The sequence below is a fragment of the Streptomyces sp. Ag109_O5-1 genome (assembly GCF_003814875.1).
In the GTDB taxonomy this organism is placed as follows: Bacteria; Actinomycetota; Actinomycetes; order Streptomycetales; family Streptomycetaceae; genus Streptomyces; species Streptomyces sasae.
On record NZ_RKQF01000001.1, the window covers coordinates 9,638,177 to 9,752,602 of the forward strand.

Below are 114,426 nucleotides of genomic sequence, written 5' to 3' on the forward strand. Positions count from 1 at the left end.
CCCGGCAGGGCGGGGTCAACCTGCGGCTCGTCGACGCCGACCACGTCTCCATGGCCTGTGACGAGACCACCACCCGCGCCCAGCTCGGCGCCGTGTGGACGGCGTTCGGAGTCGAGGGCGACGTCGAGGCGCTGGACGAGGCCGCCGAGGACACCCTGCCCCAGGCGCTGCTGCGCGGCGACGGCTACCTGACCCACCCCGTCTTCCACGACCACCGTTCCGAGACCGCGATGCTGCGCTACCTTCGCAGGCTCGCCGACCGGGACTACGCGCTGGACCGGGGCATGATCCCGCTGGGCTCCTGCACCATGAAGCTCAACGCGACCACCGAGATGGAGCCGGTCACCTGGCCCGAGTTCGGCCAGCTGCACCCCTTCGCGCCCGCCGAGCAGGCACAGGGCTACCTGACCCTCATCCACGAGCTGGAGGAACGGCTCGCCGAGGTCACCGGGTACGACAAGGTGTCTCTCCAGCCCAACGCCGGATCGCAGGGCGAGCTGGCCGGACTGCTCGCCGTACGCGCCTACCACCGGGCCAACGGCGACGCGCAGCGGACCGTGTGCCTGATCCCGTCCTCCGCGCACGGCACCAACGCCGCCAGCGCCGTCATGGCCGGGATGAAGGTCGTCGTGGTGAAGACCGCCGGGGACGGCGAGGTCGACGTCGAGGACCTCCGGGCGAAGATCGCGCAGCACCGGGACGAACTGGCCGTGCTGATGATCACCTATCCGTCGACGCACGGTGTGTTCGAGGAGCATGTCGCGGACATCTGCGCTCAGGTACATGAGGCCGGCGGTCAGGTGTACGTCGACGGCGCGAACCTGAACGCCCTGGTCGGGGTCGCCAAGCCGGGCCACTTCGGCGGTGACGTCTCGCACCTCAACCTGCACAAGACCTTCTGCATCCCGCACGGCGGCGGCGGCCCGGGCGTCGGCCCGGTGGCCGTACGGGCCCACCTGGCGCCGTACCTGCCCAACCACCCGCTGCAGCCCGCCGCCGGGCCGGAGACGGGCGTCGGGCCCATCTCGGCCGCGCCGTGGGGCTCCGCGGGGATCCTGCCGATCTCGTGGGCCTACGTCCGGCTCATGGGCGGCGAGGGCCTGAAGCGCGCCACCCAGGTGGCCGTGCTCAGCGCCAACTACGTCGCCAAGCGGCTGGAGCCGCACTTCCCCGTGCTCTACACCGGGCCCGGCGGGCTGGTCGCGCACGAGTGCATCATCGATCTGCGGCCGCTGACCAAGGCGACCGGTGTGAGCGTCGACGACGTCGCCAAGCGGCTGATCGACTACGGCTTCCACGCGCCCACCATGTCGTTCCCGGTGGCCGGCACGCTGATGATCGAGCCGACCGAGTCCGAGGACCTCGGCGAGCTGGACCGGTTCTGCGAGGCGATGATCGCCATCCGCGCGGAGATCGACAAGGTCGGCGCCGGGGAGTGGACCGCCGACGACAACCCGCTGCGGGGTGCTCCGCACACCGCCGGCGCGCTCGGTGGGGAGTGGAAGCACGGCTACACCCGGGAAGAGGCCGTCTTCCCGGCCGGGGTGTCCGCCGCCGACAAGTACTGGCCGCCGGTGCGCCGGATCGACCAGGCCTACGGTGACCGGAACCTGGTGTGCTCGTGCCCGCCGCTGGACGCGTACGAGGACTGATCCGCGGTACGGACATGGCAGAGGCCCCGCTTCGGCGGGGCCTCTCGTGCGTCTACGCCGGGTACGCGTGCGTCTGGGTGGCCTTCACCGTCGCCCAGACCGCGACGCCGGGGTGCAGGTCCAGTTCGGCCGCGGCGACCGTGGTGAGGTCGGCGGCGAGGGGGAGTTCGCCGGTCAGGTCGGCGCGGATCTGGTCGCCGTGGGTTTCGAGGCCGGCGACCTCGCAGCGCCAGAGGTTGCGGGCGCTGGCGCCGGTGGGGCGGTCCCGGAAGAGGGTGACGGCGCTCGGCGGGAACGCGACGAAGGCGTCACCGGTGAGGTCCTCCGTGGTGCTGATCGAGGGGCCCGCCTCCAGTTTGACCGTGTGGCCCTCGGCCCGGCCCCGGTAGAGGTTGAGGCCGACCAGATGGGCGATGTAGTCGGTGCGCGGGTGGCGGGCGATGTCGGCGGGAGTGCCCTCCTGGACGACCCGGCCCTGTTCGATGACGACCAGGCGGTCGGCCAGCACCATGGCGTCCAGCGGATCGTGGGTGACCAGGATGGCCACGGCCTCGAACTCAGCCAGATGGCGGCGGAGCTGGGACCGTACGTCCAGGCGGGTGCGGGCGTCCAGCGCCGCGAGGGGTTCGTCCAGGAGCAGCAGGCGGGGGCGGGTGGCCAGGGCACGGGCCAGCGCGACGCGCTGCGCCTGGCCGCCGGAGAGACGGCGGGGCTTGGCGCCGGCGTGCTCGGCGAGGCCCATACGGTCCAGCCACTTGGCGGCCTGGGCGCGGGACTCGGCCTTGGTCGCGCCGTGGCAGCGGGGGCCGAAGGCGACGTTGTCGAGGGCCGTGAGGTGGGGGAAGAGGAGGTAGTCCTGGAAGACGACGCCCACCGGGCGGGATTCGGGGGGTGTCCCGTCCAACTCCTCGCCGTCGAGCCGTAGACGGCCGGAGGTGAGGGGGGTCAGGCCGGCGAGGGCGCGGAGGGCGGTGGTCTTGCCCGCGCCGTTGGGGCCCAGCAGGGCGACGACCTCGCCGGGGGCGGCGGTGAGGGTGAGATCGAGGTGGAAGGCGGGGCGGGCCACGACGAGATGCGCGTCGAGCCCGTCGGGGATCGGGTCCGTCATTTTTCCTTACGCCCCCGCCATCCACCGGTCCCGCAACCCCGCGAGCACCGCGATCGACACCGTCAGCAGCACCAGGCTGAGCGCGATCGCCGCCTCGGGGTCGTTCTGGAGGGCGAGGTACACCGCGAGGGGCATGGTCTGGGTGCGGCCGGGGAAGTTGCCGGCGAAGGTGATCGTCGCACCGAACTCGCCCAGTGCGCGGGCCCAGGCCAGGACCGCACCGGCCGCGATGCCGGGGGCGATGAGGGGGAGCGTGACCCGGCGGAACGCGGTGAAACGGGACGCGCCCAGGGTCGTGGCCGCCTCCTCGTAGCGCGGGTCGGCGGCGCGCAGCGTGCCCTCGACGCTGATCACCAGGAACGGCATCGCCACGAAGGACTCGGCGACGACGACCCCGGCCGTGGTGAACGGGAGGGTGATGCCGAACCAGGAGTCCAGCCACTGGCCGACCACCCCGTTGCGGCCGAGGGCGAGCAGCAGGGCCACACCGCCCACCACCGGCGGCAGGACGAGGGGGAGGGTGACCAGCGCCCGTACGAGACCCCGGCCGGGGAACTCCGTGCGGGCCAGCAGCCAGGCCAGCGGAACGCCCAGCACCAGGCTCACGGCCGTCGCCGCCGTCGCGCTGAGCAGGGACAGCTGGAGGGCCTGCCACACCTCCGTGCTGGTCAGGAGCGACGGGAGGCTGCTCCAGGGGGCACGCAGGAGGAGGGCCAGCAGGGGCAGCAGGAGGAACGCCAGAGCTACCGCTCCGGGGAGGAGGAGCGGTAGCGGTACGGCTGTCCGGACGCGCCGGCGCCGCGGGCCGCCCCGGAGGGTGCCGGCCACGGCGCCGGACTCGTCGGCCTTCGTCACGGCTTGAGGAACCCGGCCTCGTTCAGGACCTGCTGGCCCTCGGCGGACTGCACCAGCGCGATGAACGCCTTGGCCACCGTCGGGTTCGGGGCGTTCTTCAGCAGGGCGATCGGGTAGTCGTTGATGGCGTTGGCGGACTCGGGGAACTCCACGCCCTCCACCTTGCTGCCCGCGGCCTTCACATCCGTCTTGTAGACGACGGCCGCGTCGGCCTCCTTCAGCACCACCTTGTTGAGGGCGGACTTCACGTCCTCCTCGTAGGAGGCCGGGGTCAGCTTCAGCTTGCTGGCGTCCAGGGCCTTCTGCGCGGCGGCGCCGCACGGCACCGTCTTGTCGCACAGCACGACCTTCAGCGAGGGCTTGGTGAGGTCCTTCAGGGAGGAGATCTTGTCGGGGTTGCCCGGCAGGGTGGCGATCTCCAGCTGGTTGCGGACGAAGGTGGCAGGCGTGGTGTCGGTGTCGTTCTTGGCCGTCACGAGCGCCATGGTCTTGGCGCTCGCGGCCGCGAAGACGTCGGCCGGCGCACCGCTGGTGATCTGCGCGGCGAGGGTGTCGCTGCCGCCGAAGCTGAAGGTGACGGTGGTGCCCGGGTGCGCCTTCTCGAAGTCGGCCTTGAGCGTGGTGAAGCTCTCCTTGAGGGAGGCCGCGGCGAAGACGGTGATCGAGCCGGACAGCTTGGGCGAAGCCGACGACGAGGTGTCCGACTTCGTCTTCGCGGACGAGTTGTCGTCCGAGGACGAGGACGAGCAGGCGCTCAGGGCGAGCAGGGCCGCGACCGAGGCACCGGCCATCTGGAGCGTCCGACGGGTCCGGCGCACGGAACGGGTCATCACGAGAGAACTCCTCTGAAATCGACTGAACAAGCTGTCGCGCCCTGCTGCGACCTGTGTATCAGCCGCCTGGCGATGATACTGCCGCATTTGCCAGGCGTAAGTCTTCTGTCACATCGCATGAGCTGCATACTTGTGACTTGGGCCTGGCATGTGCGTTTGTACGGTGAGCTGCCGCGGGTACCGTCATCCGGGAGGTGGCCGCACATGACGCTCGCCGAACTCGTCCTCACCGGAGATCTGGCACGGCCGGCCCGGCTCACCGTGCCCGACCTGCTGCGCTGGCCCCAGCACCGGGCGCGGGTCAGCTTCGAGTGCGCCACCAGCGGCGTCCAGCACCACGGCTTCACCGGCCCGCGGCTGTACGACGTCCTCGCCGACGCGGGCCCGGGCTTCGACCCCGCGCGGCGCAAGGACCGGCTGCGCTTCCTGATCGCGGTCACCGGCGCCGACGGTCACCACGCGCTGCTCTCCTGGGCCGAGATCGACCCCGATTTCGCGCACGCTCCGGTTCTGCTCGGCGTGAGCATCGACGACACCCCGCTGGACCGGGCGGGTCCGCAACTGGTCCTGCCCCAGGACCGCTGCGGCGCCCGGCACATCAGCGGGATCAGGGCGATACGGGTGGACGGTGGGTACGACGGCTGGCATCCGGTGCCCGCCGCACCAGGTCATGCGTCAGCGGCGGCTCCGTGAAGCACGCCGGCCACCGACCTGCCCGGCGCCCGGCCCGCTCACCTCGTCACACGCGGTCGATGTGCACATTCGTCGACTTCACCCGGGCGGTGGCCTCCATGCCGACCTCCAGGCCGAGTTCCTCGACGGCCTCGCGGGTCAGGAGGGAGACCAGGCGGTGCGGGCCGGCCTGGATCTCGACCTGGGCGGCCACGTCACCCAGCTTGATCGCGGTGACGATGCCGGGGAAGGCGTTGCGGACCGAGGTGTAGGAGGCATCCTCGTCGCCCGCGCCGGACTTGGCCACTTCGACGGAGAACGCGGCGAGGTCCTTGCCGTCGATGAGCCGTCGGCCGCCCTCGTCGCGATGGGTGGCCATCCGGCCCGCGTCGGCCCAGCGGCGGGCGGTGTCCGGGCTGACGCCGAGCAGACGTGCCGCCTGGCCGATCGTGTAGGAAGGCATGGGCTCACGATAGGGGCAGGTGGCGGGGCACGCGGACATCGGGCCGGTGGTCAGCTGAGGCCGGACGCCTTCAGGACCGCGCGGGCGTTCATGTCGTCGATCTCGTGCCCGAGCCGTGCGAGCACCTCGGCGCCCCGGCGCAGGGTGCCGCGTTCCAGGGAGCGCCGCACGCCGGTGTCCAGTTCGTGCCAGAGCAGGGGGTTGGCGTGCAGGACGTACGGGTCCAGCTCCAGCCGGTTGCCGGCGAGGTCGCGCAGGACCAGATGGGTGGAGACGTCGCCGTACTGGCCGACATAGACGAGGCGGTCGGTACGGACGGTACGGCGGCGGAGCGGGCCGTGCACGGTCAGCCAGCCGGGGCCCGCGGTGACCCGGGCCGGCAGCAGCATGCTGAGGATCGCGGCCGACAGGGCGACCCAGAGCAGGGCGCGGGCCGGGGTGAGAGTACCGGCGTCCCAGTCCACCAGGAGCGTGAGGCCGCCGAAGCCCAGAGCGCAGCCGACGGCCAAGCGCGCGCTGCCACGCCAGGTGCGGTCACCCGCCGCCCGGCCGCCGCCTCTTCTGTCCACCATGAGGCCGACGGTAGGGGGCCGGTGGGCGCACGGGACCGGCCCCTGACGGGCTTCTTATGCGGACCGAGCGGTTATTGACGGGATTCTTACGGCACGAGCGCACCCCTGGGATACGGGCTCAGCCTGTGTGGACGCGCGGCCGCCGGGAGCGGTCCGGCTCCGCCTCGCGCAGTACTTCGCGGGTGACCGGGGCGACCTCGCCCTGGCCGAAGAGGAAGAAGCGCAGGAAGTTGGCGAACGGGCCGCCCTCGGTCCATTCGAAGTAGATGTGCGGGATGGCGCCGGTCTCGTCGCGGACGTGGAGCAGGAGCGCGGCCAGGGCGTTGGGGATGGAGGCCGATTCCAGGGTCAGGACGCGATAGCGGTTGTGCAGGACCTCGCCGCGGACGGTCAGGCCGGCCTCGAACTCGGAGGGGTCGGTGACCGTGACCTCGACGAAGACGAAGTCCTCCTGCTCGGGCATGTCGTTGTCGGCCCGGATCTGCTCGACCTTGTCGCGGTACTCGGCCTTGTCACGGCGGTCCGGCTCGTTGGCGATGAACCGTATCTTCCGGCTGGCCATGTCCCTGACGAACCGTTCCGCCATGTCGTCGAGGGTCACGCTCGTCACGCGCAGCTCGAAGGCGCGGGCGAGCCGGGACAGCAGCGAGACCAGGATGATGCCGACGATGAAGCAGGCACCGATCTTCACGCCGTCCGGGCGCTCGATGACGTTGACGACCGTCGTGTAGAGGAAGACCGCCGAGATGACCGCGAAGCCTACGGTCCACTTGCGCTGGCCGGCCTTGCGAGCGGCGATGGTCACGGCGATCGCGGCGGAGCTGATCAGCACCAGCACGCCGGTGGCGTAGGCGCCGCCCTGCGCGTCCACGTTGGCATCGAAGATCCAGGTGACGAGGAAGGCGATCAGGGTGAAGACGATGACCATGGGGCGCACGGCGCGGGCCCAGTGCGGGGCCATGCCGTAGCGGGGCAGGTAGCGGGGCATCAGGTTGAGCAGGCCGGCCATGGCGGAGGCGCCGGCGAACCACAGGATGGCGATGGTCGAGACGTCGTAGACCGTGCCGAAGGCGCCGCCCAGGTACTGGTGGGCGAGGTAGGCGAGGGCACGGCCGTTGGCGGCGCCGCCGGCCTTGAACTCCTTCTCCGGGATCAGCAACGTGGTGATGAAGCTGGTCGCGATCAGGAAGCAGCTCATGATCACGGCGGCCGTGGTGAGCAGCTTCTTCGTGTCCCGGATCCGGCCGGTGGGCTGCTGCTCGGTGTCTTCCGGGTCGCCCTTGACGTGCGGCATGACGGCGACGCCGGTCTCGAAGCCGGACAGGCCCAGGGCGAGTTTGGGGAAGACGATCAGGGCGACGCCGATCATGACGAAGACGTTGCCGTGTTCGGCGGTCAGGGCACTGGTCCAGTCGGTGACCACGTGTTCGGCCGTGAGGAGGTGGTAGAAGCCGACGATCACGACGACCACGTTCAGCGCGAGGTAGACGCCGACCAGGGCCGTGGCTACGCCGATCGCCTCCAGGAAGCCTTTGAGGAAGACCGCGCCGAGCAGGGCCACCAGGAACAGCGTGATGACCATCTGCTTGCCCTGCAGGAAGTCGGTCAGATGCGGGTTCTCCACCAGGTGGGTGGAGGCGTCGGCGGCCGACAGGGTGATGGTGATCAGGAAGTCGGTGGCGGCGAAGCCGAGCAGGGTCAGCACGAACAGCTTGCCCTGCCAGAAGGAGAGCAGCCGCTCCAGCATGGCGATGGAACCCTCGCCGTGCGGGCTCTCCTCGGCGACCCGGCGGTAGACCGGCAGGGCGCCGGCCAGGGTGACTATCACGAGCACGATGGTCGCGATCGGCGACAGCAGGCCGGCCGCGAGCGCGGCGATGCCGGGCTGGTAGCCGAGGGTCGAGAAGTAGTCGACACCGGTCAGGCACATCACCCGCCACCAGCGCTGGCCCTGGTGCGCGGGTTCCGGCTGCGCATGGGGGCCGGTGTGCCCGCCGCCCTTGCCCATGTCGGACAGCCCCTCCAGCATCCAGGCGCGCAGGCGACTGGGAGGGGGATGTTCGGTCGTGGCCATGGGGCTGGCTCCTGGTGTCCGGCGCGGTGTGGTGCGGGTCAGTTCGATTTCCGGCCATCACGCGGACGGCGGCACCAGCGTAAGCAGAGAGTGACGCGTGGGCCCACGGATAGGCGTGGGCTGGGCGTCAAGCTTGCGTTAAGAATGGCCTGGCAGGGGGTGGTCGAGCATCAAGAAGGGGTGCCCCGGAGGCTGCGACGAGGCGTTCGGCTGTACGAGGGACGACAAGCGGGAGCACGGCACCGGACACCGAGCGTTATCCCCTACGCCGCACGCCGCACGCCGCACGCCGCACGCCGCACGCCGCTACCGGGATTCATTCGCAGTGCTCCGGCGTTCGCGCCGGGGGTGAAGCGAATCAGGTGGGTGCGACGGGGAGCGTCGCGGTGTCGTTCCGGCGGAGCCGGACCCTGCTCGGTGACGGTGACGCTTCGCTCATATGTTCTCGGTGACGGCGCTTGTTCGTTATGCCTACTGTGATCGTCATTCAGCTCCGGTACGCCTTCAGGTTGTACCCGGACGCCGGTCAGCGGATCGCGCTGGCGAAGGCGTTCGGGTGCGCGCGCGTCGTGTTCAGCGACTGTGTGCGCGCCCGCGAGGACGCCCGGAAGGCGGGCGATGTCTTCCCGAAGGCCGGCGAGCTGTCGAAGAAGCTGATCACGCAGGCGAGACAGACCGTGGAGCGGTCCTGGCTGGGTGAGGTCTCCTCGGTCGTCCTCCAGCAGTTCCTGCGCGACGCCGAGACCGCCTGCAAGAACTTCTTCGCCTCCCTCAAGGGCACCCGCAAGGGCCCGGGACTGGGCCCGCCCCGCTTCAAGTCCCGCAAGGACAACCGCCAGGCGATCCGGTTCACCGCGAACGCACGCTGGAAGATCACCGACAGCGGACGGCTGGACCTGCCGAAGATCGGCGCGGTGAAGGTGAAATGGTCCCGCACCCTGCCTGCCGCTCCCACCTCCGTCACCGTGATCAAGGACGCCGCGGGCAGATTCTTCGCCTCGTTCGTCATCGATACCGGCCCCGCCGCCGACGCGGCAGCGATGCCCGACACCGGCCAGGTTATCGGCGTCGACCTCGGACTCGCCCACTTCGCCGTGCTGTCCACCGGCGAGAAGATCGGCTCCCCCCGGTTCCTGCGCCGGGCGGAGAAGAAGCTGAAGAAGGCCCAGCGCGGGCTGTCCCGCAGACAGAAGGGATCCAGGAACCGCGAGAAGGCCCGCCTGAAGGTCGCCCGCGCCCGCGCCAGGGTCACCGACGCCCGTCATGAGTTCCACCACCAGCTCTCCACCCGGCTGATCTCCGAGAACCAGGGGATCGCCGTGGAGGACCTGTCGGTGACGGGGCTGGCACGCACTCGGCCGGCGAAGTCCGTGCACGATGCCGGCTGGTCGCAGTTCGTGGTCATGCTGGAGTACAAGGCGGCACGGTATGGACGCACTCTGGTGAAGATCGGCCGTTTCGAGCCGACCTCCCAGAGCTGCTCGACCTGTGGCGTGGTGGACGGGCCCAAAGCACTGTCCGTCCGGGAGTGGACCTGTGCCGCCTGCGGGTGTGTCCTGAACGCGAAAGGGAGTTGATGGTAGCGAACTTCAAATAGCGGTGCTGTGCGGGAGATGAAGGTTTGGCCCTTCGAAGCCGCCCTGCGGGGGGAGGCTTCAAACCGCCTCATGCTGCGTTGGCTGAAGACCGTCGTGGTGAGCGATGAGGAAAAGGCGCCGTTGAAGGCGTCAGGTGGGGACCGGGAAGACGAACGCAAGTGAATCGCTGTTGACGTGTCGAAATGGCAACAGACGACATCGAAACCGGGGAGTACGCAAATCCCCGGGATGAGTCTGGCGGGTGCCCGTTTATTGGCCAGGCGGTGTCCGGCATGGAGGCGACGTGAGCCTGGTCTGCCGCTCTCGCATGGAACAGGAGAAGGCAGTGCCCGATACTCTCCGCCGGAACGGGTGGGGGAGAGGGAGTGCTCCGAGCAGACGCAACTGTGAGGGGTCGAGTACCGATGCGGGTCCTGCTGGCGGACCGGTCCGTAGTAGTGCTGAGGCCCCTGTAACGGGGGCGGAGCGAAGGGACCGGGCCGCTCGTGACTGTGTTGATCGCATCAACCGGAAGTCCTCCGGGAGGAGTGGGATGAGCCAGTTGAAGTCTCGGATCAAGCCGTTCGATATCTCGAAGCGGGAGGTTATAAAGGCATGGGAGGAAGTCAGGGCTAACAAGGGTGCGCCGGGTGTGGACGGGCAGAGTATCGAGGACTTCGAGAAGGACCTGAAGAACAACCTCTACAAGGTCTGGAATCGAATGTCGTCGGGCTCTTACTTCCCGCCTCCGGTGCGCGCGGTGGAGATCCCGAAGCCACACGGCGGAGGCACGAGAATGCTCGGCATTCCCGCTGTCTCGGATCGGGTGGCGCAGACCGTGGTGGCCCGGCATCTCATGCTGAGGGTGGAACCGGTTTTCCATCCGGACAGCTACGGATACCGGCCCGGACGATCTGCCCTGGACGCGGTGGGGAAATGCCGGGAACGCTGCTGGAAACGGAACTGGGTGGTCGAGCTCGACATCCGGAAGTTCTTCGACAGCGTGCCCTGGGACCTGCTTGTCAAGGCGGTGGAGATCCATACGGATGCCGTCTGGGTGAAGTTGTACGTGCGTAGGTGGCTCGCCGCCCCGCTCGCCATGCCCGACGGCACCCTGCACCAGCGGGAGCGTGGGACGCCACAGGGCGCCCCGGTGTCTCCCGTCCTGGCAAACCTGTTCCTGCACTACGCGTTCGACACCTGGATGGCCCGGGAGTACCCGACCGTGCAGTTCGAACGCTACGCGGACGACGCCGTGCTGCACTGCGTCTCCGAGGGCCAGGCCCGCAAGGTCCTGGCGGCGCTGGAGGACAGGATGGCCGAGGTCGGGCTGCAACTGCACCCGGACAAGACCCGGATTGTCTACTGCAGGGACGGCTCACGCCACGGCTCGTACGAGCATGAGGCGTTCAGCTTCCTCGGGTACACGTTCCGCGCCAGGAGAAGCCGGAGTCGGCACGGGAACCAGTTCCTTTCGTTCGAGCCGGCGATCAGCAGGGAGGCTCTGACCAGGATCGGGCGGGAGGTGCGGTCATGGCGCCTGCACCGCCGGTCCGACCTGACCTTCGGCGAGCTCGCCCGACGGATCAATCCGATGGTGGCGGGCTGGCTCAACTACTACGGCCGGTTCCGGCCGTGGGAGCTGCACTCCTTCGTCATGCGCATCAACGCCTACCTGGTGCGCTGGATCCGCAAGAAGTACCGACGGCTCGCGGGCAAACGGAAGGCGCTGGCGAAGCTTCGGGAAATCGCGCAGCGGTACCCCCGCATGCTCGCCCACTGGCGCTTTTCGCCCACGCAGGGAGCCCTGTTGATCTGAGATCAGAGCGGCAAGAGCCGTGTAACGGGAGACTGTTACGCACGGTTCTGTGAGGGCCGGGAGGTGAGATCCCTCCCGGCTACTCGACCACGACCCACGACCGGGACCACAACGCCTCACTCAACATCAAGACGGCCGCCGGACTGGCGGCATCGGCCTGCGGAGCGCCGGTAAGACCAGAACCCGTTCTGGCACAGCGCGAAGAAACAGGAAGCCACGGATTCCCGACGACCGGAAACCGTGCCGCGTAGCGGCACAGCAACCAGTCGGGAAGGCCAGAATCCTCGCCCTTCAGGGCGAGGAGCATGTCAAGCGTTCGCCGGTCTCGCCTCCTCCACCGTGATCAGGTCGCGGCGCAGCTGTCGGTGGACCAGGTCGGCCGACGCGGCCGTACCGTCGGCGGTCAGACGGTCGCGGGTGGCGTCGAGGCGGCCGTGGTGGACCATGTGTGCGGCGCAACCCTGTTGGGCCGGCCGCCCCGGCTCGGCACAGACGCCGGGCCTGGGGCCTGGACCGGATCGCCCGGCCGGAGGGCGAGACCGAGCTGTGTGCGCACGGCAACGGGCACTGCCTCGGCCGGTTCATGCTTACGCCGGGACCCGGGCCGGCGACCGCGGGACAGGGGGCGACCCGCGTTCTTGGCATGTTCTTGACGGATATTTGAACGGGGGTCAGGTGCCCGGCCGGAACCGGCGTCACGGCCGGTGCCGTTCAGGCTGATGTGACGTCAACCCTCCCCGTACCAGCGGCATCTGGAGAGAGAACCGGGCACATGGTGATCTGCGGCGACGACGGGCTCGCGCACCGGCTCGCCGTCGAACTGGACGCCGTCTGCGGGGAGGTCGTCACCGTCGTCATGCCGTCCGCCGCCGATGTCCACGGCGGCCAGGTCGCCGCCCTGCACCGCGACCCGGGCTCCGCGGTCCACCTGCACGTCTCCACCCGCCCCGACGAGGCCACCCTGCGCGCGGCCGGCGTCGAACGCGCCGCGGCGCTCGCTCTCACCTACCGCGACGACCAGGTCAACGTCACCGCCGCCCTGCTGGCCCGTACCGTCAACCCCTCCGTACGACTGGTCGTGCGCATGTTCAACCGGGAGCGCGGCAGCCATCTGGAACGGCTCCTGGACCGGGCGGCGGGCCTGGGCGACGGCCCCGCCGCGGACACCTCCACCACCGTGCTCTCCGACGCCGACACCGCCGTACCGGAGCTCGTCGCGGCCGCCGCCGTCGGTCACGGCCACACCCTCCAGGTCGAGGGCAAGGTCTTCCGCGGGGTCGTACGGCCGGCGGGCACCCCGCAGCACGCCACCGACCTCGCCACCCTCGCCGTGCTCTCCGGCGCCCACGAGGACGATCCGGCCAGCCAGGACAGCGCCGAGACGGCCGGTGAGGACGGCACCCAGCTGCTGCCGGACGACCAGACGGCGTACCACCGGCAGTTCACCCATGGCCGGCTCATGCTGGAGGAGGTCATCCATCGCCACACGGCCGAACCGGCCCGCCGCACCTGGCACTTCAGGCCGCTGCGCTGGCTACGGGCGCGGCTCGCCCACCTGCCGTGGCGGGTCTTCCTCTCCCGCCAACTGGGCGCCGTCTACGGTTCCTTGGCGGCCGTGGTCATCGCGCTGGCCACCGCCACCGCGCTCTTCGCCGACGAACACCCCTGGTGGAAGAACTTCTACCTGCCCCTCCTGGACATCTTCACCATGGGCGATCCGGCCACCGAGGAATCGCCCGCCCGCCGCATACTCCAGCTCGTCGCCGGCTTCGTCGGACTCGCCGTGCTGCCACTCGTCGTCGCCGCGACCATGAACGCCACCGAGGCGTTCCGCACCGCCTCCGCGAACCACCCGCCCGGGGAGGACGTCAGCGGCCATATCGTCCTGGTCGGCCTCGGCATGGTCGGCACGCGCGTACTCGACCGGCTGCGCACCACCGGTCACCGTGTCGTGGCCATCGAGCGTGACCCGCGCGCCCGGGGTGTCGCGCTCGCCCGGGATCTCGGCGTCCCGCTGATCCTGGAGGACGCGACCGCCCCCGGAGTGCTCGAACTCGCCCGGGTCCGGCAGTGCAGGTCCCTGCTCGTCCTCACCCGTGACGACGGCCAGAACCTCGACATCCTCATGGCCGTCCGGGAGTACAACCCGGAGGCGCGGGTGGTGGCCCGGCTCTACGACGACGACTTCGCCGCGACCGTCCAGCGCACCCTGCGGGCGTCGTACCCGGACGCGCTGACCCGTAGCAGGAGCGTTTCCGCCCTGGCCGCACCCTCCTTCGCCGCCGCCATGATGGGGCGTCATGTGCTGGGTGTGATGCCGGTGGAACGGGGGTCGCTGCTGTTCACGTGCGTGGACGTGGCGGGGCATCCGGAGCTGGAGGGACGGACCGTGCACCAGGCGTTCCGGCGCAGGGAGTGGCGGGTGCTGGCGGTGGGGCCGGCCGGTGGCGGGACGGGGGTCCCGGGGGCGGACGCCTTCGACTGGCGGCCGGCGCAGGGGCGGGTGCTGGTGGCGGGGGACCGGGTGGTGATGGCCACCACGCGGCGCGGCCTCGATGTGCTGATGACGGGTGTGGTGCGGACGGGCTGAGACGGGTCTACTCCAGGCCCGACGCCTTGAACACGCCCAAGGCGTTCTCGTGGTCGACCTGTTCGCCGAGGCGGCTGAGCGCCAGCGAGCCGCAGAGCAGGGTGCCGGCCGCGGCGGCCCTGCGGGCCCCCTCGTCGACGCGCAGCCAGAGGTCGGGATTGTCGACGAGCACCCGGGGGTCGAGTTCGAGGCGGCCGCCGAAGGTGTCCCGGAGCAGTAGCCGAGGGGAGATGCCGTCCAGAAAGCGGACGGAGACCAGGAGGTCGGTGCGGACCCTGCGGGTGCGCAGCAGCCGGCGTGAGGTGAGCCAGCCGTCGCCGGCGCGGACCCTTGCGGGGCAGAGGACCGTGAAGAGCAGCAGGGCGAGCGCGGTCCAGAGGGCGCCGCGCCACCAGGTGAGTGTCGAGGCTCCCCAGTCGATCAGGAGCAGGAGGGCCAGCAGGACGCCTGCGCAACGAGCCGATGCGTAGACGTCTTTGGACCAGCGGCGGTCCTCGGAGTGCTGCATGGGGTGAAGGTAGGGAGTGGGGGACGACGGCGTCAGCAGGTGCGGCATGTCTTTGACGGGACTCTGACGGGTTGCGGGTCACTGCGGGGCGGTGGGGGGCCGGTCGGGCGTCTGTCCCGTTCTCAAGGAGCCCCTTCCCGGGCCGTACCGGACGCGATGGCGTCGGTGGCGTACGGAGCGGAGGCCATCGTGCTGGTGCCGGCCGCCGGCGGTGCGCACGGCCTCGGGTACACGCTGCCCGTCACCGCACCGGAGGCGGGTCTGGCCAACGACATGCTGCTGTTCCTCGCCGGACCTCTCGACGGCGGTGACCCCCTGTCCGCTCAGCAGGGCAACCGGCGTACGTCCAGCGGCAGATGCCAGATGTTCCGGCGGTGCGCCGACGTCAGCGCCTCCTCCAGCGGGGACGGCGGCACCGCGAGGACCGGGCAGTGCGCGTGGGCCAGGCAGTAGCGGGCGACCCGGCCCGAGAGGACCCGGTGCCAGCCGCGCCGGCCCGCGCCGACGACCAGGATGTCCTCCTCCCGGTCGGCCGTCTCCACCAGGGCCAGGCCGGGGGTGGCGCGTACGACGCGGCCGTGCAGCGGGACGCCGGGCGGGCCCGCCTCGCCGAAGACCTCGTCGAGCACGCCGAGCAGCCGCTCCCGGGCCAGCCCCTGCCACTCCTCGACCAGTTGCGGCGGGGCGGGGGAGCGGCGCGCCGCCAGTTCGCCGCCCGGCGGCTCCCAGGCCAGCACCGGCCACAGCTCGGTCTCCCGCCGCCGGGCCTCCGTCGCCGCACGGCGCAGCGCCGTGACGCTGCCGAGCGAACCGCTCACGCCGACGACGACCCGACCGGATGTGCAGGTGTCGTAACCGGACATGTATCCACCGTACTTCCGCAGTGGCCCCCGGGCGTGCCCCGGGAGCGGACCGCCTCCATGACACTGCCCGGCTCCGGGCACGGGCCAGCCCCGCAGCCACTTCTTGGCACCCCTCTGACGCCCGCGACCAGCGTCGACGGCCTCTCCGTCAGCGTCGCGTCAACGTCGTCGCGATCACCGTCAGCGTCCCGTCATGAGGCGTCGGCGGACCGCCGGGACCGGGCATGGCGTCTTGGGCGAGCCCCGGTCGGCCACCCCGCTCCCCGGGGCGCTCCAGCTCCTTCCTGTGCCAGGAGGCATCCCATGCCACAACTCCTCCGCGGTGCCGATCCGGAGCCTTCCGATCGCATCGCTCCCCCTCTCCATGGCCTCCGGTTCAACATGGTGGGGCGGCCGCCGGTCGTGGCGGTCCGGGACGGGGGCGCCCGGCTGCTGGTGCGTAGGGAGTCACCGGAAGACATGCGGAGGCGGGACGTGGGGCTGCAGGCCGGTGAGGGTGACACCGGTGGCGACCTGACCCACCCGGCCGTGATGAGGTCCCGATGGCGTATGGCCTGGCACGTCGTGAACTGAGACCGCGTGTTCCGCTGCGTCCCGGCGAAGGCGAGAAACACCATCTGACCAGCCTGGAGGGGCTCGCCGCGCTGTCGTTGGACGCGCTGAGCTCCGTGGCGTACGGCCCCGAAGCGATCGTGCTGGCGCTGGTGGTCGCCGGGACCGGGGCGCTCACCGCGACCCTGTCCATCACTCTTGCGATCACGTTCCTGCTCGCGGCACTCGTCGTGTCGTACGGCCAGGTCATCGCCGTTCACCCGGACGGCGGTGGCGCCTACGCCGTCGCCAAGGCGGACCTCGGTGCCACCGCGAGCCTGCTGGCCGCCGCCAGCCTGGTCGTCGACTACGTCCTCACCGTCGCCGTCAGCCTCGCCGCCGGTGCCGACGCGCTCGCCTCCGCCTTCCCGGCCTTCGCCCACGACAAGCTCGTCGTCTGTCTGATCGGCCTGGCCCTGCTGGCGGCCGTGAATCTGCGGGGCGTCTCCGACAGCGCCCGGGTGCTGATGCTGCCGACCGTCCTGTTCATCGTGGCGATCCTCGGCGTCATCGTGCTCGGCCTGCTGCGCTCCCGGCCGCCGTCATCGGCACCGCCCAGCCCGGGCACGCGACCGAGGCGCTGTCCGCGCTGGTGATCCTCAAGGCGTTCTCGTCCGGCTGCTCGGCCCTGACCGGCGTGGAGGCCATCGCCAACGCCGTCCCCACCTTCCGCACCCCCAGGGTCAGACGCGCCCAGCGCACCGAGCTGATGCTGGGCGGACTCCTCGGGACCATGCTGATCGGCCTGGCGGTCCTGATCCACCGCGACCATGTCGCCCCGCGTGGCGGGGTGACCGTCCTCGCCCAGCTCACCGCGGGCGCCTACGGCACCGGCTGGCCCTACTACGCCACCAACCTCCTGGTCACCCTGGTCCTGGGCCTCCCCGCCAACACCAGCTTCGGCGGACTGCCGGTGCTGATGAGCCTGCTCGCCCGCGACAACCGGCTGCCCCACATCTTCGGCCTGCGCGCCGAACGCCCCGTGTACCGCTACGGCGTGGCCGCCGTCGCCCTGCTCGCCGCCCTGCTCCTGCTCGCCACCGATGCCGACACCCACCGCCTGCTCCCGCTCTTCGCCGTCGGCGTCTTCATCGGCTTCACCCTCAGCCAGGCCGGCCTGGTCCGGCACTGGGCGACCCGGCGCCCGGCCGGCTGGAAGCGCCGGGCGGTCATCAACGGCACCGGCGCCCTGCTCACCGCCCTCGCCGGGGTCGTCCTGCTGTTCACCAAGTTCCTCGCCGGCCCCTGGGTGGTGGTGATCGCGGTACCGCTGATGATGCTGCTGTTCGTCCGCATCCAGCGCTACTACACGGAAGTGGGGGAGGAGTTGGGCCTGGGGCGGGTGCCGGCGCCGCCGCCCCGGCGCACCGGGAGCCTGGTGATCGTGCCGATCGGCGAGGTCAGCAAGCTCGCCCGGCATGCCCTCGGTGCGGCCCTCGCCCTCGGCGACGAGGTGGTCGCGGTCGCGGTGCACGGCGATCCCGGCCGGTCGCGTGCGCTGGAGGAGGCCTGGGCGCGCTGGAACCCGGGCGTGCGCCTCGACGTCATCGACGGCCCGCACCGCTCCCTGGTCCAGCCGATCGTCGGCTACGTCCAGCGCGCCCCCGAGGACGGCCGTCAGTTCGCCGTCCTCATCCCCGAGGTCGAACCCCGCCACCGCCGCTACGAGATCCTCCAGAACCAGCGCGGCCTCCTCCTCGCGACCGTGCTGCGCGCCCGCACCGACGTCGTGGTGTGTCTGCTGCCGGACCGCCTGAAGCTGTAGGAGCCCTTCTTGTCGGGCCCCGACCGCCCTTCTACAGTTGCGCCTCGTAATGTTCGTCGATCTTGCCGAAACTTTCGGTGACGCGGCGGCCGGACACGGGAGGGACGCAGGCGCATACGGACGTACGGCAACCCGGTCATCCCCGGATTCCACCCCGACCCGAGCGTGTGCCGGGTGGGGGAGGACCACTACCTGGTGTGCTCCAGTTTCGAGTACTTCCCCGGAGTCCCGCTCTTCCGCAGCCGGGACCTGGTGCACTGGCGGCAGATCGGCAACGTGCTGGATCGGCCACCGCCCGAGGACACGCCGGCCTCGTGCAGGCGGCCGACGGCAGCTGGTGGGCGGTGCTGCTCGGCACCCGGCCGCGCGGCTGGTTCCCGGAGTTCCACGTCCTCGGCCGCGAGACCTTCCTGGCCCCGGTGGAATGGGTGGACGGCTGGCCGCGGATGGGGCCGGTACGGGAGCGACACGAGGCCCCGGACGTCTGGCACCCGGTCGAACAGCCGCCGGTGCGGGACGACTTCACGGCTCCCGCCCTCGCGCCGCACTGGCTCTCCCCGCGCAGCCGGCCGGCCGGGTCCTGGTCGCTGACCGAACGCCCCGGGTGGCTGACGCTCACGGCCACCGGAGACAGCCTCGACCGGCCCGGCACACCTTCGTCGGCCGCCGCCAGCAGCACCCCGACTGCCGTGCCGCCGCGCTGCTCGACCCGGGCTCGGGACGTGCGGGTCTCTCGGTCCGTATCGACGAGGCGCACCACTACGACCTGGAGGTGGGCGGGGAAGTGGTGAGCGCGGTCGTCCGGACCGGGCCGGTGCGGCAGCTGATCGCCGAACGCGCGGTGCCGCCGGGGCCGTTGACCCTGGTGATCGAGATCCGTACGGCCTCGGTTCCGCCGCCCACCGTCACCGCGCCCGGGGAGGAAGGGGGCGCGACCGGTGTCCGCCCCGCAGGGTCCGACGCCGTGACCCTTTCGATCGAAACCTCCGACGGTGTCGTTCGGCTGGCCGAACTCGACGGCCGCTATCTCTCCACCGAGGTGGCGGGCGGGTTCACCGGCCGGGTCATCGGCATGTACGTCACGGAGGGGCGGGCCGCCTTCGACTGGTTCGAATACATGGCGATGAGCTGATGCGCGACACCTTGACGCTCCTGAGCCGCCTTTCTAGAGTCGCCGTTCGGAACGTTCGGTGAACATACCGAATGTTTCGAAGGGCGGGCCCCAGAGCACCACCGAACCAGGACGGCGTCGGTCGTCCCGTACCCCAAGGAGCGCATCATGGGCGACCCGGCATTGTCCCGGCGCGGATTCCTGGCGGCCACCGCGGCCGCCGGTCTGGGCATGACCGCCCTCAGCGGCTGCGGCGGCGGCTCGGACGGAGGGTCCTCGTCGTCGGGGAAGGTCACCGTCGAGTGGTGGAACATCTCCACCACCCAGCCGACCAAGAACGTCTGGGCGGCCCTCGCCAAGAAGTTCGAGGCCCAGAACCCGCATGTCAAGCTGAAGATTGTGCAGTTGGAGAACGACGCCTACAAATCCAAGATGACGGCGCTCATAGCCTCCGGGAAGCTCCCGGACATCTTCCACACCTGGGGTGGCGGCGTCCTCAAGCAGCAGGTCGACGCCGGCCTCGTCGAGGACCTCACCGACAGCACCAAGCCCTGGGCGGACGGGATGCTGTCGGTCGCCAAGCAGCCTTACCTCATCGACCAGAAGCTGTACGGCATCCCGTTCGACATCGGCATGATCGGCTTCTGGTACAACAAGGCACTCTTCAACAAGGCGGGAATCAGCGAGCCTCCCACCACATGGAGCGGGTTCCTCGACGCGGTGAAGAAGCTCCAGGCCGCGGGTATCACCCCGCTCGCCCTCGCGGGCAAGGAGAGCTGGACGGGTATGTACTACTGGGCGTACCTGGCGATGCGCACCGCCGGGCTCGACGCCCTCCAGAAGGCCGACGAGGACAAGGACTTCACCGGCACCGGGTTCGTCCAGGCCGGACAGCACCTCAAGGACCTCGTCGCTCTCCAGCCGTTCCAGAAGGGCTTCCTCGGCGCCGCCTATTCCTCGCCCACCGGCCAGGCGGCCGCCGTCGGCAACGGCAAGGCAGCCATGGAGCTGATGGGCCAGTGGGCCCCGGTGGTGGAGGCGGACGCGGGCAAGGGCCTCGGCTCCGACCTGGGTTTCTTCCCGTTCCCCGCGGTCGACGGCGGCAAGGGTGCCATCACCGAGGTCTTCGGCGGCGGCGGCGGGCACGCCCTGCGCAAAGGCGCTCCGAAGGAAGCCGTCGACTTCCTGAAGTTCTTCGCCTCCGAGACCACCGACCTGGTGCTCGTCGAGAAGACCAAGACGCTCCCGGTGGTCCCCGGTGCGGAGAAGGCGCTGAGCGACGCCAACACCAAGGCCGTACAGGCGCAGTTGAAGGGCGCCACCGGCTTCCAGCTCTACCTCGACCAGGCGTACGCGCCGGCCGTCGGCCAGCAGATCAACGACAGCGTGGCCGGGTTGATCGCCGGGTCCAAGTCTCCCGAGGACGTCACTCAGGCGATCACCAAGACCGCGAAGGAAGAGCAGTAAGGCCCATGACCTCCACCTTCCTGCCTGATCAGCGCAGCGGTGGTGGCGAGGCCGTCCTGCCGCCACCGGTGGCCGGTGCCGGTGGCGGCAGGGCCCGGCGCCGGCTGCTGCACTGGCTCACCGCGATGGGCTTCCAGCTGCCCGCCCTGGTGTTGTTCGGCGTCCTCGTGCTGCTGCCGATCCTGTTCGCGCTGTACGCCTCGTTCTTCCGCTGGGGCGGCTTCGGCATGCCCTCCGACTACACCGGCACCGACAACTTCACCCGGCTCTTCCAGGACGACGTCTTCCTCGGCGACCTGTGGCGCTGCCTGGTCCTGGTCGTGCTGTCGCTGGCGCTGCAACTGCCGTTCGCCCTCGCCATGGCGGTCCTCCTCAACCAGAGGATCCGCGGCCGGGCCGTCTACCGGATGCTGTTCTTCGCCCCGTACGTGCTCTCCGAGGCGATCACCGGCGTGTTGTTCGGCATGATCTTCGCGCCCGACGACGGACTCGCCGACCACCTCCTCAGCGACATCGGCCTCGGCGCCCTGGGCGGGAAGTGGTTCTCCGACCCCTCCACCGTGATGGCCACCCTTTTCCTGGTCATGACCTGGAAGTACTTCGGCTTCCACATGATGCTGTACCTGGCCGGACTCCAGTCGATCCCGGCCGAGTTGACGGAGGCGGCGACCGTCGACGGCGCGGGCCCCTGGCAGCGCTTCCGCCATGTCACCCTGCCGCTGCTCGCTCCTACCCTGCGCATCAGCGTCTTCCTGTCGGTCATCGGCTCCATCCAGCTCTTCGACCTGGTGTGGGTGGTCACCGCGGGCGGCCCGGACCACCACTCGGAGACCATGGCCGTGACCATGTTCCAGTACGGCTTCAAGCGCTACCAGGTCGGCTACGCCAGTGCGATCAGTGTGGCCATGTTCGCCATCAGCCTCGTCTTCGCCCTCGCCTACCAGCGGTTCGTGCTCCGCCGCGACCTGGCGGGCGCCACCACGAACATGAGGGGAGACGGCGCATGAGCAGCAGCCGTAGGACGGCCGTACGGAACCTGCCCCTGCACGTGATCCTCGTCGTGGTCGGCGCGGTGATGGTCGTACCCCTGCTGTACGCCCTGCTGTCCGGGTTCAAGACCACCGACGAGCTGTCCCGCAACCCGGTCGGGCTGCCCGAGTCCTGGGTCACCTCCAACTACACCGGCATCCTCGGCTCGGGCGCGTTCTGGCGGCTGGTCGGCAACAGCACGCTGATCGCGATCGCGACCACCGTGCTCGTGGTCGCGGTGTCGGCGCTGGCCGCCTTCTCCTTCGCGCGGTTCGCGTTCCGCGGGCGGGAGGTCCTGTTCACCGTGTTCACGATGGGCCTGATGTTCCCCTTCGCGGTGGCCGCCCTGCCCCTCTTCCTGCTGCTTCGGTCGATGCACCTGCTGGACAACCCGCTGGGCGTGATCCTGCCGCAGGCCGCGTTCGGGCTGCCGATGACCATCATCATCCTGCGCGGGTTCTTCCGGGAGATCCCCGGGGAGCTGGAGGAGGCGGCCACCCTCGACGGCTGCGGGCCGTTCGCCTTCTTCTGGCGGATCCTGCTGCCCATGGCCCGGCCCGCGCTCGGCACGGTCTCCGTGCTCGCGGTCGTCACCAGCTGGAACAACTTCTTCCTGCCGCTGCTGGTCTTCACCGACTCCACCTGGTGGACCATCCCGATCGGCGTGCAGCAGTTCCAGGGCCAGTACTCCACCGACACCGCCCGTGTCTTCGCCTATTTGGTCCTCGCCATGGTCCCCGCCCTGGCCTTCTACTCGGTCGCCGAACGCCAACTGGTCGGCGGCCTCACCACAGGCGCCACCAAGGGCTGAATCGCCTTCCACTGACAGGAGTCGCACGATGTCCCGCACACGTCTCAGACTCGCAGGTGCCCTCGCGGCCGTCCTGGTGGCCGTCGGAGTCGCCACCGGCCCCGCAGCCCAGGCCCACGACCGGCAGCCCACCCTCGCCGAACTGGCCCAGCGCCACGGCCGGTACTTCGGCAGTGCCACCGACAACCCCGAACTCACCGACACCGCCTACACCGGGCTGCTCGGCAGCGAGTTCGACATGATCACGCCCGGCAACGGCATGAAGTGGTACGCCACCGAACCCGAACAGGGCGTCTTCGACTGGACCAACGGCGACCAGATCGTGAACCTCGCCCGCGCGAACCACCAGAAGGTCCGCGCCCACACCCTGGTCTGGCACAGTCAGCTGCCGGGCTGGCTCACCTCGCGCACCTGGACGGCAGACGACCTCAGGGCCGTGCTGAAGAAGCACATCCAGACCGAGGTACGGCACTACCGGGGCAAGGTCTACTCCTGGGACGTCGTCAACGAGGCGTTCAACGAGGACGGCACCTACCGCGAGACCCTCTGGTACAAGACGCTCGGCCCCGGTTACATCGCGGACGCGCTGCGCTGGGCCCATCAGGCCGACCCGCACGCCAGGCTCTACCTCAACGACTACAACATCGAGGCCACCGGCCCCAAGAGCGACGCCTACTACGCGCTCGCGCAGGAGCTGAAGGCCCGGCACGTGCCGCTGGACGGCATCGGCTTCCAGGCCCACCTCGCGCTCCAGTACGGCTATCCGTCCACCCTGGAGGAGAACCTCCGCCGCTTCTCCCGTCTCGGCCTGGACACCGCGCTCACCGAGGTCGACGTGCGGATGCAACTGCCCGCCACGGCCGAGAAACTGGCCGAACAGGCGACCTGGTACGCCGATCTGACCAAGGCATGCCTCGCGGTGCGCCGGTGCGTGGGCATCACCGTCTGGGATTACACCGACAAGTACTCCTGGATCCCGGCGGTCTTCCCCGGGGAAGGCGCGGCCCTGCCCTGGGACGAGCAACTCGCTCCCAAGCCGGCCTACTTCGCACTGCGCGCAGCGCTCGGCTACACGGGGTAGTCACCCCCGGACATGCGTCGGGGCCGGTGCGCACCGTGTGTGTGCGTCCGGCCCCTTCAGGTCACCGGGCGGAGCGGCGGGGCCGCCCGGGTGGTGCGATGTTCGGGTGGTGCGATGGTCCTTCTTCAGGCGGCGGTCACCACGCGGCCGGCACCGAGCGGGCGGTGCGGCGCGATGATCTGGCCGTCGGGCAGGAGCTCACCGGTGTCCTCGAAGAGCAGAACGCCGTTGCACAGCAGGCTCCAACCCTGCTCCGGGTGGTGCGCCGTGAGGCGGGCGGACTCCCGGTCGGCGGATTCGGCTGTCGGACACGGCGGCTGGTGCTGGCACATGGGTGGGGTCTCTCGCTCTGTCGTGGTCATGTCGGTCCCCCGTGGTGATGAGTCGGTCGGAAACCAGTGTTGCCCTCCGGGCGTTCTTCCGCAGGGATTTAGCTGCACCGCTTCTCACAGGTTGGAGACGCGTCACCCGCGCGGACGGTTCATCCCAACTGGGCTGCCAATTCGGATGGTTCCGCATGGCCGGATGGGGCTAGTCCGGACGGTGGGAGAACCCGGGGAAGGGCTATTACGGCTCTTAGGAGCGGTTATTTGCTCGTACGAGCGACGAGGGGTTTTCGGTGTCCCGGCCGAGGACATAGGGGAATACGCGCGTACCCCGCCTCCCGTTCAGGGACGGCGGGGTGTGGCGGGGTGCGGCGGGTGCAGTCGGGTACGGCCGGGGCGGTCTCAGGCCGGCGTGATGAGCAGGGGTGCCGGGGTGACCCGGTGGGTCAGTACGGGGAGCAGTTCGTCGACCAGGTGGGGACGGTGGGCCGCGATACCGGGCGGCGCCGGTGCCAGCGGGACGAGCAGATCGGTGGCGGCCGGATGGCCCTCGGCGCCGTCCGCCGCGCAGTCGCCGTGCAGCCACAGGGTGAGCATGTAGAGGCCGGGGACGGACAACAGACGCGGCTGGTACGTCTGTTGCAGGGCCTCGGCCTGGTGCAGGGCCCGCTCGGTGGAGGTGATGTAGGGCCCCTCGAAGAAGTGCGAGAAGGCCCAGCCGTCCGGGGTGAGCATCGTGTCGGCCGCGGCCACCGCCCGGTCGCCGCAGCGGATCAGGAAGCGCCAGCCGGCCAGCCGGGTGGCGGACACGCCCTCCGGGGTGATCCGGTCCAGTACGTACACGGGCAGCGGGAGTTCGGGGATCGCGGGTCCCTGCGCGGTACGCAGGGAGGGGGTACGGGCCTCGCGGACCGCGGTGGGGGAACCGAGGGCGGTGAGGACGGAACGCAGTGCGGGTGCGGGGGCAGGAGGGACTTGCAGCGGCATGGTGGGTCGCCTCTCATTCGACAGGCGCGGTGGCGCGGGGGCAGGGGCGGACGGCGCTGTCAGCTCAGGAGGGGTCAGAGAGGCGGGGGCCCGGTTCGGTGAAGAGAGGTGCGGGCGTTGCCTGCCGCACGTCACTCAGACGGCAGGAACCAGGACCGTGGGCGCCAGCCTTCTGCCTTGTTCGCGGAGTTTATACGACGCCTGTTCAGGTGGTGTTTCACCGGGCCGTTTCACAGAACGGAACAAGGCGTAATTCAGCCGTCGATTCGCGGGGAATCCTCCCGATTTCCTGCCTGCCGGAGCCCTGCTGACCTCGGAATACGGGGTTGTCGCGGTCGGCCGAATGTCGTCGGCGTTTTTCACGAGAGGAACGGGGCACCCGAAGTTGCACGATGCTCCATGCCCCGTGAATGTGCCGCGGGACACATTCCAACAGAGTAGCGGGTGCCGGTGCCGCGCGCGACGTTATCGATCGCCTCCGCTGGGCATCATCCCACCTGGACTCGGGACACCGGCGGCCGGCACCCCGGCCCGCCCATTCGAGGAGGGACGCTTCGATGGGGGAGAAGGTCGTGGCGGGCCGGTTCGACCTGTCCGATCGCCAGCGGTACCGTGAAAAGCTGCGCAGCTGCCTGGCGGGGCTGGAGCGGCTGCTGGTGGAGAAGCGGTTCGATCGCCCCAAGAACCTGATGGGTGTCGAGATCGAATTGAATCTCGCCGGTACGGACGGTATGCCGAGAATGCTGAACGGTCAGGTTCTCGAACGTATCGCAAGCCGAGATTTCCAAACAGAACTCGCCATGTTCAACCTGGAAGTCAACATAGCCCCACACCGGCTCGGCGGCCGGGTATTCGACCGGCTCGCGGAAGAACTCCGGACCTCGCTGGCGTACGCCGACCGCAAGGCGGGCGAGGTGGACGCCGGGATTGTGATGACCGGCATTCTGGCGACGCTGGAGCGGGACGACCTGGTCTCCGCGAACCTCTCCGAGGTCGACCGGTACACCCTGCTCAACGATCAGATCGTGGCCGCCCGGGGCGAGGACTTCCTGATCGACATCGAGGGCGTCGAGCACCTCGTGTGCACGTCGAAGTCGATCGTCCCGGAGGCCGCCTGCACCTCCGTGCAGCTGCATCTCCAGGTCACCCCGGCCCGCTTTGCGGACGTGTGGAACGCGGCTCAGGCAGCCGTTGCCCCGCAGATCGCCGTCGGCGCGAACTCCCCTTTCCTCTTCGGCCACGAACTGTGGCGGGAGTCCCGCCCCCCGCTGTTCCTCCAGGCCACCGACACCCGCCCGCCGGAGCTCCAGGCGCAGGGCGTACGGCCGCGCACCTGGTTCGGCGAACGCTGGATCACCTCCGCGTACGAGCTGTTCGAGGAGAACCTGCGTTTCTTCCCGGCGGTCCTGCCGATCTGCGACGAGGAGGACCCGCTGGCCGTGCTGGACGCGGGCGGGGTGCCGAAGCTCGCGGAACTCGTCCTGCACAACGGCACGGTCTACCGCTGGAACCGGCCGGTCTACGGCATCGCCGACGGCGTCCCTCACCTGCGTGTCGAGAACCGTGTGCTGCCCGCCGGGCCGACCGTCACCGACGTGATCGCCAACGCGGCGTTCTACTACGGCCTGGTGCGGGCTCTCGCGGAGGAGAGCCGGCCGGTGTGGACGCGGCTGCCGTTCGCCGTGGCGGAGGCGAACTTCGACGCGGCGTGCCGCCACGGGATCGACGCACGTCTGGTCTGGCCGAGAAGGGGACGGTACGGCGGGGGTACGGCCGAGGTCGACGCGGTCACCCTGGTCCGCGACGAACTGCTGCCGCTGGCGGAGGCGGGGCTGGACGCGTGGGGGGTGGAGGCCGCGGACCGCGACCACTACCTCGGCGTGATCGACGAGCGCTGCCGGCGGAGGGCGAACGGGGCGTCCTGGCAGGCGGCGACGTTCCACCGGGCGCTGGAACAGGGGCTCTCGCGGCAGGCCGCGCTGGCCGCGATGACGCGGCGCTATGCCGAGCTGATGAATGCGGGGGAGCCGGTGCACACCTGGCCGGTGGGGTTGGTGGCGCCGGTGCTGACGGGATGAGGCAGCCGGGAGAACTGTCGCGCGGTGTGCGGGGTCCGGGAGGCCGCTGACCGTCGGCCCCGGACCGTGGCCCGCGGTGATGCCGCTCGGCGGTGGTGCCGCTCAGCGGTGGCGGCGCGTTCGACCAGGACGAAAGCGGCGGGCCGAGCACACCGCTCAAGGAACCTCGCCCGGGAGCCCGCCTCCCGGCAGGTGGCCGTACCGCGCTTCGGCAAGGTGATCTTCGCGCCCCCGGATCGCCGCCGCCGAGCCGTCGATCGCCGGCCTGGTACCGCTCGCCGCGAACACACAGCCGATGCATGAGGCGGCCGTCCGGGTGGCCCGCCCTCTCGCGGAGCCCGCCCCCGGCCCGAGCGCGGACGACGCGGTGCCGGCACCGATCCGGCAGGCCGCGCGGTGGCGAACCCTGAGCTCACGCCTGGCACCCCGTCGAAGCCGCTGCCACTGCGCCTCTGGCGGCGTGCCGGCGGCGGCGGACCCACCCTGGCCGAGTTGTGTGCGGCCGGGGGTCGGTGATGGCGGTTCGTAGCTGATCGGGCAAGCTGTGACGTCCCACGACGGTGGTGGCCCTCCCTGTCCCCCGGGAGTGCTCAGCTGGAGACAGGAGTGCAGGTGGAGGCGGAGTCGGTGGCCGATGCTTATCCCGTGGAGCGGCCCTCGCGGCGGGTGTTCAGAGACGAGACACTGCTCGTTCTGGGGCTTTCGCTCGGTGCGAGCGGAGTATCCGCTCTGATCAGCTTTGTCGGATCGGTCACCAAGCCGGGCGCCCTCAAGGACCAGGCGGCGACCCTCAACGCGTCGGCCGCGCCGGGCCGCCCTTGGCTGGATCTCTCCTGGCAGCTGTTCGACATCGCAGCCGCGCTCGTCCCTGTCGCCCTGGTCGCGCATCTGCTGCTGCGCGAGGGCGCGAGCCTGCGCACACTCGGCTTCGACCGCACCCGTCGCTGGCCCGACCTCGGGCGCGGGGCGGGGGTCGCGGCCGTGATCGGCAGCACCGGAATCGCCTTCTACCTCGCCGCCCGTGGCCTCGGCTTCAATCTCACGGTGGTGCCGGAGGCGCTGCCCGACGTGTGGTGGAAGTACCCCGTGCTGATCCTCTCCGCGATGCAGAACGCGATCCTGGAGGAGGTCATCGTCGTCGGTTACCTGCTGCGCCGGCTGGACCAGTTGGGGTGGAGTGCGGGCGCGGCGCTGGTGGCCAGTTCCGTACTGCGGGGGTCGTACCACCTGTACCAGGGCATCGGCGGCTTCCTGGGCAACATGGTGATGGGCGTGGTGTTCGTCTACCTGTACCGGCGGTGGGGCCGGGTCGGTCCGCTGGTCGTGGCGCATTCCCTCCTGGACATCGGTGCGTTCGTCGGCTACGCGCTGCTCGTCGGAAAGGTGGGCTGGCTGCCCACCGCGTGAGCGGTTCCGGCCCGAAATAACCCTCCGACGCTTAAACAAAAAGCAGTGCCGAATTTGCTCACAATGCCACCGGGTGGCGCCGTGCAATATGTCATCAATACTGCTTGTGGCTAAACGCGTTACTGGTTAGCCTGACGGCATGGTGGATACAACAGGGGAAATCTCACCCGCAGTCGAGCGGTTAGGCGATTCATTTTTCCAGGATCCCCAGGGCTTGTTCGCGCGGCTGCGTTCGTCGGCGCCGGTGACTCCGGTCATCACGCCCGAGGGCGTACGGGTCTGGCTCGTCACCCGGTACGAGGACGTGCGCGCCGCGCTGGCCGACCCCCGGCTGGCCAAGGACTGGGTGACGCACATGACGCCCGAAGACTTCGACATCAACGTGGACCCCGTGCAGGCGTATCTCGACCAGCACATGCTCAACCTCGATCCGCCCGACCACACCCGGCTGCGCCGCCTGGTGGTGAAGGCGTTCACGCCGCGCCGGACGGCCGGCCTGCGGCCGCGGATCCTGGACATCACCGCCGGGCTGGTGGACGCGATGGCGGACGGCCCCGACGAGACAGAGCTGATCGAGGCGTTCACGTTCCCGCTGTCGGTGACCGTGATCTGCGAGCTGATCGGCATCCCGGTGGGCGACCGGGAGTCGTTCCGCGAGTGGTCGGACACGCTGCTGTCCTCCCGGGGGACGCGCGAGGAGACCCGCGCCGCCGCCGTCGCCATGTACGAGTACTTCACGCACCTGGTCGCGGAGCGCAGACGGTCACCGGCGGACGACCTGCTCTCGGCGCTGATCGCGGCGCGGGACTCGGGTGACTCGCTGACGGAGCACGAGTTGCTCTCGATGATGTTCCTGCTCCTTGTCGCCGGGCACGAGACGATGCTGAACCTGATCGCGGGCGGAGTGCTGGCGCTGCTCACCCATCCCGCCGAGCTACGGCGACTGCGCGACGATCCTTCGCTGTTGCCGTCGGCGGTCGAGGAGCTGCTGCGGTACGCGAACCCGCTGAACCACGCGACCGAACGGTTCACCCTGGAGCCGGTGACCATCGGCGGCGCGACCATCCCCGCGAAGGAATGGGTCATGCTCGCGACGTCGTCCGCGAACCGCGATCCGTCCCGGTTCGCCGAAGCCGACCGTCTGGACGTGGGCCGGGACGCCGCGGGACACGTGGGCTTCGGACACGGGATCCACTACTGCCTCGGAGCGCCGCTGGCGCGGATCGAGGGCGAGATCGCCTTCGGGGCGCTGCTGTCCCGGTTCCCCGCGCTGGCGCTGGCGGTGCCCGAGTCGTCGCTGCGGTGGCGGTCCTCCAGCCTCATCCACGGCCTGGAGAACCTCCCCGTCCGGCTGCGCTGAGCCGGCGCCCCGTCCAGGCCGCCGGCTCGCCGTACCCGCGGCCGGCCGATACCCGGGACATCCCGGGTATCGGCCGGAACCGGCGCCGAGCCGCTGGGCGGTGACCCTATTCCTCCGCCGTCGCCGGCACCGGGCCGGACTCCCGCAGCCGTTCCCGCAGCACCGCTGCCACATCGGCGGGCGCCGAATGGTGGTAGAAGTGGCCGCCGTCGAACACCTGAAGCCGGAAGCCGGCCGACGTCAGACCGCCCCACGCGCTGAGCCTGTCCAGGCCGACACCGGGATCCTGGCGACCGCCCATCGCCGTGATCGGCACCCGTAGCGGACCCCGGTGCGGGACATAGGTCTCCCAGACCCTGAGGTCCGCGCGGAACAAGGGAAGCAGCAGCTGCACCAGCTCCGGCTGGGCGAGCACCTCCGGTGACGTGCCTTCCAGCTGATCGACCACCGCGATGAGCTCGTCGTCCGGCAGTCTGTGCAGGACCGGCCCCTCACGCGGCAGATGCGGAGCGCCCAGCCCCGAGACGAACAGGTGCCCAGGAGGCTTGCCGAGCGCGGACAGTTCATGCGCCAGCTCATAGGCGAGCAGCGCACCCATGCTGTGCCCGAACAAGGCGAAATCGTGCCCCGCGCGGCTCGCGAAGGGCTCCAGTAATTCGGCGACGAGTTCCGAAGCCGAAGGGAGCGCCGGCTCCCTGAAACGGTTTTCCCGTCCCGGGAACTGCACCGGTATCGCCTCGATGTCCGGGGCCAGCAATTCGGGCCAGTCACGATAGGCCGATGCCCCCGCCCCCGCGTGAGGCAGGCAGAACAACCGCACGGCATCCGTGTCCAGGGCCGGCGCGGGAGTGGCTTCCGCCCGGCAGGGAGGGAAACACGCCACATCGGCCGCCCGCGTCATGACCGCCCTTCCCCGGGCCGGGCGGCCGGAACGGTCCGCTGCCGGACGAGCCCGCCGATGCCGCGCGCCGTCGGGTCCTCGAAGAACTCACCCAGCGTCAAGTTCACACCGAAGCGCCTGCCCACCTGTGTGAGCAGGCGTATCGCGAGCATGGACTGCCCGCCGCTCTCGAAGAAGTTCTCCTCGCGCCCGAAGCTCGGCACGCCCAGCAGGTCCCCGATGAGGGTGGCGATCTCGCCGTCGAGAGTGCCGGCGTCCGGGCGCGCGTCGGCCTCCGCCCGGCGGTCGTCGCCATCCGCCTGAGACGCATCCGCCAAAGACGTCGAGGCCGCCGGGGAGGGCAGCTGCTCCCGGTCGACCTTCATATTGGCGTTCTTCGGCAGTTCGGGGAGGCGGACGAGCCGGGACGGCACCATGTACTCGGGCAGCCGGTCCCGCAGGAACGCCAGCAGTTCCCTCGTCTCCGGACTCGCTTCGCCTGCCCCCACGTAGTAACTGACGAGTGTCTTCTCCCCCGTCCGCGGGTCGGCGTCGGCGACCGTCACGGCTTCCCTGATGCCGGAGTGCAGCAGGAGCGTCGAGTCGACCTCGTTCATTTCGACACGGAAGCCCCGGATCTTGACCTGGAAGTCGGCACGGCCGAGGAAATCCAGCGAACCGTCCGGCAACTGGCACACCAGGTCTCCGGTCGCGTACATGCGCCCCTCCGGTTCCGTCGTGAAGGGGTCGGGAAGGAACCGCTCCTTGGTCAGGTCCGGACGGCCGAGGTAACCGCGCGCGACGCCGTCACCGCCGATGTAGAGCTGGCCGGGTGTGCCCGCCGGCTGCGGCCGCAGACTGTCGTCGAGCACATAGCAGGTCGTGTTCGAGACGGGGCGGCCGATCGGCACCCGCAACTGGCCCTCGGGCATCGGCGTGACACGGTGCGCGGTGCCGAGCGTCGTACATTCGGCGGGGCCGTACCCGTTGAGCAGGGTGCAGCCCGGCAGCGCGGCGACGGAGCCGGCCGGGCGGACCGCCATGACGTCCCCGCCGACCAGAACCTGGGAGACCGTGGCGAACGTCGAAGGGTCGTCGGCCGCAAGCTGGTTGAAGAGCGGTGTCGCTATCACCATGGTGTCGATGAGACGTTCACGCAGAGCGGTTGCCAGCCGGCCCGGTGAGAGCACGGTGTCCCGGTCGAACCCGATCAGTTCGCCGCCGTTGAGCAGCGCCCCCCACACCTCGATCGTGGCGGCGTCGAAGGCCGCGTTCGAGATCTGGGCCACCCGGTCTCCCGCCTCGAAACTGAGGTAGTCGGTGTTCCGGGTGCGCTGGACCACGTTGCGGTGGGTGATGCAGATGCCCTTAGGCGCGCCGGTCGAGCCCGATGTGTACACGACGTAGGCGAGATCGTCGGGGCCGCTGTCCCCAGCTGCCGGGACGTCGTGAGCGGTGTCGTCCCGTACGGCGTCCTTGAGGTGTTCGGCGACCGGGACCACGGGGATTCCCAGACCGCTCGGCTCGTCCGTGCCTGCTTCCGACAGCAGCGCCACGGGCTCGGACTCCTCCAGGATGGTGCGTAACCGGGAGACCGGGTGGGCCGGATCAAGAGCCAGATAGGCACCCCCGGCCTTGACGGTGGCCAGCATGCCCACGACGACACTGAGGTTCCGGTCGGCCTGGAACGCGACCAGCCGGTCGCGCCGCACGCCGAGTTCCCGCAGCCGCGCTGCCAGTGAGTTGGTGACCCGGTCGAGTTGGCGGTAGGTCAGTGTGACGGCCCCGTAAGTGACGGCCGGTGCGTCGGGAGAACGTGCGACGTGCTCTGCGAAGAGATCGTTCAGCGAACTGTCCCGGATATCGACGGTCTCCACACCAGATTCCGACATGAGCGTCCAGTCCTTTCTCGCTACCTGACTGATTGGCCGGCCGGCTGCCACAACGGCATGACGTTCCCGACCTTCTCGATCATTCCGTGACAGTAGGAGCCGCTGTGATCACGGCTCTGTGTCGGCATGAACGGATATTGCAGCCTCTTGTGATCGACCGTGAATGTGCCGTCCGCCGGAATCGAGTCGATCCGGATCGCATCGGTAAGCTCCGGCAGGTGTTCCGCGGGTACCTGTACCGTGTAGCTGCGAGGACCGAGATCCAGGAGGCGGAGCTCCTGGAAGCCTTCGGCGGGTACGTCCATGGGCGTGTTGCTGTACATGTAGGGGCGGTTGAGGAAGTCGATCTCGAACAGGGCCCGCACCTTGTCGTCGTCCCACCAGTCCTGGCCCTGCGCGAAACGCCGGACATGCTCGGTGAAGAGCTCCCTGTGCTCGTGCAGCACGGAATGGATGAAGAGGCCGTAGTTGTTCACGTCGTAGTAGTCGGCATCTTCGACGGAGCGCTCTATGTACGCGAGGATGGGGTCGTTCGGCCCCTGCTCGCGTAAGAATTCCGCGAAGGCGGAGAAGACGTCCTGGTAGCGTATCCCGGACTGCTTCACGAGATGGCGGATCACCGTACGGAGACTGCTCGGGTTGTGCAGCGCATGGAAGGCGTAGAAGTAGTACATGCCTTCGGTGAATTCCGCTACGGAGACCTCTCGCGTGCCGATGACGATCCGGGCCTCGGCGATGTCCCCGCCGGCCGGCCGGGTCAGTATCCCCATGGCGTCGGAGTGGTGATAGATGGGCGTGTTGTTGAGGAGCAGGTGAGGGTACGCGATTACGGTCTGCGCCTCGTTCTCGCACAGCGTGCCGACACCGCGCTTGAAGGAGTCGAGGGTCTCGCCCGGCAGTGGCCAGATGAGTTCGATGTAGGAGCTGATGCGCTTCTCGCGTAGATCTTCCTGGATCGCGGCGAAGGCGCTCAGCTTGATGTTCGAGCGGGAGATCAGATCGAGGCTGGTCGGTTCGAGGGTCTGGAGCGACACCGGCTGGGAGGCGATGAGGTTCGCGTCCTGGAAGATGCCGGTGATCTCCGTGACCGCCTTCGGCTTGTTCTTCGCCGCGGAGAAGTAGACGACGTTCGGGGCCCCGTGGTCCTGTGCGCAGTTCGTGATGTGCCGGGAGATGTCGACATCGCGGCTCAGCATTCCCCAGTTCGCGTCGGCGATGAAGAGGAAAAGTATCTCGTTCTTCGCCACCCACTTGATTTCCGCACGGACCCGCTCCTCGTCGAAGCGGTGCACCCGGTCGTTCGTGGCGGCGCCCCAGAAGCAGAATCCGCAGTGGTAGGGGCACCCGCGGTTCGTCTCCAGGATGGCGATGCTGTAGGCCGAGTCGAAGACTCCCGTCAGGAACGGCGAGGGAATGTCGTCCAGGCTGCTGATCCTCGCCTGCTTCGGTGTCGTCACCAGTTCGCCGTCGCGGTAGAAGCTGAGACCGTCGACTTCATGGAGCCGCGCACGCGCATCGGAGTCGGTCAACGAGAGGAGGTATTGCGAGAAGGTGATCTCCCCTTCTCCGTTGCAGATGACGGTCTGTTCGTCGGTCCTGCTGAGGTAGCGGCCGCCCTGGGACATCACCTGGGGGCCGCCGAGGATGATCTGGGCGTGCGGCCTTGCCTGCCGGACGGCCGCCACGACGGACCTCACCAGGCCCATGTTCCACACGTAGCAGCTGAAGGCGTACACATCGGCGGCCGCCCCGATCAGATTCCGGATGATCTCGGCCCGAGGTGTCCTGGCGACGGTCGTGTACCGCTCGAATCGATACTCGCTGCGAATCACCGAATCCGTCGTCGCGTATGCCTGGAGATAGCCGGAGGCCAGCGGTGTCATTCGCTCGAAAACGGAGAGTTCGATTAGCAGGACCTTCTTCAAATCGCTCACCCTTTCAGGAAATGGGAAGCACCTGGCGAGTGGCGCCGCCTGTGGCGACCGCTTGGAAACGGTCAGCGACGCTCCGGCGCCGGCGGAGGCGCGGCGCGGGCACGGAGCGGCTGGACGGGGTGCCGGAGGATGCTGCACGGGTCGGCGGCAATGGAAAGTCGGACGCCGGCGTTCGCGAGGATGAAGTGGGCGATGACGCCCGGCGGTCCGCTCAGCTAGGTCATCCGCGCTCGCGGGATCCGGCCGCGCGCAGGGACCGGGACGGAGCCGGACCGTCATGAAGAGCGGGGCGACCGCCATGGTGCATCGGATGGCCCGACGGCCCGCGGCACGGCATCCGTGAGGACGCGTGTGGTGACCGCGTTCGAACTGCCCCGGAGCGAGGCGGGCGTGATCACGGGTCCGACCGCACGAGCTGGCAACCCCGTTGACCGAGTATGTGTCACCTCCATTGGCCGACGAGCAGTGGATCAGTGACCGAAACATAAGCGGTGTATCGCCCAGTATGCTAGAGGACGCATGGCATGCTGGCGAAGGTGCCGAACTTAGTTCGGAAGATTGAGGCGGGAAGGGATCGCGCATGAACTTAGTTCGCTGCCGTTGCGGCTCCCGCCGGAAGATGGTCGGCGGATCGGCCGCGAGCCGCGCCCACGAGCGGCAGATCGCGCCATCGGCGCGCGGGAGCGGGCATGTCCGCCGCGCCCGTGGTGACCGGCGCGCCCCATCGTCCTGGTCGTTCCCGCTCCATATTCTTGACCGGGCGTCACCTTCTGCTCCCTCGTCTCTCCATGTGGACGAGTCGTGGTCACCGTTCGTGTGATGCCGTAAGCATGTACTGAGTTCAAGCAGCGAGAATTAAGCGGTGGGGGTGTTTCGGATGCTGTCATCACATGCCGATGGACTGCGATTCCGGGTATTGGGGCCGCTGGAAGTCTGGGCGGGCGGCAAAAGACTGCAACTGACGGCTCCGAGACTTCAGATCATATTGGGCACGTTATTACTCAAGCCCGACCGCGTGGTTTCCGTGGAGGACCTGGCGCACAGCATCTGGGAGGACCGGATGCCGGCCGATCCGCCCAATCAGATCGCCATCTGCGTCTCCAAGCTGCGCGGCCGCTTCCAGCGGACACGGACCGTGCGCGATCTGATCCTGACCCAGCCTCCCGGTTACCTCCTGACCACGCGGGATGCGGAGTTGGACACCCAGCGGGTGCTGGCCCTCAGGGTGCAGGCCGACGAGCTCGCCGCCGCCGGGGACCACGCCGAGGCGGTCGCCCGTCTCGACCGGGCGCTCGCGCAGTGGCGCGGTCCGCTGCTCGCGGGCATCACCCGGCAGGCCTGGCGCGCCGAGGCCCGCGTGTGGGAGGACACGCAGGTGGCGCTGCGGGTCAAGAAGGCCGACCTGCAGCTCGAACTCAAGCAGTACGAGGCGGTGATCGGCGAGTTATCGGCCTTCATCCAGGAGCATCCGTTCTTCGAGCGTCCGAGGGCTCAGCTGATGACGGCCCTGTACCGGTCGGGTCGGCAGGCGGACGCACTGCGCCTGTACCGCGACACCGGCCAACTGCTCGACGAGGCACTCGGCATAGCGCCGGGTACCGAACTGCAGCGACTGCATCAGGAGATCCTCAAGGGGGCCGCGCCGCCCGCCACCGAGGCCCCACAGGTCGCGCTGGTGTCCGCCCCGTCCGTGCCCGCGTCCCCGTCGGCCGCCGGACCGTGCCTGCTCCCTCGTGACGTCGGGGAATTCGTCGGGCGCGAGGCGGAGATGGCCAACCTCGTCGAATATCTGAGGCCCGAGGGCAGGCATGTGCCCATCGTCGAATTGGTGGGTGCCGGCGGCACCGGCAAGACAACCCTTGCCATTCACGTCGGGCATCAGCAGCGGAAAAATTTCCCGGACGGACAGCTCTATGTCGACCTGCGGGGGCTCGACAGGGACACGGTCAGTCCGGAGGAGGCACTCGCCCGATTTCTTCGCGAGCTGGGAATTCCGGTGTCCGACATTCCGGAGGGGCTGGACCAGCGTGCCGAGAAATTCCGCGCACTGCTGACCGACAAGCGCGTGCTCATCATTCTGGACAACGCGTCCGACGCCGCCGGTATCCGCCCCCTGCTGCCCGGGACGGGCGGCTGCGCCGTCATCGTGACGAGTCGCTCCCGGGTCGCCGCGTCGTTCTCCGCCCAGGTGGTGGAGCTCGGGGGGCTGCCCACGGAACAGGCCCTGGAGTTGCTGTACCGCAGCTCGGAGCGCGAACGCTCCGACGCCGACCGGGACGCCGCGCTCCGACTGGTCGACTACTGCGGCAACCTGCCCCTCGCGGTGGCCATCGTCGGCGCCAAGCTGGCGGCCAAACCGCACCGGACGATGGGCCGTCTCGCGGAGCGGCTCGCGGACGAACGGCGCAGGCTCGACGAACTGGTGCACGACAGCCTGGCCGTCCGCACCACCTTCGAGCTCTCCTACGACGGCATCAGCACCGACGCCCAGGTGCTGCTGCGCCGGCTGTCCCTGCTCGCCGTACCGGACTTCGCGGACTGGCTCCCCCCGCACCTGGTGGACCTGGGCTGGGACGAAGCCGAGGATCTGGTCGAGGAGTTGGTGGACGCCCGGCTCGTCGAGGTGACGGGACGGGACCGGGCGGGCCAGCTCCGCTACCGCCTCCACGATCTGGTCCGGTTGTTCGGGGCCGAGCGGGCCGACGGCACGGAACCGGAGTCCCAGCGCCGCGCCGCGGTTCAGCGCACAGCCCTCGCCGCTCTCGCCCGGGCCGACGCGGCTCACCGCACCCTCTGCGGCGGTGACTACTCCGTCGTGCGCAGCGGTACGGCGGGCTTCGACGGCGACAACGCCTTCACCGAGTACGAGGACACCGACCCCCTGCTCTGGTACGAGGCCGAGCGCACCACCCTGACCACTCTGGTGCGGCAGGCTGCCGGACACGGGTTTGACAACGTTGCATGGGACCTCGCCGCGGTGTGCCGCTGCCTTTTCAGCACCCGCGGGCACTACGAGGACTGGCTGACGACCCATCAGCACGCGCTGGGCGCCGTGCGCACGGCCGGCAACCGCAAGGGCGAGGCCGCACTGCTCCTCGGCCTGGGTGATCTGCACCTGGACAAGGGCGACTTCACCCGGGCGGCCGTCCTGCTGGACCAGGCTCACACGAGGTTCACGGAGGTGGGGGAGGACTACGGTGCCGCGCTCGCGCTGCGCAGCGCGGCCCGCGTGGACCGGATCCTCGGCCGCTACGAGCAGGCGCTGGAGCGCTGGCAGGAGTGTCTGCCCGTGCTCACGGCCCATGGGGACCTGGAGGCCCGGACCCAGGTGCTGAGCTGGCTCGGCCTGACCCTGCTCGAACTGCGGGATCCGGAAGGCGCCGAACCCTATCTGCGGCAGGCCGAGGAGGCCACCCGCGGCTTCGCCGGCAGAGTGGCTGGGCAGGTGCGGCTGGCCCTCGCCGATCTGCTGCGTGAGCAGCGCCGACCGCAGGAGGCGGAGGCCGAGTACGTCCGGGCCCGGGAGCTGGCAGAGGCGCTGGGCGATGTCTTCGGCATCGGTTACGCCGACTTCGGCCTCGGCGTCGTGGCGCTGGAGAGGGGGCAGCACACCGAGGCCCGTCGGCTACTGAGCACATGCCTGCAGTCGGCACGTGCGGTGGGCGATCCACTGCTGGAGGCGCTCAGCACGTTCTGTCTGGCCGGCGCGAACGGGCACGACGGCAGGCTCGACGAGGCCGAGCGACAGCTGCTCCAATCCGCCGCGATCTACCGCGACCTGGGCTCGCCCGTACGTTACGCGCGTTGCCTGGACGCCCACGCGAGGGTGATCGACCAGCAGGGCGGAGACGCGGCCGAGGCGGTCGGCCTCCGTTCCAGGGCGGCGGCCGTGGTGGCCGGCACGGGCTCGCCCCTTGCGGTCAGGGCCTTCGACCGCAAGGCGGGCTCTCGCTACTCGCTCGTCCTGTGACCGTCGGCCCCGACGGCCCGGTATTTCCGTTCGATTTCCATCCGATGTCAGAGGAAACATGCAGGTCGGAAGGGTTTTTGAGGGTGTGTGACACCGTTGGGCAAGTTTCTTGCCGCTCACGGCCGACATCGGAAAGGATGGGTGACAGCGGCGGGTTCCACCGGGACGACGGTGTCTCGAAGGTGTCGGACCGCAGGCTCCCCACACCTCCTTTCCGCCGCTTCCTTCTCCCGAATGTCACCGTCGGTCATCCGGTCCTTGTCGTGGGCCCGAACACTGACCAAACATCCATGAATCTCACCATTTGAGATTGCTTTCGAGAACAGTTTGATCAGGGCGGCGCCCCATCCATGCACCCGTCCATACTGGACAGAGAAGGTCAACGTGGAGCAGCAAGACAACGTCGCAGTCGAGTCAGCCATCCGGATCGATGACTTCCGTGAAGTGATCGATTCTCTGGACCTGCAGATCATAGAACTCATCAAGCGCCGACGGGATCTCTCCTCCCAGATTCAGCAGCAGCGTATACGTGAGGGCGGCACTCGCACCGTTCTCTCCCGCGAAAAGATTATTCTCGACCGTTATGCGGCCGGTCTCGGGTCCGAAGGGACCGCTCTTGCCCTCAATATCCTGAGTCTTTGTCGGGGCCGGATTCCCAGGGCCGCGGCCGAGGCGGGTGGCGACCCCCGGGGCGCGGCGTGAAGGCGCCGGCGGCCCTCACGGCACGCCTCGGCGACATCTCGTTCCTCAACTGCGCACCCATTCGCTGGGGCCTCGCTGACAGCGGGGCGGTCCGCGACGTCGGCCTGGTCTCCGCGCCGCCGGAGCGGCTTGCCGAAGACCTGCTGTCGGGCGCCGTGGACATCAGCCCGATCAGTCTCGTCAGATATCTGCGGCACACCGAGGACCTGTGTCTGCTGCCGGGGCTCGCGATCGGCAGCGACGGCCCGGTGGGCTCGTGCCACATCGTCTCGCGTGACCCGCTGGGAAGCCTGGACGGACGCCTGGTCGCGCTCTCCGAGACCAGCCGCAGCACCGCCCTGCTGGCCAGGATGCTGCTGGAGGACGCCATCGGTGTGCGCCCCGTGTACCGCACCCTGCGGCAGGACCTGGACGGGATGCTCGGCACGGCTCGGGCCGCCGTGGTCATCGGGGACGACGCCCTGCGGGTGCGGGCCGAGGTGCCGCCCGGCCTGACCGTCCACGACACCGGCGCCATGTGGCGCGACTGGACCGGTCTGCCCATGGTCTTCGCGGTCTGGGCGGTGCGCCGGGAATTCGCCGAGGCGCGCCCGGACGCGGTGCGCGACGTGCGGGCCGCACTCACCGACGCAGTCGCGCGAGCCCGTCGCCACCCCGTCGAGGTGGCCGCGGCAGCGGCGCGCGAGTCGCACCGGAGCCGGGCCGGCGCGCTGGAGGTGCCCCTGCTGCTCGACTACTACCGGCTGCTCGACTACTCGCTCGGCGAGCGCCAGCTGGCCGCCATACAGGAGTTCGCCGAACGCGCCGCCGCTCGTGGCGAGGTGCCCGCTCCCGCGTTCACGCGCATAACGATCCACGGAGGGTTGACATGATCCGTCACATCGTGCTCTTCAAGTTCAAGACCGGAATCTCCTGGGACGATCCGAGGGCGCAGGAAGCGGAACGCTTCGCGGTCAAGGTGGGCAGCGAGGTGCCCGAACTCCGTGAATGGATCCCCGGTCGCAACATATCGACCCGCCCCGTCGCGCACGATTACGCGGTGATCGGTCTCGTGAGTGACGAGGAGGCGCTGGAGCGCTATATGGTGCACCCGTTCCACCAGGAGGCGATCCGGCTGTGGCGAGAGATCAGTGACTGGGTCATCGCCGATCTCGAAGAATAACAACAGGACAACTCAGAGCAAATATCCGGCAGATTTATATTTGCGTCAGTTAATGCATGGAATGGTAGGGAAAGACTGTGACTGCTCAGTACGAGAAGTGCGCCTTCGTCGTCGAGAAGGACCTGGCTGCCGGGCTCGCGATGAACACGGTGGCGGCGCTCTCGATGTCCGTCGGCCGGTTTGTCGACGGGATCATCGGCGACGCCGTCAAGGACGCCGACGGCGAGGCGCACATCGGCATCACGGCGATCCCGCTGCCCATCCTGAAGGGCGAGACGACGGACCTGCGGGACATCGTGCTGAAGGCGGCCGGCATGCCCGACGTCTTCGTGGTCGACTTCACCGCGGTCGCGCAGTCGTCGCGAAGCTACGACGAGTACACCCGCCGCACCGCCGAGGCGGCCACCGCCGAGCTGCCGTACATCGGAGTCGCCGTCTGTGGCAGCAAGAGCGCGGTGAACAAGCTCACCGGCAGCCTGCCGTTGTACCGCTGACGCAACCGACACGAGGGAAGCATGTTCACCGTCTTCAACGAAGAACTCGCCAAGGAAGCCCGCGAGATACGCGATCGGCACCAGGCGTTCGCCGCCGGCCGATGGACCGATGCCGAGCTCGCCGACCACCAACTCCGCGAATTCCGCCGCACGGTGGCGTACGTGAAGGCGAACTCGCCGTTCTACGCACGCCACCTGGCCGCCGTCGACCCCGACTCCGTCACCGCCGCGACTCCCGGGCAGCTCGCCTCCGTACCGTTCACGACCAAGGACGACCTGCGGCGCGAGTTCGAGAACGTGCTCTCGCTGCCGCTGTCCAAGGCCTGGATCTTCTACGAGACCACCGGCACCACCGGCCGGAGCACGCCCTGCCCGCGGAACAACACCGACTCGCTGCACAACAACACGGCGCTGACGGTGTACTACGACACGATCTTCCGGCAGTTCGGCGACGAGCAGGTGATCGGCGTCTCCGGGCCGACCGAGCTGCACGCCTTCGGGGACACCTTCGGCGATGTCTGCCGCAACCTGGGACACGCGGTCGCCAAGATGTGGCCGCACTCGCCGATGGTCGGATACGACCGCGCGCTGGAGACCCTGCGCGTGCTTCCGGCCACCGGTCTGTTCAGCACCCCCGGCATGGCGCTGTCGCTGGCGAAGAAGGCGTACGCGGCCGGTCTCCACCCGCGGCGCGACTTCCGCCTCGACGTCCTGATGTGCACGGGTGAACTCGCCTCTCCCAGCCTCCTCGACAACATCGGCGAGGTGTGGGGCGCCAAGGTGTACAACGCCCTCTACGCCTCGCAGGAGGCCTCCGTGATGGGCGCGGCCGGTGCCGACGGCACGCTGTACACCGCCCCCCTGCTCAACCTGTACGAGGTGATCGACCCGGACACCGGGCTCGCGGTCGAGCCGGGACCCGACGGCGTGCGCACCGGCGAACTCGTCGTCACCTCCCTCTACCAGGGCAGCAAGCCGCTGGTGCGCTACCGCACGGGTGATCTGGTCCGGTTCGGCCCCGCCGCCGGGGACCGCACGCTGCCCGCGCCCACCCTGGAGGTGCTCGGCAGGACCCGGGACACCCTGCTGATCGGCGGCAACCGGATCAGCGGCTACGACCTCGAGGAACTGCTGTTGACCCACCCCCGCGGCTACCTCGACTACCAGATCGTCATCGACGCGGTCGACGGCCGGGACGAGCTGACCCTCCACTTCGAGACACCTCCCGACGGCGAAGGCGTGCGGATCGACGAGAAGGCAGTCGCGGGAGCCGTGCGTGAGCGGCTCGACGTCCCGGTCCGGTTCGAGTACGGCCCGCTCGGCGGCGTCACCACGACCGGCGCCATGGTCAGCTGGAAGGCCGCGAGGGTGGAGGACCGGCGCCCCGCCGCTCCGGACGCCGAGCGGGCCGCCGCACTCGCCGTGGCCGGCGGGAGGGCCCAGTGACCAGCGCCGTAGCGACACCCACGGGCGCGCAGGCGCCGGCCGTCGCGGCGCTGGCCTACCACGACGGGGAGTTCGTGCCGCTGGAGCAGGCCCAGGTGCCCGTCACCACCCAGGCACTCCAGTACGGCACGGGCGTCTTCGAGGGCATCCGCGCCTACGCCCAGGCGGACGGCGGCCTCGCCGTCTTCCGCGGCCGTGACCACTATCTGCGCTTCCTCAGGAGCTCGCGGACCCTGCGCATCGACGTGGGACTGGACGCGGAACAGCTGTCGGAGGTGACCGCGGAACTGCTGCGCCGGATCGGGGCGAGCGAGGACACCTACGTCCGCCCGCTGGCGTACAAGCGCTCGCTGCTGCCCGGGACGCCGCCCGGCGTCCAGCTCCAGGGCGTGTCGGACGCGCTGTCGATCAACGCCTTCAGGATGGGCTCGTACACCGACCGCGCCGGGATCCGGGTCGCGATCAGCTCGTGGCGCAGGCCGGAGTCCGGTGTCCTCCCCGTCCGTGCGAAGGTCACGGGGGGCTATGTCAACAACGCGCTCGCCGTGGACGAGGCGCGGGCCGCCGGCTACGACGATGCCATCCTGCTCAACAGCCGTGGCCAGGTGGCCGAGGCCAGCACGTCCAACGTGTTCGCCGTCGTCCGCGGGCGACTGGTCACCCCGCCGCTCAGCGCCGATCTGCTCGAAGGCATCACGAGGGACACGGCGGTCACCCTGGCCGCCGACCTGCTGGATGTCGGAACCGACTTCACCGACCTCGGCCGCGACGACCTGTGCAACGCCGACGAGGTGTTCCTCACCGGCACCGGCGCGGAGATCGTGCCGGTGACCGAGATCGGCGGCCGCCCGGTCGGGGAGGGCACCCCCGGACCGCTCACCACCGCTCTGATGACCGCATACCACAAGGTCGTCCGAGGTGACGACCAGCGCTATCGCCACTGGCTCCAGCCCGTCCGGCCCGCCGCGGCCCGACCATCAGCAACTGGGGGAACAACATGATCCAGACGGCAGGTTGGATAGACACCGAACTGTCCTCGGGCCCGTCGGTCCGGACCATCGGCACGCTGGGCCCCGCCGGTACCAGCAGCGAGCAGGCGGCCCTGTACCTCTGGGCGGACCGCGCCCCCGAGGGACCGCCCGCCATCCGCCTCTACGACTCCTACGAACAAGCCGGCTCGGCGCTGCGCCTGGGTGCCGTCAGCCACGTCGTGATAGCCAACGCGTACGCGTCGGTGCACAGCTTCTACATGGACCCCTCGCTGCGGTTCGCGGGGGCGTTCCTCTTCGACACCCCGCACTACGGCATCGCCGTCTCGCCGGGCCACCGCATTCCCGGCGCGGCCCGGGTCGCCACCCATCCGGCACCGGAAGCACTGGTCGAGGAACTCCTCCCGGACGAGTACTCGGTGGCGGAGATCCGCTATGCCGCCTCCACCAGCGCGGCCGCCGACAAGGCCCGCCGCAGGGAGACCGACCTCGCCCTGACCACACAGCCGGCGGCCAAGGCCAACGCGCTGGAATTCATCTCCCGTACCCGGCCGATCCGCATGCTGTGGTCGGTCTTCACCCTCGCCGGTGCGGACTCCTGAAGGAAACAGGTACCCCCATGCTGCTGATCGACCGCGCCACGGTCCGTGAGCTCTATCCGGTCGAACGCGCCATGCCGGTGATGGCGGAGGCCATGCGCCGGTACAGCGGCGGTCAGGTGGAACTGCCGCTGCGGACCATCCTCCGCCCGGAGAAGGACACCGGCCTGCTGGGCACCATGCCGGGCTTCGTCGCCGGGGAGGACCTGGCGGGGTACGGGCTGAAGGCCATGGTGCTCAAGCCCGAGAACCCGGCGCGCGGCCTCGACCTGCACATCGGGGTCGTCCTGGTCTTCGATCCTGGGACGGGCGCTCCGCTGGCGATGATGGACGCGGGAGCGGTGACCGCGGTGCGCACCGCCGCGGTGTCCGGCGTCGCCACCGAGGCGCTGGCGCGGCCGGACGCGGGCGATCTCGCCGTGCTCGGCTCCGGGGTGCAGGCCCGCAGCCACCTGGAGGCCATGCACCTGGTCAGGCCGCTGCGCCGGGTCCGGGTGTGGAGCCGTACCGCCGAGAACGCCGAGGCCTTCCGTGTCTGGGCGGACAAGGAGCTGGATGTCGAGGTGGAAACCATGGCCACTCCGGCGGCGGCGCTGGCCGGGGCGGACCTGGTGTGCACCACGACGGCCACCAGGGAACCCGTCGTCCAGGCGGCGGACCTCGCGCCCGGGGCGCATGTCAACGCCGTCGGCGCGTCCTTCATCGACCACCGTGAACTGTCCTCCGAAGCCGTGGCCGGCGCGTCCTTCTTCGTCGACAGCCGGGAATCGGCGCTCGCCGAGTCCGGCGATCTGCGGGCGCCGCTCACCGAGGGCCTGGTGGGGCCCGGCCACATCCGGGGCGAGCTGGGCGAAGTGCTCCTCGGTACCCGGCCGGGCCGCCGGGAGCGGACGGAGATCACCGTCTTCAAATCGCTCGGCCTCGGCGTGCAGGACATCATGTCCGGCTTCGCGGTCGCCGAGGAGGCCGCAGCCCGGGGGCTGGGACGGACCTTCGAACTCGACTGACCCGCATCGGGAAACCACAGAGGAGCACGACAGGAATGAGCTCTCTTTCGCCCTCGCCGCGTGTCGTGCTCGACGGCATACCGGCCTATGTCCCCAAGCCGCCGCAACCGCCCGCCACGGGCGTCTCGCACCGGCTCTTCCTCAACGAGAACCCGTATCCGCCGCTGCCTTCGGCACTCGCGACGATCTCCTGGGCCGCTTCGCAGACCAACCTCTACCCGGGGATCTTCCCGGAACAGCTGACCGACGCCCTCGCCCGCAAGCTGGACGTGCCGCTCTCGCATGTCGTCACCGGTCCGGGCTCCGTCGGCATCTACCAGCAACTCGGCCAGGCCATGCTCTCGCCGGGCGACGAAGTGGTCTATGCCTGGCCTTCGTTCGAGGCCTTTCCCATCGTCGTGCGGATGGCCGGCGCCGTTCCGGTCGAGGTGCCGCTCACCGACGAACTCCACGACCTGGAGGCCATGGCCGCCGCCATCACACCGCGGACCACCATGGTGCTGCTCTGCGAACCCAACAACCCCACGGGGACCGCCGTCGGGGCCGCCGAGCTCAAGCGGTTCCTGGACCGGGTGCCGGGCCATGTCCTGGTGGTGCTGGACGAGGCCTACTTCGAGTTCTGCCAGGGGCCGGACGCGCCGGACGGGGTGGAACTCCACCGTGACCGGCCCAACCTGGTGGTGCTGCGCACCTTTTCGAAGGCCTACGGGCTGGCCGGGCTGCGGGTCGGCTACGGCGTGGCCCACCCCGAGATCGCCGAGGCCCTGCGCAAGTGCGCCGTGCCGTGCGGAGTGAGCCGGATCGCGGAGCAGGCGGCCCTGGCGGCACTGGACGCGGAGTCCGAACTCTTCGACCAGGTGGACAGGATCACCGCCGAACGGGAGCGGCTGCGGGAGGCCCTCGGCCGGCAGGGCTGGAGCATCCCGCCGGGCGCGACCAACTTCCTCTGGATGCCGCTCGGCGACGACTCCGACCGGGTCGCCGCCGCACTCGAGCGGCGCGGACTGCTGGTGCGCAACTTCTCCGGTGACGGACTGCGGATCACCGTCGGCCGCCCGGAGGCGAACGATCTGCTGATCGAGACGCTGAAGGGCCTCACATCGGTTCGATGACGTTCTTCCGCAGGTGTCCGTAGACCACCGAGGTGCGTACGTCCGCGAGTTCCTTTCGTTCGGTCAGCTTGTCCAGGACCACCGAATGCAGATGGTCCATGTCGCGAACCGCCGCGTGCAGGAGGAAGTCGTCGTTGCCCGTCAGCACGAAGACCGCTATCACCTCGGGCATCCGCGCCACGAACGCCTGGAACCGCTCGATGACCGTACGCGTCGGCGGCCGCACCTTGACGGCGATGATCGCCTGGAGCCCCCGGCCGAGCGCGGGGAGGTCGACCTCCGCGTGGAATCCGAGCAGTACACCGCGGTCACGGAGGGAACGCACCCGCTCCAGGCAGGTGGAGGGGGCGATGCCCAGCTCCTGAGCCAGGTCACGGTTGGTGCGCCGACCGTCTTGCTGCAGCAGCCGCACCAACGCCGAATCTAGTTCATCCATATTCCGTCAAGCTCCACACTCGCCGAATTATATTCGGCCACTGTGCCATATTCCCGGACCCATTGCTAGTGTGTTTGCACCGGCGCCGTTCAAGATTCGCTCCTGTGATATGCGGGCCGGACGGTGTCGGGGTGTTCGTAAGGGAAGGGGTGTGTGGGGTGGACGAGCGGAAGAGCCGGACCTTGGCGATCTGTTCGGTCGTGGCGGCCGCGCTGTTCTGGAGCAGCTCGTACGCGGTGACCAAGGAGGTGCTGGCGGACGTCGGGCCGCTGACCATCGGGGCCATCCGCTTCACCATCGCCGCCGTGCTGCTCGCGGTCATGGTGCGCTTACGCCGCAACCCGGTCGCGCGGCCGGATGCCCGCCAGCGACGGATGATCTATCTGAGCGGCCTGCTCGGCATCACGGTCTACTTCGTGCTGGAGAACATCGGCGTCGAGCTGTCGACCGCCTCCGACGCCTCCCTGATCGTCGCGTCCTATCCGCTGATGACCATGCTCATGGAGCTGGTGGTCTTCCGGAGCAGGATGCCGCTGATCCGGGTCGGCGGTGTGCTGCTGGCCACGGCCGGCGCCTTCCTGGTCGTACGCAACGGCGCGGAAGTCGGAGGCGCGGCACGCTGGTTCGGCGATGTCCTGCTGCTGCTCGGCGGCCTGGTCTGGGGCGGGTACAACGTGCTGGTCAAGCAGGCGGGCCGCGGACAGGACGCCGTCAACCTCACCTTCTACCAGACCGTGGCCGGCGCCGCCGGCTTCCTGCTCGCCTCGCTCCTGGAGGTCGGGGACTGGAAGATGCCGGACGCCACGACCTCGGTGCTGCTCGGCTATCTGGCCGTGGCGTGTTCCGTCGGAGGCTTCCTGCTCTACAACTACGGCCTGCGCCGGATGACTTCCAGTGTCGCGGTCAACATCCTCAACCTGGTACCGGTGTTCGGTGTGCTCGGGGCCGTGGTGATCAACGGAGAGACGGTCCGGCTCGCGCAGGTGTTCGGCGGCGTGATCATCATCGCCGGTGTGGCACTGGGGCTCGTGGAACGCCGCACGGTCGCCGAGAAGGCCGCGGTTCCGGAGCCGACCCCGGTGGGCGAGCGCGCCTGAGGGAACCGGTGGGAGCCGGTGACGTCGAAAAGGGCCGACCCGGTGTCGGGTCGGCCCTCCTGACGCGGAACGCTCAGTCCGTGCCCAGCTCCATCGCCGCCCGGTCCAGCAGCTCGTCGTCGTCCGACACGGCCTCGCCCCGGGACGCGATCGCCTCGGCGCCGCCCTTCGGCATCGTGCCGATCAGGCCGGTCGCCGCCGCCTGGGCCGCGCCGATCGCCGGGTTGCTGGAGCCGATCAGGCCCAGCCCCGCGTACTGCTCCAGCTTCGCGCGGGAGTCGGCGATGTCCAGGTTGCGCATGGTGAGCTGGCCGATCCGGTCGACCGGACCGAACGCCGCGTCCTCGGTGCGCTCCATCGACAGCTTGTCGGGGTGGTAGCTGAACGCGGGCCCCGTCGTGTCGAGGATCGAGTAGTCCTCGCCGCGCCGCAGCCGCAGCGTCACCTCACCGGTGACGGCAGCGCCGACCCACCGCTGCAGCGACTCGCGGATCATCAGCGCCTGCGGGTCCAGCCACCGGCCCTCGTACATGAGCCGGCCGAGACGGCGTCCCTCGTTGTGGTACTGCGCGACCGTGTCCTCGTTGTGGATCGCGTTGACCAGCCGCTCGTAGGCCGCGTGCAGCAGCGCCATGCCCGGCGCCTCGTAGATGCCCCGGCTCTTCGCCTCGATGATCCGGTTCTCGATCTGGTCGGACATGCCGAGCCCGTGCCGGCCGCCGATCGCGTTGGCCTCCATGACCAGCTCGACCGCGGTCTCGAACTCCTTGCCGTTGATCGTCACCGGCCGGCCCTGGTCGAAGCCGATCGTCACGTCCTCGGGAAGGATCTCGACCTCGGGGTCCCAGAACCGCACGCCCATGATCGGCTCGACGGTCTCGATGCCGTTGTCCAGGTGCTCCAGGGTCTTCGCCTCGTGCGTGGCGCCCCAGATGTTGGCGTCCGTGGAGTACGCCTTCTCCGTGCTGTCCCGGTACGGCAGCCCGTGCGCGAGCAGCCACTCGGACATCTCCTTGCGGCCGCCGAGCTCGGTCACGAAGTCCGCGTCCAGCCAGGGCTTGTAGATCCGCAGGTGCGGGTTGGCGAGCAGGCCGTACCGGTAGAACCGCTCGATGTCGTTGCCCTTGAAGGTCGAGCCGTCGCCCCAGATCTGGACGTCGTCCTCCAACATCGCCCGCACCAGCAGCGTGCCGGTGACGGCACGGCCGAGTGGCGTGGTGTTGAAGTACGCCCGCCCGCCCGAGCGGATGTGGAACGCGCCGCAGGTCAGCGCGGCCAGGCCCTCCTCGACCAGCGCGGCCCGGCAGTCGACCAGGCGCGCGATCTCGGCACCGTAGGTGTGCGCACGGCCGGGCACCGAGGCGATGTCGGGCTCGTCGTACTGACCGATGTCGGCGGTGTAGGTGCACGGAACGGCGCCCTTGTCGCGCATCCACGCGACCGCGACCGAGGTGTCGAGCCCGCCGGAGAAGGCGATGCCGACGCGCTCGCCGGCGGGAAGGGAGGTGAGGACCTTGGACATAGGAAGATTATGCATGAGAACGCATGGTCATGCAACGCCCCTGCTGGGGGCCGTCCGGCGGGGGTGTTCGGCTGTCCTGTCTCAACGAAGTTGGACGTCCATGCCTGAGCTGACCTGCGTGGACTGGATTGGGTGAGACGCGGGGACTTGGTTCGTTGAGACAAATCTCAGCCCGCTAACGCAACTGCGCGTTCCGATGCTGGTCGCCCGCCTGCTCCAAGGCGGCCTCGTAGGCGTGCAGGGCAGTGATGACTGTGGCGCGTTCCGCGGGGTCGAGACCGCGCATGACACATTCCCAGGCAGAGGCACTGCCAGAAAGCCATTCGCCGATCGGTGCGGCGTAGGCGGGGGCGATGGCGATGATGCGGCGGCGGCGGTCGGCGGGATCGGCAGTGCGCTGCAGGACGCCCGGCCGTGACAGCTCGCTGACCATGAGGCTGACAGTCGTCGGGGCCACCTCCAGCCGAGCGGCTAGCTCGTTGATGCTGGTGGGGCCGTCGTACTCCAGGTGGGCCAGCAGTGCGAGGTGTCGCGGTGCCAGGTCCAGGCCCTGGAGTGCCGGAGGTACGGGCAGGCGCTTGGCGCGGCCCACGAGCCGTGGCATGAGCAACAGCAGGGTGCGGACGGCCTCATTGACGGCTGGACCGTCCGATTCCGTGGACATCGGCGACCTCTTCCAGATACCTTTAAATACAAAGGCTTTGGATTCAAAGGGAACGAGGTCCACTATGCCGCATCTGACCGTCCACCTTCCAGAGAACAGGCTGACCGGGAACGAACCCATGCTCGTCGCCGCACTGACCGACGCTATCGTCGACGTCTATGGCGAATGGGCCCGCGACCTCGTAAGCGTCCGCCTGGCCGGAGTCCCCGCAGGCCGTTTCGCGCAGGGCGGCAAGGCCGTGGACACAAATGCCTCGGTGATCTTGGGCGTCCGCGCTGGCGTCTTCGACCGCCCTGACGCTGCCCAGATCACCGCGCGCCTCGGCACCGGGCTCACCGACGCGATCACGCGCGTCGTCGGCGATGACCTCCGCGCCGGCACCATGGTCGAACTCGTGGCGTCACCGCCAGAACGTACCTTCGTCGGTGGCGCCCTCGCCGTGTGATCCCCCATCTGGGCCACCTCACGACCCGGCTGTCCTCAGGCTCAGCAGCGGTAGTAGGGGTGGAATGGGCTCCACCGTGTTTCCGCGTCGGCTTCATCGGGCTGGCGCAGTGGCGGGATCGTTTCGCGAGGGAAGAACGCGTCGTAGATCCTCGGGCTTCGGTGGAAGGCGACGAACTTATGGGTGGAGAAATGCTGCTCAACCCATTGGATCAGGGGGTCCTTGCGGTCCTTGGGGACGTAGCCGAGAAGGATGTTGCGGACGGTGATCTGCTCGACGAGCCAGGTGACGTGGCCGGTGGCGACAGCGCGGCGGCGTTTGCCGACCCGCCAGGGCTCGCCGAGCGGCATCCGGACCTCGGCGCCGACGATGCCCATATACCGTTCGAGGTCGCCTACTTGGACTGCGTCGAAGGCCAGGCATTCACGCTCCGGCCACCGCAGATGATCCACCAGGTAGTACGCGTACGTCTTCTGGGTGCCAGTGCCGTCATGGACGCGCAGGAACCGGTCCGCCTCCGTGTGCAGGGTGCCCTCGGGCCAGACGATCGTCTACGATCGCCGTCCGTCCTTCCGCTCGATCCGCTGGACCCTCAAGTCCCCGACCACGATGTGCCGTACCACTCGTTCTCCGTACCGACTCCGGAACATGGCAGACGTTCCGGTCCCGGTCGGTAAACGAGCCCATGACGTCCATGTCACAGGCCCAGGCGGACATCACGGGCAGCACAACTCACGGTCGGTAAAGACGGCAATGATCCACTCGTCGAGAAGGTTCTGAAGTTCGGACAGCGACCACAGCGGCCCGTCTTCCAGGCCGCGGCCCCGGCGGTCCGTCGTTGAGCCGGTGTATCCCGCGACGAACTGAGCGAACAACGTGGCCACGGAGCCCAGGGTCTTCTCGATCGTGCCCTAGTCGGTCGGCGTCGCCTTGTGCGCCGGCTGAAGGTTGGTGCCCAGGTAACGGCAGGAGGACCTGAAGGCGTGCGAAACGAACACGCTTCCGTGGTCGCAGACGATCGTCTCCGGCACGATCACCGGACGGGCAGCCGCATGCTCCAGGCGCTCGTCGATGCTCAGCAGCCGCCGGTGCGGCAACGCTGACCGGGACATCCGCAGGGCTACCGCCCAGCCCGGACGCATGGACTCAGGAGTGACACTGCGAGCCAGCAACGCGGAGGCGTCCGCGGCCTTCGTGGAGGGCCGCAGCACCGCTGCGGTGATCGACCTGGTGGCGATGTCGACCATGGCCGTCAGCTCGACCTTCTCGGCGACGCCGTCATCCAGCCGCACCAGCACATCCATCGGCGTGGAATCGATCTGCATCAGCTCACCGGGCGCACTGGCCGGTACTTCGCCGAACGGCCCGGACGGACGTGCCCCGACCGAGCGGCGGGTGCGGGCCGACCCGGTGGCGTGGGTGCCGACGGCGAGCTTGTCGAACAGCCGGTAGAGCGTGGCCCGAGACGGCAGCTCAACCTCGGCGGTCTCCTCCCTGCCGGACAGAATCTGTTGGGTCCGCCAGAGAGTGAAGCCGATGGTCCTCGACGACGCGTCGGCGGTCTCGGAGATCGCCTGTCGCATCGCCTCCACCACAACTGGGTCGACCTGGCCGAAGGCCTGCATCTGCTTGGCCGACCGGCCGTCCGCCAGCCCGACCAGCCCATCCCGCTGGTAACGCTGGCGCCGTTGCTTGATGCCGCTGGCCGACACCTGATGCCCGGCCGCCGTCAGCTCGGCAGCCTTGGCCCGCTTGCGCTGGGCCAGCGAGTGCCCGTTCGGGTCGAACTCCGGCCGCGGCTTGGTCCCTTCCGGAGCATCCGGCGGCAAACCGTGCAGAACCTCCAGGATGTGCCTCTCCCACCAGCGGGCCTGCTCGGCGGCAGCCTCGGGGAACTCCGCGATCCGGGAGGTCGGCGGCACCCGCCTCTTGCCGGTCACCGGTCAACTCCACTGACCCAGTGCACGATCGTGCGAGGTCCCAGCAACTCGACCGTCATGTCCGCGGCAGCCAGCACCTGAAGCCAGAGGAGGTGGAACAGCACTGGCAGCGTCGACAGCCGGTCCCCTGCCGCATCCGCCCCCACCATCAGCGGTCCCGGGATGGAGAAGACCTCCCGAAGCCGGGCCGCGGCCGAGTCGTGCAGACAGCGGGGGTGCCGGTAGCGCGACAGCCACCGGATATTCGCGAGCAGCACCGCGTCGGGTATCCCCAGCCGCTCGAACCTCCACCCGGCCTGGGCACAGAGCAGACGCGTCGCCTCGAACGCTTCGGCGTCCTTCGGTTCGATCCGCTCGTCCGCACGGACATCGACGACCATGGCGGAGCCGTCCGCGCGGCGCACGAAGTAGTCCGGGGCGTGCCGACGCTCCCGCTCGCCGTCATGCCAGTGCAGCCAGAACGGCTGCGAGCTGATCCCCACCACGTCCCGATCGAAGTCCATCAGCAGCAGCCGGTCCCGCTCCAGCCACGACTCGATAGCCGACGTGCCGCCCGGTCGTCGCCGCCCAGTACCAGCCCGGGAAGTGACGCTCACCTCGCGACCACCGGAACGTACGTACCGGATCGACGTCCTCGAACCGGCCCGTCACACAGTCCCGCAGCGGACGCCGACGGCGTCCGTGCGCTACGTCCACGTACGACAACTCGACGCACGGCCCCGCCTGATCCACCTCAGCCGGTACAGCCATCCAGCACCCCCAGCGCTCTCAACCGCGCGACTAGGTTCGCTGAGACAGAAGCCCGAACGACTCGGTTCGCTGAGAAAACGACTCGATTGAGTGAGACAGGACATCGGCGTTCGGAAGGGGCTTGTCATCCGAACGCTCCCGATATATCGTTGAGGCATCGCGAATGATACGCGACAGATCAACGATGGAATGGAGTGATTGCCATGCGTTCCCACGGATTCGAGCGTGGACATGGACAGGACGGCCCTCGCTCGCAGGGGCGGGGTGGTTTCGGTGGACGTGAAGGCCGCCGTGCGGCATTCGGGCCCTTCGGTCCGGGTGGCCCCGGCTTCGGCCCCGGCGGGCCCGGTTTCGGCCCCGGGCACTGGGGGCCGCGAGGGCGCGGAGGCCCGAGGGGGAGGGCGCGGCGCGGTGACGTACGTGCCTCGATCCTGGCCCTGCTGAAGGACCGCCCGATGCACGGATACGAGATGATCCAGGAGATCGCCGAGCGCAGCGGCGGTGCGTGGAAGCCCAGCCCCGGCTCGGTCTACCCCACCCTTCAGCTGCTGGAGGACGAGGGCCTGATCGTCAGTGAGAGCGAGGGCGGCAAGAAGCTGTTCTCGCTCACCGACAGCGGCCGCGGTGCCGCCGAGGAGGGCCCGGACGCCCCCTGGGAAGAGGCTTCCCGCGGGGTCGACTTCGAGGCACTGGGCGAGATCCGCCAGGCCGGCTTCGGGCTGATGGAGGCCTTCGGGCAGGTCTGGAAGACCGGCACCAAGGAACAGCGCGAGAAGGCGCTGGCCGTCATCAACGAGACCCGCAAGAAGCTGTACCTCATCCTCGCCGACGAGGACTGACCCACGGTGCACAGGGCGCCCCTCGGATCACTCCAAGGGGCGCCTTCGCGTACCTGGAGGGACGGACTCAGGCCACCAGCCCGCCCAGCTTGCGCAGCGACTCGTTCAGGGCCGCCGTCGCCGAGTCCTTGAGCTTGCCCGCCATCAGGGACACGGCCGCGCCCGTGAACTCGCCGTCGATCCGCACCCCGGTCGCGCCCCCGTCGGGGGTCAGGGTGTAGCGCGTCGCGACGGTCACCGCCATCGGGCCCTTGCCGCGGATCGCCAGCACCCGTGCCGGCTCCAGCTCCTCGATGGTCCACTCGACCTCCGCCGGGAAGCCCATCAGCTTCATGTTCTCCTGGAAGGTCCCGCCCACCGCCAGGGTCTCGGGGCCGCCCTTGGGGAAATTGGTGTGGGTCGCGTTCCACTCCCCGTACGCCGACCAGTCGGTGAGCTGTGCCCACACCTTCTCGGCCGGTGCCTGGATGCGTGCCTCAGCGCTGACTTCGGCCATGCGACCACCCCTTCGTATCGGGCTACGGTGTCGCGGAACGTAGCCGCAGGGCCTCGAACATTCAATACTGATGAACCGTCAGGAAATGTGCGGGCCCATCCGACGTCTCTCCGCCGTGCCGAACAGGTCCCATGCGCGGGAACCGGCCTGATCTCATCCGTAGGGAGGAGATTCCGTCCGGCCGTGTCCACTCTGCGTGGGACGGGGAAATGCTTCCCCCCGGGGATGACTTGCGCCCTTGGGGTTGATGAGGTGGGGATGTGCAACCCCGTATTCCCCGCCAGCCCGCCCAGGACCAGGGCACCATCCACGCGGACGACGATGCCGGGCTCGGCGCCGAGCTGGCAGCGGTGGTCGCCGGTGCGCGCAGAAGGGCCGTGCGGGATGGAGACCGGCAGGTCGACACCGCCCATCTGCTGCACTCACTGATCGAGTCCGACCCCGAGGTCCGCGCCGCCGTCGGCGACGCCCCGCAACTCGCCCGCCTGCTCGGCTACCTCGTGCAGCGCAGCATCGGTTACGGGCTGCGCTGGCAGGGCGCGGTCGAGGACTCCGGCGCGCTGCCCGTCGTCCGGCCCGCCGAGGGCAAGGGAGACGGCGCGTGGTCGCCGGTGGCGGCGGCCGCCCTGGAGTACGCCCGCTGCCGTGCCCGGCGTCGCGGAGCGGACCGTGCCGACGGCGCCGATCTGCTCGCGGGCCTGGTCGTCGACCCGGAGTCCCGGGCCGTTGAGGTACTGGAGCGCGCCGGTGTGGCCGCCCATGACCTGGCCGTCCGGATCGACGGGGACGGTGCGGTTCGGGATCCCGGGACGGGAAGCCGCACGTCCAGCCGCTGAGACAGGTGCCATGGGGGGTGACGCTCATGTCGCCCCCTGTCATCATGTGCCGGTGCGCACCACTGACAACAGCCATGGAAAGGGCCTCGGGCTCTCCCTCGCCATCGGATCGGCGCTCGCCTTCGGCGGGTCCGGCGTCGCCGCGAAGCCCCTGATCGAGGCCGGGCTCGCGCCGCTGCAGGTGGTGTGGCTGCGGGTGGCCGGCGCCGCGCTGGTGATGCTGCCGCTCGCCGTCCGCCACCGCGACCTGCCGCGCCGCCGGCCCGCGCTGCTCGCAGGGTTCGGCCTGCTCGCCGTCGCCGGCGTCCAGGCCTGCTACTTCGCCGCGATCTCCCGCATACCGGTGGGGGTGGCGCTGCTCGTGGAATACCTCGCCCCCGCCCTGGTGCTCGGCTGGGTCCGCTTCGTGCAGCGACGGCCGGTCACCCGCGCGGCCGCGCTCGGCGTCGCCCTCGCGGCCGGCGGCCTCGCGTGTGTCGTGGAGGTGTGGTCGGGGCTGAGCTTCGACGCGCTGGGGCTGCTGCTGGCGCTGGGGGCGGCGTGCTGCCAGGTGGGGTACTTCGTCCTGTCCGACCACGGCGGGGACGAAGGCGGCGAAGGGGCGGACCCGCTCGGGGTCATCGCCTACGGGTTGCTGGTGGGCGCGGGGCTGCTGACCGTGGTGGCGCGGCCATGGGAGATCGACTGGTCGGTGCTGGGCGGCTCCGCGCGGATGAACGGGGTTTCGGTGCCGGCGGCCGCGTTGCTGGCGTGGATCGTGCTGGTGGCGACGGTCGTCGCCTACATCACGGGGGTGTTGTCGGTGCGGCGGCTGTCTCCGCAGGTGGCGGGGGTCGTGGCCTGCCTTGAGGCGGTGGTGGCGACGGTGCTGGCCTGGGTGCTGCTGGGGGAGCACCTGTCTGCGCCGCAGGTGGTGGGCGGGGTGATTGTGCTGGTCGGGGCGTTCATCGCGCAGTCGTCGACACCCGCCAAGGGCTCTGCTGAGCCCTTGGCGCGCAGTGAGGGTGTCGTACGGGAGCCGGCCGTCTGAGCGTTGTCGGCTGCCGGTCCGTTGTGGCTGGTCGCGCCCACGCGGCGAAGCCGCAGATCAGATACAGCCCCGCGCCCCTGAAGGGGCGCTTCGCATCAGCGCGTCTTCAGGTACGGCGGTACCGCGACGTCCGCCGCCAGGTCGCCGTTGGCGATCGGGGTGTCGTACCCCTTCCGTACCGGGACCACGCCCGCCCAGTGGGGGAGGCCCATGTCCTCCGGGTCGTCGTTGGCGTCGCCCGTGCGGGTCTTGGCGGAGACCTCGTCGAGATCGAGGCGGATCACCGCGGTCGCGGCCAGTTCCTTCCTGTTGGCCGGGCGGGAGTCGGCCGAGCGGCCCGGCACCACATGGTCGACCAGGGCGTCCAGCGCGATGCGCTTCTCCTCGGGGTCGGTGACCTGGTGGGCGATGCCGTGCACCACGACCGAGCGGTAGTTGATCGAGTGGTGGAAGGCAGAGCGGGCCAGCACCAGGCCGTCGACATGGGTGACCGTCACGCACACCCGGAGCCCGGGGTCGGTCTGCCCGCTCATCCGCAGCGGACGCGAGCCCGTCGAACCGTGCAGGTACAGCACCTCGCCGACCCGGCCGAACAGCGTCGGCAGCACCACGGGCGCGCCGTCGCGCACGAAGGCGAGGTGGCAGACGTAGGCCTCGTCGAGGATCGAGTGGACCAGGTCCCTGTCGTACGACGCCCGGTCGGCGGCGCGGGTGGGAACGGTGCGGTCGGTCTTGGGGTAGGCGGTGGGCTGCGTCGGCACGGTTCCCTGTGTCGCCGTCTCCATTGCGGATCTCCATTGCACTAGTGCATAATGTTCTTTGTGCTAGGAGAATATCCGATTCAGGGGCAGGGTGCAGCAGGGATTGCTGCCAGCGTCGAGCGTGCGGTGGGTTCCGGCGAGCTGGAACCAGGCCAACTGCTGCCACCCATGCGGGAGTTGGCCACCCGGCTCGGGGTGAATCCCAATACGGTCGCGGCCGCGTACCGCACCCTGCGGGAGCGCGGGGTCATCGAGACCGCCGGCCGGCGGGGCAGCCGGATCCGGCCCAAGCCGGCGACGACCGGGCGGGACCAGATCCGGGTGGTCGTGCCGGAAGGGGTGCGCGACCTGTCCGACGGCAACCCCGACACCGCACTGCTCCCACCCCTGGTGGCGGCGTTCGCCGCGGCCGCCGCGCAGAGCGAACGCGAGCCCGTGCTGTACGGCGACGATCCGGTGGAGCCGGAGCTGGCGCGCCTGGCCCGGGCCGCCCTGGACGCCGACGGGGTGCCGGACGGCCCCGTCGCCGTCGCCTCCGGCTCGCTCGACGCCGTGGAGCGGGTGCTCATGGCGCATCTCAAGCCCGGCGACGAGGTCGCCGTGGAGGACCCCGGCTGGGGCAGCCTGCTGGATCTGGTCCCCGCGCTGGGACTGCGCGCGGTCCCCGTCGGTGTCGACGACGAAGGGCCGCGTCCGGACGACGCGCGACGCGCACTGCGGTCAGGCGCCCGCGCCCTGATCGTCACGGACCGGGCGCAGAACCCGACGGGCGCCACGGTGACGGCTCCCCGCGCGCAGGAACTGCGGGCGGTGCTGCGGGATCACCCGGACGTGCTGCTGATCGAGGACGACCACGGCCACGACATCGTCGACGTGCCGCTGCACCCGCTGGCGGGGGTGACCCGGCACTGGGCCTTCGTACGTTCCGTCGCCAAGGCGTGGGGGCCGGATCTGCGGCTCGCGGTGCTCACCGGGGACGCGGTCACCGTCGACCGGGTGCGCGGACGGCAGCGGCTGGGCCCGGGCTGGGTGAGCCGGATCCTCCAGCGGGCCGTGGTGCGCTTGTGGAGCGACGGCGCGGTGGACCCCCGCGAGGTGGCCGCGTCGTACCGCGCCCGCCGGGACGCCCTGATCGGGGCGCTGGCCGAGCGCGGAGTGGCGGCGCACGGCGTCACCGGGATGAACGTGTGGGTGCCGGTTCCCGATGAGACGGGTGCGGTGGCGCGCCTGCTGCACGGGGGCTGGGCGGTCGCCCCCGGGGCCCGGTTCCGGCTGGGCTCGCCTCCCGGTGTCCGCATCACGATCGCGACGCTGACCTCCGAGGAGGCGGACCGGCTGGCGGACGCGGTGGCGAAGGCCGTCGGGCCGACCACGGGCCGGATCCGGGCCTAGTTCCCGGGCCTGGCCCCCCTAGGAGCGCTTCATCTGGGTGAGCGCGGCCCCCGCGAGGACGATCACCGCTCCGACCGGCGTGCTCCACCGCAACGACTCGCCCAGTACGGCGACCCCCGCCGCTGTGGCGATCACCGGGATGAAGTACGTGACCATCTGGGCGGTGGTCGGCCCCACCTCGGCGACCAGTCCGTACTGGATCAGCACCGCCAGCCCCGTCCCCAACGCCCCCAGCGCGGCGATCGCCAGCAGCGGAACCCATGAGACGTGTGCCGGGAAGGAGGTGAACAGGGGCGTCACCACGGCCAGTTGGGCCGTCGCCAGCAGCAACTGTGCTCCGGTCATGGACAGATGCGACTCACCCGTGCCCGCAAGCGTCCGCCGGACATAGATCCAGCCGATCGGATAGCTCAGCGACGCCAGCAACGCCATCAGCGTCCCCGTGACATCCAGCCCGTGGAAACCCTCCCAGGCTCCCAGCACCGTCAGCACCCCGAGAAACCCCAGGCCGAGGCCGGCGACGCGGATCCGGGTCGGCCGGTCCTCCGACAGGGCCACCAGTGACAGCGCCATCCCCCACAGCGGCGAGGTCGCGTTGCAGATCCCGGCCAGCGTGGACGGGATCGTCAGCTCCGAGTAGGCGAAGAGCGAGAACGGCAGCGCGTTCAGCAGGAACGCGGCCACCGCCAGATGGCCCCAGGTGCGGGCCCCGCGCGGCAGGCGCTCCCGCTTCCACACGATCGCCGCCGCCAGGACCGCCGTACCGAAGACCAGCCTCCCGAGCGTGACCTGGAACGGCGCGTACCGCTCCGTCCCCACCTTGATGAACAGGAAGCTGAAGCCCCAGATCAACGAGAGGACGCCGAATCGGAGGCGCCAGTCGAGGCGGGGGCGGGGACGGTCGGTGCCGAGCGTCGGTGTGCCGGTCGCGGCGGTCGTGGTGCTCATGCCCTCCACCATGCGGTAGCCGATCTCGTAGCACAATCGAGAATTCTCGCCCGATACCTCTTAGAATCGCTTACATGTTGAACCTGGAGCGCCTGCGTACCCTCGATGCCCTCGCCCGGCACGGCTCGGTCAGCGGAGCCGCCGAGGCCCTGCATGTCACGACGTCGGCGGTCTCGCAGCAGATGGGCAAGCTGGAGCGGGAGGTGGACCAGCAGCTGCTCGCCAGGAACGGCCGGGGGGTCCGGCTCACCGACGCCGGCCGGCTGCTCGCCGAGCACGCGTCCCGCATCCTCTCCCAGGTCGAGCTGGCCCAGTCCGACCTGGAGGCGCACCGGGGGCAGGTCGTCGGCGAACTCAGACTGTCCGCTTTCCCCACGGCCGCCCGCGGTCTGTTCCCGACCGCACTGGCCGCCCTGCGCGCCCAGCACCCGGCGCTGCGGGTCCGCTCCAGCGAACTGGAGCCGGAGACCGGCATCGCCGGAGTCGTCCGCGGCGACCTCGACCTCGCCGTCGTCCTCGACTGGTACAACAAGCCGATGCCGCTGCCCGACGGGCTGGTCAAGGCGCCCCTGCTGGACGACCCCGCCGAGGTGGCCCTGCCCGTCGGCCACCGGCTCGCCGAGCGCGACGAGGTGGACCTCGGGGAGTTCGCCGAGGACGAGTGGATCACCTGGGGCGAGGGCGAGTTCTGCCACGAGTGGCTGATGTTCACGCTGCGCTCGCGCGGCGTCGAACCGATCGTCGGTCACCGCGCGGCCGAAACACACACCCAACTCAACCTGGTCGCAGCAGGGTTGGGAGTCTGCATCGCCCCGCTGCTGGGCCGGCACCCGATGCCGGAGGGCATCGTGATGGTGCCGCTGAAGCAGCGGGTGCGCCGCCATGTGTACGTCGTCTGGCGGGCCGACGCGGACCGCCGCCCCTCGATCCGGGCGGCGGTGCAGGCCCTGCGGGGCGCGGCCGAGGCGACGTCCCGATCCGGCGGAGTTGCCTGAACCGCCCTACGCCGAGCCCAGCTTGCTGAAGTCCCAGGACGCGATCTTCGTCGGGGTCAGCCGCGCCCAGGCGTGCCGCCCGTCATGCGGCATCTCGTCCAGACCGAAGTTCTTCCGGGCGAACAGCGTCTCCACGTAGTCGAGTTCGGCGACCAGCTCCCCGGTACGCGGCACCTCGCCCACGAACTCGACGGCCCCTCTCAGCTCCACCCCGCGCAACTGGTCGTACTCCTCACCGGAGTCGACCACGACCGCCACCCGCGGATCGCGCGTGAGATCCTTCCAGCGCTGGCTGCGGACCACCGAGTAGAGCCACAGGGACTTGCCGTCCCAGGCGAACCACAGGGCGCTCACGTGCGGAGCGCCGGACGCCGATACGGTCGCGACCCGGCAGGTGCGCTGTGTGGTGAGGAACTCGTCCAGCTCACCGGGCGTCATCATGATCTTCCGGCCCCGGCGCTGAGTGACGGTCATCCGGCCCCCTCTTCTTCCGTTCCCGCGCAATGCTGGTTAGTCTCGCCCGCCCCGCACCAAGGCGGAAGGGGGCGTCATGCCGTCGTCGTACGAACGGCTCGCGGAACTCCTCGACCCCGTGAGCACCGTGCTGCTCACCGTCGAGTGCCAGCAGGGTGTGGTGGGGCCGGAGAGCGCGCTGCCCGAACTCGCCCACGAAGCACGGGCGTCCGGCGCGCTCGGCAACATCGCCCGCCTGGTCGCCGCCGCACACGACACCGGTGTCCAGGTGGTCCACGCGATCGCCGAACGCCGCCCCGACGGCCGGGGCGCGAACCACAACGCCCGGCTGTTCCGCGCCGCCGAACGGCTCCCCGTCCAGCAGCTGTCCGGTACGAAGGCCGTGCGCGTGGCGCCCCCGATCGAGGTCTCGGAGGAGGACCTCGTGGTACGACGGCTGCACGGCCTGTCGCCGATCCAGGGCACCGACGTCGACCCGCTGCTGCGCAACCTCGGCTGCCGCACGCTGGTCGTCACCGGTGTCTCGGCCAACGTGGCCGTACCCAATGCCGTGTTCGACGCGGTGAACCGGGGCTACACGGTCGTCGTCCCGGCCGACGCCATCGCGGGAGTGCCCTCTGAATACACCCCCGCGATGGTCCGCAACACCCTCGCGCTGGTCGCCACGCTCGCGACCACGGACGAGGTGCTCAGCTGTCTCAAACACCCGCGCCGGCGGGCCTGATGGTCAGGCCAGCGAGATCTGGTCGCCGGAGACGCTGATGTTGGCGGCCGTCAGACCCGTCGTCGCCGGGCCCTGCTTCACACTGCCGTCCGCGATGGCGAACTTGCTGCCGTGACAGGGGCAGACGATCTCGCCGTTGGCGACACTGCTCACCGCGCAGCCCGCGTGCGGGCACTTCGTCGAGAACGCCTTGTAGGTGCCCGACGTCGGCTGGGTGACGACCACGGCCTTGTCCTTGTAGATCGTGCCGCCGCCCTCGGGGATGTCCGAGGTCTTGGCGAGCGCGGTCCCACCGGCCGAACCGGCCGCGGCGGTCGAGGTGTCGGTGGCCCCGCCCGCGGCGTTGCTGTCCTGGGTGGTGGAGCCGGCCCCGTTGTTCGTGGTCGTCGTGCTCGACGAGCCGTCGTCGGACGACCCGCAGGCGGTCAGCGCGGCGGCGAGCCCCGCCGCGCCGGCCGCCGCCACGACGGTACGGCGGGCCGGTCCGGCAGAGGGGTTGAGCGGTGCGCTGGTCATGTGAGGGGTTCCCTTCCGCGAAGCTTCTGGTTGATCCGTCCAGGGGTACGGTCTTCGAGCACCACCTGTTCAGACGGCATCCAGATAGTGACCACCCCTACATGAGGCTTTGGTAAAACGGCGCTGTCGGTTCGCTGTCGACCTGACTCGGCACGGCCGGCGAGGTCCCGGTCGACGGGGTCAGGCCGGCATGCCCGGCTCGGCCAGGCCGCTCTCGTAGGCGATGATGACCAGCTGCGCACGGTCCCGGGCGTGCAGTTTGGCCAGGAGGCTGCCGACGTGGGTCTTCACCGTGGGCATGCTGATGACGAGGCGCTCGGAGATCTCCGTGTTGGACAGGCCGTCGGCGATCAGGACGAGGACTTCCTGCTCCCGCTTGGTCAGGCCGACGAGCCGCGGGGCGGGGCGGGTAGCCTCGCCGCGACGGGAGAAGGCGCCGATGAGCCGCCGGGTGACCGTCGGGGCCAGGACGCCCTCGCCCGTGGCGATGACCCGGATGCCGTTGACCAGTTCGGACGGTGACGTTGCCGGTGAACCCCGGCGTGCGGGCCACCGTGTTCGCCCCCACCACGTCCTGGACCTCCTTGCCCTGGTAGGAGCCCACCCGCGCAAAAGCGAAGTCCAGATCGGAGTTGGCACTCTTGTCCGCCGCCCACTGGGAGTCGCGGAACCACTCCTGGACGGGAAAGACACCGAACGGCTGAGCGTCGGCGGCCTTTCCACTGTCGTACCGGGGAACGAACATGCCATGGGCGCTCTTGCAGTGCCCCGCAGTCAGGATCAGGTCGTGCCCAGGACTGTCGACCACACTGGCGGTGCAGGAATGCGTCTCAGGGCCGCTTCCGCCGTAGAGAACACCGACGGACCTGATCCCGGCGAAGTGCTGACCGACGTCGGCCGCCGGCCTGACGGCCGGACGGCCCCGAGCCGGCACGCGGCCCACCGGCTCGGCACGGCGGCCGGAGGGATCGGTGGCGGCCACCATACGCTCGTGCGTCCAGAACCGGATGGCGTCCTCCGCCGTCCACCCCGGATCCTCGTCCGGATCGGCGGCCCGTGCCGCCCGGGACGACGCCGACGGCACCGGCAGCGGACCCGAGAAGCGCTGGGCAGCCGCCGGGACAGGTGCGAGAACGCGTTCCGCCTGCGCCGTGAAGGAAGAGGACGCGGTCGCCACGCCAGGGTCGCCGGCCAGGAGCAGGCCGCACAGCAGGGCGGCGAGCGCACTCAGCGTGCCTAATCGGTGCACAGCAGGACTCCACTCGACGACGTGTAGCAACCGTGCGCGGGCAACGTTCCGCAACTGCCCGGCCGGACACGGCAGACGGGAAGGCGGACAGGGAGGCGAACGGGAAGGGCGAAAGGAAACAACGGTGCTGGCCGCAGTGCCCGAGGCAGCGCCCGCAACAAAGGTGCGGAAGGTCAGCGGTGCGGAAGGTCAGCGGTGCGGAAGGTCAGCGGTGCGGAAGGTCAGCAGTCGCCGCTGACGCAGCTCACGGACGCCTTCGCGAACCGATGCGCCCGCAGACTCTCATTGATGGACAAGTCGTTCCCCCCAGCGGCGTCCGCCGCTCATTCACCGCCATGGGCGACTCACGAGTCCGGAAACGGCCGCTCCCGAACTGTGTTCAACAAGGCCCTGGTCAGAGGCCGTTCGAACATATACGCCAACACTACAAGGCCGTAGATCGCCGAGCCGGTGCTGCGTTGATCCCCACTGGACACCCCCGAGTGGGCCGTCAACTGCTTTGTGAACTGGACAGACAACGCATCCACCACCGCCCGGGCACTGTCCACGGCGTACGGGACCGCACCGGATCCTTAACCTCTCATTACCCGCCCACACCGAAATCTCAACGACGACCCCACCCGACCCACGGAACCCTCGACAACGACCGAACAGTCGGCTTCGCCCGCGATCACCCTCGGTTACTATGCTCACTTCATGCCGGAGGCCGGCAGAGGGTCGAAGAGATGGGTGGCCCGGGAAAGTGCTGAAAGAGGTCACTGCGACCCGCTACATCACGCCCCTGCGTGAGGGCGGGTCGCTGCCGGGGCTCGTCGAGGCCGACGACTTCGGGACGTACGTCCTGAAGTTCACCGGCGCCGGACAGGGCCGCAAGACACTGGTCGCCGAGGTCGTCTGCGGTGAACTCGCCCGGCGGCTCGGGTTTCGGATGCCCCGCCTCGTCACCGTCGAACTCGACCCCGTGCTGGGACTCGGCGAGCCCGAGCAGCAGGTGCAGGACCTGCTGCGGGGGAGCGGCGGCACCAACCTCGGCATGGCCTTCCTCTCCGGCGCCCTCGGCTTCGACCCGCTCGCCTTCTCCGTGGGTCCCGAGGAGGCCGGCCGTATCGTCTGGTTCGACGCGCTGATCAACAACGTCGACCGCTCCTGGCGCAACCCCAACCTGCTGATGCACCAGGGCGACCTGTGGCTCATCGACCACGGCGCCACGATGATCTGGCAGCACAACTGGCCGTCCGCAGAGACCTCCGCCGCCCGGCCGTACGACGCCTCGGACCACGCGCTGAGCCGCTTCGCTCCCGATGTCCGCGCGGCCGTGGCCGAGTTGGCGCCCAGGGTCACCGAAGACCTGCTGGCCGAGGTCACCGCCGAGATCCCGGATGTCTGGCTCGCCGGCGAACCCGGCTTCGACACGCCCGACGACCTCCGCCGCACCTACGCCCGGCCGCTGCTCGCCAGGGCCGCCGTCATCCACGAGCGCATCACCGGTATCGAGGGGGCCAAGTGAGCGACACCCACATCCACATGGCCGGACATGTGACCGAGCGCCACATCACCCGGGCCGGCCAGGGCGGCGACCGGCATGTCTTCGAGTACGCCCTGCTGCGCGTCGTACCCCGCGTGGAGCGCGGCGAGTGCATCAACGCCGGCGTGATCGTGTACTGCCGGGCCAAGGTCTTCGTCGGTGCCCGCACCCACCTCGACGAGGCCCGGCTGCTGGCCCTGGACCCGGCCGCGGACGTCGCCGGGGTGCGGGCCGCGCTCGGGGCGGTGGAGGGTGTCTGCGCGGGCGGCGAGGCGGCGGGACACGCGGCCGGCGACGACCCGGGACGGCGCTTCCGCTGGCTGGTCGCGCCCCGGTCCACGGTCGTACAGCCCGGCCCGGTGCACACCGGGCTCACCCTCGACCCGGCGGCCGAGACGGAGCGGTTGCTGGACCTCCTGGTGAGGTAATGGATCACACCGGCGTCGTGTGACGTTGACACCGCGTGCCAGGGCTTCTAGCGTCACGTCTGTCGAAGGTACTAAGCGGTCGCTCACCGCGGAGGAGTCCCAGGAGCGGGCTTCTCGATCAGGTTCTCTCAAGGGCGAGGAGACACACGAATGTCCACCACTGAGCAGCGGGTAGCCGTCGTCACCGGAGCCGCGCGCGGTATCGGCGCCGCCACCGCCGTACGGCTGGCCGCCGAGGGCCGTGCGGTCGCCGTGGTCGACCTCGACGAGGCCGCCTGCAAGGACACCGTCGAGAAGATCATCGCGGCCGGCGGCAAGGCCGTCGCGGTCGGCGCCGACGTCTCCGACGAGGCCCAGGTCAACGCCGCGATCGCGCGGGTCGTCGAGGAGCTCGGCGCCCCGACCATTCTGGTCAACAACGCCGGCGTGCTCCGCGACAACCTGCTGTTCAAGATGTCCGCGTCCGACTGGGACACGGTCCTGAACGTGCACCTGCGCGGCTCCTTCCTGATGACCAAGGCCGTCCAGCAGCACATGGTCGAGGCCGGCTGGGGCCGGGTCGTCAACCTGTCCTCCTCCTCGGCGCTCGGCAACCGCGGCCAGGCCAACTACTCCGCCGCCAAGGCCGGTCTGCAGGGCTTCACCAAGACCCTCGCCATCGAGCTCGGCAAGTTCGGCATCACCGCCAACGCCGTCGCCCCCGGCTTCATCGCCACCGAGATGACCAAGGCCACCGCGGAGCGCGTCAAGATGGGCTTCGAGGAGTTCAAGGCCGCGGCCGCGACCCAGATCCCCGTGCAGCGCGTCGGTGAGCCGGAGGACATCGCCAACGCCATCGCCTTCTTCACGAACGAGGCCGCCGGCTTCGTCTCCGGCCAGGTCCTGTACGTGGCCGGCGGGCCGCTGGACTAGCGGGCACCAGGCACTCTGCCAGGGACTCATCAGGGACTACCGAGGATCACCGACATGACTGAACTGCCCGAGCTGTCCGGCAAGGTCGCCGTCGTCACCGGCGCCAGCCGCGGCATAGGCTACGGCGTCGCCGAGGCGCTGATCGCCCGCGGCGACCGGGTCGCCATCACCGGCCGCAACGAGGAGGCCCTCAAGGAGGCCGTCGAGAGCCTCGGCTCCGAGCGGGTCATCGGCATCGCCGGCAAGGCGCACGACCTCGCCCACCAGACCGAGGTCGTCGAGCGCACCATGGAGGCCTTCGGCCGCGTCGACTACCTGGTCAACAACGCCGGAACCAACCCGGTGTTCGGCCCGATCGCCGACGTGGACCTGGACGTGGCCCGCAAGGTGTTCGAGACCAATGTGATCTCGGCCCTCGGCTTCGCCCAGAAGACCTGGCACGCCTGGCAGAAGGACAACGGCGGCGCCATCGTCAACATCGCCTCCGTCGCGGGTCTTTCGGCCTCGCCGTTCATCGGCGCGTACGGCATCAGCAAGGCCGCGATGATCAACCTGACCCAGCAGTTGGCGCACGAGTTCGCGCCCCGGGTTCGGGTCAACGCGATCGCCCCGGCCGTCGTCAAGACCAAGTTCGCGGAGGCGCTCTACGAGGGCCGGGAGGCGGAGGCCGCCGCGGCCTACCCGCTGAAGCGGCTCGGCGTGCCCTCCGACATCGGCGGCACCGCCGCCTTCCTCACCTCGGAGCAGTCCGACTGGATCACCGGCCAGACGCTCGTCGTCGACGGCGGTATCTTCCTCAACGCCGGCGTGGCCTGACCGGCTCCGGCACGGCCTGCCCTGACTCCGGGCGTCGTCTTCGTCACAGACATTTCGTCATGAGAACGACGGAAGCGACGCCCGGACGGCCGTACGCGATCCGCACAGGAGAATGACAACGTCGTCATAGCACACTCGATCAACGCCCGTGTTTCCGGGAGGGTTCCAGGCGCTCAACGCTGCGGTATGGTCTGCCGCCGACCCCTGGTACGGCGGATCGAGGAGCGTGCGCGTGTTCAGTCGGAACCGAGGCCTGCGAAGAGCAGCCGCGGTCGCGTCCATGTCCCTGGTGGCCGGATGCGGCGTGCTCTCCGGCAGCAGTGCGGGTGACAGCGGGCCGATCGTCGTCGGGACGACCAGCGCCCCCAGCACCCTCGATCCCGCCGGGTCCTGGGACGGCTCCTGGGAGCTGTTCCGGAACATCTACCAGACGCTCCTCGCCTACCCGGACGGCGCCACCACCCCCCAGCCCGACGCCGCCCAGCACTGCGCCTTCACGGACTCCGGCAGCCGCACCTACCGCTGCGAACTGCGCTCCGGCCTGAAGTTCGCCGACGGCGACGCGCTCGACGCACACGCCGTCAAGTACTCCATCGACCGGATCCGGACCATCAACGCGCCCAGCGGCCCGGCCGGACTGCTCGGCAGCCTCGACCGGGTGCAGGTGCTCGGCGACCGCGAGGTGGTCTTCCACCTCAACAAGGCCGACGCCACCTTCCCGTTCGTGCTCGCCACCCCGGCCATGTCGATCGTCGACCCCGACGACTACCCCGCCAGGTCGCTGCGCAAGGACGAGTCGGTGCACGGGTCCGGGCCGTACACACTGAAGTCCTACGAGGACGGCAAGAAGGCCGAACTCGTCCGCAACGACAACTACCGGGGCTTCGCGGACCGGCAGAACGACGCGGTGACCATCCGCTACTTCCAGGACTCGGCCACCATGGTCAAGGCCCTGCGGTCCGGCGACATCGACGTCACCTACCGCGGCCTCGCGGCCTCCGACATCGTCGCTCTCCAGGGCCACTCCGACAGCGACCTGCAACTGGTCGACGGCACCGGCACCGACATCAGCTACCTGGTGTTCAACCCCAAGGACCCGTGGGCCAAACTGCCCGCCGTGCGCAAGGCCGTCGCCCAGCTCGTCGACCGCTCCGCGATCGTCCACACGGTCTACAAGGACACCGTCGACCCGCTGTACTCCATGGTCCCGGCGGGCCTCACCGGCCACACCACCGGCTTCTTCGACGACTTCGGCGACCCCAGCACCTCCAAGGCCCGCAAGATGCTCGCCGACGCCGGCATCACCCAGCGCGTCCCGCTCACCTTCTGGTACACCACCGACCGCTACGGCTCCGAGACCGCCAGGATGTTCCAGCTGCTCAAGCAGCAGCTGGACGACTCCGGGCTGTTCACCATCACCCTCAAGAGCCGCCCCTGGAAGACCTACGTCGTCGGCTACCAGAAGGGTGAGTACCCGGTGTTCGGGCGCGGCTGGTTCCCGGACTTCCCCGACGCCGACAACTTCATCGCCCCCTTCGTCGGCGACCAGAACGCCCTCGGCACGCCCTACCCGTCCCCCGTGATCACCGGCAGGCTGCTGCCGGACTCCCGCCGCGACAGCGACCGCGGCAAGGTCGTGAAGGACTTCGAGGAGGCCCAGCAGATCCTCGTCAACGACACCCGGCTGATCCCGCTGTGGCAGGGCCGGCAGTACGTCGCGGCCAGCGCCGACATCTCCGGCGGCGAACAGGCGCTCGACCCGTCGACGATCATGATGATGTGGGAGCTGCACCGCAAGACCAGCTGGTGAATCGGCCGTCCGGCACCGGTTGTCAGTGGTCGCCTGTAGGTTCTTGGGCATCGGCAGGAACCGCAAGAGACCGCAATTCGTGAGGACGTTGACGTGACCGACATCGCCATGCTGCCCGAGTCCTGGCGCGGGGTTCTGGGTGACGAACTGCAGCAGCCCTACTTCAAGGAGCTGACCGAGTTCGTCGAGGAGGAGCGGGCGAACGGCCCCGTCTACCCGCCCCGCGAGGAGGTCTTCGCGGCGCTCGACGCCACGCCGTACGACCAGGTCAAGGTGCTGGTCCTCGGCCAGGACCCGTACCACGGCGAGGGCCAGGGCCACGGCCTGTGCTTCTCCGTCCGGCCCGGCGTGAAGACCCCGCCGTCGCTGCGGAACATCTACAAGGAGATGAAGGAGGAGCTGGGCCTGGAGGTGCCGGACAACGGCTATCTGATGCCGTGGGCCCAGCAGGGCGTGCTGCTGCTCAACGCGGTGCTCACGGTCCGTGCCGGCGAGGCCAACTCGCACAAGGGCAAGGGCTGGGAGAAGTTCACGGACGCGGTGATCCGCGCGGTCGCCGAGCGCCCCGACCCGGCGGTCTTCGTCCTGTGGGGCAACTACGCGCAGAAGAAGCTCCGGCTGATCGACGAGACCCGGCACGTCGTGGTCCAGGGTGCGCACCCGTCCCCGCTCTCCGCGAAGAAGTTCTTCGGCTCCCGCCCGTTCACCCAGATCAACGAGGCGGTCGCGGCGCAGGGGCACGAGGCGATCGACTGGCGCATCCCCGACCTGGGCTGAGAACCGGCGGGGTGCAACCCCCAGGGGCGCGGGGCTCTGTCGACGTGTGGCTCCGCCGCGCGGGCCGGATCAGCCCCGCGGTCTGCAGTTGCCCACCGGCCCGCAGCGAAACGGCGCCGCCTGACCGCAAAAACAGGCGGCTCCGCTTAACGTCGGCAACACACAACAGGCCTACAGCCCGGAGGGCCCCGTGGCGGAGCGACAGGAGCGGACGGCACTCGATGCCGTGCTCACGCGGATCGGGCAGGTCGTGATGTTGCACCACGCCGGGGACCGTGAGGAGGCCCGTCGGCGCCTGCTCGACCTGTGGACGGAACTCGGCGAGCACGGCGCCCCGCTGCACCGCTGCACCCTGGCCCACTACCTCGCCGACACCCAGGACGACCCGGCCGACGAACTCGCCTGGGACCTGAGGGCGTTGTCGGCGGCGGACGAGGCGGAGGCGTCAGCGGGCCTGCGCGGCTTCTATCCCTCCCTCCATCTCAACCTCGCCGCCGACTATGTGAAGCTCGGCCGCACCGAGGCCGCCCGCAGCCATCTGCACCGGGCGCGCGGGGCGGCCGCGGCCCTGGGCGAAGACGGCTACGGCGACGGGGTGCGGGCGGCGATCAGCAGACTGGAACTACGGCTCGGGGACGACGACACCCCGGGCGGCGAGCCCTGGGGACCGCCTCGGCAGCGGCCGGACAGGTCCTAGACGGGGGACCAGGGGCTCAATGCCCGTACGTCTGCTCGCAGATCTGTGCCTGTGGGCTGTCCGCGCTCCAGCCGCCGTACTGCTTGCCGAGGGCGCACACGTCCGGGGCCTTGGGGACGGGCCGGGCGACATCGGGGATGCCGGCCCGCTGGTCGTGCGACCGGTGCGGGTGGGGGTGCGCAGGGCTGGCGGCGCGCGGGGCCGGTGGCCGTGGGGCGGCCGGCAGAGGCGGTGCCGGGGTGTGCGGGGCGGGGTGTGCGGGGGGCCGGGACGGGCCGACCATCTCCAGGGCCTCCTTGACCGGCGCCTGCACCACCCGGGGTTCGGTGCTGCCGTCCGGGCGGGGCACCGATGGCAGCGAGGGCGCCGAACCCGGCGGCGGGCCGGGCGCCGCCGGACGCTGGACCGTCACGCAGCCGGAGAGGGCCGAGACGGTCACGGTGACCAGGAGCGCTGCGGTGGTCGTCGTTCGATGCACCCGTGCAACTCTGCTGCTTCCGCGTGAAGGTTGACACCGCCGACGGGAGTTTGGTCCCCCGCGCGGGTGATCTCGCGCCCCGTACGAGGGGTGGGCGGGTCCGAGGCTGACGTCAGGAGCCGGTCGCGCCGTCGATGCGTTCCCGGATCAGATCGGCATGGCCGTTGTGCCGGGCGTACTCCTCGATCATATGGGTGTGGATCCAGCGCAGGTTGATCCGCTCACCGTGACGGGTGAGGCCCTTGGAGAGATCGTCCAGGCCGACGCCGGCCGCGTTGCGCCGGGCGGTCGCGATCTCCGACTGCCAGATCGCGTACGCCTCCTGCCAGGTGTCCGCCTCGGTGAGATGGAAGTCGCCGTCCGGATCCTCGTCGGTCCAGTAGCGGAACGGCACCTTCTCGCCGGTGAGGACCCTGCTGTACCAGTTCCGTTCCACGTCGGCCATGTGCCGCACCAGTCCCATGAGGGACAGCGGGGACGGCTCCACGGAGGCGGTCCTGAGCTGGGCGTCGGTCAGACCCTCGCACTTCGTCGCGAGGGTCTGCCGGTGGAACTCCAACCAGCCCTCCAGCATGGAGCGTTCGTCGGCGTCGATCGCGGGCACACGGCGTTCGGTCGTCATGGGCGCATCCTGGCCCACCCCCGCCCGATCCCACCACGGATTATCGGCCCGTATGCTTCCGGACAGGCACGCGTAGGCAACCGCGAGGGGAACGCCAGTGAAGGTCGGCTGCATCGGACTCGGCGACATCGCGCAGAAGGCGTACCTGCCGGTGCTGGGTGCGCAGCCGGGGCTCGAACTCCACCTGCAGACCCGCACCCCCGCCACCCTCGACCGGGTCGCCGACAGCCTCCGGCTGCCCGCCGGCCACCGGCACGCGACCCTCGACGACGTGCTCGCCCAGGAACTCGACGCCGCCTTCGTGCACGCGCCCACGGGCGCCCACCCGGAGATCGTCACCCGGCTCCTGGAGGCGGGCGTACCGACGTACGTCGACAAGCCCCTCGGCTACCGGCTCGCCGACTCCGAACGGCTCGTGACCCTGGCCGAGGCGCGGAACGTGTCGCTGTCCGTCGGCTTCAACCGGCGCCACGCACCCGGCGTCGTCCAGTGCGCCGACCATCCCCGCGACCTGATCCTGATGCAGAAGAACCGCATCGGGCTGCCCGAGGAACCCCGCACCATGATCCTCGACGACTTCATCCATGTCGTCGACACCCTGCGCTTCCTCGCCCCCGGACCGGTCGACGACGTGACCGTGCGCGCCCGCGTCGTCGACGGCCTGCTGCACCACGTGGTGCTCCAGCTCGCCGGGGACGGTTTCACCGCGCTCGGCGTGATGAACAGGCTCAGCGGCTCGGCGGAGGAGATCCTGGAGGTCTCCGGGCAGGACACCAAACGCCAGGTCGTCAACCTCTCCGAGGTGATCGACCACAAGGGACAGCCGACGGTCCGGCGGCGCGGCGACTGGGTGCCGGTCGCCCGGCAGCGCGGCATAGAACAGGCCGTGCTCGCCTTCCTCGACGCCGTGCGCGCCGGCAAGGTGCTCAGTGCCCGTGACGCACTGGCGACTCATGAACTCTGCGAGCGGGTGATACGAGAGGTTCGCCGGCGCTCCGGCGCAGCCTGACCGCCCGCAGCCCCTCGCTCAGGCAGTAGGCCGCCAGCACCAGCAGCGCGCCGTCCACCACCCAGTCGCCGTACCGCACGAACGGGGTGACACCGCGGGCGATCGGCACCTCGTAGACCCGCGCGGTGTCCGCGTCCGTGCCCAGCCAGGGGCCGATGCGCTCCCCGCTCGGCCCGTACACGGCGGAGACACCGGTCAGCGTGGCGTGGACCATCGTGCGCCCGGTCTCGGCGGCCCGCAGGGCGGCCAGCGAGGCGTGCTGCTCGGGGGCCCAGCTGTGCTGGAACGTCGAGGTCGCGGACTGCCCGATCAGCACCTGCGCGCCGTCCTGCGCGAGATGCCGGCTCATGTCGGGGAACGCCGTCTCGAAGCAGATCATCGGGCCGACCAGCAGCCCGTGGCCGACGTTCATCACCACCTGCTCGGTGCCGCGCCGCCGGTCCTCGCCGGCCGCCTTGCCGACCGAGGTGGCCCAGCCGAGCAGGGAGCGGGCCGGTATGTACTCGCCGAAGGGGACCAGCCGCATCTTGTCGTACCGCTCACCGGTCGGCCCGTCGGGGCCCACCAGGATGGAGCTCTTGTAGATACCCGGCCGGTCGGAGCGCCGGGCGTCGACGTTGACCAGGATGTCCGCGCCGGTCCGCCGGGACAGCGTGGCGATCCGCTTCGCCAGGTCGGGCCGGTCCTTGAGGTCCAAGCCGACGCTGCTCTCGCCCCAGACGATCAGGTCGGGATGCTGCCCCGCCAGCTGCCGGGTCAGCCGCTCCTCCCGGTCGAAGCGCCGGTCGCCGCCGTCGAGGACGCCGGGCTGTACGACGGCGATCCGGACGTGCCCGTCGACGTCCGGGCGCGGCGACCACACCCAGGCGGCGGAGGTCGCGGCGGCCGTGGCCACCAGCGAGGCCACCGCGGGCACCCGCGCCTCGCGCACCGCGACGAGCACGGCGACGGCCACGTTCACGGCCACCACCAGGAAGCTCAGCAGCCACACCCCGCCGACCGAGGCCAGCCGCAGCGCCGGCGCCACCTGCCACTGGGTCGCACCGAGCATGCCCCACGGCCCGCCCAGCCCCTGCCAGGACCGCACCAGCTCCACCACCAGCCACCCCGAGGGCAGCACCAGCACCGCGATCGCGGCCCGCCCCGGCGACGGCGTCCCGCCCAACAGCCGACGGGCCAGCCAGCCCCAGGGCACCCAGAGCAGGCTCAGCAGCCCGGCGATCAGGAAGATGAAGACGTGCAGGCTCGGCAGCAGCCAGTGATGCACGGCGACCATGAACCCGAACCCGCCGCACCAGCCGTCGTACGCCGCCCGCCGTCCGGTCGGTGCCGAGCGCGCCAGCAGCAGCCACGGGACCAGCGCGACATGGGCGAACCACCACAGCGACGGCGCCGGAAAGGCGAGCACGGGCAGCGCGCCCGCCAGCGCCCCGATGCAGGAACGCCGCCACGGGGAGGTCAGCCAGCGCTCGACGGTCCTCATCCATCGCCTCCTGCCTGCGGGTCCTTCCAGTGTGCGCGACCGGGAGGAATCTCCGACAGGGGGCAAGGGCGCGGGCTCAGTCGGACCCGGCCACCGCGCGCCCATCCGGCAGCCGGCGCCACTTCTCCTCGACGACCACCCGGCGCAGCCGCCAGCCGTCCCCGGTACGCAGCAGCGTGAAGGCGTAGCGGCCGCCGCACACGAAGTCCGGGGCGGTGGCGGTGCCGTCGCCGCCGGCGAAACGCATGGGGTTGATGTAGTCGGCCTGGAGGCGGGCGGTGTCCCCGGTGTCGTGGTCCAGGGTCCCGAACCGCACCCGGCGGTTGACGATCAGATGCTGCCGCATCGAGAACAGGGCCAGACTCTCCGCGAGCCACCCGGCCACCTGCCCGGCATCCCCCTCGATCCCGCCGGCGGAACGGTAGTCGGCCCGCCCGTCAGTGGTGAACAGTCCGCGGTACGCCGCCCAGTCACCGTCGTCGACGGCCACGGCGTACTCGGTGACCAACTCGTCCACGGCCAGCCGGTCCATCACGGTCGCGAGCTCCACACGCTGCGTCATCGGCACAGTTTTGGGCACGGGACCGGCGGAGCCAAGGGGCGCGGGCGATATTCGGTGGTGTTCGTACCGGGCACCCCCGGATCTGGTCATGTGAGCGACCGGCCGGTCGAACGGTGGTCCGCATTCCGCATCCGTGCCCGACATGCGTTTCCGCCCCGTCTCCACGGCACGAGCTGGAGGACGCCGAATGTCACCTCGACGCCGAAGAAGAGCCACAGGAGCTGCGACACACCGTGGGCCAGTGCGTACGCCTGCCACGTCGCGAACAGGGCACGCGCGATGCCGTCGAACAGTCCGTGCTCGGGCAGCGGCCCGACGATGCGCAGAACGGCCCAGACGACCACCACCGAGCCCATCAGATTGGCGAACAGGATCTGCCACAGGTCGAGTTCGGGCAGCGCACCGAGCCCGAGCGCGTTCCCGCACGAGGACAGCGCGTCGTGGACCAGGGCGTAGGTCCACGGAGTCGCGAATCCGGCGGTGACGGCCAGGTCGTACCAGGCACTCGCGCGTACGACGCGCAGATAGGCGGGGCTCGCGGGGGTGCGAAGACGGCTCACGATGAGGCTCCTGCTGGTCTCGTGACAGCGACGCCTCACGCTAAACAGTGGACTACGCTCCAAGGTCAAGCCCGATATCCGATGGATCCGATGGAGGGGCATGCGCATCGGCGAACTTGCCGCGCAGGCAGGCATGACCAGGGACACGATCCGGTTCTACGAGAAGGTAGGCCTGGTCACAGGTCGGCGCCTGCCCAACGGGTACCGCGACTTTCCGCCCGAGACGGTGGCCTGGCTCCAGTACGTCCGCACCGCGCAGGCACTCGGTTTCTCCCTGGCGGAGATCGCGCGCAACGGCGAGGCATTGCGCGAAGCGCCGGACACCGCGGAGGCGCTGTCCCTGCTCTTCGAGGAGAAGCTTCAGGTCATCGACAGCCGTATCGCCGAACTGACCACCCTGCGGGCCGATCTGGCCCTGCGCGTCGGCACCGGATGCCCACTGCGGCCGACCGGCGGCGTCCTGCCGGGACGCACTCCGTGAAAAGGGCGGTGATCGTGCCGAGGCGTCAGTTCTGGTTCACCGGCCACACCGCCGCCGGGTCGCAGTGGTCCGGTTCGCCGGCGTCGTCGAGGAAGGGCCGGCCGCCCACCGAGTTTCGCGTCGGCCGGTCCAGCGGCTCGGTTCCGACCTCGATCGTGTGGGCAGGCAACACCGCCTGCATCTTCCGCTCCCCGCGTTGGACCCTTGGCTCACCCTGAGGACTGTCCCATGGACAACACGCACCTGCCGGGCCGGCGACTCGATCTTGAGGCCTCGCAAGGGATTGCCCCTGGGCGTCACGTCCGGTCCGGTACCAAGTGTGCGACATGGGCGATGAGCCGAGCCGTCCGGCTGCCGCCCCGTAGCGCGTGGTCGGTGCGGCTGGGGCGGCAGCGGCGGTACTCGGGGTCGTATTCGGTCATGATCACGCCGGCATGGTCGGTGTCGGACTCGTGCAGCGACGTGGGCCGGCCGCGATGCCGCAGGGTCGTGTGGAGCAGTCGGGACTGCTGGACGTCCACAACCGGATCAACGGCGCCGTGGACCAGCCGTATCGGGACGGCGGGCGCCGATTCCCCGATCGCCGCCGCTTCCTCGATCGGCGTACGGCCTGTCAGCGGGTCCGGGCCGTCGTAGCCGCCGGCGATGCCGACGACGGCCGGCGGCCTCCACCCGTCGAACGCGCCGGGGACCAGGGCGGCGCCGACCGCGGCCTTGCCCCCCAGGGACCAGCCGGCGAGCACGACACGTCCCGTGTCCCCGCCGAAGTCGGCCGCATGCTGCTGCACGTACCGCGCGGATTCCCGCAGGTGGGTCCGCCCGCCGTCCTGGGCATCCGGCCGCCAGTCCGGGACGAAACACACGATGCCCAGAGCGGCGACGGCCCTGGCGAGCGGCGCGAGGACATCGCGCTCATCGGGACCTCTCCCGTGCCAGAGCAGCACCGCAGGCGAAGGCCGTGAGGCGGCCGCGGGCCGGTACACATCCAGACGTTGACCACTGGCTCCATAGACGAGCCCGCTCGCCACAGCGACTTCCACGGCCGGCCCCACCCCCCGTTCCGCCTGACGTACCGACAGCCAACTGGTCCGGTTGAGCGGCCGAGCGCCGATGGCGTCTTCATCATGACAGGTCGAAGGTCCTGCTCTCCCGCGACGGCGGCCTTGAGCATCACAGACGTGTGGGAGCAGGCTCCCCGTTCACTGCGTCGCCAAGCTCTTCCGGTGGTCGGTGTGCCGACGAGGACGCCTTCCGGCTGAGCGCGTTCTTCGTCGACGACCGGATGCGGACTCCGGGTGCGGTGGCATCCCCAGCCGGATCCGCACCCCGACGCGCTGTCCCCACCGGTCACCGCAGCCGACCTCTCGGGTGCGGCGGGCGCCCGGTACGCCGACGAGCGGCTCGTCGGGATCACGGACGCGATCCCGCTCGCGGCCCGGATCCATGGGCCGGAACGGGCGGCCGGGCTGCTGCCCGGGGAGGGGCCGGTTCCGGTGGGGGACAAGGTGTTCGCGCAGTCGGGGTCGTAGGATCTTGGTCCCGTCCGGCTTCAGGAGGTTCGTATGACACGTCCCGTCACGGTCATCACCGGTGGCAGCGGGGGTATCGGCGCCGCGACCTGTCTGCGGCTCGCGGCCGACGGGCACGATCTGGTGATCGGATACCGGCGGGACGCCGACGCCGCCGACGCGGTCGCGGAGGGGGTGCGGAAGGCCGGGGCGCGCGGTGTCGTCGTAGCGGTGGACACGGCCGTGGAGGCCGATGTGGAGCGGCTCTTCGACACGGCCGAGGAGCAGCTGGGGCCGGTCACAGGTCTGGTCAACAACGCTGCCGTGACCGGGCCGTTCGGGCGGCTGGCCGATACGGAGACGGCCGACCTGCGTCGGGTCGTGGAGGTCAACCTGCTGGGTGTGCTGCTGTGTTCACGCCGGGCGGCCCGGCTGATGGCGGCGCGGGGGAGCGGGGTGATCGTGAACGTGTCCTCCGCGGCGGCCACGCTCGGCAGCCCCGGGGAGTACGTCCACTACGCGGCGACCAAGGCCGCGGTCGACACCCTCACCGTGGGCCTGGCGAAGGAACTCGGCCCGGACGGCGTGCGGGTCAACGCCGTGGCGCCCGGCGTCATCGACACCGGGATCCATGCGGCCATGGGCGACCCCGGCCGGGCCGAACGGGTCGGTGCCACCACGCCGTTGGGCCGCGCCGGCCGGCCGGAGGAGATCGCCGCCGCGATCGCCTGGCTGCTCTCACCGGAGGCCTCCTACGCGACGGGCGCGGTGCTGCGGGTCTCCGGCGGACGCTGAACCCCTGGGGACCGTCCGGCGGGTCAGGCCGCAGACGCGGGGTCTGCCACGGCCACCTGCGCAGTTGCCGTCACTCGCCGATGTCCCTCAACGGGTGGCGTCGCATCGCGGAGCCGATCTGAGCTGTCGGATACCCGTCGGCCGGGTCATGCCGCCTCGATGATCTGCTCGCGGATCGCCTCGGCCCACTCGACCACCAACAGCTCGTACTCCGACCGCTCCTGGGCCGACAGCGATCCGCCCGCACGCAGCCACAGCGCCCGGATGTGCTCGTTGACCTCGGCAGCAGAACGCACGGAACCAAGGATTCGGGAATCGGGGGACATACGAAACAGCGTAGGGGCAAGAACTGACCGTGCGCTACCGGGCCGCTACGCACACCGTATGGGGTTGGTCACGGGCGACACGGCGAACAGGGGGTCAATGCTCGGCATGGCCTTGGCATTTGCCGGACCGGATGCTGTGACGCGAACAGGGCCGTACGCTCCCGCCCCGGCCTTCGCCCTCGCCGGAGCAGGTCCGACGGACTCAAACCCCCGGAATCCGGGGGACGTTGGGGGTTGGCCGAGATGAGGTGCCCGGCCGGGCCCATGGCGTGGGCAGCGTCGAGGCGAGCAGCGCCAGCTTCTCGGCGCTGCCGCTGTCCGGGTCCGGGTGGTAGACCACCAGCGTCTGGCCCGTCGTGCCGCTGACACCCAGCCGCTCCCGGTTCAGCCGCAGGAGTCCCAGCTGGGGGTGGTCGATGTGCTTGGCTGCGCCCTCGCACGCGGCCACGTCATGACGGGCCCAGAGCCTGCTGAACTCCGGGCTGGCCAGGGAGAGTTCGCCGACGAGGTCGATGACCCGGGGGTCGTCCGTCTCGGTGCCGACGGACCGGCGGAAACCGGCGACCATGCCCGCGCCCGCGTCCGCCCAGTCCGGGTACAGGGCCTGCTCGGCGGGGTCGAGGAACGCGTCCCGCAGCCGGTTGGCACCCACCGTGAGACGCGGTGACAGCGCGGTCGCCAGGGCGTTGACGGCGAGGACGTCGAAGTAGCGGCCCTCGACCAGGGCGGGCAGCGGGAGGGCGGAGACGAGCCGGGCGATCCCGGGCGGCACCGTCTCCTTGCGGGGCCGGCGCCGGCGCCGTCGCGGCCGGCCGGCGCCGAGGCTCAGGAGATACGCCGCCGCGTCCTCGTCGAGGCGCAGCACACGGGCCAGGGACTCCAGGACCTGTACGGAGGGGTTCCGGTCGCGGCCCTGCTCCAGGCGCAGGTAGTAGTCGGCGCTGATGCCGGCCAGCATCGCGACCTCCTCCCGGCGCAGGCCCGGCACCCGCCGCACCCCGAGCACGGGGATGCCGGCCTGCTCGGGCGTGACGAGCTCACGGCGGGCCCGCACATACGCGCCCAGCAGGTTCGGTTCGTCGGTCACGGTCACCCGGCCACCGTAATGCGGCCCGGCGTGCCCGTGCCTGGCCCTGTCACCCCCAGGATCGCGGGGGTCCTGCCGCGGCCGGTCCGGGCGCGGAAGCGTGCTCGGTGACCGTCATGAGCACAGCGAGGAGCACAGTCATGTCGACGTATCTGCTGGTACACGGAGCCTGGCACAGCGGTGAGGTCTGGAAGCGGGTGGTCCCGCTGCTGGCGGCGGCGGGACACCGGGTGTACGCACCCTCCCTGGCCGGCCACGGCGACAAGGCGCACCTGCTCGGCCCCGATGTCGGCCTCGACACGCACGTCGACGACGTGGTCCGGCTCATCATGGACGAGGACCTCACCGAGGTCGTCCTGGTGGGACACAGCTACGCGGGGCTGGTCGTCTCGTCCGCCGCCAACCAGGTCCCGGACCGCATCGCCCGGTTGGTCTACCTCGACGCGATGGTCCCCGCCCACGGCGAGTCCGCGGCCGACGTCCTGCCCGTGACCCGGGCCATGATCGACGGTGCACTGGCGTCCGAGAGCGGCTGGCGGGTCCCGCCGATGCCCGAACTGCCCCCGCCGCACGGCCTGTTCGGGGTCACCGATCCGGCGGACACGGCCTGGCTGCGCACGCAGCTGTCCGACCTGCCGGTGCGCTGCCTCCAGCAGCCGGTACGGCTGGACAACGCGGCCGTAGGCACGATTCCCCGCACCCACATCCACTGTGTGGCCGACCGGCCGGAGGGCGTCGTCCGCCGCCCGGTCCCCGCGACCGAGCAGGTGCGGGAACTTCCCACCGGCCACGACTGCATGATCACCATGCCGGCCGAGCTCACCGGACTCCTGCTCGAACTCGCCTGATCCCGGCGGCGATATTCGCTGTGCCCGGACGGCGGTGTCTCCGTAGGCTCGCCGCATGACGGACGTGGCGGATGTGACGGACGAGGATCAGAGGGCGGTACAGGCGGCGATCGACGGGGAGCTGCGGCTTCTCGAACCCGAGGTGCGCGCCGTCCCGGCCCTCGTCCTGGAGCTGCTCGACCCGGAGTTCACCGAGATCGGGGCGTCCGGCCGGCGCTGGGACACGACGTCGGTCCTGACGGTGACCAGCGGCGGCTCGGTGTCCCCGGAGTCCCCGGTCGAGGTGAGCGAGATGTCCGGGACCGTCCTGGCCCCGGGCGTCGTCCATCTCACCTACTTCGCGGACAACCAGGGGCGCCGGGTCTGGCGCAGCTCGCTGTGGCGGCTCACGGAGACGGGCTGGCGGATGTACTTCCACCAGGGCACGCCGGCCGCCCTGGGCGACTAGCCGTGCAGGTGTCGGAGGTCACGCGTGCGGTGGCCGCGGCGAAGTCGATCGTCACGTCGCTCGACCTGGTGGTCGACGACGCGATCGTTCTTCATGACTCGAACAAGCTCACTCTGCGTCTGCTGCCCTGCGACGTCGTGGCCCGGGTCGCACCGGTGGCGCATGGGGTCGCGCAGTTCGAAGTCGAGCTGGCTCAGCGGCTCGCCGGATCCGGATGCCCGGTGGCTGCTCCAGAGCCTCGCGTGCAGCCGCGCGTTCATGAACGTGACGGCTTCGAGGTCACGCTGTGGACGTACTGCGAACCCGTGGCGCATCAAGAGATCTCACCGGCCGACTACGCCCATGCGCTGCAGCGGCTCCATGCCGACATGCGCGAACTCGACTTCCCGACGCCGCATTTCACGGACCGCATCGAGCAGGCTCAGCAACTCGTCGCGGACCGCGACCGCACGCCGGCGCTCGCCGGCGCGGACCGGGAGCTGCTCGGCGACACCTTGCGCAGCCTGCGACGAGTGATCGGCGAGCGTGGCGGCGCCGAGCAGCTGCTGCACGGCGAGCCGCACCCCGGCAACGTCCTCACCACGAAGAACGGGCTGCTGTTCGTCGACCTCGAGACGTGTTGTCGTGGGCCCGTCGAGTTCGACCTCGCCCATGCGCCCGAAGAAGTCGCCGAGCGGTATCCGGGTGTCGACCAGGATCTGCTGCGCGAGTGCCGGATCCTCGTGCTGGCGATGATCACGACATGGCGCTGGGACCGGGACGACCAACTCCCGAACGGGCGCCGATTGGGTACGGAGTGGCTCGGCCAGATCCGAACGGCGCTTGCTCTCCCCGCACTTGGCCATGGAGAAGGAGATCGGAAGCGGTCACCGGGTCGGCGTCGCTGACCGGTCTCGGTGCTGCTGGTGACTGGGGCCAGGCCGATGAGCGGCAGGGCCGTCGCCCCGTGCATCGCCGGCGAACCCGCGCAGGCTGCCGTGACGCACGGGCGACGCGGTCCGCGGCTACCTGACGTCGACGTAGTCGCCGGCCGCCGTGGAGGCGGCGGTGGTGGTGTTGGTGGCGAAGGAGAAGCGGTAGTACCCGTCGGCCGTGGCGGTGGTGGTGGCCTTGAGCGCGCCCCCGGTGCCGCTCGTGACCTTCTTGAGGGTGGTGTAGGTGCTGCTGCCCTTCTTGCGGTACTGGAGCAGCACCCCCTGCCCCGAGTAACCGACGTACTTGCCGGTGTTCCAGTCGGCACGCTTCAGGCTTCCCCTGACCGTGATGGTCCTGCCCTTCTTCACCGGCTCCGGGGTGGCGTCGGCGGTCAGCTGCGACGCCTTCTTGATCCGGGTGGTGGCGACGTCGTCGTCGAAACTGGCGTTGGCGTAGAGGTCCCACCCGCCGAGGATCAGCTTCCAAGTCCCAGCGACGCCGTTGTTCTTCAGGTCGGACGCGGCGTTGATGTGGAAGACGGCCGTGCAGGCATAGACGCCGGTCTGGGTCGTCGACTCCGTGCAGGTCGGGTCGTCGTCGGTGCCCAGGGATCCGGTGATGGTGTCCGGGCTCGAACTGTCCGTGCCCTGCCAGAGAAAGGCTTCCGTGACGGCGACCCCGCTGGAACTGGTCGCCGTGTACGTCACGGTGACGGACTTCTTGGTGGTGGTGCCCAGGACGATGTCCTTGCCGCCGTTGATGACCACCTTGGAGAACCTCATGCTGCCCAGCGTGGTGGCGGGGTGGGCGGAGCGGGCGGCGAGGGAGCCGAGCTCCGCCGCCGTACCCGGACGCTCCGCGGCCTGAGCGGCTGCCGGAAGGCAGAGCGCGGACAGGGCGACGGCGCCGGGAAGGACTACCGACATGGCACGTATACGCATGTGAATCCCGTGAGGTCGAACGTAACCCGCCGGAGGTTTCCGGGCGGGCATGCTGAGCGCCTGCGGCACACAGATCTCACGCGCACCGTACGTCGGGCGGCCCGGGGTTCCGCATCCGTGAAATCACGCAGTTCGCCACCGGTGCGCCCGGCAGCACCCGCCCCGGGGGTCGGCGTCGACGAACGTCCGGGACGGATACGCGCAGGGGTGCCGGGCGTCGGGCGGATGCCGACCTCACGGAGGTGTCGCCTAGATGGAGGCTCCGCCCAGAGAGCGGGGGCCCGGGCCGAGAACCCCGGTGCACCGCGAGCCTGCCCTCGGGGTCGACGGTCACGGCGCGGGTACGCCGCCCGCCAGGACGAGCAGGGACACCACGACGGGGCATCGTTGCGCCCCGCGGCTGTGCGGGGCAGGCCCTAGCCTGCCGACTCCGCCGCGTGCGGGCTCAGGACGTCGGCCGAGACCAGGGCGATGATGACGATGCCGAGGGCGACGCGGTACCAGACGAACGGCATGAAGCTCTTGTTGGAGATCCACTTCATGAACCAGGCGATCACCGCGTAGCCGGACGCGAACGCGATCACCGTCGCGAACAGGGTCGGGCCCCAGGCCACCTGGCCCTCGCTCACCGAGTCCTTGACCTCGAAGGCGCCGGAGGCCAGCACCGCCGGGATGGCGAGGAGGAAGGAGTAGCGGGCCGCCGCCTCGCGCTTGTAGCCCATGAACAGGCCGCCGCTGATCGTGGCGCCGGAGCGGGAGACACCCGGGATCAGGGCGCAGGCCTGGCAGAGGCCGAAGATCAGGCCGTCCTTGACCCCGAGGTTCTCCAGCGTCTTGCGCTGCTTGGGCGCGCGGTGCTTGCCGCCCGTCTCGTCGCGGGCGGCGAGCCGGTCGGCGATGCCGATGACGACGCCGACGACTATGAGCATGGTCGCGGTGATGCGCAGATCCCGGAACGGCCCCTCGATCTGGTCCTTGAGCGTCACGCCCAGCAGGCCGATCGGTATCGAGCCGACGATCACCAGCCAGCCCATCCGGGCGTTGTGGTCGTGCCGCATCGCCTTGTCGAACAGCGACCGCAACCAGGCCGAGATGATCCGCCCGATGTCCTTGCGGAAGTAGATCAGCACCGCCGTCTCCGTGCCGATCTGGGTGATCGCCGTGAAGGCCGCACCCGGGTCCTCCCAGCCGGAGAAGGCCGCAGTCAGCCGCAGATGCGCGCTGGAGGAGACGGGCAGGAACTCGGTCAGCCCCTGGACGAGTCCGAGGATCAGCGATTCAAACCAAGACATGAAGGTACGGCGTCCCAGGGGTGAGGGGGCGGCTGGCGGTCGCGGCGGCGCGCGTGATCATGCGTGTGCAACGGCAGCGTAGCGGGCCCGGACGACAGCCCGGGCACAGGGGTTCGGCGGCCGGCCGTGGACGAGGGGGTGTTGACCGGTCGAGGCACCGCCGCTTACGTTTCCCCAGGAGAAAGCGCTTGCTCCCGCACATCGGGGTGCGTGTGCGGCGCACGTCGGGCGGTGGTTCGCGCCCATCGACCGATACACGCCCCGAGGAGTGCTGATCACGTCCATGCCCCGCTCGCCCCAGTCCAGTGCCCCCCTCACCGGCCGGCGCATCCGGGCCGCCGTCGTCGGCGCCGGCGCCATCGGGCGCGGCTCCCATCTGCCCGCGCTCGCCCAGCTGGCCGCGGAGGGCGAGACCGAGGTCGTCGCCGCCGTCGACATCGATGCCACCGCCGTCGAGGCGATGTGCGCCGAGGCCGGCATTCCGCACGCCTACACCGACCTGGACCGGATGCTCGTCGAGCAGCGCCCCGACCTGGTCACCATCGGAACCCCGCCGACCCTGCACACGGCGCAGACGACGGCCGCGCTGCGGGCCGGGGCCTGGGTGTGGTGCGAGAAGCCGCCCGTGCCGTCCCTCGCCGACTTCGACGCGGTCGAGGCGGAGGAGGGCGCCGACAGCGGGCCGTACGCCTCGATCGTCTTCCAGCACAGGTTCGGCTCCGGCTCCACCCATGTGCGCCGGCTGCTGGCCGAGGGGGCGCTGGGCCGTCCGCTGGTCGCCCACTGCCAGACCACCTGGTACCGCGACACCGCCTACTATGCCGTGCCCTGGCGGGGCCGCTGGGCGACCGAGGGCGGCGGCCCCGCCATGGGCCACGGCATCCACCAGATGGACCTCCTGCTGGACCTGCTCGGGCCGTGGAGCGAGGTGCGCGCGATGGCCGCCCGGCTGGTGCACGACGTGGAGACCGAGGACGTCTCCACCGCTCTGGTCCGGTTCGCGAACGGCTCCCTGGCCACCGTCGTGAACAGTGTGCTCAGCCCCGACGAGATCAGCCGCATCCGCATCGACTGCGAGCGTGCCACCGTCGAACTGACCCACCTGTACGGCCACAGCAACGAGAACTGGCACATCACCCCGGCCCCCGGCGTCCCCGCCGACGAGGTGGCGGCCTGGCAGGACTTCGGCCCTGACGTGCCCAGCTCGCACCTGGCCCAGCTGCGCGAGCTGGTCGCCTCCATGCGCGCCGGGGAGCGGCCGCGCAGCAGCGGCGCCGACGGGCGCACCAGCCTGGAGCTGATCACCGCGCTGTACAAGTCGGCGTTCACCGACACGACCGTGCGTGCGGGCGAGATCGGTCCGGGTGATCCTTATTACACGGCCCTGCACGGAGGTGCCCCGGGCTGGGCGCCGGCCGACCGCGAGGAGGTGTCCGCGTGAGCGGCGAGCTGCGGATCACGCACGCCCACGGCGACCGGGTCACGGTGACCGAGCCGGTCACCGGGGTGCAACTCTTCGCGTACGTCTACCGCCCCGAGGCGGCCTGGGAGGCCCCGCGGCCCTACCTCCACCCGATCCGCACCCTCGCCGGGGACGTCGTCACCGACTACCGGCCCAACGACCACCGCTGGCACAAGGGACTCTCCCTGACCGCCTCCCACCTCTCCGGCGCGAACCTGTGGGGCGGCAACTCCTACATCCACGACCGGGGTTACCTCGCCATCCCGGAACGCGTCGGCTCGATGCGGCATCTCGGCTTCGACGAACTGTCCGCGGCGGACGGGCGGTTGGTCATCGCGGAACGGCTGACCTGGCATCCGTACGACGGCACGTTGTGGGCGGAGGAGCGGCGCCGGATCGAGGTCCACGACGTCGACCCCGACCCCGACTCCGGTTCCTGGGCGCTGACCTGGACCAGCACGATCACCAACCGCCGTGACGAGCCTCTCCTGTTCGGCAGCCCGACCACCGCTGGGCGTGAACAGGCGGGCTACACCGGCCTGTTCTGGCGCGGCCCACGCGCCTTCCGGGACGGCCGGATCATCGGCCCGGAAGGGGAGGGGCCGGAGCTGATGGGCTCCCAGTCCTCCTGGCTGGCCCTCTCCGGCGAGCACGACGGCGCCGACGGCCACGCAACTGTCCTGTTCGAACACGCCCCGGAGAACGACCACTCGGGCGCGGGCGGCACCCATCCCGCCCACTGGTTCGTGCGCAACGACCCGTTCGCCGGCATCGCCCCCTCCTGGGCCTTCTACGACGAACTCGAACTGGCCCCCGGCGACACCCTCCGGCGCCGCTACCGGGTCGTCATCGCGAACGGGGCCTGGGAGCGGGCGGACATCGCCAAGTACCTGGAGGCGCATCCGTGGTGAGCGACGGGGAGTCCGTATTCGCCGGGCTGCCGGGCGGGGTCGCCCTCTCGCGCCTGTGCGTGTACGACTGGCCCGCCGCCGACGGCGTGCGCGGCGGAACTCCCCATCTGCACCTGACCTGTTCGGAGGCGTACGTCGTCACCGGCGGCCGGGGCGCGGTGCAGACGCTCACCACCTCCGGGTACGAGGTCACACCCCTCGTGCCCGGCACGGTCGCCTGGTTCACGCCGGGCACGATCCACCGCCTCGTCAACGAGGACGACCTCCGGATCACCGTCCTGATGCAGAACAGCGGACTCCCGGAGGCCGGGGACGCGGTGCTGACGCTGCCACCGGAGTACCTGACCGACCCGCAGACGTACGCGGCCGCCACCACCGTCCCGGCCGACGCTCCGGAGGCCGAGCGGGAACGGATCGCCCGCGCCCGCCGTGACCTGGCCCTGGAGGGCTACCGGGCGCTGCGCGAGGCCACCGGCCCGGAGCCGCTCGCCGCCTTCCACCGGGCCGCCGCCGCGCTGGTACGGCCCCGGCTCGCCGAGTGGCGCGAGCGCTGGCGGCGCGGTGCGCATGCCGCCGCCGCGGCCACGGGCGAGCAGCTCGACCGTCTGGAACGGGGTGACGCGACCTACCTCGCCGAGGCCGTCGTGCGGTCCGAACAGCCTTATGAGCAGGGCAGGTTCGGGATGTGCGGGCGGCTGGACGTGTACCGGCAGTAGCAGATTCCCGAGGCTTTCACCTTGCGGACGGGCCGGCGACCGTCCAGCCCGGAGCCTGCGGGTGGGCCGTCAGGTCCTTGCGGTGCACCGGGTCGCCGCAGGCCGTGCAGGTGACCACCGGGACGAGATCGTTGCCGCAGCTGTGCTCGATCAGCATGGGGCGGTCGCCGTCCTGGTGGAGATGGCGGTCGCCCCACGCCATGAGGGTCCACAGGACAGGCTCCAGTTCGAGGCCGGCCTCCGTCGGCCGGTACTCGAAGCGCTGCGGGCGCTCGCTGTAGACGCGCTTGGTGAGGATCCCGGCGTCCACGAGCCGGCGCAGCCGGGTGGCCAGGATGTCGCGCGGTGCGCCGATGTTGCGGACCAGCTGGTCGAACCGGCCGTTGCCCAGGCACACCTCCCGCAGGACCAGCAGGGAGTACTTCTCGCCGACGAGCGCCAGGGTGTCGGCGATCGAGCAGGGTCGGGGGTCCTTCGGGGTGGCCATACCCGACAGTCTAAGGGCGATCCCTGGGAGGGTTTGATTTTCCAACCCATCGAGTTATGGTGGGTTCGGATTTCCTACTCACCGGTAATCAAGACCGGGAATCGAGGCCCCGTGATGCGTGACGCAGTCATCGTCGAAGCCGTACGCACCCCCGTGGGCAAGGGCAAGCCGAACGGCGCCCTCGCGCACGTCCACCCCGTCGAACTCCTCGCCCACACCCTGCGCACCCTCGTCGAGCGCTCCGGCGTCGACCCGGCCCTCATCGACGACGTGATCGGCGGCACCGTCGACCAGGTCGGCGAGCAGGCCATGAACACCACCCGGTACGCCGTCCTGTCCGCCGGCCTCCCCGAGACGGTCCCCGCGACCACCGTCGACCGCCAGTGCGGCTCCTCCCAGCAGGCCGTCCACTTCGCGGCGCAGGGTGTCATGTCCGGCGCGTACGACATCGTCGTGGCCTGCGGCGTGGAGTCGATGAGCCGGGTGCCGATGTGGTCCAACGTGCCGGCCGGCAAGGACCCCTTCGGCCCCGGGGTCGCCGCCCGCTACCCGGAGGGCCTGGTGCCGCAGGGCATCAGCGCCGAACTCATCGCGGCGAAGTGGTCGATCTCGCGGGCGGAGATGGACGCCTTCGCGGTCTCCTCGCACCAGAAGGCGGCGGCCGCGTGGGAGGCGGGACTGTTCGACACGCAGGTCGCTCCGCTGGAGGGGGTGAGCCGGGACGAGTCCGTGCGGCCCGGTACCACCGCCGAGGTCCTCGCCGGGCTCAAGCCCGCCTACTACGATCCCGGGTTCGCCGAGCGGTTCCCGCAGATCGAGTGGAACGTCACGGCGGGCAACGCGAGCCCGGTCAACGACGGCGCGTCGGCGGTGCTGATCATGGCCGGTGAGACCGCGGCACGGCTCGGGCTGCGGCCGCTGGCCCGGCTGCACGAGTTCGCCGTGACCGGCTCCGACCCGCTGCTCATGCTGACCGGCGTGATCCCGGCGACGGAGAAGGTGCTGCGGAGGGCCGGGCTGGGCATCGGGGACATCGACCTGTTCGAGGTGAACGAGGCGTTCTCCAGCGTGGTGCTGGCCTGGCGGCAGGAGACCGGGGCGGATCTGGCCAAGGTGAACGTGCACGGTGGGGCCATCGCGCTGGGGCATCCGCTGGGGGCGAGCGGTACTCGGCTGACCACGACGCTTGTGCATGCGATGCGGGAGCGCGGCGCTCGCTTTGGGCTGCAGACCATGTGTGAAGCCGGTGGGCTGGCGAACGCGATGATTCTGGAGGCGGTTCGGTAGGGGGGCGTGCGCCCAGTGGGGTGCCGCGGTGTGCCGTGGTGCGTCTGCGGGTTCGTCGGGCTGGTCGCGCCCACGCGGCGGTAGCCGCACATCGAATACAGCCCCGCGCCCCCTACGGGGCGCTGTAATCCGGGGCGCCTGACGGGCTGGGCTATTTCGCGCGCAGGTGGTGGCGCTTTCTCCACGCCACCACCGCGCCCGCCACCGCCGGGACGACGATCGCCGCCACCGAGATCAGGAACACCGGGGACGTCGGGGTGGAGGCTCGGGCGCCGGCGACGACGTACGCGGCGACGTTGGGGATCGAGCCCAGTGCCGTGGCGACCAGGAACGGGGTGCAGCGCATGCGGGAGACGGCCGCCGCGTAGTTCGCCGCCCAGAACGGCACACCGGGGAACAGGCGTACCGCCAGCATCGAACGGAAGCCGTGCCTGCTGAACTGGTTGTCCGCCGCCTTCAGCAGCCTGCCGCGCAGCAGCGGGCGCAGCGCGTCCTGGCCGAGCATCCTGCCGAGGACGAAGGAGAGCCACGCCCCCAGCACCGTACCGACCATGGCCACGCCCATGCCCGGCGCCGAGCCGAACAGCGCGCCGGCCGCGAGGTTCAGGATCGGGCGGGGTACGAACGCCACGGTGATCACGCCGTACGCCACCGCGAAGATCACCAACGCGGCGGTGCCCTGGACCTGAGGCGGCCAGCCCTGCGTCATCAGCTTCTGCGGCTCGAACAGCAGCACCGACGCCCCGGCCGCCGCGAGCAGTGCGACGAGCAGGGACAGCCGGGCCCACGGCGACAGCAGCACACGTGTGCAGCGCGCGGTGAGGCTCACCGGAGCGGGTACGGCAACGGTCAGCTCCTCGGCGGCGGCCCGGGGAGGAGCCGTGGCGGTGCCAGAGCGGTTGGCATCGAGCATTCGGCGACAGTAACCGAAGCGCATGTGTGATCGCCGTATGGACGCTGTCCATTGGGCGAACCGGTGTCGCCGAAAACCGTTCGACGTGGCGCGAGGCGTCGGCGATGATCTGAGGCATGTTCCGGTTCGCCTTCCTCGTCGCAGCATCCGCAGTCGCGGATGCGCCGAAGGCCGCCGTTCCCGTTCTCACGGCCGCTGTCGACGGCGCCCGAAGCTGACCCTCTCCGGACAGTCCGGCGGACCCCGCAGGGGGAGGGTCGGCCGGTTCCCCCGGGGTCCCCGCGTCTCGCCCTGACGAGACGCATCACCGCAGCCCAGGCTTCGAGGTAGAGCCATGCCCAAGACGGCATACGTCCGCACCAAACCGCATCTCAACATCGGCACGATGGGCCACGTCGACCACGGCAAGACCACCCTGACCGCCGCCATCACCAAGGTCCTCGCCGACCGCGGCACCGGCACTTTCGTGCCGTTCGACCGCATCGACCGGGCCCCCGAGGAGGCCGCCCGCGGCATCACCATCAACATCGCGCACGTCGAGTACGAGACCGACACCCGGCACTACGCGCACGTGGACATGCCGGGGCATGCCGACTACGTCAAGAACATGGTCACCGGCGCCGCCCAGCTGGACGGGGCGATCCTCGTCGTCTCCGCACTCGACGGGATCATGCCGCAGACCGCCGAACACGTGCTGCTCGCCCGGCAGGTGGGTGTCGACCACATCGTCGTCGCGCTCACCATGGCCGACCGGGCCGACGAGGAGCTCGCGGAACTCGTGGAGTTGGAGGTCCGGGAACTGCTCACCGCGCAGGGGTACGGCGGTGACTCCGTACCCGTCGTACGGGTCTCCGGGCTCAAGGCCCTTGAGGGGGACCCGCGTTGGACGGCGTCGATCGAGGCGCTGCTCGACGCGGTGGACACGTATGTGCCGATGCCGGAGCGGTATCTGGACGCGCCGTTCCTGCTGCCGGTGGAGAACGTGCTCACCATCACCGGGCGCGGCACGGTCGTGACCGGGGCCGTGGAGAGGGGGACCGTGCGGGTCGGGGACCGGGTCGAGGTCCTCGGCGCGGACGTCGAGACCGTCGTCACCGGGCTCGAGACCTTCGGGAAGCCGATGGCCGAGGCGCAGGCCGGGGACAACGTGGCGCTGCTGCTGCGCGGGGTGCCGCGGGACGCGGTGCGGCGGGGGCATGTGGTGGCGGCGCCGGGGAGCGTGGTGCCGTCCCGGCGGTTCTCGGCACGGGTGTATGTGCTGTCGGGGCGCGAGGGGGGTCGTACGACCCCGGTCGCGACGGGGTACCGGCCGCAGTTCTACATCCGTACCGCGGACGTGGTCGGGGACGTCGACCTCGGCACGGTGGCGGTGGCCCGGCCCGGGGACACGGTGGAGATGACCGTGGAGCTGGGGCGGGAGGTGCCGCTGGAGGCGGGGCTCGGGTTCGCCATTCGTGAGGGTGGCCGGACCGTGGGGGCCGGGACCGTCACCGCCGTCCAGGGTTCGTAGGCGGTTGGGGGGCGGGGGGCTGCGGGTCGGTGGGGCTGGTCGCGCCCGCGCGGCGGAGCCGCATATCGATGCAGCCCCGCGCCCCTGGGCAGGCATACGCATCGCACAATGGAGAAGTGAACGATTCCATACCCGTCGTCCGTGTCACCGAGCACGGCACCGTCAAGCTCATGCCCGACGTCGATCGGGAGCGGGCCTGGTTGCTGACCGTCGACGGGGCGCCGCAGTCGTATGTCGATCTCGACGAACCGACGTATCTGGAGTTCGAGTACGCGCGGCGGCTGGGGTACGTGCTGGATGCCGTGGCGGAGGCCGAGGCTCCCCTCGACGTACTGCATCTCGGCGGAGGCGCGCTGACCCTGCCCCGGTATGTCGCGGCCACCCGGCCCGGGTCCCGGCAGGATGTCGTGGACGCCGATCGCGGGCTGCTGGAGCTGGTCACCGAGCATCTGCCGCTGGCGGACGGCACCGGGATCACCCTGCACGCCGCCGACGCGCGCGGCTGGCTGGAAAAGGCTCCCGGGAACTCTGCCGACGTGTTGATCGCCGATGTCTTCGGGGGATCCCGGATCCCAGCGCATCTGACCTCGCTGGGCTATGCGCGGGAGGCCGAACGGGTGCTGCGGGACGACGGCGTGTATCTCGCCAACCTCGCGGACTCCGCCCCCTTCGACTTCCTGCGCTCCCAACTCGCCACGTTCGCCGCCGTGTTCGAGGAGCTCGCGCTCATCGCCGAGCCGGGCGTGCTGCGCGGGCGCCGGTTCGGCAACGCCGTGCTCATCGCCTCGCACGGGCCGCTGGACGCGGGCGCACTGGCCCGGCGCACCGCCGCCGACGCCTTTCCCGCGCGGGTCGAACACGGTCCCGCGCTACGGGACTTCGTCGGCGGGGCCCGACCGGTCGGGGACGCGGACGCCGTGCCGTCACCCGTGCCCCCCGGCGGAGCGTTCGGCATCGGGTGAGCCGGCCAGTGACAGGACTGGCTTACTTCGGTTGTGGAGTTATGTCTTGCTGCTGCTGAGGAGGCGGGCATGTTCGATGAGGCCGGTGAGGACGAGCTTCTGCTCGCCGCGATGATGCAACTCGGTGCGAAGGGCGGCTCGATAGGCGCCGCCGCCGGAGGAGCGGCCACCGGATTCCACGGATTGGGCAGAGCTGGGGCGCGGGGCGGTGCCCGTGGCGCCGCGCGAGGCTTCAAATGGACGAAGAAGGATGTCAGCAGCACCGTTGTCGAGTTGCCCGGAACGGTGACGGCGATGTCCCAGCTGGTCCACGGGACTCTGGCCGGCGTGGGGAATCTGATCGGCGCGGAGGCCCGGGACGACGGGGGCCTCGCCGTACGAGCGATGCTCGGTGTGGGTATCGGCGGCCTGAACCCCGTGGTAGTGACGGCTGTTGTGGCCGCAGGACCCCAAGGCGTCGCGGTGGTGGAGCTACGCGCCGCAGGCCGTGAGGGGCTCATCAAACAGCGCCCTGCCGACAAGGCTCTGGCGAAGATCACCGCTCAGCTCAAGGCTGCCTCGCGGTAGCGGCGGCCGCGCGGACCCGGAGCCGGTGAACTCCCGCTGGAAGGCGCGGGCGGCGACCGCCGGGCCGAAGTCCCCGCCGGTGCCGCCCGCCTCCGGTGCCGCGGTCAGCCTCCGGTCGGGGTGCCGTGCAGCCGGACCGTGCTCAGGATCTTCATGATCGTCGCCGTGGGGACCTCACCGTTCACGCCCTTGGCGCCGTAGAAGTCCCACGACACCACGTCGCCCGCCGAGTTCTCGAAGCCGAACGTGATCGCCTTGCCGTCGCTCGCGCACTTGCCCTGCTGCGGGGTGTGCGACGAACGCGCCCAGGCGTAGGCGCCCTTGAGGCCCGAGGCGGTGGTGTAGGCGGTGGCCTTCTTGTCGTAGGAGATGGTCTTCTTGTCAGGCTGCGTGTAGCCGCCGTACACCCACCAGGGGACCTCCCTGACAGCCGCGTCGCCGCCACTCTTCGCGCCGCTCTCGCCCTTGGTGCCGACCGCGGCCAGGGCCGTGTCCTCGGTGGTGCCGTTCTTGTCGTCGTCGCTCGTGCACCACTTCGACTTGTACTGAGCGGGCGCCGACATCGTGATGATCGGCTTGCCGTCCTTGTCCTCGAAGCCGACGGACGTACCGGCGGTCAGGACCTCCCAGTCGGCCGGCACGTCGAAAGCCGTGCCCCACTTGGGGTTCACGACCGTCTTCCAGCCCGCGATCGTCGGCTTCTCGGTCGTTCCGTCACCGCGTGTGCCGTCGGCCGTCGAGGCGGAGGGGGAGGCGGTCGGGGAAGTCGTCGGCGACTGGGTCGACCGCTGGTTCTTGCCGCTGTCCGCCTTGTCGTCCTTCTTGCCGCCTAGCACCAGGAACCCGGTCACCCCGGCCGCCACCACGACGGCCGCGGCCGCGACGATCGCGACCAGCTTGGTCCGGTTTCCACCGCCCCCGCCCCCGCCCTGCGGTGCCTGTGGCACGCCGACGGGGCCCGGTGGACCCCACTGCGGCTGCTGCCCGTACCCGCCCGGCTGCGGATACTGCTGGTAGCCGGGCTGCTGATACGGATTCGGCTGTTGGTAACCCGGTTGCTGATACGGGTTGTTCTGCGGGTTCTGCTCGCCCCCTGGCGGCTGCTGTTCTGGCCACATGGCTGGTAACCCTAGTGCCGCACGGGACATCATTCGGCAATCTGTCCGTGGCGGGTGTGTACCGGAAGGTCAGCCGGCCGGGACGTCGTACAGCCGGACCGTGGAGAGGATTCTGCGGACGGTGGCGTCCGGGACCTCGCCCTCGACGCCCTTTGCGCCGACGAACGACCATGACACCAGGTCGCCGTCCGGGGACCTGGTGGTAACCCGGTTGCCGGTAAGGGTTGTTCGGTGCGTTCTGCCTGCTCGTCGGCGGCTGTTCCCCTGGTCACATGGGCGGTCACCATAACAACGATCACCGCATCGGCTCTGGTCAGGCTCCGCTACCCGTGAGTAACATGCCGGTCATGAGCACAGACCAGATGTCGATCGGCGAGATGCTCGCCGCCACGGTCCCGATGGTGCGGACCCTCAACCTGGAGTACCTGGAGACGACTCCGGAGCGGGCCGTGCTGGCCCTGCCGGACCAGGGGGAGTTCCACAACCACATCGGCGGGCCGCACGCGGGGGCGATGTTCACCCTCGCCGAGTCCGCGAGCGGCGCGATCGTCCTCGCCGCCTTCGGCGACCAGCTCTCCCGGGCCGTGCCGCTCGCCGTCAGCGCCGAGATCGCCTACAAGAAGGTCGCCCTCGGCCCGGTCAAGGCGACCGCGACCCTGGGCCGCCCGATCGCCGACGTCGTCGCCGAACTCGACGAGGGCAAGCGCCCGGAGTTCCCGGTCACTGTCGCCATCACGCGCGAGGACGGCGCGGTGACGGGCGAGATGACGGTGGTGTGGACACTGCGTCTCAACAGCTGATCGGGTGGGGGGCCGCTGTCCGGCCACCTGTCCCGGCGGCTGACGGGGCGCGGCGACTGTTGTCAGGTCGCGTGCGCCGGCGGCTGAGCGGGTGGGCTGACGGTCCGGCCTCCGCGTTCCTACGGCCGGTCGTCTGCGGCGACGGCTGGCCAAGTGCTGTGCCCGTCGCTGACCGCGTGGGGTGAGGGTCTGTCGGACTCTCACCCCATCCCTCGCCGGGGGCCGCTCAGGCGGCTCGGCTTTCCTCCTGTGCCGCCTCGTTTCCCTCCAGGCCCGCTACGAAGTCCTTGAGCCATGCCGTGAACTCGGGTCCCAGATCCGGGCGTTCGCAGGCGAGCCGGACCACCGTGCGCAGGTAGTCGCCCTTGTCGCCGGTGTCGTAGCGCAGTCCGTCGAAGACGACCCCGTGCACCGTGCCGCCCGCGGCCAGTTCCTGCAGCGCGTCGGTCAGTTGGATCTCTCCGCCGCGGCCGGGCGCGGTCCGCTCCAGGACCTCGAACACCTCCGGGTCGAGGGCATAGCGGCCGATGACCGCGTAGTTGCTCGGCGCGTCCTGCGGGGACGGCTTCTCCACCAGGCCGGTCACCTTGACCACGCCGTCCTCGCCGGTCGGTTCGACCGCGGCGCAGCCGTAGAGGTGGACCTGGGACGGGTCGACCTCCATCAGCGCGACGACACTGCCCTGGAAGCGGTCGCGGACGTCCAGCATCTGGCTGAGCATCGTCTCGCGGGCGTCGATCAGGTCGTCGCCGAGGAGCACCGCGAAGGGCTGGTCGCCCACGTGGTGCTTGGCGCACAGCACCGCGTGGCCGAGGCCGAGCGGGTCGCCCTGGCGGAAGTGGTGGATGTCGGCGAGCCGCGCGGGATCGCGTACGGCGTCCAGGCGCACGGTGTCGCCCTTGGCGGCCAGCGCCTGTTCCAGCTCGAAGGCGTGGTCGAAGTGGTCCTCGATGGCCCGCTTGTGCCGTCCGGTGACCATGAGGATGTCGTCGAGCCCGGCCTTGGCGGCCTCCTCGACGACGTACTGGATGGCCGGCTTGTCGACGACCGGCAGCATCTCCTTCGGCGTCGCCTTGGTGGCGGGCAGGAACCGGGTGCCGAGCCCGGCGGCCGGGACGACTGCCTTGCGCACCGACCGGGGGGACGTGCGGGCGGGGGAGGTGTGCGGAGCGTGGGGGGCGATCATGCGGCCCATGCTGGCCCGCCCGGATGAGAGCACGCCGAGAGAAACGTGGGAGACGGCTGTGGAACACCGGCTTCCACCCGCCCCGGCAGGGACCTCCGGTGAGTTGGAGATTTCGTGCGCCACCGGGTCCATGGTGCACACAAGTTGAACCTGTGCCGCCGCTGATTAAGGCCGAGGTGTGGATACCGCCGGTAACTTATCTGAATTCCTCATTCTTTGAACTCAAGTCACCCCAACTTCTTGTTTCCTATGAGTCGCGTGTGTCAAGGTGAGCCACCTCGCGGGAGGGTCCAGAGGTCGTACGACCGTAAGGTCGGCCTTTATGGGCTCCAAAAGGTATGCACCAACCCGGCACTGTATTCCGTCAGGGCGCCATTTCGCGTGCCGTCCTGCGGCTCGGAAGGAAATGGCTCAGTGCAATCCGCCTACCCCCCACGCCCGCCTTACCCGCCTCGCCCCGGTTCGACCCCGGGGGAGTCCGACCGCAATCTCATCGCCCACCTCACCGGCAGCCCCGAGGCCAGGCATCACGCCACCGCCCTGCTGCTCGCCCGGCACTGGCGCGCCACCTGCGACTATGCGATCGTCTGCCTCGCCTCCGCCACGCCGGCCGCCCAGTTGGTGGCCAGCGCCGCCTTCGAGCGCGTCCTCGGCCGGCTGAGCGGCGGCGCGGTCGGGGGTGCTCTCCGTCCGCAGCTGCTCGTGGCCGTACGGGAGACGGTCCGCGCGTGGGCCGCGGACGAAGCCATTTCCGTGGTCGTACCGGAACTGCGCAAAACCACCGGCGGTCGCGGACTCAGTGCCGCGAGACCCGGAACCCCCGAAAGACGGCAACTCGCCGAACGTGCTTTCCGGGCCCTTCCGGGCGCCTCGCAATGCCTTCTCTGGCACACCGAGGTCGAGGCCGAACCCATAAACATACCAGCTGGTCTGCTGGGCGTCGACACCGGTACCGCCACCGCCGCTCTGGAGCAGGCCCGTGAACAATTCCGGACCGGCCTGGTGCGCGCCCATCGGGAACTCGCGCCCTCCAAGGAATGCCGCTTCTACAACCGTCTCCTCGACGTCCCCATTCGCCGCGGCGGTTCTCTGCTCCCCGATGTGCAACGGCACCTGGCGGAGTGCCGGTACTGCCGGCAGGCCGTCGAACAGCTCAGCCATTTCGACGGCGGCCTGGAGGTCCTGCTCGCCGAGACCGTGCTCGGCTGGGGCGCCCGCCGCTATCTCGACTCGCGGCCCGGCCGTGGTGAGGTCGTCGAGGCATGGCCGGCCGACGGCGAGCCCGTCCGTGCGGCGGCCTCCGGCGGCAGGCACCGCTTCGCGTCCGTGGGCGGGCGGCGCAAGGCCCTGGTGGCCGGTGTCGGCCTGGTCTCCCTCGTGCTGCTCGCCACCGTCCTCGTGGTCAGAAGCTGGTCCGACGACAGCGGCGTCCCGCACCCCGGCGCGACCACCTGGGGAGCCCCCAGCGGCAGCCACACCCGGCCCGGCCCCGGGGAGAAGCCGTCGGCGGCCTCCCCGTCCCCGGCCTCCGTGGGCGAGCCCGTCGAGCTCGCCCACGGCAGACTGCGCAGCCTCGACGCCGGGCTCTGTGTCGACGTACGCGGCGACCGGGTGCGGGCCGGTGCGGAGCTGCGGCTCGGGCCGTGTTCCGACGCCGGGTCCCAGCAGTGGTCGTACCAGGACGACGGCATGCTGCGCAGCGCGCTCGACCCCACCCTCTGTCTCGCCGCCGACCCCGGGGCGCGGAGCGTCGTCGTCTCCGGCTGTCTGGTGCACGCGGGCGAGGTGTCGTACGACCTGACGGTGGCCGGCGAACTGCTGCTGCGCTGGGACAAGGGGCTCGCTCTGTCCGCGGACGGAACGAAGGTGGTCGTGGCCGGCCGGGACGGGTCGGTGCGGCAGCGGTGGGCGCTGGACACGGGGAGCGGTGCCGCGGCGGCGCCCGCGGCCGGGCCCTCCGCATCGCCCGAGCCGAAGGAGGCCGAGCGGACGGAGTCCCCGCGGCCGTCCCGACAGGCTGTCCCTGACCAGGAGTTCGGCAAGCCGCAGGACCCGTCGTACGGCACCCGGGTCGCGCAGGTCGGGTCCCGTGACCGTCCCGTACCGGTCGCACCGCCCGGGCTTCCCGGGCCCGCGGAGCCCGTCGGCGCCCTCGTGGAGGCCGCGGGACCGGTGCTGGACTCCGTGCCGGATGTCGTGAGCGAGGTCGCAACCCTGCCGGGCCGGCCGTCTCCGGTCGGCGAAGACGGGGCGACGCGCGGAGGCCGCACCAGCTGATGGGGGTCCCCGGCTCCCCGGTGGGGAGCCGGACCCACCTCCACTGCCGCCTGCCCGGCCGGCGGCCATGGATGAGCGCTGCCCGCCGATCCGGCTTCGCGCCTGACCGACCGGATCGGCATGGGTTTGAGGTGCTGCCGCCGGCCGCGCGCCGTCCGGTGCGGGCTCTCCGATCGGTTTACTTCAAGGGTTTACGAGAATTTTCCCCACCGTGTGTTTCATTTGCAGTAATACAGTTGGCGACAGGTTTTTGTCAGGCTTGGGTCAGGGTTGCCGCGGCAGCGTTCGCCGCGCGTCTCCGATGTGCCACGATCGAGCCAGCGGGTCGAAGTCATCCGGAATTTACAGAGCTCGGCGCGGTCGCACGGTTCGTTGCGGCGGGGTGAGTGCCGGGTGAATGGCCGGGGTGCTTTGACGGGCTTGTGGCGGTGTGGCGCACGGGGTCCGCGGCCCCGGCGGGCGCTGATCCGTAGTGGATTGCTCTGATTTTCGGCTCTTGCGGTGAATTTCCCCGGCTGGCCGAATCAATGCTGTCGGGCGTGATAGCGCAGCGCCGTTATTGACCCGCGAGTAATGAACTCGCTAGTTTCCGGTGGCCTCACCCCGAGCTTTTCGCCGCACATGCCCCCACCGTGCTGTCCTCCCGATTATTCGGAGCATCATGACGTCCCCTGTGCGTGCCGTCGACCTGATCATGTGCATCACCCCTTTCGGAGAACCCGATACCAGGCTCGCCACAGCGGTCTGCGCCGCCGGCGGACTCGGCGTCCTCGATCTGGGACGCGGGGACCGAAGATCCCGGGAGGCGCTGGCCCGGCTGAAACGGGCCGCACCAGGCCCCTATGGCGTGCGAGTGGCCGTGGGCTGCGCACTCACCCCGGAGGACCTCGGCCCCGCGCCCGACACGGTGGTCCTGGCCGCCGACGCACCCTGGACCGTCGGGCAACTCGCCACCCAAAGCCGGGTGTTGGTCGAGGTGACCGACCTGGTGGGTGCGCGCGAGGCGGTCGCGGCCGGAGCGCACGGGCTGATCGCCCGGGGCGCCGAGAGCGGCGGCCGGGTCGGCGGACTGAGCACCTTCGTCCTCCTCCAGCAACTCCTCGACGCACCGGAGCTGGACCTGCCGGTCTGGGCCTGCGGCGGCATCGGACCGCGTACGGCGGCGGCCGCGGTGGCAGGCGGCGCGGCCGGCGTCGTCCTGGACAGCCAGCTCGCCCTGCTCGCCGAATCCCGGCTGCCCGAGGCCACGGCGGCCGCGCTGCGCTCCCTGGACGGTTCGGAGACCATCCTGGTGGCCGGTCACCGGGTGCTGCACCGCCGCGGCCCCGACGCCGTGCACCCGCCCGCCGACGACCCGGCCGCGGTCGCCGCGCTGCTGGGCGCCGAGGACCTGCGCACCCAGCTGCTGCCGGTGGGCCAGGACGGTTTCCTGGCCGCGCGGTTCGCCGAGCAGTGGGGTGATGTACGCCGGACGGTACGGGAGTTGACGGCGGCGATAAACGGGGAGGGGGCCGTCGCCGGTGACGCTCTGCGGCCCGGAACCTCCCCCATGAGCCGCGCCCTCGGGACCCGGCTGCCCGTCGCCCAGGGCCCGATGACCCGGGTCAGCGACCGGGCCGCCTTCGCCGCGGCCGTCGCCGCCGACGGGGCGCTGCCCTTCCTCGCGCTCGCCCTCGCCGACGGCGACCGCACCCGGGAGATGCTCACCGAGGCCAAGGCCGCGCTCGACGGCCGGCCCTGGGGCGTCGGCGTACTGGGCTTCGCTCCCGAGGAACTCAGAAACGCCCAGCTCGAAGCCGTACGGGAACTGCGGCCCACCCATGCCGTCATCGCGGGCGGCCGGCCCGCCCAGGCGGAGGCGCTGGAGCAGGCCGGGATCAGCACCTTCCTGCACGTGCCCTCGCCGGGACTGCTGCGGCAGTTCCTGGAGGCCGGCGCCAGGAAGTTCGTGTTCGAGGGCTCCGAGTGCGGCGGCCATGTCGGACCGCGCGCGAGCTTCCCGCTCTGGGAGGCCCAACTCGCCGTGCTGGCGGACCTCCCGGACGCCGAAGGCCTGGAGGTGTTCCTCGCGGGCGGCATCCACGACGAACGCTCGGCGGCGATGGTCACCACACTCGCCGCGCCGCTGACCGCCCGGGGCGCGGCCGTCGGCCTCCTGATGGGCACCGCCTACCTGTTCACCGAGGAGGCGGTGGACCGGGGAGCGATCCAGCCGCTCTTCCAGCGCCAGGTCATGGCGGCCGCCGCTACCGCCCTCCTTGAGACCGCGCCCGGCCACGCCACCCGCTGTGTACCCAGCCCCTTCACCCTCAACTACCACAAGCGTGAAGCGGAGTTGCGCGCGAACGGGGTCCCGGACAGGCGACTGTGGGAGGAGCTGGAGCGGCTCAACGTCGGCCGGCTGCGCATCGCCAGCAAGGGCGTCGACCGCACCGACGGCGGCGAGCTGGCGCACGTCGATGAGGAACGCCAGCTCAACGACGGGATGTTCATGGCCGGCGAGGTCGCCGTCCTGCGCTCGGCGACGACCACCGTGGCAGCCCTGCACCATGCCGTGACGGACGGCGCGGCCGACTTCCTGGCGGCGCGGCCCACGGCGGCGCAGCCTGCGGAACCTCCGGCCCCCGCCCCGCTCGACATCGCCATCGTCGGTATGGCCTGCATGTTCCCGCAGGCACCCGACCTGGCCACCTTCTGGGCGAACGTGGTCGCCGGACACGACGCGGTCACCGAGGTCCCGCCCGAACGCTGGGACCCGGCCGTCCACCACGCCGACGGCAGCACCACCTCCAAGTGGGGCGGCTTCCTGCCCCGCATCCCCTTCGACCCGCTGGGCTACGGCATCCCGCCCGCCTCCCTCGGCCACATCGAGCCCGTCCAGCTGCTCGCCCTGGAGGCCGCCCGACGCGCCCTCGACGACGCCGGATACGGCGAACGGGGACGGGAGTTCGACCGCTCGCGCACGTCCGTCGTCTTCGGCGCCGAGGCCGGCAGTGACCTCTCCAACGCGGGCACCCTGCGCGCCGTGCTGCCCTCCTACTACGGCAAGGTCCCCGAGGGACTGGAGGACCAGCTGCCCCGGCTCACCGAGGACTCCTTCCCGGGGATGCTCGCCAACGTCATCTCGGGCCGCATCGCCAACCGTCTCGACCTCGGCGGCGCCAACTACACCGTCGACGCCGCCTGCGCCTCCTCGCTCGCCGCCGTCGACGTCGCCTGCAAGGAACTCGGCGCCGGAACCAGCGACGTCGTGCTGTGCGGCGGCGCCGACCTGCACAACGGCATCAACGACTACGTCCTCTTCTCCTCGGTGCACGCCCTCTCGCCGACCGGCCGCTCCCGCGCCTTCGACGGCTCCGCCGACGGCATCGCGCTCGGCGAGGGCGTGGCGTGTGTGGTCCTGAAGCGGCTGGCGGATGCCGAGCGTGACGGCGACCGCATCTACGGTGTGATCAAGGGCCTCGGGTCGTCGAGTGACGGCCGTTCCCTGGGACTGACCGCCCCCCGCCCCGAGGGCCAGCGGGCCGCGCTGCTCCGTGCCTACCGCAACGCCGGTATCTCCCCGGCACAGATCGGCCTGGTCGAGGCGCACGGCACCGGGACCGTCGTCGGTGACCGCACCGAACTCACCATCCTCAGCGAGGTGTTCGCGGAGGCCGGTGCGATGAACGGCGGTTGTGCGCTGGGATCGGTCAAGTCCCAGATCGGGCACACCAAGTGCGCCGCCGGGCTCGCCGGGCTGATCAAGACCACCCTCGCCCTGCACACCGGTGTCAAGCCGCCCACCCTGCACATCGACCGGCCCAACCCGGCCTGGAAGGAGGACGACAGCCCGTTCGCCTTCCACACCGAGGCCCGGCCCTGGGCCACTCCGGCCGCCGAACGGGTTGCGGGAGTCAGCGCGTTCGGCTTCGGCGGCACCAACTTCCACGTGGTGGTCAGTGCGTACGACAGCGCCGTGCCGCCGGAGCAGGCACTGGACGCCTGGCCCGCCGAGCTGTTCCTGTTCAGGGGGCGGGACGAGAAGGCCGCCCACCGAGGCGTCGAGGAGATCCTGCGGGCCGCGGAGACAGGCTCCTGGCGGCTGCGTGACCTCGCGCTGGCAACCGCCCGCCGGGCGGACGCCTCGCACGAACCGGTACGGGCCGCGGTGGTCGCGGACGACGTGGCCGGGCTGGCCGGACAGCTGCGCCGGGTCCTCGCGGGGGAGCACGATCCGCGCACCGGGATCCACCTGGCCGATGCACAACACGGTACGGACGCCAAGGTCGCGTTCCTCTTCCCCGGCCAGGGCAGCCAGCGTCCCGGCATGCTCGCCGACGTCCTCATCGCCTTCCCGGAGCTGCAGCACTACCTCCAGCTCGGCCGGGCCCACGCCGACACCCTCTACCCGCCCACCGCCTTCGACGACACCGCCCGTGAGCGCCGCCGGACCGCCCTCACCGACACCAGGGCCGCCCAGCCCGCCCTCGGCATCACCGGCCTCGCCGCCCACGCCCTTCTGACGGCGGCAGGGGTCCGCCCCGACATGGCCGCCGGACACAGCTACGGCGAACTCGTCGCCCTCAGCGCGGCCGGCGCCCTGACCCCGGAGACTCTCCTGGAGCTGAGCGCCGAACGCGCCGCCGCGATCCTGGCCGCCGCCGGAGACGAACCCGGCACCATGGCCGCCGTGTCCGCCGGGGCGGAGGACGTGGAGCGTGCGCTGCGCACCACCGGAGCTCCGGGACAGGTCGTGCTCGCCAACCACAACTCGCCCCAGCAGACGGTGATCTCGGGCCCGACGGAGGAAGTGACCGAGGCGGTACGGCTGTTGCGCGAGTCGGGATTCGGGGCGAAACGCATTCCGGTCGCCTGCGCCTTCCACAGCCCGGTCGTGGCGAACGCGGGGCAGCGGTTCGCCGAGGTCCTCGCCGAACGGGCCGTACTGCCGCCCGAGTTCCCGGTGTGGTCCAACCGCACCGCGGCCCCCTACCCGCCGGACGCCGACGCCGTACGTGCCGAACTCGCCGCCCAGATCGGCTCGCCCGTCGCCTTCGCCGCCCAGATCGAGGCGATGTACGAGGCGGGGGCCCGCGTCTTCGTCGAGGCCGGGCCCGGGACTGTCCTCACCCGGCTCGTCGGGCAGATCCTCGGCGACCGTCCGCACACCACCGTGGCCTGCGAACCCCGCGCCGGCAGCGGACTGCGCGGCTGGCTCGACGCACTCGCCCAGCTGGCCGTGACCGGAATCCCGGTGCGCACCGCCTGGCTGCTGCGCGGCCGGGACGCCGTGGACGCCGTCCGCACTCCGGCGCCGAAGCGGCCCGGCTGGACCGTCGACGGACAACTCGTGCGCACCGCCGCCGGAGACCTCCTGCCCGGTGCCCTCGCACCGGCCCGACGAGTCGTGGAGACGACGACTGTGACGACGAACCAGCCGCACGGCACACCGGCCGACCAGGACGCCCTGATATCCGAATTCCTGCGCACCAGCCGGGAGATGATCGCCGCGCAGCGCGATGTGCTGCTCACCTACTTCGGGGCGGCGCCGGGGGCGGTACCCACGGCCCCCGCCGCACCGGTGGCTCCGCAGCCGCAGCCGCAGCGGCAGCAGTGGCAACCGCAGCCGGTCGCCGAGATCGCCGCACCGCAGCCGGAGGCAGCGGCCGCACCGGTCGTCGAGCAGTCCGCGGAGACCGACGTCGAGCGGGTCGTCCTGGAGATCATCAGTGAGCGCACCGGCTACCCCGTCGACATGATCGAGCCCGACCTCGATCTGGAGGCGGACCTGAGCATCGACTCGATCAAACGGGCCGAGATCGCGGGGGAGCTGGCGAAGCGGCTCGGGATCGCGGGCGGCGCCGAGACCCTGGACGACGGCGAGTTGGAGGAGCTGGCCAAGGCGCGTACGGCGGCCGCGGTGACGGGATGGCTCACGGCTCGCGTCGGAGGGGGCGCCGGGACGGAGACCATCGACGCAGCGGAATCGGTGGCCGCCGTCACGGCGGAACCGGTGGCCGCCGTCGGAGCGGAGCCGCCGGCCGCCGCAGGGTCCGAAGAGCCCGTCCCGGGTGAGGCCCCGAAGCGGTTCGAGATGCGGCCCGTCGTGCTGGCACAGCCGGCTGCGGCGGCCGACCCGGCCGCCCTGCTCGCGGGCAGGCGGTTCTTCGTTCTCGGGGACGGCGCGCAGGTGGCGCAACGGCTCTCCGCGCACGGCGCCGAGGTGGTGACCGTCGCGCCGGATCGGCTGCTCGGGGAGTCGGACGGGACCGTGGACGGCGTGCTGTACCTGGGCGCCCTGCCCGGCAACGGCGACTCACCGGTGCTGCCGGACTCCTTCCCCGTGCTGCGGGCGGCCCTCGCGCGCGGCCCGCGCTGGCTGCTGGCCGCCCGGCCCGCCGACGGCGAGGACGCGGCGCGCTCGGCCGGACTGCATGGGCTGTTCCGTACCGTGGCCCGGGAGTACCCGGACACCGTCGTCAGGGTCGTGACCCTCGCGGACACCGCACCCGACGTCGTCGCCGACGCGCTGCTCGCCGAGCTGTCCGCCCCGGAAACGGCCCCTGTCGTACTGCGCACGGCCGCCGGCCGGCAGGGACTTGAGCTGGTCGAGGTGCCGTTGGGTGCGCTCGGCAGCACCGGGGCCGGACCGGCCGGGGAGGGGGCCGCCGAAGCCGCCGCGCTCGGCCTGGACCGGGACTCGGTGGTGCTGCTCGTCGGCGGGGCCCGGGGCATCACCGCGAAGTTCGCGGCCACCCTCGCCGCCGCCTGCCGCTGCCGCATCGAGCTGCTCGGCCGGACACCCGCGCCCACCGGCCCCGAGGCCCCGGACACCGCCGGCGCGCGCACCCCGGCCGAACTCCGCGCGGCGCTCGCCGCGCGAGGAGGACGCAAGCCCGCCGAGGTCAACCGCGAGGCCGAACTGGTGCTCGCCCAGCGGGAGATCACCGCCACCCTGGACGAACTCGCAGCGCTCGGCAGCGAGGCCCGCTACCGTGCCGTCGACTTCCGCGACCGGGACGCCGCACTCCAGGCCGTCAAGGAGATCCACGCCGACCACGGACGCCTGGACGGGGTCGTCTTCGCCGCCGGGGTGATCGAGGACCGGCTGATCGCCGAGAAGACCCCGGAGTCCTTCCAGCGGGTGTACGGGACCAAGACGGCCGGCGCCGCCACCCTTCTCGCCGCCCTGGAAGAACTGCCCAACGGGCCCGGTTTCGCGGTGCTGTTCGGCAGCATCTCCGCCGTCCTCGGCAACCGCGGCCAGTCCGACTACGCGGCGGCCAACGACGCCCTGGAGAGCCTCGGCGCGGGCTGGGCGGAGCGGACCGGGAACCGCGCGCTGACCGTGCACTGGGGGCCGTGGGCGCCCACCGGCGGACACACCGGAATGGTCAGCCCGGAACTCGGGCGCGAGTACGCGCGGCGCGGGGTGAGGCTGATCGATCCCGAGGAGGGCACCGCCGCCCTGCTGCGGGAGCTCGCCTGGGGCGAGGAGTCCGCACGAGCCGTCGTCTACACCGCCTCGGGCTGGTGAGATGAGCGACGACCGCCGGACACCGGTCGGCATGGATGACGGCCCTCGGACACCGGTCGGCATGGGCGCCGCCCCTCGTACACCGGTCGCCATCGTGGGGATGGCGGTGCTGCTGCCCGGTGCCGCCGGCCTCGACGCGTACTGGAGGAACCTGCGCGACGGCGTGGACTCGATCGGCGAGGTGCCGGACGGACGCTGGGACGCGGACTACTACCGGCCCGGCTCGGCCACCGGGCCCGCCGTCCCCGACCAGGTGTACTGCCGGCGCGGCGGCTTCGTGGACGGCCTGGCCGAGGTGGAGGTCACCCGGTACGGGATCATGCCGAACTCCGTGGACGGCACCGAGCCCGACCAGCTGATCGCCCTCGACGTGGCCGCCGCGGCGATCGCCGACGCCGGTGGCGAGGACCGGCTGCCCGACCGGCACCGGATCGGTGTGGTGCTGGGCCGGGGCGGCTATCTCACTCCCGGGCTGGTCCGGCTCGACCAGCGGGTCCGGACCGCGGGACAACTCGTCCGCACCCTGGGCGAGTTGGTGCCGGACCTCACGCCCGGCCAACTGGCCCGGGTGCGCGAGGCGTTCACCGAGCGGCTCGGGCCGGCCAGCCCCGAGTCGGCGATCGGCCTGGTGCCCAACCTCGCCGCCTCCCGGATCGCCAACCGCCTCGACCTGCGCGGCCCCGCCTACACCGTGGACGCGGCCTGCGCCTCCTCGCTGGTCGCCGTCGACCAGGCGGTCACCGAACTGGCCGCCGGGCGCTGCGACGTGATGCTCGCCGGGGGAGTGCACCACTGCCACGACATCACCCTGTGGAGCGTCTTCTCCCAGCTCCGCGCCCTCTCCCCGAGCCAGCGCATCCGCCCCTTCCACCGCGAGGCCGACGGCATCCTCATCGGTGAGGGCACCGGAGTGGTCGTCCTGAAGCGGCTCGCGGACGCCGAGCGTGACGGCGACCGCGTCTATGCCGTGATCCGCGGTACCGGCGTGGCCAGCGACGGCCGTACCGCTGGACTCGTCAACCCCGACCCCGGCGGCCAGGCCCACGCCGTACGCCAGGCCTGGCGGGCCGCGGGCCTCGACCCCGCCGCCCCCCGCTCGGTCGGCCTCCTGGAGGCGCACGGCACCGCGACCCCGGCGGGCGACGCGGCCGAACTCACCACCCTCGCCGAGGTGTTCGGGCCCGGCGGCCCCGGCGGCGAACGAGCGGTACTCGGCTCCGTGAAGTCGATGATCGGCCACACCATGCCGGCCGCCGGAGTGGCAGGGCTGGTGAAGGCGGCACTCGCTCTGCACCACGCCACCCTGCTGCCCACCCTGCACTGCGACGACCCGCACCCGGCCCTCGCGGCAACCCGCTTCCGCACCCTGGACCAGGCCGAGCCCTGGGAGACCACCCGGGAGCAGCCGGTGCGCCGGGCCGGGGTCAACGCCTTCGGGTTCGGCGGGATCAACGCGCACGTGGTGCTGGAGGAGGCACCGCGGCGCACCCCCGGCCGGGCCCGCGCCCAGGTGACCGAGCCCGAGCGCGTCCTGCTCCTCGCCGCCCGCACCCCCGAACAGCTCGACGCCACCCTCGCCGCCGACGACTCTGCCGTGCTCGTCGCCGGTCTCGACCCCGCGCACCCGCACCCGCAGGCCGGCCCGGTACGCCTCGGCATCGTCGACCCCACCGCCAAACGGCTCGCCCTCGCCCGCCGCGCCGTCGGCAGGGACCGGGGCTGGCAGGGCCGCAACGACGTCTGGTTCCGGCCCGCCCCGCTGCTGCGCACCGGCAGACTCGTCTTCGTCTTCCCGGGCCTGGAAGGCGAGTTCACTCCCCGCGTCGACGACATCGCCACGCATTTCGGCCTCCCCACCGTCACCGGAGGTCCAGCCGCACAGGACGTGCGGGTCGGTGACGTAGGCCGTCATGGGTTCGGTGTCGTCGGCGTGGGGCGGCTCCTCGACTCGGCCTTGCGCCGGATGGGCGTGGTCCCGGACGCGGTCGCCGGGCACAGCGTCGGCGAGTGGACGGCGATGGTGGCCGCCGGGCTCTACTCCGGTGACCAGGTGGACGCGTTCATGGCCGGGTTCGACCCGGACACGGTCACCGTCCCGGGCCTCGCCTTCGGTGCCATCGGCGCCTCCGCCGGCCACGTCGAAGCCGCACTGCGCGACGACTGGGCGGGCGCCGGGATCGTCCTCTCCCACGACAACGCCCCCCAGCAGTCCATGATCTGCGGTCCGGACCGGGCGGTGGAGGAGTTCGTCCGTGCCTTCCGCGCCGACGGCGTGCTCTGCCAGGTGCTGCCGTTCCGGTCCGGCTTCCACACGCCGATGCTGGAGCCGTACCTGACCCCCATCAAGGAGGCCGCCGAACGCTTCCGGCTGCACCGGCCCACCGTCCCGGTCTGGTCCGGCACCACCGCGGCACCCTTCCCCCAGGCCGAGGCGGAGGTGCGCGCACTGTTCGTCCGGCATCTGCTGGAGCCCGTCCGCTTCCGGCAGTTGATCGAGGCCCTCTACGCCGCCGGGCACCGCACCTTCGTCCAGACGGGCCCCGGCCAACTGGCCTCGCTCATCGGCGACACCCTCGGCGACCGTGACCACCTCGCCGTCGCCGCGAACTCCGCGCACCGCTCGGGGATGGACCAACTCCGCAGAGTGGCCACGGCGTTGTGGACGGCTGGGGCGGCTGTGGCTCCCGCGGTGCCGGGAACGGAGGCGGCGGGCGTCGTTTCGACGGTCCCGGGAACGAACGGCGCGACCGCGGCCGTACGACACCGCCCCCCCGTCCGCCTCGACCTCGGCGGGGCTCTGGTCTCCCTCGACGGCGAGGTCCTCCACCAGCTTCGCGCGGAGCTGGGGAGACCGCGGCCCCCCGCGCCCACCGGCCCGTCCCCGCTGGACGACCTCGCCGTTCGCATCCCGGCCGCCGCCGAACTGAGTGCGCTGCTGCGCGACACCGCCGACACGGCTGCCGCCGTACTCGGGGCGCGCCGTACGACGGCCCCGGCCCCGGCCGTACCGACACCCCGCACTCCTGCGCCCACCGGACCCCGCGCCCCGGCCCCCCGCACCAGCACCCTCAGGGTGTCCCCGGACACCATGCCCCACCTCCTCGACCACTGCTTCTTCCCGCAACGGCCCAACTGGCCGGAGGTCGAGGACCGTTGGCCGGTGGTGCCCGCCACCACGATCGTCCGGCACCTGATGGACGCGGCGGAGGAGGCCACCGGACTGCGCGCGGTCGCCGTGCACGGAGCCCGCTTCGACCGCTGGCTCACCGCCACACCCCCCGTCGACGTCCCGGTCACCGTCAGCCCGCAGGGCCCCGGCCGCGTTATGGTCACCTTCGGCCCCACCGCCCGCGCGGTCGTCGAACTCGCCCCCGCCCACCAGCCGCCACCGTCGGTCCCCGCCCGTCCTCCCGCTCCCGAACGCACCCCCGACCACACCGCGGCCCAGCTCTACAGCGAGCGCTGGATGTTCCACGGCCCGGCGTTCCAGGGCGTCACCGAGCTCACCGCGATCGGCGACCGGCACGTCCGTGGAGTGATCACCACGCCCGCCGCCCCGGGTGCCCTGCTCGACAACGTGGGGCAGATCCTCGGCTACTGGATCATGGCCACTCGCACCGAGCGGACCGTCGTCTTCCCGGTGCAGATGCGGGAGATGCGTTTCCACGGCCCGCACCCCGTGCCCGGCACGGAGGTCGGGTGTCTGGTCCGGATCACCTCGCTCACCGACACCGTCCTTGAGGCGGATGTGGAGCTCACCGTCGACGACCGGGTCTGGGCGAGCATCGGCGGCTGGCAGGACCGGCGCTTCGACAACGACCCGCAGACCCGCCCGGTGGAGCGCTTCCCCGAGCGCAACACCCTCTCCGAGGCACGGCCCGGCGGCTGGGCGCTGGTCCACGAGCGCTGGCCGGACCTCGCCTCCCGCGAGCTGATCATGCGCAACTCCCTCGGCGGAGCGGAACGTTCGGAGTACGCCGAGCGCGCACCGCGCGGCCGCCGGCAGTGGCTGCTCGGCCGGATCGCCGCCAAGGACGCGGTACGGCAGTGGCTCTGGCAGCACGGCGAAGGCCCGGTCTTCCCGGCCGAACTCCGCATCCGCAACGACGAGTTGGGGCGGCCGTACGTGGTCGGTGTGCACGGCCGCACGCTGCCGGCGCTGGACGTCTCCCTCGCCCACCGGGCCGAGGCCGCGGTGGCCATCGTGCGCCCGCACACCCCCGGACCCGGCCCGGGCATCGACCTCGAAGAGGTCACCGAACGCGACCCGGCCGCCATGGAGGCCGCGCTCGGCGCGGACGAACTCCGGCTGCTGCGCACGCTCTCCGCAAGCGGCTCCGGCGCGGTGTGGTTCACCCGGTTCTGGGCCGCCAAGGAGGCCGTCGCCAAGGCGGAGGGCACCGGATTCGGGGGCCGGCCAAGGGACTTCACCGTCCTGGAGGCGGCCCCGGACGGCAGCCGGCTGCTGGTCTCGGGCCGGCTGGAGCGCGCCTACCCGGTGCACTGCGCGCCGGTCCGCAATCCCCCCGCACTGCCGGACCGCGACTACGTCGTGGCCTGGACGACCGGACCGGCAACCGCAGACCCAGAGGAGGACCCGCGATGAACCCCATCGAGCCCGAAGTCCGCGCCGACGAGGAGGCGGTGCTCGCCGACCTCACGCGGATGCTCCGCACCCTCCTGGAGGAGTACGGCGACGACGACGCCGTGATCGGCATGAGCACCACCTTCAACCGCGACCTGGAACTGGAGTCCATCGACCTGGTCACCCTCGCCGGGCTCCTGGAGGAGCGGTACGGCAAGCGGGTCAACTTCGCCGAGTTCCTGGCCGGGATGGAGTTCGACGAGATCATCGGGCTGACCGTCGGCCGGCTCGTCGAGTACGTGGTGTGGAGCCTGAAGGCCACGGAGGCGGGCTGAGCCATGGCGATCGTCGACACCGGAGACATCCGGCTGCACGTGCAGAGAATGGGCCCGGGAGAGGGCCGTACCCCCGTCGCCACCGTGGTCCTCGTACACGGGCTGCTCACCGACAGCCTGGCCAGCTACTACTTCACCGTGGCCCCCGCCTTCGCCGCCTCCGGCCTCGACGTGGTCATGTACGACCTGCGCGGCCACGGCCGCAGCGGCCGCCCGCCCGGCGGCTACACCCTCGACCACAACATCGACGACCTGGAGGCCCTGCTCGACCACCTGTCGATCACCGGCCCGGTCCACCTCGTCGGCAACTCCTACGGCGGCACGATCGCCTTCGGCTACGCGGCCCGCCACCCCGAACGCGCCGCCAGCCTCACCCTGATCGAGTCCGAACCCGCCACCGCCGCCTGGGCGGACAAACTCGGCGGCATCCTGCACCGGGTCGTCACCGAGCTCGCCCACAACGAGCCGGACGCGATCGCCTGGATCACGGCCAACCGAAGCCACAACACCGCCCGCCTGGCCAGGGGCGCGGCCCGCCTGGCCCGCGAGACCAGCCTCGGCCGGGACATCCCCGCCAGCCGGGTCCTCACCGAGGAGCAGATCAGCGCCGTACGCTGCCCGGTCCTCGGCGTCTACGGCGGAGACTCGGACCTGGTGGAGGTGGTCCCGCTGAAGGAGACGCTGCTGGCGGACTACCGGTCGGTGGTGCTGCCCGGGCACGAGCACTCCGTGCTGGTCGAGGCGGCCGGCACGGTCGGCGGACACATCCTGGAGCTGATCCACTCGGTCAGCGGGGCGCGGACGGCCGGGGTCCGGTGAGCGGCTTCCTGTTCGTCGTACCGCCGTTGGTCGGGCACATCAACCCGGCCGTCGGAGTGGCGGCCGAACTCACCGCGCGCGGCCACCGGGTGGCCTGGGTCGGCCCGGACGCCGGGCTGGTGCGGCGGCTGGCGGGAGCAGAGGCCGAGGTGTTCCCGTGTGCGGGGACGATCGAGGGCGAGCGGCCCGCCGACCTGCGGGGCGCGGAGGCGCTGAAGTTCCTCTGGGAGTGGTTCCTGGTGCCGCTCGCGGACGCGATGGCACCCGGAGTCCGGGCGGCCGTCGACGGCTTCCGCCCGGACGTGGTCGTCGCCGACCAGCAGGCCTTCGCCGGTGCCCTGGTGGCCGAGCGGCTCGGCCTGCCCTGGGCGACCTCGGCGACCACCTCCGCCGAGTTCGGCGGCGCCTACGACGGCATCCCCAAGGTCGCCGACTGGCTCCGGGCCCGTCTCGCCGAACTGCGCGAGCGCATCGGCGACCCGGACGGCACGGCCGACCCGCGCTTCTCACCGCACCTCGTGCTGGCCTTCACCACCCCCGAACTGGCGGGCCCGTCCGACCGGTCGAGGGTGCGCCACATCGGTCCGTCCGTGGCCGAGCGGCCGGTGGACCACGGTTTCCCCTGGGAGTGGCTGGACCCGGGCCGCCGCAAGGTCCTCGTCTCCCTCGGCACCGCCAACGCGGACGTCGGCGGACGTTTCCTGGCCGAGTGCGTGGCCGCGGTACGCGAACGGGCGGACCGGATACAGGCGTTGATCGCCGACCCGGGCCGCACACTGCCGCCCGCGGCCGACGACAAGGACGTCCTTGTCCGCCCTTCCCTGCCCCAACTCCCGCTCCTGGAAAGGGTCGACGCGGTCGTCTGCCATGCCGGGCACAACACCGTGTGCGAGGCGCTGTGGCACGGCGTCCCGCTGGTCGTCGCACCGATCCGCGACGACCAGCCCGTGATCGCCGGACAGGTCGTCGCCGCGGGCGCGGGCATCCGGGTCCGGTTCGGGCGGGTCACCGCCCCGAAGCTGGGCGACGCCCTCGACACCGTCCTGTACGAGGGCGCGCACCGCACGGCGGCGGCCCGGATCCGTACCGCGTTCCGCGCGGCGGGCGGTGCGCCGGTCGCCGCCACCCACCTGGAAGCCCTCGCAGCCGAGGAGACCCGATGAGCAAGCAGAGTGAGATCGAGGCGCTGCGCTCCGCCTACCAGCGGGACCTGGCCGAGGGCACCGACCGCTTCTTCGAACCCCGGCGCACCACCTGCCCCTGGTGCCGCTCCGACCGGCTCACCACCCGCCTGCGCACCACCGACCTGCTCCAGCACAAGCCCGGGAGCTTCGTCCTCGACCGCTGCCAGGACTGCGGGCACACCTTCCAGAACCCGCGCCTGAACGAGAGCGGCCTGGAGTTCTACTACCGCGACTTCTACGACGGCCTCGGCGAGCAGAAGATGAGCGGCACCTTCGGCGGCCGCACGAAGATGTACCAGGGCCGCGCCCGGTCCATGGTTCCGCACGATCCGACCCCCAAGAACTGGCTCGATGTCGGCACCGGCCACGGCCACTTCTGCGAGGCCGCCCGCGAGGTGCTGCCCGGCACCTCCTTCGACGGCCTCGACTTCACCGACGGCGTCGAGCTCGCCGCCCGCGAGGGCCGCGTCGAGCACGCCTACCGGGGCGCCTTCCCCGACCTGGCCCCCGAGCTCACGGCCCGCTACGACGTCGTCAGCATGTTCCACTACCTGGAGCACAGCACCGACCCCGACCGCGAACTGCGCGCGGCCCACGAGACGGTACGCTCCGGCGGTCACCTCCTCATCGAGGTCCCCGACCCCGAGAGCCGCTACGCCCGCCTGCTGGGCCGCTGGTGGCTGCCCTGGCTCCAGCCGCAGCACCTGCACTTCATCCCCGTCGCCAACCTCCGCGCACGCCTCACCGACCTGGGCTTCACCGTCGTCGCCGAACAGCACGCCGAGGCGCACGACCCCGTCGACCTGCTGGCCGCCTGCTGGCTCGCCCTGGACCACACCGCCCCGCGCGAGGACGCCCCCTGGCTGCCGAAACCGCCCGGCGCCCTCCAGAAGACGCTCCGCGCCACCCTGCTCATCGCGGGCATCCCGGCCCTGATCGCGAGCACCCTCCTGGACCGCTTCGCCGTACGACCCCTCTCGCACCGCCTGCGCGTCTCCAACGCCTACCGCATCGTCGCCCGCCGCGACTGAGGCCTCACAGCGCCTTCGCGCGGATCATCGCCGACAGCACCAGGGCGCCCGGCAGCAGTGGCACCCAGTCGGTCAGGACGCGGTAGCCGATCACGGTGGCGGTGGCCACCGCCACCGGGGAGCCGAACGCGGCCAGCGTGAACACCAGCGCCGCGTCCACCGCGACGCTGCCGGGCACCGGCACGGCACCCCCGGCGGTGCCCGCCGCCAGATACGCCAGGATCACATCCGCCCACGACAGCCCGAGCCCCAGCGCCTCCCCGGTACAGGCCAGCACACTCGCCTGCACCAGCGGCATCGCGGTCGCCCCGCCCCACAGGGCGAGCACCCGGGAGGGCCGCGCATGCACCGTCCGGGCGTCGGTCAGCGCACAGCGCACCAGTCCGGTGAGCGGCCGCCGCAGCGGTCGTACGACGGCCATCGCCACGCCCGCCAGGGTGACCACGGCGGCGACCGGGATCAGCACCGTGCCGTCCGGGACCAGCTCGGCCAGCCGCCGCCAGGCGGACGACGACAGCAGGAACACCACGAGCACGACCGTCTTCGCACCCGACTTGGCCACCGAGTACAGCGCGATCGAGGCGGTGGCCCGGTCCAGGGGGACACCCCGGGTGCGCAGGAATCGGACGGTGACGGCGTGTGCGCCCAGCCCGGCGGGCAGCACGTGGTTGGCGGCCCCGGCGGCGAACTGCGAGGCCAGCAGCAGCCCCGGCGGCAGCCGGTCGGGCACGGCGCCCTGCCGCACACAGGCGGCCACCACCCAGGTGAGGCAGGTGAGACCGCCCCCGGCCAGCAGCCATGCCGGTTCGGCGTGGGCGAGCCGGGTGACCCCGTCGTACAACAGCGACCGGTTGGTCAGCCCCCAGACCGCCGCGATGAGCAGCGGGGACAGGCACAGGGCGAGCCGGAGCGGCCGGCCCGCCGTGGAGGACACCGGCAGGGCAGGCACGGGTGGTGCGTCGGGGCGGGCCGATGACAGTGAGGACAGTGAGGACACGGGGACGTTGTCCTTCCACAGCGGGCCCGAGGTGGGGAGCCACGGGCGAGCGAGACCGCGGGGGAGCCTTCCCGTCCCGTATGACACCCGGATGTCCGAAAACCGAAGGCGGGAGGGCGGGCGGGTGCCGCGGGCGCTGCCGTACCCCGCCGACCCGGTAGCCTTCCTGAGGAAGGCGCACGCGACAGGGGAGGAACCGGCGGTGCACGTCCAGGAATGGCTCGACTCGGTGCCTGCGGTCGCCGTCTACGCAGTGGTGGCGCTGGTCATCGGACTGGAGAGCCTGGGCATCCCGCTGCCCGGCGAGATCGTCCTGGTCTCCGCCGCGCTGCTCTCCTCCCAGCACTCGGGCATCAACCCGATCGTCCTCGGTGCCTGCGCGACGGCCGGCGCGGTCATCGGCGACTCGATCGGCTACGCGATCGGCCGCAAGGGCGGCCGTCCGCTGCTGGCCTGGCTGGGCAGGAAGTTCCCGAGACACTTCAGCGAGGGCCATGTGGCCACCGCCGAGCGCTCCTTCGAGAAGTGGGGCATGTGGGC

The 114,426-nt window shown here is 70.7% G+C and carries 105 protein-coding genes and 3 pseudogenes (2 of these 108 only partly in view); 64 read left to right on the top strand and 44 right to left on the bottom strand.

Going from position 1 to position 114,426, the window contains the following annotated elements:
- Nucleotides 1-1,652, top strand: partial view of an aminomethyl-transferring glycine dehydrogenase gene (gcvP, locus tag EDD90_RS43925; protein ID WP_123978645.1) — the 3' portion only. Its footprint begins 1,234 nt before the window's first position; only the last 1,652 of its 2,886 coding nucleotides appear in the window; the start codon falls outside the window, past its left edge; it ends in the stop codon at nt 1,650-1,652.
- A 52-nt stretch (nt 1,653-1,704) separates the two neighbouring features.
- On the opposite strand, the gene EDD90_RS43930 is transcribed toward gcvP, so the two are convergent.
- From EDD90_RS43930 to modA, 3 genes are read right to left on the bottom strand one after another with little or no spacing between them, the layout of a single operon-like run.
- A complete protein-coding gene (locus EDD90_RS43930; protein ID WP_123978646.1) occupies nt 1,705-2,760 on the bottom strand; it encodes an ABC transporter ATP-binding protein in 1,056 nt (351 codons plus the stop codon).
- Nucleotides 2,761-2,766: 6 nt separating this feature from the next.
- Entirely contained in the window at nt 2,767-3,615 is an 849-nt protein-coding gene (locus EDD90_RS43935; RefSeq protein ID WP_123978647.1) for an ABC transporter permease, read from the bottom strand.
- Nucleotides 3,612-4,445, bottom strand: a complete 834-nt coding sequence (gene modA / locus EDD90_RS43940) for a molybdate ABC transporter substrate-binding protein (RefSeq protein WP_123978648.1) — start codon at nt 4,443-4,445, stop codon at nt 3,612-3,614. The genes EDD90_RS43935 and modA overlap by 4 nt, the downstream gene beginning before the upstream one ends.
- Nucleotides 4,446-4,652: 207 nt before the next feature.
- On the opposite strand from modA, the gene EDD90_RS43945 reads away from it, so the two are divergent.
- The gene (locus EDD90_RS43945) at nt 4,653-5,141 is read left to right on the top strand and encodes a molybdopterin-dependent oxidoreductase (RefSeq protein ID WP_123978649.1); all 489 of its coding nucleotides are present in this window, start codon (nt 4,653-4,655) and stop codon (nt 5,139-5,141) included.
- A 46-nt stretch (nt 5,142-5,187) separates the two neighbouring features.
- Here the strand turns inward: EDD90_RS43945 and EDD90_RS43950 are convergent, their stop codons facing one another.
- The 3 genes from EDD90_RS43950 to EDD90_RS43960 all read right to left on the bottom strand — a co-directional run bounded on the left by EDD90_RS43950 (nt 5,188) and on the right by EDD90_RS43960 (nt 8,229).
- The gene (locus EDD90_RS43950; protein WP_123978650.1) at nt 5,188-5,583 is read right to left on the bottom strand and encodes a molybdopterin-binding protein; all 396 of its coding nucleotides are present in this window, start codon (nt 5,581-5,583) and stop codon (nt 5,188-5,190) included.
- Between the two features lie 50 nt (nt 5,584-5,633).
- Nucleotides 5,634-6,155, bottom strand: a complete 522-nt coding sequence (locus tag EDD90_RS43955) for a hypothetical protein (RefSeq protein WP_123978651.1) — start codon at nt 6,153-6,155, stop codon at nt 5,634-5,636.
- Between the two features lie 118 nt (nt 6,156-6,273).
- A complete protein-coding gene (locus EDD90_RS43960; protein ID WP_123978652.1) occupies nt 6,274-8,229 on the bottom strand; it encodes an APC family permease in 1,956 nt (651 codons plus the stop codon).
- Nucleotides 8,230-8,714: 485 nt separating this feature from the next.
- Here EDD90_RS43960 and EDD90_RS43965 point away from each other — a divergent pair, with 485 nt between their 5' ends.
- Together EDD90_RS43965 and ltrA are read left to right on the top strand one after the other, a co-directional pair.
- Nucleotides 8,715-9,806 carry an RNA-guided endonuclease TnpB family protein gene (locus EDD90_RS43965; protein ID WP_123982256.1) on the top strand — a complete coding sequence of 364 codons (1,092 nt, stop codon included), beginning with the start codon at nt 8,715-8,717 and terminating at the stop codon, nt 9,804-9,806.
- 553 nt (nt 9,807-10,359) lie between these two features.
- Entirely contained in the window at nt 10,360-11,625 is a 1,266-nt protein-coding gene (ltrA, locus tag EDD90_RS43970; protein WP_123978653.1) for a group II intron reverse transcriptase/maturase, read from the top strand.
- 308 nt (nt 11,626-11,933) lie between these two features.
- Here ltrA and EDD90_RS55945 read toward each other — a convergent pair whose 3' ends face one another.
- Nucleotides 11,934-12,071, bottom strand: coding sequence for a hypothetical protein (locus tag EDD90_RS55945; RefSeq protein ID WP_185149434.1), 138 nt, complete (start codon nt 12,069-12,071; stop codon nt 11,934-11,936).
- Between the two features lie 326 nt (nt 12,072-12,397).
- Between EDD90_RS55945 and EDD90_RS43980 the strand changes: the two genes are divergently transcribed.
- The gene (locus EDD90_RS43980; protein ID WP_123978654.1) at nt 12,398-14,215 is read left to right on the top strand and encodes an NAD-binding protein; all 1,818 of its coding nucleotides are present in this window, start codon (nt 12,398-12,400) and stop codon (nt 14,213-14,215) included.
- 7 nt (nt 14,216-14,222) lie between these two features.
- Here EDD90_RS43980 and EDD90_RS43985 read toward each other — a convergent pair whose 3' ends face one another.
- From EDD90_RS43985 to EDD90_RS43990, 3 genes are all read right to left on the bottom strand, one after another.
- On the bottom strand, nt 14,223-14,723 hold the full coding sequence (locus EDD90_RS43985; RefSeq protein WP_123978655.1) for a hypothetical protein: 501 nt from the start codon (nt 14,721-14,723) through the stop codon (nt 14,223-14,225).
- Nucleotides 14,724-14,845: 122 nt separating this feature from the next.
- Complete coding sequence (locus tag EDD90_RS55950; protein ID WP_185149435.1) at nt 14,846-14,998, bottom strand: hypothetical protein; 153 nt, start codon at nt 14,996-14,998, stop codon at nt 14,846-14,848.
- Between the two features lie 48 nt (nt 14,999-15,046).
- A complete protein-coding gene (locus EDD90_RS43990; protein ID WP_123978656.1) occupies nt 15,047-15,586 on the bottom strand; it encodes a universal stress protein in 540 nt (179 codons plus the stop codon).
- Between the two features lie 324 nt (nt 15,587-15,910).
- Between EDD90_RS43990 and EDD90_RS59195 the strand changes: the two are divergent.
- The 8 genes and pseudogenes from EDD90_RS59195 to EDD90_RS44025 all read left to right on the top strand — a co-directional run.
- Nucleotides 15,911-16,069: pseudogene (locus EDD90_RS59195) on the top strand (diaminopimelate decarboxylase); the annotation flags it as partial.
- Between the two features lie 59 nt (nt 16,070-16,128).
- Entirely contained in the window at nt 16,129-16,773 is a 645-nt protein-coding gene (locus EDD90_RS58685) for an amino acid permease (protein ID WP_311737247.1), read from the top strand.
- Nucleotides 16,770-17,942 (top strand): amino acid permease, encoded by a 1,173-nt coding sequence (locus EDD90_RS58690; protein ID WP_311737248.1) that lies wholly within the window; start codon nt 16,770-16,772, stop codon nt 17,940-17,942. The genes EDD90_RS58685 and EDD90_RS58690 overlap by 4 nt, the downstream gene beginning before the upstream one ends.
- 197 nt (nt 17,943-18,139) lie before the next feature.
- A pseudogene (locus tag EDD90_RS57890) lies at nt 18,140-19,074 on the top strand (family 43 glycosylhydrolase).
- A 147-nt stretch (nt 19,075-19,221) separates the two neighbouring features.
- The gene (locus EDD90_RS44010; protein WP_123978658.1) at nt 19,222-20,520 is read left to right on the top strand and encodes an extracellular solute-binding protein; all 1,299 of its coding nucleotides are present in this window, start codon (nt 19,222-19,224) and stop codon (nt 20,518-20,520) included.
- A 5-nt stretch (nt 20,521-20,525) separates the two neighbouring features.
- Nucleotides 20,526-21,527 carry a carbohydrate ABC transporter permease gene (locus tag EDD90_RS44015; protein ID WP_123978659.1) on the top strand — a complete coding sequence of 334 codons (1,002 nt, stop codon included), beginning with the start codon at nt 20,526-20,528 and terminating at the stop codon, nt 21,525-21,527.
- Nucleotides 21,524-22,360 (top strand): carbohydrate ABC transporter permease, encoded by an 837-nt coding sequence (locus EDD90_RS44020; protein ID WP_123978660.1) that lies wholly within the window; start codon nt 21,524-21,526, stop codon nt 22,358-22,360. Before EDD90_RS44015 ends, EDD90_RS44020 begins: the two co-directional genes overlap by 4 nt.
- Nucleotides 22,361-22,388: 28 nt before the next feature.
- Nucleotides 22,389-23,441, top strand: a complete 1,053-nt coding sequence (locus EDD90_RS44025) for an endo-1,4-beta-xylanase (RefSeq protein WP_123978661.1) — start codon at nt 22,389-22,391, stop codon at nt 23,439-23,441.
- A 125-nt stretch (nt 23,442-23,566) separates the two neighbouring features.
- Here EDD90_RS44025 and EDD90_RS44030 read toward each other — a convergent pair whose 3' ends face one another.
- Together EDD90_RS44030 and EDD90_RS44035 are read right to left on the bottom strand one after the other, a co-directional pair.
- Nucleotides 23,567-23,773, bottom strand: a complete 207-nt coding sequence (locus EDD90_RS44030) for a DUF5999 family protein (RefSeq protein ID WP_089105610.1) — start codon at nt 23,771-23,773, stop codon at nt 23,567-23,569.
- A gap of 396 nt (nt 23,774-24,169) precedes the next feature.
- The gene (locus EDD90_RS44035; protein WP_123978662.1) at nt 24,170-24,754 is read right to left on the bottom strand and encodes a hypothetical protein; all 585 of its coding nucleotides are present in this window, start codon (nt 24,752-24,754) and stop codon (nt 24,170-24,172) included.
- A 557-nt stretch (nt 24,755-25,311) separates the two neighbouring features.
- Here EDD90_RS44035 and EDD90_RS44040 point away from each other — a divergent pair.
- From EDD90_RS44040 to EDD90_RS44050, 3 genes are all read left to right on the top strand, one after another.
- A complete protein-coding gene (locus EDD90_RS44040; RefSeq protein WP_123978663.1) occupies nt 25,312-26,832 on the top strand; it encodes a glutamate--cysteine ligase in 1,521 nt (506 codons plus the stop codon).
- 606 nt (nt 26,833-27,438) lie between these two features.
- On the top strand, nt 27,439-28,239 hold the full coding sequence (locus EDD90_RS44045) for a CPBP family intramembrane glutamic endopeptidase (protein WP_123978664.1): 801 nt from the start codon (nt 27,439-27,441) through the stop codon (nt 28,237-28,239).
- A 214-nt stretch (nt 28,240-28,453) separates the two neighbouring features.
- A complete protein-coding gene (locus EDD90_RS44050; RefSeq protein WP_260328485.1) occupies nt 28,454-29,599 on the top strand; it encodes a cytochrome P450 in 1,146 nt (381 codons plus the stop codon).
- A gap of 106 nt (nt 29,600-29,705) precedes the next feature.
- Here EDD90_RS44050 and EDD90_RS44055 read toward each other — a convergent pair whose 3' ends face one another.
- From EDD90_RS44055 to EDD90_RS44065, 3 genes are read right to left on the bottom strand one after another with little or no spacing between them, the layout of a single operon-like run.
- A complete protein-coding gene (locus EDD90_RS44055; protein ID WP_123978666.1) occupies nt 29,706-30,500 on the bottom strand; it encodes a thioesterase II family protein in 795 nt (264 codons plus the stop codon).
- Nucleotides 30,497-32,371 (bottom strand): non-ribosomal peptide synthetase, encoded by a 1,875-nt coding sequence (locus EDD90_RS44060; protein ID WP_123978667.1) that lies wholly within the window; start codon nt 32,369-32,371, stop codon nt 30,497-30,499. The genes EDD90_RS44055 and EDD90_RS44060 overlap by 4 nt, the downstream gene beginning before the upstream one ends.
- Before the next feature lie 20 nt (nt 32,372-32,391).
- Nucleotides 32,392-34,305, bottom strand: coding sequence for a cobalamin-dependent protein (locus EDD90_RS44065; protein ID WP_185149436.1), 1,914 nt, complete (start codon nt 34,303-34,305; stop codon nt 32,392-32,394).
- A gap of 1,015 nt (nt 34,306-35,320) precedes the next feature.
- Between EDD90_RS44065 and EDD90_RS44070 the strand changes: the two genes are divergently transcribed.
- From EDD90_RS44070 to EDD90_RS44115, 10 genes are all read left to right on the top strand, one after another.
- On the top strand, nt 35,321-38,275 hold the full coding sequence (locus EDD90_RS44070; protein WP_185149437.1) for a BTAD domain-containing putative transcriptional regulator: 2,955 nt from the start codon (nt 35,321-35,323) through the stop codon (nt 38,273-38,275).
- A gap of 384 nt (nt 38,276-38,659) precedes the next feature.
- On the top strand, nt 38,660-38,977 hold the full coding sequence (locus EDD90_RS44075) for a chorismate mutase (RefSeq protein WP_123978670.1): 318 nt from the start codon (nt 38,660-38,662) through the stop codon (nt 38,975-38,977).
- On the top strand, nt 38,974-39,849 hold the full coding sequence (locus tag EDD90_RS44080; protein WP_123978671.1) for a menaquinone biosynthetic enzyme MqnA/MqnD family protein: 876 nt from the start codon (nt 38,974-38,976) through the stop codon (nt 39,847-39,849). The genes EDD90_RS44075 and EDD90_RS44080 overlap by 4 nt, the downstream gene beginning before the upstream one ends.
- Entirely contained in the window at nt 39,846-40,139 is a 294-nt protein-coding gene (locus tag EDD90_RS44085; RefSeq protein ID WP_123978672.1) for a Dabb family protein, read from the top strand. Before EDD90_RS44080 ends, EDD90_RS44085 begins: the two co-directional genes overlap by 4 nt.
- Nucleotides 40,140-40,216: 77 nt before the next feature.
- Nucleotides 40,217-40,633 (top strand): DUF2000 domain-containing protein, encoded by a 417-nt coding sequence (locus EDD90_RS44090; protein ID WP_123978673.1) that lies wholly within the window; start codon nt 40,217-40,219, stop codon nt 40,631-40,633.
- Between the two features lie 21 nt (nt 40,634-40,654).
- Nucleotides 40,655-42,079, top strand: a complete 1,425-nt coding sequence (locus EDD90_RS44095; RefSeq protein ID WP_123978674.1) for a phenylacetate--CoA ligase family protein — start codon at nt 40,655-40,657, stop codon at nt 42,077-42,079.
- Nucleotides 42,076-43,080: a branched-chain amino acid transaminase gene (locus tag EDD90_RS44100; RefSeq protein ID WP_123978675.1), complete on the top strand. Its 1,005-nt coding sequence runs from the start codon at nt 42,076-42,078 to the stop codon at nt 43,078-43,080. The genes EDD90_RS44095 and EDD90_RS44100 overlap by 4 nt, the downstream gene beginning before the upstream one ends.
- Nucleotides 43,077-43,670, top strand: a complete 594-nt coding sequence (locus EDD90_RS44105) for a prephenate dehydratase domain-containing protein (RefSeq protein WP_123978676.1) — start codon at nt 43,077-43,079, stop codon at nt 43,668-43,670. Before EDD90_RS44100 ends, EDD90_RS44105 begins: the two co-directional genes overlap by 4 nt.
- Nucleotides 43,671-43,687: 17 nt before the next feature.
- Nucleotides 43,688-44,674 carry an ornithine cyclodeaminase family protein gene (locus EDD90_RS44110; RefSeq protein ID WP_123978677.1) on the top strand — a complete coding sequence of 329 codons (987 nt, stop codon included), beginning with the start codon at nt 43,688-43,690 and terminating at the stop codon, nt 44,672-44,674.
- 35 nt (nt 44,675-44,709) lie between these two features.
- Nucleotides 44,710-45,786, top strand: a complete 1,077-nt coding sequence (locus tag EDD90_RS44115; protein ID WP_123978678.1) for a histidinol-phosphate transaminase — start codon at nt 44,710-44,712, stop codon at nt 45,784-45,786.
- Here the strand turns inward: EDD90_RS44115 and EDD90_RS44120 are convergent.
- Nucleotides 45,770-46,222 (bottom strand): Lrp/AsnC family transcriptional regulator, encoded by a 453-nt coding sequence (locus EDD90_RS44120; protein ID WP_123978679.1) that lies wholly within the window; start codon nt 46,220-46,222, stop codon nt 45,770-45,772. The genes EDD90_RS44115 and EDD90_RS44120 overlap by 17 nt on opposite strands.
- Nucleotides 46,223-46,380: 158 nt before the next feature.
- Between EDD90_RS44120 and EDD90_RS44125 the strand changes: the two genes are divergently transcribed.
- Nucleotides 46,381-47,319 carry a DMT family transporter gene (locus EDD90_RS44125; RefSeq protein WP_123978680.1) on the top strand — a complete coding sequence of 313 codons (939 nt, stop codon included), beginning with the start codon at nt 46,381-46,383 and terminating at the stop codon, nt 47,317-47,319.
- Between the two features lie 73 nt (nt 47,320-47,392).
- On the opposite strand, the gene argG is transcribed toward EDD90_RS44125, so the two are convergent.
- A complete protein-coding gene (argG, locus tag EDD90_RS44130) occupies nt 47,393-48,841 on the bottom strand; it encodes an argininosuccinate synthase (protein ID WP_123978681.1) in 1,449 nt (482 codons plus the stop codon).
- A 175-nt stretch (nt 48,842-49,016) separates the two neighbouring features.
- A complete protein-coding gene (locus EDD90_RS44135) occupies nt 49,017-49,505 on the bottom strand; it encodes a MarR family winged helix-turn-helix transcriptional regulator (RefSeq protein WP_123978682.1) in 489 nt (162 codons plus the stop codon).
- Nucleotides 49,506-49,569: 64 nt separating this feature from the next.
- On the opposite strand from EDD90_RS44135, the gene EDD90_RS44140 reads away from it, so the two are divergent.
- A complete protein-coding gene (locus EDD90_RS44140) occupies nt 49,570-49,950 on the top strand; it encodes a tautomerase family protein (protein WP_123978683.1) in 381 nt (126 codons plus the stop codon).
- A gap of 41 nt (nt 49,951-49,991) precedes the next feature.
- Here EDD90_RS44140 and EDD90_RS57895 read toward each other — a convergent pair whose 3' ends face one another.
- The 4 genes and pseudogenes from EDD90_RS57895 to EDD90_RS44155 all read right to left on the bottom strand — a co-directional run bounded on the left by EDD90_RS57895 (nt 49,992) and on the right by EDD90_RS44155 (nt 52,640).
- Nucleotides 49,992-50,402: a hypothetical protein gene (locus EDD90_RS57895; protein ID WP_260328486.1), complete on the bottom strand. Its 411-nt coding sequence runs from the start codon at nt 50,400-50,402 to the stop codon at nt 49,992-49,994.
- A gap of 264 nt (nt 50,403-50,666) precedes the next feature.
- Nucleotides 50,667-50,834, bottom strand: a complete 168-nt coding sequence (locus tag EDD90_RS58695) for a hypothetical protein (protein ID WP_311737249.1) — start codon at nt 50,832-50,834, stop codon at nt 50,667-50,669.
- A 27-nt stretch (nt 50,835-50,861) separates the two neighbouring features.
- The gene (locus tag EDD90_RS44150) at nt 50,862-51,890 is read right to left on the bottom strand and encodes a hypothetical protein (protein WP_311737250.1); all 1,029 of its coding nucleotides are present in this window, start codon (nt 51,888-51,890) and stop codon (nt 50,862-50,864) included.
- Nucleotides 51,887-52,640 (bottom strand): annotated as a pseudogene (locus EDD90_RS44155) (TnsA-like heteromeric transposase endonuclease subunit). The gene EDD90_RS44150 and the pseudogene EDD90_RS44155 overlap by 4 nt, the downstream one beginning before the upstream one ends.
- Before the next feature lie 203 nt (nt 52,641-52,843).
- On the opposite strand from EDD90_RS44155, the gene EDD90_RS44160 reads away from it, so the two are divergent.
- On the top strand, nt 52,844-53,479 hold the full coding sequence (locus EDD90_RS44160) for a PadR family transcriptional regulator (RefSeq protein ID WP_123978684.1): 636 nt from the start codon (nt 52,844-52,846) through the stop codon (nt 53,477-53,479).
- 67 nt (nt 53,480-53,546) lie between these two features.
- Here the strand turns inward: EDD90_RS44160 and EDD90_RS44165 are convergent, their stop codons facing one another.
- Complete coding sequence (locus tag EDD90_RS44165; RefSeq protein WP_123978685.1) at nt 53,547-53,975, bottom strand: SRPBCC family protein; 429 nt, start codon at nt 53,973-53,975, stop codon at nt 53,547-53,549.
- A gap of 260 nt (nt 53,976-54,235) precedes the next feature.
- Here EDD90_RS44165 and EDD90_RS44170 point away from each other — a divergent pair, with 260 nt between their 5' ends.
- Both EDD90_RS44170 and EDD90_RS44175 read left to right on the top strand, forming a co-directional pair.
- Nucleotides 54,236-54,811 carry a Clp protease N-terminal domain-containing protein gene (locus EDD90_RS44170; RefSeq protein WP_123978686.1) on the top strand — a complete coding sequence of 192 codons (576 nt, stop codon included), beginning with the start codon at nt 54,236-54,238 and terminating at the stop codon, nt 54,809-54,811.
- A 46-nt stretch (nt 54,812-54,857) separates the two neighbouring features.
- Nucleotides 54,858-55,841 (top strand): DMT family transporter, encoded by a 984-nt coding sequence (locus EDD90_RS44175; RefSeq protein WP_123982258.1) that lies wholly within the window; start codon nt 54,858-54,860, stop codon nt 55,839-55,841.
- A gap of 95 nt (nt 55,842-55,936) precedes the next feature.
- On the opposite strand, the gene EDD90_RS44180 is transcribed toward EDD90_RS44175, so the two are convergent.
- Nucleotides 55,937-56,626 carry a pyridoxamine 5'-phosphate oxidase family protein gene (locus tag EDD90_RS44180; RefSeq protein ID WP_123978687.1) on the bottom strand — a complete coding sequence of 230 codons (690 nt, stop codon included), beginning with the start codon at nt 56,624-56,626 and terminating at the stop codon, nt 55,937-55,939.
- A 36-nt stretch (nt 56,627-56,662) separates the two neighbouring features.
- Here EDD90_RS44180 and EDD90_RS44185 point away from each other — a divergent pair, with 36 nt between their 5' ends.
- The gene (locus EDD90_RS44185) at nt 56,663-57,994 is read left to right on the top strand and encodes an aminotransferase class I/II-fold pyridoxal phosphate-dependent enzyme (RefSeq protein WP_123978688.1); all 1,332 of its coding nucleotides are present in this window, start codon (nt 56,663-56,665) and stop codon (nt 57,992-57,994) included.
- Between the two features lie 18 nt (nt 57,995-58,012).
- Here the strand turns inward: EDD90_RS44185 and EDD90_RS44190 are convergent, their stop codons facing one another.
- Nucleotides 58,013-58,942, bottom strand: coding sequence for a DMT family transporter (locus EDD90_RS44190; protein WP_185149439.1), 930 nt, complete (start codon nt 58,940-58,942; stop codon nt 58,013-58,015).
- Nucleotides 58,943-59,016: 74 nt separating this feature from the next.
- On the opposite strand from EDD90_RS44190, the gene EDD90_RS44195 reads away from it, so the two are divergent.
- Entirely contained in the window at nt 59,017-59,937 is a 921-nt protein-coding gene (locus EDD90_RS44195; protein ID WP_123978690.1) for a LysR family transcriptional regulator, read from the top strand.
- A 6-nt stretch (nt 59,938-59,943) separates the two neighbouring features.
- Here EDD90_RS44195 and EDD90_RS44200 read toward each other — a convergent pair whose 3' ends face one another.
- Entirely contained in the window at nt 59,944-60,411 is a 468-nt protein-coding gene (locus EDD90_RS44200) for a pyridoxamine 5'-phosphate oxidase family protein (protein ID WP_123978691.1), read from the bottom strand.
- Nucleotides 60,412-60,487: 76 nt separating this feature from the next.
- Between EDD90_RS44200 and EDD90_RS44205 the strand changes: the two genes are divergently transcribed.
- Nucleotides 60,488-61,135: a cysteine hydrolase gene (locus tag EDD90_RS44205; RefSeq protein WP_123978692.1), complete on the top strand. Its 648-nt coding sequence runs from the start codon at nt 60,488-60,490 to the stop codon at nt 61,133-61,135.
- Nucleotides 61,136-61,138: 3 nt separating this feature from the next.
- Here the strand turns inward: EDD90_RS44205 and EDD90_RS44210 are convergent, their stop codons facing one another.
- Entirely contained in the window at nt 61,139-61,651 is a 513-nt protein-coding gene (locus tag EDD90_RS44210) for a Rieske (2Fe-2S) protein (protein ID WP_123978693.1), read from the bottom strand.
- 180 nt (nt 61,652-61,831) lie between these two features.
- Complete coding sequence (locus tag EDD90_RS58700) at nt 61,832-62,263, bottom strand: response regulator transcription factor (RefSeq protein ID WP_398927453.1); 432 nt, start codon at nt 62,261-62,263, stop codon at nt 61,832-61,834.
- Nucleotides 62,264-63,642: 1,379 nt separating this feature from the next.
- Between EDD90_RS58700 and EDD90_RS44220 the strand changes: the two genes are divergently transcribed.
- The 7 genes from EDD90_RS44220 (at nt 63,643) to EDD90_RS44250 (ending at nt 69,865) form a co-directional block, all read left to right on the top strand.
- Nucleotides 63,643-64,407 carry a HipA family kinase gene (locus tag EDD90_RS44220; protein WP_123978695.1) on the top strand — a complete coding sequence of 255 codons (765 nt, stop codon included), beginning with the start codon at nt 63,643-63,645 and terminating at the stop codon, nt 64,405-64,407.
- A gap of 17 nt (nt 64,408-64,424) precedes the next feature.
- On the top strand, nt 64,425-64,853 hold the full coding sequence (locus EDD90_RS44225; RefSeq protein ID WP_123982260.1) for a DUF3037 domain-containing protein: 429 nt from the start codon (nt 64,425-64,427) through the stop codon (nt 64,851-64,853).
- Between the two features lie 150 nt (nt 64,854-65,003).
- Nucleotides 65,004-65,765 carry a 3-oxoacyl-ACP reductase FabG gene (gene fabG, locus EDD90_RS44230; protein WP_123978696.1) on the top strand — a complete coding sequence of 254 codons (762 nt, stop codon included), beginning with the start codon at nt 65,004-65,006 and terminating at the stop codon, nt 65,763-65,765.
- Nucleotides 65,766-65,819: 54 nt separating this feature from the next.
- On the top strand, nt 65,820-66,581 hold the full coding sequence (locus EDD90_RS44235) for an SDR family oxidoreductase (RefSeq protein WP_123978697.1): 762 nt from the start codon (nt 65,820-65,822) through the stop codon (nt 66,579-66,581).
- 232 nt (nt 66,582-66,813) lie between these two features.
- Complete coding sequence (locus EDD90_RS44240) at nt 66,814-68,391, top strand: ABC transporter substrate-binding protein (protein WP_123978698.1); 1,578 nt, start codon at nt 66,814-66,816, stop codon at nt 68,389-68,391.
- A 93-nt stretch (nt 68,392-68,484) separates the two neighbouring features.
- A complete protein-coding gene (ung, locus tag EDD90_RS44245) occupies nt 68,485-69,168 on the top strand; it encodes a uracil-DNA glycosylase (RefSeq protein ID WP_123978699.1) in 684 nt (227 codons plus the stop codon).
- A gap of 190 nt (nt 69,169-69,358) precedes the next feature.
- Entirely contained in the window at nt 69,359-69,865 is a 507-nt protein-coding gene (locus tag EDD90_RS44250) for a hypothetical protein (RefSeq protein ID WP_123978700.1), read from the top strand.
- A 16-nt stretch (nt 69,866-69,881) separates the two neighbouring features.
- On the opposite strand, the gene EDD90_RS44255 is transcribed toward EDD90_RS44250, so the two are convergent.
- Complete coding sequence (locus EDD90_RS44255) at nt 69,882-70,343, bottom strand: hypothetical protein (protein WP_123978701.1); 462 nt, start codon at nt 70,341-70,343, stop codon at nt 69,882-69,884.
- 112 nt (nt 70,344-70,455) lie between these two features.
- Complete coding sequence (locus EDD90_RS44260) at nt 70,456-70,965, bottom strand: DinB family protein (RefSeq protein WP_123978702.1); 510 nt, start codon at nt 70,963-70,965, stop codon at nt 70,456-70,458.
- A gap of 97 nt (nt 70,966-71,062) precedes the next feature.
- Between EDD90_RS44260 and EDD90_RS44265 the strand changes: the two genes are divergently transcribed.
- Nucleotides 71,063-71,974: a Gfo/Idh/MocA family protein gene (locus tag EDD90_RS44265; protein WP_123978703.1), complete on the top strand. Its 912-nt coding sequence runs from the start codon at nt 71,063-71,065 to the stop codon at nt 71,972-71,974.
- Here the strand turns inward: EDD90_RS44265 and lnt are convergent.
- The 3 genes from lnt to EDD90_RS44280 form a co-directional block, all read right to left on the bottom strand.
- Nucleotides 71,892-73,457 (bottom strand): apolipoprotein N-acyltransferase, encoded by a 1,566-nt coding sequence (gene lnt, locus EDD90_RS44270; RefSeq protein WP_123978704.1) that lies wholly within the window; start codon nt 73,455-73,457, stop codon nt 71,892-71,894. The two genes, EDD90_RS44265 and lnt, sit on opposite strands and share 83 nt — an antisense overlap.
- 76 nt (nt 73,458-73,533) lie before the next feature.
- Complete coding sequence (locus tag EDD90_RS44275) at nt 73,534-74,019, bottom strand: nuclear transport factor 2 family protein (protein WP_123978705.1); 486 nt, start codon at nt 74,017-74,019, stop codon at nt 73,534-73,536.
- An 86-nt stretch (nt 74,020-74,105) separates the two neighbouring features.
- Nucleotides 74,106-74,579, bottom strand: a complete 474-nt coding sequence (locus tag EDD90_RS44280) for a hypothetical protein (RefSeq protein WP_260328487.1) — start codon at nt 74,577-74,579, stop codon at nt 74,106-74,108.
- Between the two features lie 100 nt (nt 74,580-74,679).
- Between EDD90_RS44280 and EDD90_RS44285 the strand changes: the two genes are divergently transcribed.
- Nucleotides 74,680-75,060: a MerR family transcriptional regulator gene (locus tag EDD90_RS44285; protein WP_123978706.1), complete on the top strand. Its 381-nt coding sequence runs from the start codon at nt 74,680-74,682 to the stop codon at nt 75,058-75,060.
- A gap of 25 nt (nt 75,061-75,085) precedes the next feature.
- On the opposite strand, the gene EDD90_RS55955 is transcribed toward EDD90_RS44285, so the two are convergent.
- Both EDD90_RS55955 and EDD90_RS44290 read right to left on the bottom strand, forming a co-directional pair.
- Nucleotides 75,086-75,241 (bottom strand): hypothetical protein, encoded by a 156-nt coding sequence (locus tag EDD90_RS55955; protein WP_185149440.1) that lies wholly within the window; start codon nt 75,239-75,241, stop codon nt 75,086-75,088.
- Between the two features lie 115 nt (nt 75,242-75,356).
- On the bottom strand, nt 75,357-76,100 hold the full coding sequence (locus EDD90_RS44290) for an alpha/beta hydrolase (protein WP_260328488.1): 744 nt from the start codon (nt 76,098-76,100) through the stop codon (nt 75,357-75,359).
- 255 nt (nt 76,101-76,355) lie between these two features.
- On the opposite strand from EDD90_RS44290, the gene EDD90_RS44295 reads away from it, so the two are divergent.
- Complete coding sequence (locus EDD90_RS44295) at nt 76,356-76,589, top strand: hypothetical protein (protein WP_123978708.1); 234 nt, start codon at nt 76,356-76,358, stop codon at nt 76,587-76,589.
- Between the two features lie 33 nt (nt 76,590-76,622).
- On the top strand, nt 76,623-77,363 hold the full coding sequence (locus EDD90_RS44300) for an SDR family oxidoreductase (protein ID WP_123978709.1): 741 nt from the start codon (nt 76,623-76,625) through the stop codon (nt 77,361-77,363).
- A gap of 146 nt (nt 77,364-77,509) precedes the next feature.
- Here EDD90_RS44300 and EDD90_RS44305 read toward each other — a convergent pair whose 3' ends face one another.
- Together EDD90_RS44305 and EDD90_RS44310 are read right to left on the bottom strand one after the other, a co-directional pair.
- Nucleotides 77,510-77,689, bottom strand: coding sequence for a hypothetical protein (locus EDD90_RS44305; RefSeq protein ID WP_123978710.1), 180 nt, complete (start codon nt 77,687-77,689; stop codon nt 77,510-77,512).
- Nucleotides 77,690-77,891: 202 nt separating this feature from the next.
- The gene (locus EDD90_RS44310) at nt 77,892-78,776 is read right to left on the bottom strand and encodes a helix-turn-helix domain-containing protein (RefSeq protein ID WP_123982262.1); all 885 of its coding nucleotides are present in this window, start codon (nt 78,774-78,776) and stop codon (nt 77,892-77,894) included.
- A 140-nt stretch (nt 78,777-78,916) separates the two neighbouring features.
- Here EDD90_RS44310 and EDD90_RS44315 point away from each other — a divergent pair, with 140 nt between their 5' ends.
- From EDD90_RS44315 to EDD90_RS44325, 3 genes are read left to right on the top strand one after another with little or no spacing between them, the layout of a single operon-like run.
- Nucleotides 78,917-79,624 (top strand): alpha/beta fold hydrolase, encoded by a 708-nt coding sequence (locus EDD90_RS44315; RefSeq protein WP_123978711.1) that lies wholly within the window; start codon nt 78,917-78,919, stop codon nt 79,622-79,624.
- 55 nt (nt 79,625-79,679) lie between these two features.
- Nucleotides 79,680-80,072 carry a DUF4440 domain-containing protein gene (locus tag EDD90_RS44320; RefSeq protein WP_123978712.1) on the top strand — a complete coding sequence of 131 codons (393 nt, stop codon included), beginning with the start codon at nt 79,680-79,682 and terminating at the stop codon, nt 80,070-80,072.
- A gap of 2 nt (nt 80,073-80,074) precedes the next feature.
- Entirely contained in the window at nt 80,075-80,959 is an 885-nt protein-coding gene (locus tag EDD90_RS44325; protein ID WP_123978713.1) for a phosphotransferase enzyme family protein, read from the top strand.
- Between the two features lie 117 nt (nt 80,960-81,076).
- Here the strand turns inward: EDD90_RS44325 and EDD90_RS44330 are convergent, their stop codons facing one another.
- Nucleotides 81,077-81,913, bottom strand: coding sequence for a hypothetical protein (locus EDD90_RS44330; RefSeq protein ID WP_123978714.1), 837 nt, complete (start codon nt 81,911-81,913; stop codon nt 81,077-81,079).
- 431 nt (nt 81,914-82,344) lie between these two features.
- Nucleotides 82,345-83,220 carry an undecaprenyl-diphosphate phosphatase gene (locus tag EDD90_RS44335; protein WP_123978715.1) on the bottom strand — a complete coding sequence of 292 codons (876 nt, stop codon included), beginning with the start codon at nt 83,218-83,220 and terminating at the stop codon, nt 82,345-82,347.
- A gap of 283 nt (nt 83,221-83,503) precedes the next feature.
- Here EDD90_RS44335 and EDD90_RS44340 point away from each other — a divergent pair, with 283 nt between their 5' ends.
- The 3 genes from EDD90_RS44340 to EDD90_RS44350 are packed head-to-tail and all read left to right on the top strand — an operon-like array spanning nt 83,504 to nt 86,309.
- On the top strand, nt 83,504-84,661 hold the full coding sequence (locus EDD90_RS44340; RefSeq protein ID WP_123978716.1) for a Gfo/Idh/MocA family protein: 1,158 nt from the start codon (nt 83,504-83,506) through the stop codon (nt 84,659-84,661).
- Complete coding sequence (locus EDD90_RS44345; RefSeq protein ID WP_123978717.1) at nt 84,658-85,593, top strand: PmoA family protein; 936 nt, start codon at nt 84,658-84,660, stop codon at nt 85,591-85,593. Before EDD90_RS44340 ends, EDD90_RS44345 begins: the two co-directional genes overlap by 4 nt.
- A complete protein-coding gene (locus EDD90_RS44350; RefSeq protein ID WP_398927470.1) occupies nt 85,587-86,309 on the top strand; it encodes a cupin domain-containing protein in 723 nt (240 codons plus the stop codon). The genes EDD90_RS44345 and EDD90_RS44350 overlap by 7 nt, the downstream gene beginning before the upstream one ends.
- Before the next feature lie 16 nt (nt 86,310-86,325).
- On the opposite strand, the gene EDD90_RS44355 is transcribed toward EDD90_RS44350, so the two are convergent.
- Nucleotides 86,326-86,796, bottom strand: coding sequence for a helix-turn-helix domain-containing protein (locus tag EDD90_RS44355; protein ID WP_123978718.1), 471 nt, complete (start codon nt 86,794-86,796; stop codon nt 86,326-86,328).
- Between the two features lie 114 nt (nt 86,797-86,910).
- On the opposite strand from EDD90_RS44355, the gene EDD90_RS44360 reads away from it, so the two are divergent.
- Entirely contained in the window at nt 86,911-88,083 is a 1,173-nt protein-coding gene (locus EDD90_RS44360) for a thiolase family protein (RefSeq protein WP_123978719.1), read from the top strand.
- Nucleotides 88,084-88,234: 151 nt separating this feature from the next.
- Here EDD90_RS44360 and EDD90_RS44365 read toward each other — a convergent pair whose 3' ends face one another.
- Nucleotides 88,235-88,996: a TVP38/TMEM64 family protein gene (locus EDD90_RS44365; RefSeq protein WP_123978720.1), complete on the bottom strand. Its 762-nt coding sequence runs from the start codon at nt 88,994-88,996 to the stop codon at nt 88,235-88,237.
- A gap of 334 nt (nt 88,997-89,330) precedes the next feature.
- Between EDD90_RS44365 and tuf the strand changes: the two genes are divergently transcribed.
- From tuf to EDD90_RS44380, 3 genes are all read left to right on the top strand, one after another.
- Nucleotides 89,331-90,506 (top strand): elongation factor Tu, encoded by a 1,176-nt coding sequence (tuf, locus tag EDD90_RS44370; RefSeq protein ID WP_123978721.1) that lies wholly within the window; start codon nt 89,331-89,333, stop codon nt 90,504-90,506.
- Nucleotides 90,507-90,622: 116 nt separating this feature from the next.
- Complete coding sequence (locus EDD90_RS44375; protein WP_123978722.1) at nt 90,623-91,468, top strand: spermidine synthase; 846 nt, start codon at nt 90,623-90,625, stop codon at nt 91,466-91,468.
- 69 nt (nt 91,469-91,537) lie between these two features.
- Nucleotides 91,538-92,035, top strand: a complete 498-nt coding sequence (locus EDD90_RS44380; protein ID WP_123978723.1) for a hypothetical protein — start codon at nt 91,538-91,540, stop codon at nt 92,033-92,035.
- A gap of 104 nt (nt 92,036-92,139) precedes the next feature.
- On the opposite strand, the gene EDD90_RS44385 is transcribed toward EDD90_RS44380, so the two are convergent.
- Nucleotides 92,140-93,153 (bottom strand): hypothetical protein, encoded by a 1,014-nt coding sequence (locus EDD90_RS44385; RefSeq protein ID WP_123978724.1) that lies wholly within the window; start codon nt 93,151-93,153, stop codon nt 92,140-92,142.
- A gap of 362 nt (nt 93,154-93,515) precedes the next feature.
- Here EDD90_RS44385 and EDD90_RS44390 point away from each other — a divergent pair, with 362 nt between their 5' ends.
- Nucleotides 93,516-93,953, top strand: a complete 438-nt coding sequence (locus EDD90_RS44390; RefSeq protein WP_123982266.1) for a DUF4442 domain-containing protein — start codon at nt 93,516-93,518, stop codon at nt 93,951-93,953.
- 226 nt (nt 93,954-94,179) lie between these two features.
- Here the strand turns inward: EDD90_RS44390 and galU are convergent, their stop codons facing one another.
- Nucleotides 94,180-95,139, bottom strand: coding sequence for a UTP--glucose-1-phosphate uridylyltransferase GalU (gene galU, locus EDD90_RS44395; RefSeq protein WP_260328489.1), 960 nt, complete (start codon nt 95,137-95,139; stop codon nt 94,180-94,182).
- 414 nt (nt 95,140-95,553) lie between these two features.
- Between galU and EDD90_RS44400 the strand changes: the two genes are divergently transcribed.
- From EDD90_RS44400 to EDD90_RS44430, 7 genes are all read left to right on the top strand, one after another.
- Nucleotides 95,554-97,416: an RICIN domain-containing protein gene (locus EDD90_RS44400; protein WP_260328490.1), complete on the top strand. Its 1,863-nt coding sequence runs from the start codon at nt 95,554-95,556 to the stop codon at nt 97,414-97,416.
- Nucleotides 97,417-98,077: 661 nt separating this feature from the next.
- Nucleotides 98,078-104,935, top strand: coding sequence for a type I polyketide synthase (locus tag EDD90_RS44405; RefSeq protein WP_123978727.1), 6,858 nt, complete (start codon nt 98,078-98,080; stop codon nt 104,933-104,935).
- A 61-nt stretch (nt 104,936-104,996) separates the two neighbouring features.
- Nucleotides 104,997-109,541, top strand: a complete 4,545-nt coding sequence (locus tag EDD90_RS44410) for a type I polyketide synthase (RefSeq protein WP_123982268.1) — start codon at nt 104,997-104,999, stop codon at nt 109,539-109,541.
- Entirely contained in the window at nt 109,538-109,855 is a 318-nt protein-coding gene (locus EDD90_RS44415) for an acyl carrier protein (protein WP_123978728.1), read from the top strand. The genes EDD90_RS44410 and EDD90_RS44415 overlap by 4 nt, the downstream gene beginning before the upstream one ends.
- A gap of 3 nt (nt 109,856-109,858) precedes the next feature.
- Nucleotides 109,859-110,674, top strand: a complete 816-nt coding sequence (locus EDD90_RS44420; protein WP_123978729.1) for an alpha/beta fold hydrolase — start codon at nt 109,859-109,861, stop codon at nt 110,672-110,674.
- Nucleotides 110,671-111,837 (top strand): glycosyltransferase, encoded by a 1,167-nt coding sequence (locus tag EDD90_RS44425; protein WP_123978730.1) that lies wholly within the window; start codon nt 110,671-110,673, stop codon nt 111,835-111,837. Before EDD90_RS44420 ends, EDD90_RS44425 begins: the two co-directional genes overlap by 4 nt.
- Nucleotides 111,834-112,889: a class I SAM-dependent methyltransferase gene (locus tag EDD90_RS44430; RefSeq protein ID WP_185149442.1), complete on the top strand. Its 1,056-nt coding sequence runs from the start codon at nt 111,834-111,836 to the stop codon at nt 112,887-112,889. Before EDD90_RS44425 ends, EDD90_RS44430 begins: the two co-directional genes overlap by 4 nt.
- 4 nt (nt 112,890-112,893) lie before the next feature.
- On the opposite strand, the gene EDD90_RS44435 is transcribed toward EDD90_RS44430, so the two are convergent.
- Entirely contained in the window at nt 112,894-113,877 is a 984-nt protein-coding gene (locus EDD90_RS44435) for a lysylphosphatidylglycerol synthase transmembrane domain-containing protein (RefSeq protein WP_185149663.1), read from the bottom strand.
- A gap of 211 nt (nt 113,878-114,088) precedes the next feature.
- Between EDD90_RS44435 and EDD90_RS44440 the strand changes: the two genes are divergently transcribed.
- Nucleotides 114,089-114,426, top strand: the 5' portion of a protein-coding gene (locus EDD90_RS44440; RefSeq protein ID WP_123982274.1) for a DedA family protein. 307 nt of this gene lie beyond the right edge of the window; 338 of the gene's 645 nt are visible here — the first part of the coding sequence; its start codon is at nt 114,089-114,091; its stop codon lies beyond the right edge, outside the window.

Bases quoted from the DNA above. Each gene is read 5' to 3' on its own strand.
- EDD90_RS43930 (WP_123978646.1), bottom strand. From the start codon at position 2,760: ATGACGGACCCGATCCCCGACGGGCTCGACGCGCATCTCGTCGTGGCC.
- modA (WP_123978648.1), bottom strand. From the start codon at position 4,445: ATGACCCGTTCCGTGCGCCGGACCCGTCGGACGCTCCAGATGGCCGGT.
- EDD90_RS43945 (WP_123978649.1), top strand. From the start codon at position 4,653: ATGACGCTCGCCGAACTCGTCCTCACCGGAGATCTGGCACGGCCGGCC.
- EDD90_RS43950 (WP_123978650.1), bottom strand. From the start codon at position 5,583: ATGCCTTCCTACACGATCGGCCAGGCGGCACGTCTGCTCGGCGTCAGC.
- EDD90_RS43955 (WP_123978651.1), bottom strand. From the start codon at position 6,155: ATGGTGGACAGAAGAGGCGGCGGCCGGGCGGCGGGTGACCGCACCTGG.
- EDD90_RS43960 (WP_123978652.1), bottom strand. From the start codon at position 8,229: ATGGCCACGACCGAACATCCCCCTCCCAGTCGCCTGCGCGCCTGGATG.
- ltrA (WP_123978653.1), top strand. From the start codon at position 10,360: ATGAGCCAGTTGAAGTCTCGGATCAAGCCGTTCGATATCTCGAAGCGG.
- EDD90_RS55945 (WP_185149434.1), bottom strand. From the start codon at position 12,071: ATGGTCCACCACGGCCGCCTCGACGCCACCCGCGACCGTCTGACCGCC.
- EDD90_RS43980 (WP_123978654.1), top strand. From the start codon at position 12,398: ATGGTGATCTGCGGCGACGACGGGCTCGCGCACCGGCTCGCCGTCGAA.
- EDD90_RS43985 (WP_123978655.1), bottom strand. From the start codon at position 14,723: ATGCAGCACTCCGAGGACCGCCGCTGGTCCAAAGACGTCTACGCATCG.
- EDD90_RS55950 (WP_185149435.1), bottom strand. From the start codon at position 14,998: ATGTCGTTGGCCAGACCCGCCTCCGGTGCGGTGACGGGCAGCGTGTAC.
- EDD90_RS43990 (WP_123978656.1), bottom strand. From the start codon at position 15,586: ATGTCCGGTTACGACACCTGCACATCCGGTCGGGTCGTCGTCGGCGTG.
- EDD90_RS58685 (WP_311737247.1), top strand. From the start codon at position 16,129: ATGGCGTATGGCCTGGCACGTCGTGAACTGAGACCGCGTGTTCCGCTG.
- EDD90_RS44010 (WP_123978658.1), top strand. From the start codon at position 19,222: ATGGGCGACCCGGCATTGTCCCGGCGCGGATTCCTGGCGGCCACCGCG.
- EDD90_RS44015 (WP_123978659.1), top strand. From the start codon at position 20,526: ATGACCTCCACCTTCCTGCCTGATCAGCGCAGCGGTGGTGGCGAGGCC.
- EDD90_RS44020 (WP_123978660.1), top strand. From the start codon at position 21,524: ATGAGCAGCAGCCGTAGGACGGCCGTACGGAACCTGCCCCTGCACGTG.
- EDD90_RS44025 (WP_123978661.1), top strand. From the start codon at position 22,389: ATGTCCCGCACACGTCTCAGACTCGCAGGTGCCCTCGCGGCCGTCCTG.
- EDD90_RS44030 (WP_089105610.1), bottom strand. From the start codon at position 23,773: ATGTGCCAGCACCAGCCGCCGTGTCCGACAGCCGAATCCGCCGACCGG.
- EDD90_RS44035 (WP_123978662.1), bottom strand. From the start codon at position 24,754: ATGCCGCTGCAAGTCCCTCCTGCCCCCGCACCCGCACTGCGTTCCGTC.
- EDD90_RS44040 (WP_123978663.1), top strand. From the start codon at position 25,312: ATGGGGGAGAAGGTCGTGGCGGGCCGGTTCGACCTGTCCGATCGCCAG.
- EDD90_RS44055 (WP_123978666.1), bottom strand. From the start codon at position 30,500: ATGACGCGGGCGGCCGATGTGGCGTGTTTCCCTCCCTGCCGGGCGGAA.
- EDD90_RS44060 (WP_123978667.1), bottom strand. From the start codon at position 32,371: ATGTCGGAATCTGGTGTGGAGACCGTCGATATCCGGGACAGTTCGCTG.
- EDD90_RS44085 (WP_123978672.1), top strand. From the start codon at position 39,846: ATGATCCGTCACATCGTGCTCTTCAAGTTCAAGACCGGAATCTCCTGG.
- EDD90_RS44095 (WP_123978674.1), top strand. From the start codon at position 40,655: ATGTTCACCGTCTTCAACGAAGAACTCGCCAAGGAAGCCCGCGAGATA.
- EDD90_RS44105 (WP_123978676.1), top strand. From the start codon at position 43,077: ATGATCCAGACGGCAGGTTGGATAGACACCGAACTGTCCTCGGGCCCG.
- EDD90_RS44110 (WP_123978677.1), top strand. From the start codon at position 43,688: ATGCTGCTGATCGACCGCGCCACGGTCCGTGAGCTCTATCCGGTCGAA.
- EDD90_RS44115 (WP_123978678.1), top strand. From the start codon at position 44,710: ATGAGCTCTCTTTCGCCCTCGCCGCGTGTCGTGCTCGACGGCATACCG.
- EDD90_RS44120 (WP_123978679.1), bottom strand. From the start codon at position 46,222: ATGGATGAACTAGATTCGGCGTTGGTGCGGCTGCTGCAGCAAGACGGT.
- argG (WP_123978681.1), bottom strand. From the start codon at position 48,841: ATGTCCAAGGTCCTCACCTCCCTTCCCGCCGGCGAGCGCGTCGGCATC.
- EDD90_RS44135 (WP_123978682.1), bottom strand. From the start codon at position 49,505: ATGTCCACGGAATCGGACGGTCCAGCCGTCAATGAGGCCGTCCGCACC.
- EDD90_RS44140 (WP_123978683.1), top strand. From the start codon at position 49,570: ATGCCGCATCTGACCGTCCACCTTCCAGAGAACAGGCTGACCGGGAAC.
- EDD90_RS44160 (WP_123978684.1), top strand. From the start codon at position 52,844: ATGCGTTCCCACGGATTCGAGCGTGGACATGGACAGGACGGCCCTCGC.
- EDD90_RS44165 (WP_123978685.1), bottom strand. From the start codon at position 53,975: ATGGCCGAAGTCAGCGCTGAGGCACGCATCCAGGCACCGGCCGAGAAG.
- EDD90_RS44180 (WP_123978687.1), bottom strand. From the start codon at position 56,626: ATGGAGACGGCGACACAGGGAACCGTGCCGACGCAGCCCACCGCCTAC.
- EDD90_RS44190 (WP_185149439.1), bottom strand. From the start codon at position 58,942: ATGAGCACCACGACCGCCGCGACCGGCACACCGACGCTCGGCACCGAC.
- EDD90_RS44195 (WP_123978690.1), top strand. From the start codon at position 59,017: ATGTTGAACCTGGAGCGCCTGCGTACCCTCGATGCCCTCGCCCGGCAC.
- EDD90_RS44200 (WP_123978691.1), bottom strand. From the start codon at position 60,411: ATGACCGTCACTCAGCGCCGGGGCCGGAAGATCATGATGACGCCCGGT.
- EDD90_RS44205 (WP_123978692.1), top strand. From the start codon at position 60,488: ATGCCGTCGTCGTACGAACGGCTCGCGGAACTCCTCGACCCCGTGAGC.
- EDD90_RS44210 (WP_123978693.1), bottom strand. From the start codon at position 61,651: ATGACCAGCGCACCGCTCAACCCCTCTGCCGGACCGGCCCGCCGTACC.
- EDD90_RS44225 (WP_123982260.1), top strand. From the start codon at position 64,425: ATGGCCGGACATGTGACCGAGCGCCACATCACCCGGGCCGGCCAGGGC.
- fabG (WP_123978696.1), top strand. From the start codon at position 65,004: ATGTCCACCACTGAGCAGCGGGTAGCCGTCGTCACCGGAGCCGCGCGC.
- EDD90_RS44235 (WP_123978697.1), top strand. From the start codon at position 65,820: ATGACTGAACTGCCCGAGCTGTCCGGCAAGGTCGCCGTCGTCACCGGC.
- EDD90_RS44260 (WP_123978702.1), bottom strand. From the start codon at position 70,965: ATGACGACCGAACGCCGTGTGCCCGCGATCGACGCCGACGAACGCTCC.
- lnt (WP_123978704.1), bottom strand. From the start codon at position 73,457: ATGAGGACCGTCGAGCGCTGGCTGACCTCCCCGTGGCGGCGTTCCTGC.
- EDD90_RS44275 (WP_123978705.1), bottom strand. From the start codon at position 74,019: ATGACGCAGCGTGTGGAGCTCGCGACCGTGATGGACCGGCTGGCCGTG.
- EDD90_RS44285 (WP_123978706.1), top strand. From the start codon at position 74,680: ATGCGCATCGGCGAACTTGCCGCGCAGGCAGGCATGACCAGGGACACG.
- EDD90_RS55955 (WP_185149440.1), bottom strand. From the start codon at position 75,241: ATGCAGGCGGTGTTGCCTGCCCACACGATCGAGGTCGGAACCGAGCCG.
- EDD90_RS44300 (WP_123978709.1), top strand. From the start codon at position 76,623: ATGACACGTCCCGTCACGGTCATCACCGGTGGCAGCGGGGGTATCGGC.
- EDD90_RS44305 (WP_123978710.1), bottom strand. From the start codon at position 77,689: ATGTCCCCCGATTCCCGAATCCTTGGTTCCGTGCGTTCTGCTGCCGAG.
- EDD90_RS44315 (WP_123978711.1), top strand. From the start codon at position 78,917: ATGTCGACGTATCTGCTGGTACACGGAGCCTGGCACAGCGGTGAGGTC.
- EDD90_RS44320 (WP_123978712.1), top strand. From the start codon at position 79,680: ATGACGGACGTGGCGGATGTGACGGACGAGGATCAGAGGGCGGTACAG.
- EDD90_RS44330 (WP_123978714.1), bottom strand. From the start codon at position 81,913: ATGTCGGTAGTCCTTCCCGGCGCCGTCGCCCTGTCCGCGCTCTGCCTT.
- EDD90_RS44335 (WP_123978715.1), bottom strand. From the start codon at position 83,220: ATGTCTTGGTTTGAATCGCTGATCCTCGGACTCGTCCAGGGGCTGACC.
- EDD90_RS44340 (WP_123978716.1), top strand. From the start codon at position 83,504: ATGCCCCGCTCGCCCCAGTCCAGTGCCCCCCTCACCGGCCGGCGCATC.
- EDD90_RS44355 (WP_123978718.1), bottom strand. From the start codon at position 86,796: ATGGCCACCCCGAAGGACCCCCGACCCTGCTCGATCGCCGACACCCTG.
- EDD90_RS44360 (WP_123978719.1), top strand. From the start codon at position 86,911: ATGCGTGACGCAGTCATCGTCGAAGCCGTACGCACCCCCGTGGGCAAG.
- EDD90_RS44365 (WP_123978720.1), bottom strand. From the start codon at position 88,996: ATGCTCGATGCCAACCGCTCTGGCACCGCCACGGCTCCTCCCCGGGCC.
- tuf (WP_123978721.1), top strand. From the start codon at position 89,331: ATGCCCAAGACGGCATACGTCCGCACCAAACCGCATCTCAACATCGGC.
- EDD90_RS44380 (WP_123978723.1), top strand. From the start codon at position 91,538: ATGTTCGATGAGGCCGGTGAGGACGAGCTTCTGCTCGCCGCGATGATG.
- EDD90_RS44385 (WP_123978724.1), bottom strand. From the start codon at position 93,153: ATGTGGCCAGAACAGCAGCCGCCAGGGGGCGAGCAGAACCCGCAGAAC.
- EDD90_RS44390 (WP_123982266.1), top strand. From the start codon at position 93,516: ATGTCGATCGGCGAGATGCTCGCCGCCACGGTCCCGATGGTGCGGACC.
- galU (WP_260328489.1), bottom strand. From the start codon at position 95,139: ATGATCGCCCCCCACGCTCCGCACACCTCCCCCGCCCGCACGTCCCCC.
- EDD90_RS44405 (WP_123978727.1), top strand. From the start codon at position 98,078: ATGACGTCCCCTGTGCGTGCCGTCGACCTGATCATGTGCATCACCCCT.
- EDD90_RS44410 (WP_123982268.1), top strand. From the start codon at position 104,997: ATGGGCGCCGCCCCTCGTACACCGGTCGCCATCGTGGGGATGGCGGTG.
- EDD90_RS44415 (WP_123978728.1), top strand. From the start codon at position 109,538: ATGAACCCCATCGAGCCCGAAGTCCGCGCCGACGAGGAGGCGGTGCTC.
- EDD90_RS44420 (WP_123978729.1), top strand. From the start codon at position 109,859: ATGGCGATCGTCGACACCGGAGACATCCGGCTGCACGTGCAGAGAATG.
- EDD90_RS44430 (WP_185149442.1), top strand. From the start codon at position 111,834: ATGAGCAAGCAGAGTGAGATCGAGGCGCTGCGCTCCGCCTACCAGCGG.